Origin of the sequence: Pseudomonas sp. GCEP-101 (genome assembly GCF_025133575.1) — a bacterium.
Classification (GTDB): domain Bacteria; phylum Pseudomonadota; class Gammaproteobacteria; order Pseudomonadales; family Pseudomonadaceae; genus Pseudomonas; species Pseudomonas nitroreducens_B.
This window is the reverse complement of the sequence record NZ_CP104011.1, coordinates 4,007,519-4,122,861: the sequence shown is the minus strand read 5'-3', so window position 1 is coordinate 4,122,861 and position 115,343 is coordinate 4,007,519. Positions and strand designations below refer to the sequence as shown.

The window sequence follows — 115,343 nt, the reverse complement described above, 5'->3', positions numbered from 1 at the left end:
GCTGATCCTGCGCCAGGACCGCAAGCGCACCCTGACGGTGATGGCCGACGTCCTGGCGCAGAGCGGCGAAACCTCCTCGCAACTGCTGGGCCGGGTACGCCCGCAGATCGAGGCGCTGCCGCTGCCGCCTGGCTACGAACTGGCCTGGGGCGGAGACCTGGAAAGTTCCGGCGACGCCCGCAACGGCGTGCTCGGCAGCCTGCCGATGGCCTTCCTGGCGATGTTCATCATTACCGTGCTGATGTTCTCCTCGCCGCGCAAGGCGCTGCTGATCTGGCTGACCGTACCGCTGGCGATGATCGGCGTGACGCTGGGCTTCCTGCTCACCGGCATCCCCTTCGGCTTCATGGCCCTGCTGGGGCTGCTAAGCCTGTCCGGCATGCTGGTGCGCAACGGCATCGTGCTGCTGGAGGAAGTCGACAACCTCGCCGAAGCCGGCCAGCCACCCCGCGAGGCGCTGGTGAACGCGGCCTGCGCGAGGCTGCGGCCGATCTGCCTGACCGCGCTGACCACCATCCTGGGCCTTGCGCCGCTGCTGCTGGACGCCTTCTTCCAGAGCATGTCGGTGGTGATCATGTTCGGCCTGGGCTTCGCCACGCTGCTGACGCTGATCGTGCTGCCGGTGCTGTATGCGAGCGCCTACCGTCTCGGCGGCCCGAAGGAGGCCGCCCGCTGATCTGGCAGGATCCGTGGGGTGACTGACGTTGCCGCCGACGACGCTCGCCGCCACACTCGTGACGTCCAATCAACGAGTCTTGCCATGGAATCTCCCCGCCGCGTCGCCTGCCTGCTCTACGCCGAGGTCATGAGCCTGGATATCACCGGGCCGTTGCAGGTGTTCGCCTCTGCCAACGTCGAACGCCAGCGCCAGGGCCTGGCGCCGTGCTACGAGTTGCTGGTGCTCGGCGAACAGGCCGGGCCGGTGGCGACCTCGGCCGGCATCCGCATCTGCGCCGACCAGGCCTGGCGCGACGTCGATCCGTCCAGCCTCGATACCCTGCTGGTGCCCGGCGGCATCGGCGTGCCGGCGCAGTGCGAGAATACCGAGCTGCTGCACTGGCTGGCCGCTGCCGAACCCCAGGTGCGCCGGCTCGGCTCGGTGTGCTCCGGGGCACTGATCCTGGCGGCCGCCGGAGTGCTCGACGGGCGCCCGGCCACCACGCACTGGGCGGACGTCGATGCGCTCTGCGCCGGCTTCCCGGAAGTGCTCGTGCAGGGTGATCGGCTGCACACCTATGACCCGCAGCGCCGCGACGGCGACGACCACGTGTTCACCTCGGCGGGGGTTACCGCCGGCATCGACCTCGCCCTGGCGCTGGTGGAGGCCGACCTGGGCCGCGCGCTGGCGCTGGCCGTCGCGCGGCGCCTGGTGATGTTCCTCAAGCGCCCGGGCGGGCAGGCGCAGTTCAGCCACTGGCTCACCCCGGAGCCGACCCGCACGCCGCGCCTGGCGGCGCTGCTGGAGTGGATTCCGGCGCACCTGGGCAACGACCTGTCGCTGGAAGCCCTGGCCGAACAGGCCTGCATGAGCCCGCGCACCCTCTCGCGGGTCTTCATCGCCGAACTGGGCATGGGGCCCGGCCGCTATGTCGAACGGGTGCGCCTGGAGGCGGCGCGCGCGCTGCTGCAGGACGCCCAGGCGTCGATCAGCACGGTGTCGCGGCTGTGCGGCTTCGGTCATCCGGAAAACCTGCGTCGGACCTTTCACAAGCACCTGGCGATCAGCCCGCAGGAATACGCCGAGCGCTTCGGCCAGCACTGACATTCATCCCAACACACCAAAGGACATTGCCATGCTCGAACTCCGCCCCGGCTGCGAATGCTGCGACCGCGACCTGCCCGGCGACAGCGCCGACGCCCTCATCTGCAGCTTCGAGTGCACCTTCTGCCGCGACTGTGCCGAGCAGGTGCTGCACGGCCGGTGCCCGAACTGCGGCGGCGAACTGGTGCCCCGCCCCCGCCGCCCGTTGCAGAAGCTCGCGGCCAACCCGGCCTCGACCCAGCGGGTGCACAACCCAGCCGGGTGCCAGGGCTGAGCGTGGCGCTCTCGCGCTGACGCAGAGGCTCCCGTAGGAGCGGACCTTGTCCGCGAAATTCTCAGCGGGAGCTTCCCAGGCATCACGGCCGCGCCAATGTCCCTTCTGGGCGTCGGCACCGATGGTGGTTCGCGAGCAAGCTCGCTCCTACAGGTTGGTTTCGGGGCTCTTCGTAGGAGCGAGCTTGCTCGCGAATTTAGTCCGGATGGAGAAAAACGTTTGCCGCGTAGGCCAAGCGCCGGCACTGCCGGCGGATCGCGGGCATGGCCCGCTCCTACAGGTTGGTTTCGAGGCTCTACGTAGGAGCGAGCTTGCTCGCGAATTCGCTCCGGACGGGGAAGGACGCTTGCGCGTCGCGCAGGCCATGCGCCGGCACTGCCGGCGGATCGCGGGCATGGCCCGCTCCTACAGGTTGGTTTCGAGGCTCTTCGTAGGAGCGAGCTTGCTCGCGAATTTATTCCGGATGGAGAAGGACGCTCGCCGCACAGGCCAAGCGCCGGCACTGCCGGCGGATCGCGGGCATGGCCCGCTCCTACAGGGGTGCGGGCAGCGAGCGCCCACAAAAAAGGCGACCCGAAGGTCGCCTTTTCGCAGCGCGTGCGCCCACTCAGTAGTAGGCGTTCTCGCGGTTGCTGTGGTCGGTCACGTCACGAACGCCTTTCAGCTCCGGGATGCGCTCGATCAGGGTCTTCTCGACACCATCCTTGAGGGTCATCTCGACTGCGCCGCAGCCCTGGCAACCACCACCGAAACGCAACACGGCGATGTTGTCCTCGACCACGTCCACCAGGCTCACCTGGCCGCCATGGCTGGCCAGACCGGGGTTGATCTCGGTCTGCAGGTAGTAGTTGATGCGCTCGGTGATCGGGCTGTCTTCGTTGACCATCGGCACCTTGGCGTTGGGCGCCTTGATGGTCAGCTGGCCGCCCATGCGGTCGGTGGCGTAATCGACGATGGCGTCTTCCAGGAACGGCTCGCTGATCGCGTCGATGTAGGCAGTGAAATCCTTCAGGCCGACCGGGGTGTCTTCCGGCTTCTGCTCGCCCGGCTTGCAGTAGGCGATGCAGGTTTCGGCGTACTGGGTGCCCGGCTGGGTGATGAAGATGCGAATGCCGATGCCGGGGGTGTCCTGCTTGGACAGCAGCTCGGCCAGGTAATCCTGTGCGGCTTCGGTAATGGTGATAGCGCTCATGGCAACTCCTCGCAAACGTGGCGCCAGTTTACGCCATCCGGGGGTGAAGGATAAAGCCCTACTGATTTAGTAGGAATAATTCGCAGCTGGGCGGTGCGCTTTTGTAGGAGCGGGCCATGCCCGCTATCCGTCGGCAAGGCCGGCGCCCGATGCACCTACACGGCGCGCATCGGCGAGTGGAGGCCGATCGCGGACAAAGTCCGCGGAACACTGGAGCTGACCTGTAGGAGCACGCCATGCGCGCGATCGCGGGCATGGCCCGCTCTTACAGCGCAACGCCGGCGCTTGGGTATGCCTCGGCCTACACCTGAACCCTCGGCGCCAGCACGGTGGATTTCACGGACAAGGTCCGCTCCTACGCGAACTGAAATCCCAGAGCTGACCTGTAGGTACGGGCCATGCCCGCGTTCACGGGCATCGCTCGTTCCTGCAGAGCGCGCGACGGTCACAGGTTCTCGTAGCGATTCATGTCCAGCACGCCCGCCTCCACCGGCTCGGTTTCACGCAGGTAGGCGTCCAGGTCGTGGAAGTAGAACCAGAACTGCGGGTGGCTGCGGCGGATGCCCCAGCGATCGGCGACCTTCTCGAAGTCCGCGGCGGTTTTCACCTGTTCCAGCGCACTGACGAACTCGCCGGCCTCGCTGGCCTTGAAGTCGAACATGAAGTTCGGGTAGCTCGACAGCACGCCGGGGTAGATGGTCAGCGTATCCAGGCCGGGCTGGTAGCGCATGGATTCGCCCATGATGAACGCGACGTTGCTGTGCGCGCGGTTGCGCAGCACGGTGTAGATCTCGCGCTGACCGTCCGGAAGCTCGACGCGCAGGATGGTCGCCTCGGGGAACTGGTCGATCACAGGCAGCCCGGCGGCCGGGCGGCTGACCAGCCGGCTGAAGGCCTGCTCGGCGTCCTGCAGCGGCGCGGCGACATTGTTGCGGTAGCAGGCGCCGTTCTCGCAGAGGTTGATCGGGTCGGGCCGCGCGTTGAGCGCCACGTAGTGCTTGAGCAACTGTTTGGCAAAGGCCAGCTTGGCGCCCTTCTCCGGCAGGAACAGCCCGGTCGGCGCGTCGCTGTCGTTGTTGTAGTAATCGGCCCACATCTTCAGCTTGCCGCTGGTCTGGTACCAGTCGTCGAGCAGCTTCTGCCGCGCGGCCACCGGCATCAGGCGCAGGAAGTTCTGCTCCGCGCCATTGCGGATCAGGTCGAAATACAGGCGGGTCTGCGCCTGATGGGCGACGTTGCCATACACGTCGAAGTTCACCACCAGGCCGTAGTAGGTGCGCTCCAGCAGCGGATAGTCCATCCACCAGATCGTCTGCGGTACGCCACCGATCAGGCCCTTGCGCACCGAGGCGCTGTCGTACTGGCGGAAGATGCTCAGCACGGCGTTGTCGTTGCCGGCCCAGATGTCCGCCCAGGTCGGCGCCGGCGCGTCGTCGTAGACGTCCTGGCGCAGCTCCTCGTACTGGTTGCGCTTGTCGCGGTAGGCGCGCCACTGCGAGAGCATCGCGCCCACGTCATCGATCTGCCCCGGCAGCGCCAGCAGCGGCGAGGCCTGGCGCTGGAAGTCGGGGTCGGTGACGTAGAGGTCGTGGTCCGGGTCCTGGAACAGCGCCCAGAAGTTGTCGCGGATCACGTCGGTGGCGATCTGCCCGCGGCAGACCGGCCCGCGGATGAAGGTGCGGACGAAGTACTCGGCATTGTCCAGCATGAACTGGTAGCGCGCCCGCGCCGGGATCGCCTCGAAGGTCACGAACGGGTTGGCGCGGTGCTGCAGCCCGTAGCCCGGCACCTTGTCGGTATCCCAGGCGGTGCCATAGAACAGCTCCTGGTTGCGCTTGAGACGGGCCTCGTTGAGCGGATAGGTGATGTGCGTCTTGTGCACGATCACACCCTGGATCGGCCACAGGCGGTAATAGAAGGTATTGCCCGGATCGTCGTTGGGCCGCCGCGTGGCGATGGGGTCGATGGGCTGGCCGCTGGGCGTGCGCGAGCGCACCAGCTGGAAGAAGTGACCCGGCTCGCCGCGCTCGGTGAAGTACAGGTGGGCGAGGTACAGGTGCTCGTAGATCCAGCGCGACACCAGGCTCTGGCGGGCGCCGGGCTGGTTGAGGAAGCGCTCCCAGCGGTCGATCTGCGCCGCTTCGCCCTGGCCCGGCTGCCAGGCCTGCTCGTCCACCGGCGCGCCCTGGGCCAGCCAGGTCTTGATGGTTTTCAGCTGCGCATCGGTCAGGCCGGTGACGGCAAACGGCATGCCGCTGCGCGGGTTCTTCGCCACGAAATCATCGATGCTGTCAGGCGTCGGGCACTGGTTGGCGCGGTTGATCGACAGGTCCAGCCCATCGGGGAGCTTCGCGTTCGGCACCAACGGGTGCTCGTGCCCCAGGTCGATCATCCGTGCCATCAGCGCCGCCTGGCTGCCACGGCCATCGAGCACCGACCAGAAGTCCTTGCGCCGCCAGGCATCCGCGCCGTGGGCGTCGAGGAACAGCCGCGTCGTGTCCTGAGCCTTGGTTCGCGCGCCGTCGTACACCGGCAGCTTGTTCGCCCCGCGCTGCGCGCCTTCGGCGGCGGTCAGGTTGAGCTGGCAGGGCGAGTCGTAGCAGGCGTGGCAGGCCACGCACTTCTCGGTGAAGATCGGCTGGATGTCCTTGGTGTAGGACAGTCCTCCCGCCAGGGCCTGCGCCGAAAACGCCAGGGATGCGATGAGCAACGTGAAGCGGGCTCGCAGGGACATGAAGGACTCCGGACATCAGGATGAAGCGGATTCTAACGGGAGCGCCGCCGCAATGCGCTCCAACCAAAGACTGAACATGAGAAATCTTCATGTAAAACCGCGCCCGGTCAAATTTCCTGCAGCTTTGCTATCATCAGCGACCTTTCGTCACGCCCTTTTCCGAGACTTCCAATGATCGACCGTGCCGCACGCCTGCAAGCCCTTCAGCAAGCCCTCAAGGAGCGCATCCTGATCCTCGACGGCGGCATGGGCACCATGATCCAGAGCTACAAGCTGCAGGAAGAGGACTACCGTGGCGCGCGCTTCGCCGACTGGCCGAGCGACGTGAAGGGCAACAACGACCTGCTGCTGCTCAGCCGCCCGGATGTCATTCAGGCCATCGAGAAAGCCTACCTGGACGCCGGCGCCGACATCCTCGAGACCAACACCTTCAACGCCACCCGCGTGTCCCAGGCCGACTACGGCATGGAAGAGCTGGCCTACGAGATGAACGTCGAGGGCGCGCGCCTGGCCCGTGAAGTGGCCGATGCGAAGACCGCCGAGAACCCGGCCAAGCCGCGCTTCGTCGCCGGCGTGCTCGGCCCGACCAGCCGCACCTGCTCGATCTCCCCGGACGTCAACGATCCGGGCTTTCGCAACGTCACCTTCGACGAGCTGGTGGAAAACTACAGCGAAGCCACCCGCGGCCTGATCGAGGGCGGCGCGGACCTGATCCTGATCGAGACCATCTTCGACACCCTGAACGCCAAGGCCGCGATCTTCGCCGTGCAGGGCGTCTATGAAGAACTGGGCGTCGAGCTGCCGATCATGATCTCCGGCACCATCACCGACGCCTCCGGCCGCACCCTGTCCGGCCAGACCACCGAAGCCTTCTGGAACTCGGTGCGCCACGCCAACCCGATCTCCGTCGGCCTGAACTGCGCCCTGGGCGCGAAAGAGCTGCGTCCGTACCTGGAGGAGCTGGCGACCAAGGCCGGGACCCACGTTTCCGCCCACCCCAACGCCGGCCTGCCCAACGCCTTCGGCGAATACGACGAGACCCCGGCGCAGATGGCCGAGGTAGTCGAGGAATTCGCCGCGTCGGGCTTCCTCAACATCATCGGCGGCTGCTGCGGCACCACCCCGCCGCACATCGAAGCCATCGCCAAGGCCGTGGCCAAGTACGCCCCGCGCGCGATCCCCGAGATTCCGCGCGCCTGCCGCCTGTCCGGCCTCGAGCCGTTCACCATCGACCGCAACTCGCTGTTCGTGAACGTCGGCGAGCGCACCAACATCACCGGCTCGGCCAAGTTCGCCCGCCTGATCCGCGAGGAAAACTACGCCGAAGCACTGGAAGTGGCGCAGCAGCAGGTGGAAGCCGGCGCCCAGGTGATCGACATCAACATGGACGAGGGCATGCTGGATTCGAAGGCGGCCATGGTGACTTTCCTCAACCTGATCGCCTCCGAGCCGGACATTTCCCGCGTGCCGATCATGATCGACTCCTCCAAGTGGGAAGTGATCGAAGCGGGCCTGAAATGCATCCAGGGCAAGGGCATCGTCAACTCCATCTCCATGAAGGAAGGCGTTGAGCAGTTCAAGCACCACGCCCGCCTGTGCAAGCGCTACGGCGCCGCCGTGGTGGTGATGGCCTTCGACGAAGCCGGCCAGGCCGACACCCAGGCGCGCAAGGAAGAAATCTGCCAGCGCTCCTACGACATCCTGGTCAACGAAGTGGGCTTCCCGCCGGAAGACATCATCTTCGACCCGAACATCTTCGCGGTCGCCACCGGCATCGAGGAACACAACAACTACGCAGTGGACTTCATCAACGCCTGCGCCTACATCCGCGACAACCTCCCCTACGCGCTGAGCTCGGGCGGGGTGTCCAACGTGTCGTTCTCGTTCCGCGGCAACAACCCGGTGCGCGAAGCGATCCACTCGGTGTTCCTCTACTACGCCATCCAGAACGGCCTGACGATGGGCATCGTCAACGCCGGCCAACTGGAGATCTACGACGAGATCCCGCAGGAGCTGCGCGACAAGGTCGAGGACGTGGTGCTCAACCGCAGCCCGGACGCCACCGAGGCACTGCTGGCCATCGCCGACAACTACAAGGGCGGCGGCGCCACCAAGGAAGTGGAAGACGAGGAATGGCGCAGCCATAGCGTCGAGAAGCGCCTGGAGCACGCACTGGTCAAGGGCATCACCACCTGGATCGTCGAGGACACCGAGGAGTGCCGGCAGAAATGCGCGCGCCCCATCGAGGTCATCGAAGGCCCGCTGATGTCCGGCATGAACGTGGTCGGCGACCTGTTCGGCGCCGGCAAGATGTTCCTCCCTCAGGTGGTGAAGTCCGCCCGCGTGATGAAACAGGCGGTGGCCCACCTGATCCCCTTCATCGAGGCGGAAAAAGGCGACAAGCCCGAGGCCAAGGGCAAGATCCTCATGGCCACGGTGAAGGGCGACGTGCACGACATCGGCAAGAACATCGTCGGCGTGGTGCTGGGCTGCAACGGCTACGACATCGTCGACCTCGGCGTGATGGTCCCGGCGGAGAAGATCCTGCAGACCGCCATCGCCGAGAAGTGCGACATCATCGGCCTGTCCGGCCTGATCACTCCGTCGCTGGACGAGATGGTCCACGTCGCCAAGGAAATGCAGCGGCAGAACTTCCATCTGCCCTTGATGATCGGCGGCGCCACCACGTCCAAGGCGCACACCGCGGTGAAGATCGACCCGCAGTACAGCAACGACGCGGTGGTCTACGTCACCGACGCATCGCGCGCGGTGGGCGTGGCGACCACGCTGCTGTCCAAGGAAATGAAGCCCGAGTACGCCCGCAAGCTGCGCGAGGAATACGCGGAGGTGCGTGAACGCACCGCCAACCGCAGCGCGCGTACCGAACGCCTGAGCTACGAGCAGGCCATCGCCGCCAAGCCGCAGTTCGACTGGGCCGGCTACCAGCCGCCGGTGCCGAGCTTTACCGGCGTGAAGGTGCTGGACGACATCGACCTGAACGTGCTGGCCGAGTACATCGACTGGACGCCCTTCTTCATCTCCTGGGACCTGGCCGGCAAGTACCCGCGCATCCTCACCGACGAAGTCGTCGGCGAGGCGGCCACCAGCCTGTTCAACGACGCCCAGGCGATGCTGAAGAAGCTGATCGACGAGAAACTCATCCGCGCCAAGGCGGTCTTCGGCTTCTGGCCGGCCAACCAGGTGCACCACGACGACCTGGAAGTCTACGGCGACGACGGCCACAAGCTGGCCACCCTGCACCACCTGCGCCAGCAGACCATCAAGCCCGACGGCAAGCCGAACTTCAGCCTGGCCGACTTCGTCGCGCCGAAAGACAGCGGTGTGAAGGACTATGTTGGCGGCTTCATCACCACCGCCGGCATCGGCGCCGAGGAAGTCGCCAAGGCATACGAGGCCAAGGGCGACGACTACAGCGCGATCATGGTCAAGGCCCTGGCCGATCGCCTCGCCGAAGCCTGCGCCGAATGGCTGCACGAGCGCGTGCGCAAGGAATACTGGGGTTACCAGCCCGAGGAGCACCTGGACAACGAGGCGCTGATCAAGGAGCAGTACGTCGGCATTCGCCCGGCGCCCGGCTACCCGGCCTGCCCGGACCACACCGAGAAAGGCACGCTGTTCAAGCTGCTCGATCCCACGGGCGTCTCGGGTGTGACGCTGACCGAGCACTACGCCATGTTCCCCGCCGCCGCCGTCAGCGGCTGGTACTTCGCTCACCCGCAGGCCCAGTACTTCGCCGTGGGCAAGGTCGACAAGGACCAGATCGAACGCTACAGCGCGCGCAAGGACCAGGAAATCAGCACCAGCGAACGCTGGCTGTCGCCGAACCTGGGCTACGACAACTAAGCCCCTCCCCTGATGCCGCGACCGGGCTTGCCCGGCGCGGTGCCAGGGAGCAAGCTCCGGGCGAGTCAATACCGGAGCCCGCCGCATGAACCCTCTGCTTCAAGGAAGCTGCCACTGCGGCAGCCTGGCTGTCCGCACCGAACTCAGCCACGATCCAGCCGACTACACCCCGCGAGCCTGCGACTGCGATTTCTGCCGCAAACACGGCGCCGCCTACATTTCCGACGCGCAAGGCCAACTAGCCATCCACTGCCGGTCGGCCGCTGACTCGCTGCGCTATCGCCAGGGCAGCGGCACCGTCGAATTCCTTCTGTGCCGCCGCTGCGGCGTGCTGACTGCCGCGCTCTGGGAGGACGCCGGGAAAACCTACGCTGCACTCAACGTCCAGATACTGGATAATCCCGCCACCCTGGGCGCGCCCCAACCGGCCTCGCCACGCCAATTGCCGCTGAATGAGCGCAAGGAGCGCTGGCGCAAGCTATGGTTCGCCGATGTGCGTATCACCCGGGACACCACGGATTGAAGCCCGGCCACCTGCCGGCCTTCCCCTGACGAGAGAAAGACAGATGAAATACCTCACCCCCGAACAGATGGCCAAACCGCGCAAGCGCCGCCTCCTCAAGAAGCTGCGCCTGGGCGAATTCCAGGAATTCGGCTTCAGCCTGGAAGTGAACTACACCGGCGATCTGGACGACGTGCTCGACCAGTGGATCGCCTTCGTCGAGTCCGAGGGCTGGGTCTTCGTCGGCGGCGCCACCGAAGAGGGCGAATTCACCGGCTACCTGTGCCTGAACGCCGTCGGCAGCCTCACCGAAGCCGACCGCGAAACCACCCGCCTGTGGCTGGAAAAGCAGTCCTGGGCCAAGTCCTTCGAACTGGGCGAGCTGAGCGACTGCTGGCACGGCCTGTTCGAGTAAGCGGTCATTCACCCGGCGCGGCGCAACGCCGAGCCGGGCGAAGTCAACAGCGTCGTTTCGCCACTGTTGTCAGCAGGCCCCTGCTCTGCGACCCTGCGTCGGTTCAAACACGGAGCAGGTTGCATGGAACACATCGCCATCATCGGCAGCGGATTCTGCGGCACGGCACTGGCCATCCAGTTGCTGCGCGGCGCCAAGGGGCCGTTGCGCCTCAGCCTGATCAATCGCTCAGGGCGCCTTGCCCGCGGCCTGGCCTACGGCACCCGCTCCGTGAGCCATATCCTCAATGTGCCGGCCGAGCGCATGAGCCTGTTCCCGGATCAGCCCTCGGATTTTCTCGAATTCGCCCGCAAGCAGATGCCCGAGGCGAAACCCGGCGACTTCCTGCCGCGCCGTTTCTACGGTGACTACCTCCAGGACCGCCTCGGCCACGCTATCGCCGAAGCCGCACCGGGGGTGCGCTTCAGCAGCCTCTGCCAACAGGTGCTGGAACTGACCGAGCACGGTGATCACCTGCGCCTGCTGCTCGACGACGGCCAGCCGCTGGACAGCCAGAACGTGATCATCGCCACGGGCAACTTCGCACCGGCCACCCCCGGCCCGCTCAAGATGCTCGAGGATGACCCGCGTTATCTGCGCGACCCCTGGGCACCTGGCGCCCTGGAACGCATCCCCCCGCATGCCAATGTGCTGCTGCTGGGCACCGGGTTGACCATGTACGACATGGCCCTCGCCCTCCAGGACCAGGGGCACCGTGGCCCTCTGTTGGCGCTTTCGCGCCGCGCGCTGCTGCCACAGGCACACCGGGACAACGCCAGCCATCCCGTGCTGCCCGATCTGCCGCAGGCCTTCCTTCGGGAGATGGGCCTGAACGAGCGGCTGCGCGGCTTGCGCCGGTTGATCCGCCAGGCAGCCGAAGATGGCCACGACTGGCGCGACGTGGTCGCCGCGCTGCGCCCAGTCACCCCGCAGCTCTGGCAATCGCTGAACGACGCCGAGCGCGGCCGCTTCCTGCGCCATCTGCAAACCTACTGGGATGTCCATCGGCACCGTGCCGCGCCGCCGGTGGCCAAGCGTATCGACGACTTGCGCAACAGCGGCCAATTGCGCGTGCAGGCTGGCCGAGTGCTGGCCGCCAAGGCGGCAGAAAACGGCATCGAACTGGACATTCGCCCACGCGGCGCCAGGCATTCGCAACAGCAGCGCGTCGATTACCTGATCAACTGCACCGGCCCCTGCACCAACCTGCGCACCGTGAACGAGCCGCTGCTGTGCGGCCTGCTTGACCGCGGCGTCATCCGCCAGGACCGGCAAGGCCTGGGGCTGGACACCGACAGCGCATTCCGCCTGCTGGACGCCCACGGCAAGGCCAACCCCCACCTCTTCCTGCTGAGCCCGATGCTGCGCGCCAGCCATTGGGAAGCCACCGCGGTGCCGGAACTGCGCGGCCATGCCGCGCGACTGGCCGAACTGTTGCTGGCCTGAAAGGCAGCTGGCCCGCAATGGGCCAGCCAGTAGTGGTCGTCGAAGGCGAGCCTCCCCGCCCGCCTTCGCGGTCGGCGTGTTCAGATCGCCATCTGCCCCTCCACCTCCTGCAGCTTGCGCCGGGCCAGGGCCAGGTTGGCCTTCACCTTGTCCAGCACGTAGTACATGAACACGCCTTCGTGCTTCGCCATGGGGCGGATGATGTGGTACTGGCGGCCCAGGGTGATGAGGATGTCCTCGATCACGTCGTTGAGCGCCAGCGACTTCATGGTCTTGAGCTTGGCGCGGACCACCTCGGTGTTGCCCGCGGCCGCCAGTTCCAGGTCCACGCCGCCGCCCGCCTGCCCGAGCAGCATGCCGCTCTTGGCATCCACCACGGCCGACGCCAGGGCACCATCCAGGTTCAGCAGTTCGTCCAGCGATTGTTGCAGTGCTGCCATAGCGATTACTCCTTGAGTGCGCGTCCTGTTGTAGTGGCCCCGCAGCCGCGCGCGCCGCGGAGCCTGTTATGTCAGCCGGCCAGCGACAGATCCGCCAGCCGCGTGGCGGTGCGTTTGGCCTGGTAGAGCACCTGGCCGAGCATCTCCTCACGGTCGGCCACCAGGTTGAGGATCATCGGGTGGCTTGGATGTGGGATGTCGACGATGACGATGTAGCCTTCGCTCGCCTCGACGATCACGTTCTGGTGCGGGCCGACCTCGCTTTCCTGGCCGACCATGGCGCCGAGGGCCGAGATCGAGCAGGCCATTGCCGCCAGCTTGGAAACCTCCAGTCCCTTGCCGGCGCGGGAGGCCACTTCGAAGCCGTCTGTGGTGGCGATCACCGCGGCGCTCAGCCGGCCGAGGCTCGCGCCGAGCTCGTCCAGTGCCTGTTCGGCGTCGTGGCGCAGCCTGTCGGGCAGGCTCATCAGGGCATGTTCCATGGTCGACTCCAATCGATGGCGAACGTCAGGCCTCAGGCCGCCGTGCATTCCAGTTGCAGCAGGAGCAGGTCGAGTAGCAGGCGCACCTGCTCGGCTTCGCGGACGTCCACCTCAACCACCGGGAAGCTGCACCCGGCCTGCGCCAGCGCCGCCGCGTAGTCATCCAGGCCAGGATGAGGATGGCCCGGCAGCCGACCGACGCCGACCACGCAGGGTGCCTGGCCAATGCACTCGGCGAAGCCGTCGAGGTAGACGCGCAGATCGCCCAGTGGATCGGGCCGCGAGTTGTCGATCAGGATCACCAGCCCCAGCGCACCGCGGGCGAGGATGCCCCACATGAAGGCGAAGCGGGCCTGGCCGGGGGTGCCGTACAGGCGCAGGCGTTCGTCCGGGCCGAGCAGCACTTCGCCGTAATCCAGGCCGACCGTGGTGCGCGCCTTGTCGACGCTGGGGTCGTTGTTCTGCACATCGGTGCTGATCGGCTCGATATCGCTGATCGCCGCGATGGCGGTGGTCTTGCCGGCGCCCATGGTGCCGGTGAAGAGAATCTTGTACTCCTTCATCGGCCAGCCTCCGCAGCACCGCCCAGGCCAAGGTGGCGCCGAATGCGCGCCAGCAGGCCGACGGGGGCGGCCGTGTGCGGCACCGGCTTGGCCGGCAGGGCTTCATCCGGCAGGAACATCTCCCGGGCTGCCATCAGGCGAACGAAGCTTTCCGTCACCTGACGCGGCACACCGGAGCGCTCGCACAGTTCATCCAGGCTCATGGTCCGCGCGCAGAGCAGCGTGGCCAGGCGCACGTAGCGATGGTCGCCGGTGAGCAGCGCGGCCGCCGGCCAATGCTTCAGGCGCAGCGCGGCGGCCGGCAACTGCGCCGGCCGCTGGCCAATGGCGCGGGCGGCGCGCTCCAGGCAGTCGAAGATTTCGCTGGCGCGCAGCGGCCAATGTACCCAGAGCGACTCGCCCTCGGCGGTGCGCAGTTGCACCCGCGGCTCGCCCTCTTCGCCCTCGACCAACAGGTCGGCCGGGCCATCGACATAGGCCCAGCGCGCCACGGTGCGGCCACTGAGCAGGCCGACGATGGACTTGAACACGACCTGATCGCGCAATGCCATCCGGGCGAACCCGTAGGTGTACTGAACTGGCTGATTCATCGGCGCGCTCCCTTGGGCCAACAAACACCATCAACCTGCACGGGTTGATCAGGAGGCTCACCGGGACGTTGGAGGATGCCGAGCGCACGCTCGCTGAAGGCGCGGACGAACGTCCGGCCTGCTTGGCAACCCCGCGGTCATGGCCCTTCCGGGCTGTAGATCGGTGGCTTTGCGTCCCTGGCTTTCGCACAGGTTTGCCCTGGTCAATTGAGTCTCAGCGTAGTACGCCGATTTCGTTCGCCAAGGCGAAAAAGCGTGATGCGCCTCACACAAATATCGGAAATATCACCGGAACAACTTCGCAATAGGTGTACGCATATTCCGATCTAAAAGGCGGCGGAGCCTCGTCCCTTCAGCTAGGATTTCCCCCAGCGGCGCCCCACCGGCGCGGGTCCGCGGACACCCACAACAGGCCGGAGCTCACTGCCCAGAGACGCCATGCTAGAGCGCCAGCGGTTCCAGAACATTCTCAGCCTGGGCCTGCCGATCATTGGCGGGATGCTCAGTCAGAGCCTGCTCAATCTGGTGGACGCGGCGATGGTTGGCCACCTCGGAGAGAAGTCCCTGGCCGGGGTCGGCATCGGTAGCTACGCCAACTTCGTCGCCATCTCGCTGGTGATGGGCCTTGGCGCCGGAGTACAGGCGCTGGTGGCGCGTCGACGGGGCGAGGGCCGCCATGACCAACTGGCCGCGCCGCTCAACGGCGGGCTGCTCGTCGCGCTGGGCCTGTCGCTGCCGATCACGCTGATCTGCCTGCTGTTCGCCGAACCCATCCTCCGCGCCCTGTCCAACGACCCGGATGTGCTGGCGGTCGGCATCCCCTATTTCGAATGGCGGGCGCTGTCGGTGCTCGCCGTGGGCCTGAACTTCTCCTTCCGCGGCTACTGGAACGGCACCCGGCGCTCGGGCATGTACATGCGCACCCTGGTAGTGATGCACCTGGCCAACGCGGCCATCAGCTACAGCCTAATCCACGGCCTGTTCGGCCTGCCACGGATGGGCGCGGTGGGCAGCGGCCTGGGCACCACGCTGGCGTTGTTCCTGGGCTCGGCGATCTACGCCTGGATCACCTGGCGCGACGCCCGCGCCCAGGGTTTCCGCCCGCGCCTGCCCAGCGAGCGGGATATCCGCACCCTGCTGCGCCTGTCGCTGCCCAACTCGCTGCAGCAGTTCTTCTTCGCCGCCGGCATCACCTTGCTGTTCTGGATCATCGCCCAGGTCGGCACCCGCGAACTGGCGGTCGCCCATGTGCTGATCAACCTGGCGCTGTTCCTGATCCTCCCGGGCGTCGGCCTGGGCATGGCGGCCACGACACTGGTCAGCCAGAGCATGGGCGAGCGCGATTTCGACAGTGCGCACCGCTGGGGCTGGGACGTGGTCAAGGTGGCGGCCTGCGGCCTGGCTCTGCTGGGCGCGCCGTTCTGGCTGTTCCCGGAGGCCATCCTGCGGCTGTTCGTCAGTGATCCTGCGCTGATCGAGCTGGGTCGAGTGCCGCTGATGCTGACCGGCATGGGCATGGTGATCGACGCCACCGCGCTGGTACTGACCCAGGCGCTGCTGGGCGCAGGCGCCGTGCGCACGGTGATGGCGGTGAGCCTGGGCAACCAGTGGCTGTTCTTCCTGCCGCTGGCCTACCTGGTCGGCCCCGTGCTGGGCGGCGGGCTGCTGGCGATCTGGAGCATGCAGATTCTGCAGCGCGGGCTGGCTTCGGCGATCTTCGCGGTGATGTGGCAGAAGCGCCAATGGACCCAGATCGAGCTCTAGGGTCTAGGATGGGATGCAAAGGGAGGACGAACGATGGACGAGCAACAGAACAAGCCGCCAACCTTCTGGCAGATGCTGCACAGCGTGCTGGCCGCGGCCTTCGGCGTACAGAGCGGGCGCAACCGCGCGCGCGACTTCACCCACGGCAAGCCCAGCCATTTCATTGCCATGGGCATTTTATTCACCCTGGTCTTCGTGCTGCTGCTCTATGGGCTGGTGCAGCTGGTGCTGCACTTCGCCGGGCTGTAGCGCACCGGCAAGGGTGAGGTACCGGGCGGGCCGCAGGGCGACCCGCCGGCACCGCTGTCACTGGTGGCTGACCCAGAACACCGCGGTGGCGACCACCAGCAGAATCAGGATGAATGCGGCGCGGGCATCGACGACGCTGTCGCTGGTCTTGTTGGACGTTTCTTCGCTCATGCTTCCCCCATCTTTTCGTTATTGGCTGAAGGACCACAGGCAGAGTTAAGACCAGCCCCGCCCGCTGCTCAAGGAACCCCCTCTTTCCGCCACCGCGCAAATGCCGTTAGGCTGCCGGTTCGACCAGCACAAGCGAGTGGAAAGGAAGGACCATGCACGTGGACTCACTGCAAGACACTGTCGCGCCGGAAGGCGTCTGCTACGGCTGCGGCGGGCGCAACCCGCACGGACTGCACATCAAGAGCCGCTGGCACGAGGACGGCGTCCACGTCGTCGCCGAGCACCTGCCCGACGCCAAGTACTGCGGCTGGCCGGAACTGGTCTACGGCGGGCTGATCGCCATGCTGGTGGACTGCCACTCGAACTGGACGGCCATGGCCTACCACTACCGCGCCGAGGGCCGCGAGCCGGGCAGCCTGCCGCGCATCGACTGCGTGACGGGCCACCTGGGCATCAAGTACATCAAGCCGACGCCCATGGGCGTGCCGCTGACCTTGAGGGCCCATGTCGAGGGCGAGGTCGGTCGCAAGAGCCGGATCATCTGCGAGGTCTACGCCGGCGACGTGCTGACCTGTGTCGGCGACTCGATCTTCGTCCGCGTCGACACGGCGCAGCTGCGCGACGCCGCCCACGGCCGCGACGCCTGATCGATCCCGTTGCGCCGCTGCCACCCTCCAGACGCAGCGGCGCATCCACCCGCGCTCCATCTCCCGTCGCGCCTGGGCTTCAGGCCCGGCGCGGCTTAGATCAGAAAGTTCTCCCCATATATTCAAACATCACTTTTGCGCATATTCCCGAACTGGTATCGTGCGCCCCACTCCGCGTGGAGCGCGTTGCCGTGCGCGCTGGGAAACGCAGTACGCCCCCGAGCGCTATAAGCCTGACAGCAGGATGATTCATGTACGTATATGACGAATACGATCAAAGGATCGTAGAGGATCGCGTCAAGCAGTTCCGCGATCAGACCCGCCGCTACCTGGCGGGCGAACTGACCGGCGAGGAATTCCGCCCGCTGCGTCTGCAGAATGGCCTCTACATCCAGCGCTACGCGCCCATGCTGCGGGTGGCCGTGCCTTACGGCCTGCTGTCCTCCCGGCAGGTTCGCAAGCTGGCGCAGATCGCCCGTGACTACGACAAGGGCTACGCGCATATCAGCACCCGCCAGAACGTCCAGTACAACTGGCCGGAGCTGGAAGACGTGCCGGAAATCCTCGCGGAGCTGGCCACCGTGCAGATGCACGCGATCCAGACCAGTGGCAACTGCATCCGCAACACCACCACCGACCAATTCGCCGGCGTCGCCCGCGACGAACTCGTGGACCCCCGCCCCTGGTGCGAGATCATCCGCCAGTGGTCGACCTTCCACCCCGAATTCGCCCACCTGCCGCGCAAGTTCAAGATCGCCGTCAACGGCGCCGTGAGCGACCGCGCCGCCATCGAGGTGCACGACATCGGCCTGGAAGCGGTGAAGAACGAAGCCGGCGAGCTGGGCTTCCGTGTTTCGGTCGGCGGCGGCCTGGGCCGTACCCCGATCGTCGGCAGCTTCATCAACGAATTCCTGCCGTGGCAGCACCTGCTGTCGTACCTGGACGCCATCCTGCGCGTGTACAACCGCTATGGCCGTCGGGACAACAAGTACAAGGCGCGCATCAAGATCCTGGTCAAGGCGTTGACCCCGGAAGTCTTCGCCCAGAAGGTCGACGCCGAATGGGCGCACCTCAAGGACGGCCCGAGCACCCTGACCGAGGCCGAACTGCAGCGCGTGGCCGCCCACTTCGTCGACCCGGCCTACAAGGCCCTGGAAGACCAAGACGCCGCCCTCGCCCAGCTGGACGCCGAACACCCCGGCTTTGCCCGCTGGCGCAGCCGCAACACCTTCGCCCACAAGAAGCCCGGCTACGTCGCCGTGACCCTGTCGCTCAAGCCCACCGGTGTGGCGCCTGGCGACATCACCGACAAGCAGTTGGACGCAGTCGCCGACCTGGCAGACCGCTACAGCTTCGGCGAAGTGCGCAACAGCCATAACCAGAACATCATCCTCGCCGACGTCGAGCAGGCGCAGCTGTTCACCCTCTGGGGCGAACTGCGCGAGAACGGTTTCGCCACCCCCAACGTGGGCCTGCTGACCGACCTCATCTGCTGCCCGGGCGGCGACTTCTGCTCCCTGGCCAACGCCAAGTCGATCCCGGTGGCCGAAGCCATCCAGCGCCGCTTCGATGATCTGGATTACCTGTTCGATATCGGCGAAATCGACCTGAACATCTCCGGCTGCATGAACGCCTGCGGCCACCACCACGTGGGCCACATCGGCATCCTCGGCGTGGACAAGAAGGGCGAGGAGTTCTACCAGGTCTCCCTCGGCGGCAGCGCCAGCCGCGAGGCGAGCCTTGCGCAGATCCTCGGCCCGTCCTTCGCCCAGGAGCAGATGGCCGACGTGATCGAGAAGATCATCAACGTCTACGTGGAACAGCGCACCGAAGAGGAACGTTTCCTCGATACCTACCGTCGCATCGGCATCGACCCCTTCAAGGAGCGCGTATATGCAGCGAATCATTAAGCACCGCGAGGTCGTCGACGACCGCTGGCACCTGCTGCCCAAGGACGCGACCCTGGAGACCGTGCCCAACTGCGACGACGTGATCATCCCGCTGAACCTGTGGCTGGAACACGGCCCTGCCCTGCGCGGCCGTGACGGCGGCCTGGGCGTATGGCTGGACGCGGACGAAGAGCCCGAAGCCATCGCCGGCGACCTCGACAACTTCAAGGTCATCGCCGTGAACTTCCCTGCCTTCACCGACGGCCGCGGCTTCAGCACCGCGCGCCTGCTGCGCGAGCGCTTCGGCTACCAGGGCGAAGTGCGCGCCATCGGCGACGTGCTGCGTGACCAGTTGTTCTTCATGCAGAGCTGCGGCTTCGACGCCTATGCCATCCGCGCCGACCGCGACCCGCACGCAGCGCTGGCCGGCCTGGACGACTTCACCGAGGTCTACCAGACCTCGGTGACCCAGCCGCAACCGCTGTTCCGTCGCCGCCAGCTCGCCTGATCCGGTCGACATGAAAAAGCCCCGCCTTGGCGGGGCTTTTTCGTTTCTGCACGGCGCGCTTCTCGTAGGGCGCATAACGCGCCAGCGGTATCCGTCGCCAAGGGACGGCGGATAACCTGTTCCAGGTTATCCGCCCTACGCGCGCGCGGCTTTCGGGCTTTTCGTAGGAGCGAGCTTGCTCGCGAACCCGCCCAGCTTCAGCGCCGCCGATAAACTCGTTCGCGAGCAAGCTCGCTCCTACAGGGTGCAGCCACGCGCCACATCAGCACGGACACGAATGGCTATCGCAGGAGCGCAGCTTCTCCGCGAAGCGCTTCAGCAAGGCCGGGATTTCGCGGACAAGGTCCGCTCCTGCGAAAGCGCTTAGGCCCGCACACTCTCCCAGGCAATCTGCGCCAGTTGCTCGCGGCAGTCGATCAGGTCCACCCGCGTGCGCCCCGCCAGCCAATTGCGGGCATAGTCGTGGGTCGGGCCGATCACCACGGAATTGAACAGCTCCGCCGACAGCGCCTTGAACGCCCCCGCCTTGCGGTGCTCGGCCAGTAACTCGGCGATACGCCGGCCGTGCTGGCGGTTGGCCTCGCGCAGTTCCTCGCCCATCTCCCCTGCCTCGACGCGTCCACGGCTGTGCAGGATGAAGCGCGCCCACTCCGGGTTGGCCGAGACCCAGTCGACGTAAGAGGTGACGAACAGCTTGACCACCGCCTCCGCGCTCTTCGCCTCCTGCAAGCCGGCATCGAGCAATGCCGCGTACTGGCCGACACCGGTCAGGTAGAGCGCACCGATGATGCGTTCCTTGTTGCCATAGTGGTGGTAGAGGCTGCCGATGCTGGCGCCGGAGCGGTCGCGGATCATCTCGATGGTGGTGGCGTCCACGCCGGATTCGCTGAAACAGGCCAGCGCGGCCTGGAGGATGTCGTCTTTGCGGGAAGGTCGGGCCATGGGGTTCCTATGGGAAAAACCGCTCGAACATAATTCTAGAATATTTTTCTAGAATTACTTTCTAATCTTCGTATACTGCCTGGGCGCGCATCCATCTTCAATCCGCTTTTCCCCGGAGTTGCCATGAGTCAGATGATGCAGATGTACCAGCAGGCCGGCCCCGCGCAGTTCAGCGCCATGATCGGGCAGGTCGCCCCCTACTTCGCCAGCATCGCCCCGCAGTTCGTCGAACTGCGCCCCGGCTATGCGGAAGTCACCTTCCCCAAGCGCCGCGAAGTGCTCAACCACATCGGCACGGTGCACGCCATCGCGCTGTGCAACGCGGCCGAACTGGCCGCCGGGACCATGACTGACGTGTCGATCCCCAAGGGCCGCCGCTGGATTCCCCGCGGCATGACGGTCGAATACCTGGCCAAGGCCGAGGGTGATGTTCGCGCCGTGGCCGACGGCCGTGCCATCGACTGGAACCAGGACGGCGACATCGTCGTGCCGGTGCTGGCTTATGTGGGCGACAAGAAGGTATTCCGCGCCGACATCACCATGTACGTCAGCCAGGCCTGAGGGACAAGCCCATGATCACCCCGCTCCCCCGTCCGCTGGACAACGGCAACGGCCACAGCCTCTCCAGCCACTGGTACTACCCGCCCGGCGAAGCGCGCGGAGCGGTGTTGATCGTCCCTGCCATGGGTGTCGAACAGCGTTTCTACGCGGCCTTCGCCACCTGGCTGGCCGAGCGCGGCTACCTGACGGTGACCTTCGATTACGTCGGCATGGGCACGTCCCGCGCCGGCCATCTGCGCGAGCTGGATATCGACATACTGGCCTGGGGCAACCACGACTGCAGCGCAATGCTCGACGCCGTGGTCGAGGCGGCCGGCGAGCGGCCCGTGTTCTGGGTCGGCCACAGCCTGGGCGGGCAGATCCTGCCCTTCGTACGCGGCACCGAGCGCATCCACCGCGCCTTCACCATCGCCACCGGCAGCGGCTATTGGCGCGAGAACACCCAGGGGCTGCGGCACAAGGCCTGGCTGCTCTGGTATCTGCTGGCACCAACGATCACGCCGCTGCTGGGCTATTTCCCCGGCAAGCGCCTGGGCGTGGTGGGCGACCTGCCGCGCGGGGTGATCGAGCAATGGCGGCGCTGGTGCCTGAATCCGGAGTACGCCGTGGGCGCGGAAGGTGGCGCGGTGCGCGAGGCGTATTCCTCGGTGCGCACGCCCATCACCTCCCTCTCCTTCACCGACGACGAGATGATGTCCGGGCGCAACACCGAGTCGCTGCACGGCTTCTACCGCGGCTCGCCGAAGACCCTGAAGAGAATCGCCCCGGAGGACATCGGCGTGAAGCGCATTGGCCACTTCGGCTTCTTCCGCCGCCAGTTCGCCGATTCGCTGTGGGCGGGCTACCTGCTGCCGGACCTGGGCTGACGCCCGGGCCCGGCGCGGGTATCGAACGAAGGATCAGTCCAGCGTCACCAGCACCCGCCCAACCAACTTGCCGGCGAGGATCTGGTGAATGGCGGCCGGCAGGTCGTCGAGCTTGACTTCGCGCACCGCCGCTTCGAGGTTGTCGAGCTTCCACTGCAGGGACAGCTTGTCCCACATGGACGCCTTGACCACCAGCGGCAGCTCCACCGAGTCCACGCCCAGCAGGTTCACGCCGCGCAGGATGAAGGGCAGCACGGTGGCCTTGAAGGCGGCGCCGGCGGTCAGGCCGCAGCAGGCGACGCTGCCGCCGTATTGCAACGACTTGACCACGTTGAACAGGATGTCGCCACCCACGGTGTCCACCGCGCCGGCCCACTGCTCGCGCAGCAGCGGCTTGTCGACGCCATCGGAGACGGTGGCGCGGTCGAGGATCTGCCGGGCGCCGAGGCGGTTCAGCAGTTCGGCCTGCTCCAGCTTGCCGGTGGCAGCCGCCACGGTGTAGCCCAGTTGCGCCAGCAGCATCACCGCGATGCTGCCCACGCCGCCAGTGGCGCCGGTGACCAGGATCGGGCCGGCGGACGGCGTTACGCCGGCGCGCTCCAGCTTGTCGACGCACAGCGCGGCGGTTAGGCCGGCGGTGCCGAGGATCATCGACTCGCGCAGCGACAGGCCCTGCGGGCGCTTGATCAGCCACGCCGCCGGCACGCGGATGTACTGGCCAAAGCCGCCCGGGGTATTCATGCCCAGGTCGTAGCCGGTGACGATGACTTCGTCGCCGGCGGCGAATTCGGCCACCGAGGATTCTTCCACCACGCCGGCGGCATCGATGCCGGGCGTGTGCGGGTACTTGCGGGTGACGCCTCGGTTGCCGCTGGCGGACAGCGCATCCTTGTAGTTCAGCGACGAATACTTCACCCGCACCAGCACTTCACCCACCGGCAGATCGGCAACCTGCCGCTCGGCCACCTGCAGGTCATACACGCCATGTGCGCTTTCCGTGACCCACAACGCCTTGAATGCACTCATTTCGACCCTCCTCTTTCGAATTTGGAACGGGCGCGATCCCGGCGCCCGACGACAATCATTGCCAGAAGCGGCTGCGGCCCAGGCGATCCCACCAGGTCACCAGCACACGGTCGATCACGCCGCTGACGCCCACACCGAAGCGCTCCTGGATGGACTTCTTCTGGACGTAGCTGAGCTGGTAGACATCCGCCTCGCGGGCGCGTTCGGCCAGGTACTCGTCACTGGTCTTGAGTTCGTCGACCAGCTTCTTGCCCAGCGCTGCCTGGCCCAGCCAGACCTCGCCGGTGGCGATTTCATCGATGGCCAGCTGCGGGCGGTAGTGAACGACGAAGCGCTTGAACAGTTCGTGGGTGGTTTCCAGGTCTTCCTGGAACTTCTCGCGCCCCTTGTCGGTGTTCTCGCCAAACACGGTCAGGGTGCGCTTGTACTCGCCAGCGGTGAGCACTTCGAAATCGACGTCGTGCTTCTTCAGCAAGCGGTGCACGTTGGGCAACTGCGCCACCACGCCAATGGAGCCGAGGATGGCGAAGGGAGCGGAAAGGATGCGCTCGCCGATGCAGGCCATCATGTAGCCGCCGCTGGCGGCGACCTTGTCGACGCACACGGTCAGCGGCACGCCCGCCTGGCGAATGCGCGCCAGCTGGGAAGCGGCCAGGCCGTAGCCGTGGACCATGCCGCCGCCGCTCTCCAGGCGCAGCACCACCTCGTCGCGCGGGGTGGCGAGGGTCAGCAGCGCGGTCACTTCATGGCGCAGCTGCTCGGTGGCCGAGGCCTTGATGTCGCCATCGAAGTCGAGCACGTACACGCGATTCTTCTCGCCGCCCTTCTTCTTTTTCGCGTCCTTCAGGTTTTTCGCCTCGGACTTGCGCAGGGCCTTGAGCTTGGCCTTTTCCAATACGCTATGTTGCAGGCGCTCACGCAGCTCCTTGTAGAAGTCGTTGAGCTTGTGCACCTCCAGGTGTCCGCTGCCGCCGCGACGGCCGCGGCCGCGCAGTGCGGCGATCACCACCAGGACGATGACGATGGCCACCACGACGGTGAAGGTCTTGGCCAGGAAACCCGCGTAATCCGCTAGAAACTCCACTCACTTCCCCTTTTGCAATTCTGGTCGAGCCCGCCAGGCGAGCGCAGCGAATCCCGCAAGCATACCCACGCCGCAGGCCCGCCACCAGCGCTGGCAAACCGCTGCATCAGTCCAGCGAATGCCATTCAAACAAGCGTATGTTTTTTCGTTGACAGCCCCAGGTGATCCTCATAACCTCGCCGGAACTTTCAGCCCTGCCGGGATACTGCGCGTGGGAAGCATCTACCTGATTCGACATGGCCAGGCTTCGTTCGGCGCCGACGACTACGATGTGCTCTCGGCCACCGGCGTACGCCAGGCGGAAATACTCGGCGAGCACCTGGCCAGCCTCGGCCTGCGCTTCGACCGCTGCGTCGCCGGCGACCTGCGCCGCCAGCGCCACACCGCCGAAGCGGTGATGGGCCGGCTGAACGAAGCGGGGATCGAAACGCCAGCCCTGGAAATCGATTCCGCCTTCAACGAATTCGAAGCCGACGCGGTGATCCGCGCGCACCTGCCGGACCTGCTGGAAATCGAACCGCAGGCGTTGCACATCATGCGCAGCGCGGCCGACCACCGCGCCGAGTTCCAGCGCCTGTTCTCCACCGTGATCGCCCGCTGGGTTTCCGGCGACCATGACAAGGACGGCCTGGTGAGCTGGGCCGAGTTCCTCGACACCGTGCACGGCGGCCTCAAGCGCCTGCTGGAATCGGCCAGCGGCAAGGACAACATCGGCGTCTTCACCTCCGGCGGCACCATCACCGCGGTGCTCCAGCAGGTGACGGGCATCCCTGCCCTCAACGCCTTCGAACTCAACTGGCAGATCGTCAACACCTCGCTCAACCGCCTGAAGTTCCGCGGCAGCGAAGTGGCCCTGGCTTCCTTCAACAGTCACGTGCATCTGGAACTGTTGAGGGCGCCGGAACTCATCACCTACCGTTGAGTGCCGGCCCATTGCGACGCATGCGTCGCGCGAGAAAACCTAGAAAAGGAATAGAACCATGAGTGTTGCTGACATCGTTTCCACCATGAAGAGCAAGTTCAACGCCAGCGCGGCCGCCGGCCTGGATCTGGTGTTCCAGTTCAACATCGAAGACGGCGACAACCACTACCTGGTCGTCAAGGACGGCACCTGCGAAGTCGTACAGGGCGACGCCGAGTCCCCCAACGTCACCCTGATCATGGACAGCGAGACCCTCAAGGGCATCACCAGCGGCGAAACCGACGGCATGCAGGCCTTCATGGCCGGCAAGCTGCGCGCCGAAGGCGACATGATGCTGGCGATGAAGCTGGGCGAACTGTTCCCGGTCTGATCCGAGGAAAACCTGCCCGCGCCGCACGAAAAACCGGAGTCCATGGCTCCGGTTTTTTTATGCCCGCACGCCTTGGCCGGGCCCGGATCAGGCAGCCTGATCGGGGTGCAACACGAACGCCAATAACGGCGGCGTGCGCTTGTGACGGGCCGAGGCGGACATTAGATTAGCCAATGATCACCCGGCGCCATCATTGCTTTGCCTGATCCTGCCACGCTTCACCCGGCATGAGACCGACGCCGGCCTGCGCGCACCTCGCCAGGAGCCTTGGGCCCTTGCGGGACGATTCGTACAAGCCAGTACAAGACGAGCTCCTAGATAAAAAGGGACCAGCATGTCGTTGACCGACCAGACCATCCGCTCCCGCGAAGGCGAAGAACTCGATGCCGCCGTGATCGACGGCTACCTCAAGGACCACGTTCCCGGCCTGCAGGGCCAGCCGCGCATCAGCCAGTTCCCCGGCGGCGCCTCGAACCTGACCTACCTGATCCAGTACGACAACCAGGAACTGGTCCTGCGCCGTCCGCCGTTCGGCAAGAAGGCCAAGTCGGCCCACGACATGGGCCGCGAATACCGCATCCTGAACCAGCTCAACGACGGCTTCCCCTACTGCCCCAAGGCGTACGTCTACTGCACCGACGAATCGGTGATCGGCGCCGAGTTCTACGTCATGGAGCGCGTCAACGGCATCATCCTGCGCAGCGAGCTGCCCAAGGAACTGAACCTCGACGCCGACAAGACCACCGCGCTGTGCAAGAGCTTCATCGACAAGTTCGTCGAACTGCACAACGTCGACTACAACGCCTGCGGCCTGGGTGATCTGGGCAAGCCCGAGGGCTACGTGCAGCGCCAGATCGGCGGCTGGATCGATCGCTACGAGAAGTCGCTGACGCCCGACGCGCCGGCCTGGGAGCAGGTCAAGGTGTGGCTGCGCGACAAGATGCCGGCCGACCATCACAAGCCGGGCATCGTCCATAACGACTACCGCTTCGACAACGTCATCCTCGACCCGAACAACCCGATGCAGATCATCGGCGTGCTCGACTGGGAGATGACCACCATCGGCGACCCGCTGATGGACCTGGGCAACACCCTCGCCTACTGGATCCAGGCGGACGACCCACAGCCGATGCAGATGCTGCGCCGCCAGCCCAGCCACGAGCCGGGCATGCTGACCCGCCAGCAGTTCGCCGACTACTACGCCGAGCGCGCCGGCATCCAGATCGACAACCTCGATTACTACTACACCTACGGCATGTTCCGCCTGGCGGGCATCATGCAGCAGATCTACTACCGCTTCTTCCATGGCCAGACCCAGGACAAGCGCTTCGCCACCTTCATCCACGCCAACAAGCTGCTGGAACAGGTGAGCCTGCAGGTCATCGGCAAGTCCCGCCTGTAAGGCGTGTCACATAACAAGGAAACTCCCATGTCCAAGACCCAACTGTTCGACCTCGACGGCAAGATCGCCTTCGTCTCCGGCGCCAGCCGCGGCATCGGCGAGGCCATCGCCAAGTTGCTGGCCCAACAGGGCGCCCACGTCATCGTTTCCAGCCGCAAGATCGATGGCTGCCAGGCCGTGGCTGACGACATCGTCGCCGCCGGCGGCAAGGCCACCGCGATTGCCTGCCACATCGGCGAGATGGAGCAGATCCAGGCCGTCTTCGCGCAGATCCGCGAGCAGTTCGGCCGCCTGGACATCCTGGTCAACAACGCCGCCACCAACCCGCAGTTCTGCAACGTGCTGGACACCGACCTGTCGGCCTTCCAGAAGACCGTCGACGTGAACATCCGCGGCTACTACTTCATGTCCATCGAAGGCGGCAAGCTGATGAAGGCCAACGGTGGCGGCAGCATCATCAACGTGGCCTCGGTGAATGGCGTCACCCCGGGCGAATTCCAGGGCATCTACTCGGTGACCAAGGCCGCGGTGATCAGCATGACCAAGGTCTTCGCCAAGGAATGCGCGCAGTTCAACATCCGCTGCAACGCCCTGCTGCCGGGCCTGACCGACACCAAGTTCGCCTCGGCGCTGGTGAGCAACGATGCCATCCGCAACGTCGCCCTGCAGCGCATCCCGCTCAAGCGCGTGGCCGACCCGAGCGAAATGGCCGGCGCCGTGCTGTACCTCGCCAGCGACGCCTCCAGCTACACCACCGGCGTGACGCTGAACGTGGACGGCGGCTTCCTCGCCTAAGCGCTGGCGTGGCGACGAAAAAGGGAGCCGATGGGCTCCCTTTTTCTTTGGCAAGGATTGGGCTCTTCGTAGGAGCGAGCTTGCTCGCGAACCCGCTTCACGCTGGAGTTTCAGGGTGCCGTGCGGTTCGCGAGCAAGCTCGCTCCTACAAGGTCACTGCCACTCCTTGAGGGCCTGGTTCGCCGCCGCATTCATCGGTTCGGCGATCAACCCGCCCGCTCCGTAGCGCACGGCGAATACCGCCTGGTCGGCCATCGGCAGGTAATTCACCCGCCCGGCCTTGGGCACGAAGGTCAGCAGGTCGTGCTGCCCGTCACGCAGCCAGCGCCACAGGTCGACTCCCGGCACCTCGTCCGCCAGTGCCACCTTGCGCCCCAGGCTCTGCTGCTCCACTGCCAGGAAGCGCCCGCTGAGGTCCTGCAGGCGGTAGCCCGGCGCCAGGCCGATCAGCCGCGCCAGGCCCTTCCACTCCAGCACGCGTGCGTCCAGTTGCCAGAGGTCGCCGGCCAACTCGACGCGCCGCTCGTCATTACCCTGCAACAGGGTGACCTCGAAGCGTTGCTCGGCGACCTTGTGGAAGCTCAGGGTCGCCAGCGGGCGCTCGGCCGGCAGCGGGTCATAGCTGCGCAGATCCCACGCCACCAAGGCCACCAACGCGGCGATGGCAACGAACAGCAGCCCCACCGTGCCGCGCAGCCAGCCGAGGAACCAGTGACGGTCGAACAGAATGCGGGCGGCTACCACCAGGGCCAACAGCGCCACGAAGGCAACGACCCAGGCCAGACCGTCGTACTGCATCGAATGATTTCCTTCCTCGTAGAAATGCCGGCATTATGCGCACCGCGTACCTGCGCGGCCAGCCAGACCGTCGCAGCTTTCGGGCCCGTTAACGTTTCCCATGCCACCGGATCTTTACCCAGGAGCGGCGGTGCGGGCCCCCGATCAAGGCCAACCCAATGCCCTTCGAACTCGTCGTAGACCCGACCACCCTCGTCATTCTCGCCGGCGTCGCCTTCCTCGCCGGTTTCATCGATGCCATCGCCGGCGGCGGCGGCCTGCTGACCATCCCGGCCCTGCTCACCGCGGGCGTCCCGCCGCACCTGGCGCTGGGCACCAACAAGCTCAGCTCGACCTTCGGCGCCGCCGTGGCCAGCTACACCTTCTACCGGCGCAAACTGTTCCAGCCGCGTCAGTGGCGCAACGGCCTGATCGCCACCGCCATCGGCGCCGCGCTGGGCGCCTGGGCCGCGCATTTGATGCCGGCAGAGTGGCTCAACCGCATGCTGCCGGTGGTGGTGTTCGGCTGCGGCCTGTATCTGCTGTTCGGCAAGACGCCGGAAGCCCCGCTGGACGCCACCCCGCGCATCGCCCAGCGCCGCCAGTGGCCGCAGGGCCTCGGCCTGGGCTTCTACGACGGCGTGGCCGGCCCCGGCACCGGCGCCTTCTGGACCGTCAGCAGCCTGCTGATGTACCCGCTGGACCTGGTCCGCGCCAGCGGCGTGGCGCGCAGCATGAACTTCGTCAGCAACATCGTCGCACTGGCGGTGTTCATCGCCTCGGGTCAGGTGGTCTGGCTGATGGGCCTGTGCATGGGCAGCTCACTGATGATCGGCGCCTACTTCGGCGCGCGCACGGCCATTGGCGGCGGCGCCAAGTTCATCCGTCCGGTGTTCATCCTGGTGGTGCTGGCGCTGACCGTGCGCCTGGCCTGGCAGCACTGGTTTACCGCCGCAGCCTGAGACCCCGGCTACGATCTGCTGCGCGTCGGCAGAACGGCGCGGCGCCTGGGTCAGGCGCCGCCGGGCAGGACAGGATCGGGGCGACCGGCGCGGCGCGCCAGGTAGACCTCGATCAGGTAACGCGCAATGGAGCGCTCGGCCGGCAGGCGCGGCAGTTCATCGACGTGGAACCAGCGGGCATCCTCGATCTCGTCCGGCTGCATGACGATCTCGCCGCTGACGTACTCGGCGTGGTAGCCGAACATCAGCGAATGCGGGAACGGCCAGGGCTGGCTGCCCATGTAGCGGATATTGCCGATCTCCACGCCCACTTCTTCGCGCACCTCACGGGCGACACAGTGCTCCACCGACTCGCCGGGCTCGACGAAGCCGGCCAGGGTGCTGTACATCCCCGGCACGAAGCGCGGCGAACGCGCCAGCAGCACTTCATCGCCGCGGGTCACCAGCACGATCATGCTCGGCGACAGCAGCGGGTAGCGCTGGATGCCGCAGCTCTCGCAGTGCATGGCGCGGTCACGGGGCATGCGCAGGTTGGGCTGGCCGCAGCTGCCGCAGAAGCGGTTCTGCCGCCACCAGATGCCGATCTGGCTGGCGAAGCCGAGCATGGCGAAGATGTCTTCCTCGGCCTGCATCATGAACTGGCGCAGGCCGATCCAACTGGCGCCTTCCAGCGGATCGGTGCGGTCGATCTCCAGCAAGTACACCGGCTCGCCGTCGAACTGGCCGACGGCGTGCTCGGAAAGCACCGACAGGTCCTGGCGCTTGAGCCAATCCCGGGGGAACAGCACGCCGTTGCTGTCGGCGAGGAACTGCTGCTGGCAGTGGGCAAGCGCCCAGCCACCGTTGGCCGCCACCTCGAACATGGCGGATTCCCAGCGTCCGGTGCGCATCAGGCTGCCACCGTCAGGCCCAGGGCCTTGACGCTCTCGCTGGCGACGTCCAGGACGTCGGGTTGGCCTTCAGGCCGCATCATCGCTCCACCCTCCAGGTAGTACTCCAGGCCGGTCAGCGCATCCGCCAGGGTCTCCAGCATCTGCTCGGACGGCATCTGGGTCGTCTCGATCATCTGCCCCTGAATGTAATCGGCACAGGCGCCCACGAGCAATGCCGCACGCTCCTGGCCGAGGAACCACAGGCCGCCACGCACCGCCTGCAGGCTGACCGGAACGTTGGCCAGGTGTAGCTTGTCGCCGTTGGATTCCAGGTACGCGGTGATCGCGCGCTTGGCCAGCGCCAGCCCCGCCTGGGCTTCGTCGATTACCACGATGCGCGCTTCGGCGAGTTGGTGCACCGCGAAGGAATCGTCCTCGCCCACCGGCGTCGGGCGCGCGCTCAAGCGCTCGCCCCGCTCCAGGTTGCCGACCATGCTCTCGACGTAGAGCAGCGCGTCAGCCAGCGCGTTGAGCGAGGCAGGGTCGTCCACCGCTCCCTTGGCGACCCAGCCGGCGACCACGCCGTGCTGGTGCTGCAGCGAGGTGGCGGCGGAGTTCAGGCCGACCATGCCCAGGGTCTTGGCCAGCTTGCCCAGCTGGGTGTGCAGCAGGCCCAGCGCGTCGGCCTGGGACACGCCGCGCTCGATCAGGTCGAGCTGGTCCTTGACCGCGGTGAGCTCCTCGCGGATCGCCACCGACAGCGAGCGCATCACCGACTGGCCGGGGCCGGACAGGCGTTGCGATTCGTCTTCGAGCAGGTGGTCGGTGAAAGGCAGCGGCGTCAGGCCGAACACCTGGCGCAATTCGCTGGCGCGCACGCCGCTGGTATCGGCCAGGGTGATGAGATAGAGCAGTTCCTTGAGCAACTGGCGCGGCGCTTCGTACTGAGGATTGGCGATCAGTTGCTTGAGCTCACGGTCCAGGCGCGCGAACACCTGCTTGCGCGTCTTGCGCGGCAGCATCTGGGCGTCCACCAGCGCTTCCAGCGCGCCGGCGCCGACCCAGCACAGGCGGGTGCGCGCGGCGCTGCCCAGCAGCACGTCGAGCTTGCCTAACGCACGCCCCATGAGCTTGAGGCTGGGGTAGAGATTCTGTTCGCGGATCAGCCCCACCAGGCCCACCTGGTACATCTGCCGCAGGCGGCGGACTTCGCGGGCCGGGTCTTCGACCTGCGGCACGGTGACCGCACGCAGCGGGCGCGGCAGGTCCAGGCGCGCGCTGAAGAAGAAGCTCTCCGGCAGCGCGGGCTGGCCGGCGGCCTGGCGCACGTCGTTGATCGCCGGCAGCAGCAGCTCGGGGATTTCCTGGCGGTGCGCCTCGAGGTTTTCCAGGTAGCGGCGCAGCACGTAGAGCGCGTTGCCCAGCGCGGCCAGCTGGCCGTCACGGTCTTCGCTGACGCCGGCCGGGATGTCGGTGGCCAGGTCCAGCGCTTCCTGCGCCAGCAGCTCGGCGCCCGCCAGTTCGATCAGATTCAGCGTGCCGCGAATCTGGCTCAGGCAATCGACGGAATGTTGCAGCAGGCTGCCGTTCTGACGCTCGGCGATGAAGTGCTCGAGATTCTGCTCGGCCTCTTCCATCGTCGCGAACAGCTCGTCGCGGACCAGACTGAGGGACGTGGCTCCAGTAACCATCGGCCTAGTGCGCCTCCTGCGCGCAAGAAGAGTGGACGGACATCAATCGGCGAACTCGGGGGTCTTCTTGCTCATGTGCGCCATCATCGCGGCCTGCAGGTCGGCGGACTGCAGCATGGCGGCGTTCCAGGTGGCGATGTATTCCAGGCCGTCCTCGACGCGGTGGTCGCGGGCGTAGCCGATCATTTCCTTGGTGCCGCGGATGGCGATCGGCGACTTGGCAGCGATCTGCCGGGCCAGGCCCATCACACCGTCCAGCAGCGCGGCGTGGTCGGCGTAGACGCTGTTGACCAGGCCGATGCGCCGGGCTTCCTCGGCATCGACGTTGCGCCCGGTATAGGCCAGCTCGCGCATGATGCCGTCACCGATCAGGCGCGGCAGGCGTTGCAGGGTACCGACGTCGGCGGCCATGCCCATGTCGATTTCCTTGATGGAGAACTGCGCATCGGCGCTGCAGTAGCGCATGTCGCAGGCGGAAATCAGGTCGATGCCGCCGCCGATGCAGTAGCCCTGGATGGCCGCGAGCACGGGCTTGCTGCACTTGTCCACGGCGTTGAAGGAGCCCTGCAGCTGCAGGATGGTCTTGCGCAGGGCGCGGGCGTTGCGGCCGACGTCCTTGCCCAAGTGGCTGGCGGCCTGGGCCAGCAGGGCGAGGTCGATGCCGGCGGAGAAGTGTTTGCCGGCGCCGCTCAGGACGACGACGCGGACTTCATCCGTTTCATCGGCCCATTGGAAGATTTCGATGATTTCCTTCCAGAAATCGGCGTTCATCGCGTTGAGCTTTTCCGGGCGGTTGATCTGCACATGGGCGATCTTGTCCGCCAGTTCAACGCGGAAGGCTTTGTATTCGGTCACGGGAAAGGTCCTCGGGATTGCCCTGCTTCTCATCTGGGTGCGGCGCGCTGCCGCTGGAGCCCGGGCCAACAGTTCTTATGTGTCGTTTATTCGCGTGGAGCACAGAAATTTGGCATCGCGCCACTATAACAAGGCAAGACCAAAAGTCGATGCCGCGGTCTGTGACACAGGCCACGGCATCGGCGGCGAATCCGCTCGCCATTCGCCCATCAAGTGCTTGATCTGACTGGAACGCGGCGTTCGCAGCTCTCAGTCACCCGCCGTCAGCGACAGCCCCTGGGCGCGGTTGCGGTATTGCCGCCAGGTGTACATCGGGATACCCGCCATCAGCACCAGGAAGCCCCAGAAGATCGCCTGCTGCCCGGTGCCATAGAGCGCCCACAGGGAATAGAGGAAGCCCAGGCAACCGATGGCCAGCACCTGCGGCCGCGAGCGCGGCGAGAAGGACTCCGGCTTCACCGCCAGCAGTTGCAGCAGCGCGGCGGTGCAGAAGGCATAGGGAACGACGCCGGTCATGGTGCCGAGCAGGATGATGACGTTGAACACCTCCACCAGTTCGCCGTGGCCATCGACCATCACCAGGGCGGTGACCAGCAGCCCGGACGACAGCAGGCCGTTGGCCGGCGCACCGTTCTTGTTGAGCTTGCCCAGGGACTCGGGGAACAGCCCGTCGCGGGCCGGCGCCACCGGGATCTGCCCCTGCAGCAATACCCAGCCGTTGAGCGCGCCCAGGCAGGCGATCACCGCGCCGCCGGCCACCAGGTAGTAGCCCCAGTCGCCCAGCAGGATGCGCGCGGCGTCGGCGAACGGCGAGGTGGACTTGGCCAGTACTTCCGGCGGCATCAGGCCTTGCACGGCGGTGATCGACAGGATGTACACGGCGGCAGCGGCCAGAGTGCCGAACAAGGTGGCGCGGGGAATGGTCCTCTTCGGATCGCGCACATCGTCCGCCGGCACGGTCGCCGACTCCAGGCCGATGAACGACCAGAGCGTCAGCGCCGCCGTGGTGGCGATGGCCTGGGCATAGCCCATGCCCGGCAGTTCGCTGGGTGCGGGAATGGTCAGGTAGTCGGGGTTGAAATGGAACCAGCCGAGGATGCCCACCAGCAGCAGCGGGATCAGCTTGAGGGCGGTCAGGCTGTTCTGCACCACGGCGAAGGCGGTGATGCCGCGCAGGTTGATCAGGGTGCACAGCCAGATCGCGCCGATCGCGGTGGCGACCATCAGCAGCGGGTCGGCGAGCGCCGGGATGAACACCCGCAGGTACCCCACGAGCGTGACGGCGATGGCGGCGTTGCCGATCCACGCGGCCTTCCAGTAGGTCCAGGCGCAGAGGTAGCCGGCGAAGCTGCCGAAGCCATCGCGCGTATAGGCGTAGGGTCCGCCGGCGCCGGGGTTGAGCCGTGCCAGTCGGGCGAAGGTGAAGGCCAGGATCACCGCCCCGGTGCTCGACACCAGCCAGCCGAACAGGCTGAGCCCGCCGAACGCCGCCAGGCTCGATGGCAGCAGGAACACCCCCGAGCCCACCATGTTGCCAATCACCAGCGCGGTGCAGCTCCAGAACCCCATGCTGCCCTTTTTCCCTTCCGCCATCTGCGCTCCTTAGAAGCCCGCGATCTCTATTGTCGTGTTATCGCTCTGCCGTCGGACGATTTGCCCAGCTCTTCTTACAGGCTCTCTTCTTACAGAGAAGTCGCAGAGCGGCGATATGTCCTACAGGGTAGACAGCGCTGGGCCAAGGAGGAAAGCGTTTTGCAGGTCGATATCGCCCGTTTCGAGCGATTTCGCCCTGCGCGGTCAATGCCGCTGCGGAAAATCCGCCCCTCAGGCGGAGCCGACCTTGCGCGTACCGATTTCGTAGAGCTGCTCGAACTGCAGTGACGGCATCGGTTTGGCGAACAGGTAGCCCTGCCCTTCGGTACAGCGTTCGACACGCAGGCGGTCACGCTGGGCAGAGGTCTCGATGCCCTCGGCAATGGTCTCCAGGTCGAAACTGCGGGCCATGTCGAGGATCGCGCGAATCACCGACAGGTCCTGCTGGGTCTCCAGCATGCCGATGACGAACGTGCGGTCGATCTTGATGCGCGAGAGCGGGTAGGTCTTGAGCAGGCTGAGCGAGGCGTAGCCGGTACCGAAGTCGTCGAAGGCGATGCCGACGCCGTAGGAGCGCAGGCTCTGTAAGGTGCTGAGCACCGTGTCGTCGTGGTTGAGCACGATGTTCTCGGTGATCTCCAGCTCCAGCGCCTCCGCCGGCAAGCCGTGCCGCTCCAGCGCCTCGAGGACCTGGGTGACCAGGTTGCCCATGCGGAACTGCGCGCCGAACAGGTTCACGCCCATGCGCAGGTCCGGCGCGCCATTGCGCCGCCAATAGGCCGCCTGGGCGCAGGCTTCATCGAGAATCCAGGCGCCGACGATGGCCGCCAGCGGCCCGCCCTCCAGCGAGGGCAGGAACGCGGCCGGCGACAGCAGGCCGCGTTGCGGGTGCTGCCAGCGGATCAGCGCCTCGGCGCCACGCAGGGAGCCATCGCGCAGGCTGATCTGGGGTTGGTAGAACAGCAGGAACTCGCCGTTGGCCACGGCGCGGTGCAACTCCATGCCGTAGAGATGCCGCGCCGCCGCTTCCATCTTCAGCGCCGGGACGAACACGAACGCATGGCTGCGCCCGCTGCTCTTGGCCTTGAACAGCGCAAGATCCGCGTCGCCCACCAGCTCCAGGGCCTCCTGGGCGTGCAGCGGAGCCAGCGCCACGCCGCAGCTGGCGGCGACCCGCACTTCGTGGGCGTCGATGATGATCGGCTCGGCAATGCTGGCGATCACCGCCTGAGCGAAACGCATGGCGTGCTCGGGTGAGAGCAGGTTCGGCTCGAGGATGGCGAACTCGTCGCCGCCGATGCGCGCCACGGTGGCGCCGGCGGTGGCCAGCCGGTCCAGGCGCTGCGCGACCTGGCGCAGGATGCCGTCGCCCACGGCGTGGCCAAGCGAATCATTGACGTCCTTGAAGCCGTCCAGGTCGATCATCAGCACCGCCGCCGGGCGCGACTGCACCAGGATGTCCTCGGTGCGCCGGTAGAACTGGCCGCGGTTGGCCAGCCCGGTGAGCACGTCGACACTGGCCAGTTGGCGCAGCGCTTCCTCTTCCTGGTGCTGGGCGGTGAGGTCCTTGAGCACGGCTTCGAACTTGAGCTTGCCCCGCTCCGACCAACTGAACAGCGTCAGGCCCAGGGACAGCTCGGAGCCGTCCTTGCGCAGGCCGGCGATCTCCCCCGGCACCGCCATGCCGTCCAGGGACGTGGCATCGCTGGCGCCGTTGATCAGGGCGCGAAACGCCGCGCGCTGGGACTCGGGCAGCAGCAGCTCGAAGGCCTGGCCGCTGCCTTCGGCCAGGTCATAGCCGAACAGGTTGGCCGCCGCTTCGTTCCAGGCGGCGATCTCGCCCCAGCAGTCGAACCACACCACTGGCGTCGGCGAAGTGCCGGCGTACTCCTCGAACAGGGGCCGGGTGCGCGACGAGGCCACTTCGATGCGGCGCAACTCGAGCCGGTCCGACGCCATGCGCGCCAGTTCGACCAGGCGTTCACGGTCCTGGGGGGAAAAGTCCTCGTGGGGCTGGCTGTCGATCACGCACAGCGCCCCCAGGGGCTGCCCCTGCACCGACAACAGCGGCACGCCGGCGTAGAAGCGCACGCCATTGGGCGCCGTCACCAGGGGGTTGTCGTGGAAACGCTCGTCGCGGCTGGCGTCTCCCACCACCATCACGCCATCCTGGGCGATGGCATGGGCGCAGAAGGACACATCGCGGCCCATGTCCACCTCGCCAATGCCGGTGGCGGCGGCGAAGAAAACATGGTCGCTACCGATCATGTTCACTGCCGCGACCGGCATGCCGAACATGCGTATGGCAATCTGCACCACCGGGTCCAGGCTGGGCAGCAGGCTCTCGTCATCGAAACCGTATTCGGAGAGCGCACTCAGGCGTTCGCTCTCGTTCGGCAACGTCACGGGACAGCGCATGGGGGGAAACCTCCCTTTTTCCTCAATTTCTCCCTTTACCGATGCGCTCAAGGATAGTTCCACTTTTCATACAGTGATGTATGTCGCCCCCGCCAGGAGCCGGACGGTCATTTGCAGCATTCCACGGTGTAGCGCTTCTGCCCGTCTACCTCGCGTATCTGCAGGCCGTGGACGTCGGAATCGAAGCCGGGGAAGGTGCGCTCGAAACTCTGCGCAAACGCCAGATAATCGAGGATGGAACGGGTGGATTCGGTAAACCGCTCGCCCGGCATGATCAGCGGAATGCCCGGCGGATAGGGCACCAGCATCACCGCGGCGATGCGTCCCTCCAGTTGATCGATGGGCACTGCCTCCACTTCGCCGCGCACCAGTTGGGCGTAGGCATCCGCCGGGCGCATGGCGATTTCCGGGAGCACCGTGTACATGCGTTTCATCGCCTTGGCGGTGGCGTGGTCGCGGTAGCAGCGGTGCAGCTCGTCGCAGAGGTCGCGCAGGCCCATGCCGGCATAGCGTGCGCCGCCGGCCTGGGCGACGCTGGGCAGCGCATCGGCCAGCGGCTGGTTGGCATCGTAGCTGCGCTTGAATTCCAGCAGTTCGGTGACCAGGGTGCTCCACTTGCCCTTGGTCACGCCCATGGAGAACAGCACGAGGAAGGAATACAGGCCGGTTTTCTCCACCACCAGCCCGCGCTCCCAGAGGAAGCGGCTGACCACCGCCGCGGGAATGCCCCGCGAGTCGAGGCGCCCGCCGGCGGTCAGGCCCGGGGTGGCCAGGGTGACCTTGATCGGGTCGAGCAGCACGTAGTCTTCCACGGCGTCGCCGAAGCCGTGCCAGTCGGCATTGGGTTCCAGCACCCAGTCGCGGGTCTTGACCTCGTCGGTCCCCTCCACGCCCGGCGGTTGCCAGACGCAGAACCACCAGTCGTCCTCGGCAAGGTTCTGCCGCACGTTGGCCAGGGCGCGACGGAAGCTCAGGGCTTCGTCGAAGGTTTCCTGGATCAGCGAACGCCCCGCCGGGCCTTCCATCATCGCCGAGGCCACGTCCAGCGAGGCGATGATGCCGTACTGCGGCGAGGTGGAGATGTGCATCATGAAGGCTTCGTTGAAGCGCGCCTGCTCGAAGCGCCGCGCGCCGGCGTCCTGCACGTGGATCATCGACGCCTGGCTGAAGGCGGCGAGCATCTTGTGCGTGGAGTGGGTGGTGAACACCAGCGGGCCGCTGTCGTCGCGGCTGGTGCCCATGCCGTAGCGCCCCTGGTAGAACTCGTGGAATGCCGCGTAGGCGTACCAGGCCTCGTCGAAATGCAGCACCTCGACGCTGTCACCCAGGGCCTGCTTGATCATCTGCGCGTTGTAGCAGAGCCCGTCGTAGGTGGAGTTGGTCACCACCGCCAGCCTCACCTTGGGCTCGCGCCCGCGCGCCAGCGGGCTGGCCGCGATCTTCGCAGCGATGGATTCGCGGCTGAACTCCGCCAGCGGGATCGGCCCGATGATGCCCAGCTCATTGCGCTCGGGCGTCAGGTACAGCGGGATGGCGCCGGTCATGATGATCGCATGGAGGATCGACTTGTGGCAGTTGCGGTCCACCAGTACCAGGTCGTCGCGGCAGACCATGGAATGCCAGACGATCTTGTTCGCCGTGGACGTGCCATTGATCACGAAGAAGGTGTGGTCCGCGCCGAAATTGCGCGCGGCGCGGGCTTCGGCCTCGGCCAGCGGGCCGGTGTGATCGAGCAGCGAGCCCAGCTCGGGCACCGAGACGGAGAGGTCCGAGCGCAGGGTGTTTTCCCCGAAGAACTGGTGGAACGCCTGCCCCACCGGGCTCTTGCGATAGGCCACGCCGCCGCCATGGCCGGGCGTGTGCCAGGAGTAGTTGGATTGCGCGGTGTGTTCCACCAGTGCGCGGAAAAACGGCGGCAGCAGCCCCTCCAGGTACTTGCGTGCGGCACGGCTGACCTGCCGGGCGAGGAAGGGCACAGTGTCTTCGAACAGGTAGAGGATGCCGCGCAGCTGGTGCAGGTCGGCCATGGACTCGGCCGGGGCATTCTCGATGGTCATCTGCTCGCCCAGGGCGAAGATCGGCAATTGCGGCGCGCGCACCCGCGCCATGCGGATCAGCTCGACCACGTCCTGCAGCAGCCGCTGATTCTCCCCTGCCCCCTCCGCGGCGACCAGGATGCAGGCCAGGCCGTGGTGGGTCGAGGCGACGATACGTCCCTCGGCGGAGCTGGCGGTGGACAGGATGCTGAACCCATCCTGCTCCAGCTCCCGCGCGATATCCCTCACCCGATCGCCGGCCACGGTATCGGCCTTGATGTCGCGATGAACGATGAGGATGGGGAATTTCAAGTCTTTGTACATTGTGAGCCCCTGAATGGACGTACGACTGGCGTCGATTCCTCTCAGAGTATGGACTCACGGAATGTAGGGGAATGTGCCCGGCTGACCGCTGTAATAAAACGTCGCGTGGGTGACAGGCGAAGCCCGGCAAACCCGAGCGTCTCGCTAGGGCTCTGGCTCTGGCTCTGGCTCTGGCTCTGGCTCTGGCTCTGGCTTTAAAAGACTTCCAGAGAAACGCCAGCGCACTCCAGACCGCCCCGTTCAGAAGGCCGAGTGAAAGCGGAGTTTCAGGGGTTGAGCGGCATGGATGCCGCGAGAGCCGCGATGGGCCAGGGATGGCCCGTCGCGGCGGGCCCCTGAAACTTCGCTGGAGCGAGGGAATTTTTCGCCTAGGCGAAAAACCGGATGTCCGGGGCAAGACCTTTGCCTACTTTGGGGCGTTTGCCAAAGTAGGTCGCCCGAGGGGGCGAAACACAGAGCCTGGGCGCACATCGAAGCGGCGCGGAAACACCCAGGTCAACGCAGCGAAACAGGATCAGCATCCGAGCAGAGGACGGCGCCGGCCCTGCCGGCGGTTCGCGGGCATGGCCCGCTCCTACAATGGTGCGCCGGGCTGCGGCATTTCGTGATGGGATCGAGCCGCGGGGATTTCGCGGACAAGGTCCGCTCCTACGAAAGAATCGAGGATCAGCCGGCGGCACCGGAGCTGGGCGGTTCGCGAGCGAGCTCGCTCCTACGAAAAACAAAAGACCCCTGTTCAGGGGCCTTCTTCATGCAGCACGAAGGATCATTCCTTCGGCGCCTCCATCTGCGCCCACAACGACGGGCCGCCAGCGGACTTCTCGATCACCGCCAGGCGCGCGATGTGCGCCTCGATCTCTTCATCAGTAGCCCGGATCACCCGAGTCAGCGCCCGCTCGGCCGCCAGGCGACGAATCGCCGTCGCCGTGGCGCGCCCACTGCCATCGCCCTCGGTGCCATTGCCGGCCAGCGAGAGGCTGGTCTGGCCACCGGTCATCGCCAGGTAGACGTCGGCGAGAATCTCGGCGTCGAGCAGTGCGCCGTGCAGGTCACGGCCGGAGTTGTCGACGCCATAGCGCTTGCACAGGGCGTCGAGGTTGTTGCGCTGGCCCGGATGGCGTTCGCGGGCCATCAGCAGGGTATCGAGGATCGAGCAGTAGTCGCTGACTTCCGCGCGCTCGGTCTGGCCGATCAGGGCGAATTCGTTGTTGATGAAGCCAACGTCGAACGCCGCGTTGTGGATGATCAGCTGCGCGCCGTTGATGAACTCGAAGAAGTCGTTGGCCACCTCGCGAAAGCGCGGCATGTCCTTGACGTATTCGTTGGTGATGCCGTGCACCGCGATCGCGCCTTCGTCGATCTCGCGATCGGGTTGCAGGTAGACGTGGAAGTGCCGGCCGGTGAGACGGCGGCCTTCGAGCTCGACGCAACCGATCTCGATGATCCGGTGGCCGTCGGTGACCGGCATACCGGTCGTTTCAGTATCGAGTACGACGCTGCGCATTCTGTGTGAAACCTTCTTGCGGTTGATCAGCCCGGGCTACGCCGGGCTGCTTTGATTCCCAAGGCCGGCCGCTCAGCGCGGCAGTTCGCTCACGCCACGGTTGGCGAGCATGTCGGCGCGTTCGTTGCCGGGGTGGCCGGTGTGGCCGCGCACCCAGCGCCATTCGACATTATGCCGGTTCACCTGCTCGTCCAGCGCCTGCCACAGGTCGGCGTTCTTCACCGGCTGCTTGGCGGCGGTCTTCCAGCCGCGCTTCTTCCAGTTGACCATCCACTCGGTGATGCCCTGCATGACGTACTGCGAGTCGGTGACGATGCGCACGTCGCAACGCCGCTTGAGCGCGGCCAGGGCCATGATGGCGGCCATCAGTTCCATGCGGTTGTTGGTGGTTTCGGCCTCGCCGCCCCACAGTTCACGCTCCGCGCCCTTGTAGAACAGCACGGCGCCCCAGCCACCCGGCCCGGGGTTGCCCTTGCAGGCGCCGTCGGTGTAGATCTCGACTTTCTCTTCGCTCATTTGGCTCGCTTTCAGGACTCGGAATCGCGACGACTGACCTTGGCCACCGGCAGCGGCACCAATTGGCCGCGCGGCTCGCGACGGGGCTGACGCAGGGGCCGCAGACCGACCACCAGCTTACGTGCCACCAATAGATAGAAGCCGGCGCCGGAGCCCTGCAGGACCGGTCCCCAGGTCTCCATGCGGGCCAGACGGCCCTGCCATTTCGCCGATGCAAGCGGCGGACGATAACACCCGAAGCGGCGTTTCTCCAGCGCGAAGCCCAGCAGGTTGAGCCAGTCGCAGACCCGGTTAGGCGAGATGCAGCGGGCGCGGCGCAAGGCATCGCGGGCGAAGTAATGGCGAATGCCCCAGGCGCTCCAGGGGTTCACCCCGACCACCAGCAGGTGGCCACCCGGGCGCACGCTGCGCGCGGCTTCGCGCAGCAGGCGGTGCGGGGACAGGCAGAAATCCAGGCCATGGTGCAGCAGCACCACGTCGGCGGCATGCTCGCCCAGCGGCCACGCGGCCTCGTCACAGGCAATCTCCACGCCCGGCAGCGGCGGGCCCAGGCGCACGCCGCGCTGGATGTTACCGACGCTGGCCGGCAACTGGGCATGGGGCCCGTAGTGCACCAGGTAACCGCCGAAATAGCGCTCCAGCTCATCGATCAGCAATTGCTGCTCTTCGGCGAGCATCATTCCGCCGATCGGCCCGGACAGCCAGTGCCGGGCCTGGTCGATCAGCTCCAGCCAATCGGCGTCGGCCTGGGCGAAAGGTTCTTCGATCATCACTACCCCCTGTGGGACAGCGCGACACAAATGTGCGTATCCGCACTACTATGCGCCAATGCCCACCACTTGGCGACTTTCCACCCATGATACAGATAGACGCTCTGCCCGCCTTTTCCGACAACTACCTCTGGCTGTTGCAGGATGTGACCCGCCGCGAATGCGCGGTGGTCGACCCGGGTGATGCGGCGCCGGTCGAGCAATGGCTGCAGGCCCATCCCGGCTGGACGCTGACCGACATCATCATCACCCACCACCATGCCGACCACGTCGGCGGCGTCGCCCGCCTCAAGGCGGAAACCGGTGCCCGCGTGCTGGGCCCGGCCGGGGAGAAGATCCCGCAGCGCGACGTGGCGCTGGAAGACGGCGACCGCGTCACCGTGCTCGGCCTGGCGTTCGAGGTCATCCACGTGCCGGGCCACACCCTGGGGCACATCGCCTACTTCCATGCCGATGCAGAGCATCCCCTGCTGTTCTGTGGCGACACACTGTTCGCCGCCGGCTGCGGCCGCCTGTTCGAAGGCACGCCGGCGCAGATGCATGCCTCGCTGAGCCGCCTGGCCGCCCTGCCCGACCGCACCGCGGTGTACTGCGCCCACGAGTACACCCTGAGCAACCTGCGCTTCGCCTGCGCGGTGGAACCGGAGAACCCGCAGGTGCGGGCACGCTTCGAGGAAGTCACGCGCTGGCGCGAACAGGGCAGGATCAGCCTTCCTTCTTCCATTGCCCTAGAAAGGGCGACGAATCCGTTCCTTCGCGTATCGGAAACATCCGTTAAGAAAATGGCCGACGAGCGGAACGGCCAGCAAATCCGCACGCCGGAGGAGGTCTTTGCGACCATTCGCCGCTGGAAGGACCAGTTTTGAGACCTGGCGAAATCTTGACCAGCGCCGGCGCGATTTCTAGAATCCCCGAAATTTTTGCCCCGGACCAAGTCATCAGCCAATGCCGCCAAAGACTAGCAAGACCTCCGATCTAGACGCATTGGCACGTGCCATCCGAGTCTCTATTGTACTGCTCGCCGCGGGCCTGGCCGGCTGCCAGTCGACCGGCCAGGTGTCCAGCAAGCCCAGCCCCGTGCGCATCGCGCCACGTGCCGTGGACATGCAGTTCAACCCCGCCTGGAACCAAGCCCAGAACGATATCTGGGGACGCATGCGCGGCGGCTTCCAACTGCAGGACCAGCTCAACACCAACCCGCGCATCGAGCGCCAGCGCCTGTGGTTCATGAGCAACCAGTCGTTCCTGGAAAACGCCAGCGAACGCGGCGCGCCGTACATGCATTACATCGTCGAGCGCCTGGAAGAGCGCGACATGCCGCTGGAACTGGCACTGTTGCCGATGATCGAGAGCTCGTACAACCCGATGGCCGTGTCGCGTGCCCAGGCCGTGGGCCTGTGGCAGTTCATCCCGAGCACCGGGACGCACTTCAACCTGCGCCAGACCAACTTCTATGACGGTCGCCGCGATATCACCGCGTCGACCAACGCCGCGCTGACCTACCTGGGTCGCCTGCACGACATGTTCAACGGCGACTGGCTGCTCGCCCTGGCCGCCTACAACGCCGGTGAAGGCACCGTCAGCCGCGCGATCGAGCGCAACGAGCGCCTCGGTCTGCCCACCGACTACTGGAACCTGCCGCTGCCGCAGGAAACCCAGGACTACGTGCCCAAGCTGCTGGCCCTGTCGCAGCTGGTGAACGCCCCGACCATCTACGGCATCAACCTCAGCCCGATCGCCAACCAGCCCTACTTCACCTCGATCCGCGTCAAGCCGGGCCTGGACCTGTCCCAGGTCGCCGCCGCCGCGGACCTCGACCAGGACGAGCTGCAGCAGCTCAACCCCGCCTTCAAGCGCGGCGTGACCCTGGACGGCCCGCATCACCTGCTGGTGCCGCTGGCCAAGGCCGATTCGCTCAAGGCCGGCGTGGCCAACCTGGAGCCGGTGCAGCTCAAGCCCCTGGTGACCACCGTCGCCAGCTCCGGCAGTCACTACCGCGTGCGCAAGGGCGACAGCCTGCACAGCATCGCGCAGCGCTACCGCCTCAGCGTGGCCGAGCTCAAGGCGGCCAACCGCCTGAGCGCCAACCGTCTGCGCAACGGCCAGACCCTGGTCATCCCCGGCCAGCCGGGCCGCCCCACCATCGAGCCGGAGAGCCCGCGCCAACTGGCCCAGGTGGAAAGCTCGAAGACCATCGCCAGCGCCCGCGTCGCCACGCGCAGCTACACCGTGAAGAACGGCGACACCCTGTGGAACATCGCCAAGAAGAACGGCGTCGACGTTGCCGATCTCAAGCGCTGGAACGGCCTGGACAGCCACGGCGTCAAGCCCGGCCAGACCCTCAAGCTGCAGAGCGCCGCCGCCACCCAACTGGCCGCCGCCAGCAGCAAAGGCAAGGCGAAGCAGGAAACCGCGACCTATTACAAGGTCAAGCAAGGCGACTCGATTTCCATGATCGCCAAGCGCTTCAACGTCGAGACGCAGCACATCCAGCGCTGGAACCCGCGTACCGGCAAGGCGCTGAAGCCCGGCCAGACACTGACGCTGTACCTGGGCACCGCCAGCCGCTGAGTGTCACCTTGCGCCGGGGCGCACAGCCCCGGCCGCCTCTCTTCTGGCAGCCAGGACAAGCTGCTACTGTACGACGCTAACCCCTTCAGCCAGCCAGGATCGGATCCTACGCCTGATGCGTCGCTTGTCTCTGCTCTTCCTGGGACTCTTCCTAGGCCTCCCCGCCTCCGCCCAGATTACCGAGAGCCACGGCTACGCGCAGTTCGGCGACCTCAAGTACCCGGCCAATTTCGATCACTTCGCCTGGGTCAACCCCGATGCGCCCAAGGGCGGCGTGCTGCGGCTGATGGGCCTGGGCTCCTTCGATACACTCAACCCCTACACCTTCAAGGGCAGCCCGCCGGTGAGCACTGCGGACTTCCTGCAGTACGGCGTCAGCGAGCTGAACGAGCCGCTGATGGTCGGGACGGGCCTGTACGATCCTTCCGGCGACGAGCCCGCCTCCAGCTATGGCCTCATCGCGCGCAGCGTGGAGTATGCCGAGGACCGCAGCTGGGTGGTGTTCAACCTGCGCCCGGAAGCCCGCTTCCACGATGGCAAGCCGATCACCGCCTATGACGTGGCGTTCTCCTACCGCACGCTGCTCAAGCACGGGCACCCGATGTACCGCACCAACCTGCAGGAAGTGCAGCGGGTCGACATTCTTTCGGCCCAAAGCATCCGGTTCGTCTTCAAGCGGCACGACAACCCGCTGCTGATCCTGCGCCTGGGGGAAATGCCGGTGCTGCCGCAGCACTACTGGAAAGGCCGCGACTTCCAGGCCACCACCTTCGAGCCACCGCTGGGCAGCGGCCCGTACCGCATCAGCGAGGTGGTGCCGGGGCGACGCCTGGTGTTCGAGCGGGTCAAGGACTGGTGGGGCAAGGACCTGCCGGTGAACCGCGGCAAATACAACTTCGACCGCGTCGAGGTGGACTTCTACCGCGATGCCGGCATCGCCTTCGAAGCCTTCAAGGCCGGCGAGTTCGACATCTACATCGAGCACCAGGCGAAGAACTGGCGCAGCAACTATCGCTTCCCGGCGGTGCGCCGCGGCGACGTGGTGAAGGCGGAAATACCCCACCAGATTCCGACGCAGACCCAGGCGCTGTTCATGAATACGCGCCGCGCCACCTTCGCCGATCGCCGCCTGCGCGAGGCGCTGGGCATGATGTTCGACTTCGAATGGACCAACCGCGCGCTGTTCAATGACGCCTACGTGCGCGCCAGCAGCTACTACCCCAACAGCACCTTTGCCGCCAGCGGCGTGCCCCAGGGCCAGGAATGGCTGCTGCTCTCGCCCTACCGCCAGCAATTGCCCGAAGCGCTGTTCAAGCGCCCGTTCACCGTACCGGTGACCAAGGGCGCCGGCATCCCGCGGGAAACCCTGCGCCACGCGCTGGGTCTATTGGCCGAGGCTGGCTGGACGCTCTCCGGCGACCGCCTGCTGGACGCCAACGGCAAGCAGCTGCGCTTCGAGATGCTGCTGGTCAACCCCAGCCTGGAACGCATCCTCCAGCCCTATCGCGAGAATCTCGCCAGCATCGGTATCGATGCGAGCTTGCGCACCGTGGACCGCGCCCAGTACAAACAGCGTCTGGACCAGTTCGACTACGACATGATTCTGATGACCCTGCCCCAGACATTGAGCCCCGGCCTCGAACAATGGCAGTACTTCCATTCCAGCCAGGTGGCGGTGAAGGGCAGCAAGAACTATGCGGGCATCGCCAACCCCGTGGTGGATGCGATGCTCGAAAAACTCCTCGGCGCCACCGACCGCGACCAGCAGGAAGCCGCGGCCCGCGCCCTGGACCGGGTGCTGCTGTGGCAGCACTACAGTATTCCCAACTGGTACCTGAACAAGCACCGACTGGCGTACCGCAACCGCTTCGCCTTCGTCACCACGCCGCCCTATACCCTGGGCCTGCGCGCCTGGTGGCAAAAAGACCAGGAGAACACTCTATGAAAAGCCCCCGCCGCGCCGCGCTCTGCGCCGGCCTGTTGCTGGGACTGCTGGGCAGTGCGCAGGCCGCGCCGCAGCACGCCATCACCCTGTATGACGAAGCGCCCAAGTACCCGGCGAACTTCAAGCACTTCGATTTCGTCAATCCGGATGCGCCCAAGGGCGGCACGCTGCGCCTCTCCGACTTCGGCGGTTTCGACAGCCTCAACCCCTTCATCGCCAAGGGCAACTCCGCGCCGCAGATCAACCTGATCTACGACACCCTGACCTTCCACTCCCTCGACGAACCCTTCACCGAATACGGCCTGCTCGCCGAGAAGATCGAGAAGGACCCGGAGCACCGGTTCGTCCGCTACTACCTGCGCCCCGAGGCGAAGTTCCAGGACGGCACGCCGGTCACCGCCGAGGACGTGGTGTTCACCTTCGAGACGTTGATGAAAGACGGCGACCCGATGTACCGCAACTACTACGCGGACGTCGACAAGGTGGTGGCCGAGGACAAGCTGCGCGTGCGCTTCGACTTCAAGCACGGCGACAACCGCGAGCTGCCGCTGATCCTCGGGCAGCTGTCGATCCTGCCCAAGCACTGGTGGGCCAACCGCGACTTCAACAAGACCAACATGGAGCCGCCGCTGGGCAGCGGCCCCTACCGCGTCGCCAAGGTCGAGGCCGGCCGCTCGATCCGCTACGAGAGGGTCAAGGACTGGTGGGGCGAGAAGCTGCCGGTGAACCGCGGCTTCAACAACTTCGATGCCGTGGTGGTGGAGTCCTACCGCGACCTCACCGTCGCCCTGGAAGCCTTCAAGGCCGGGCAGTTCGACTTCAACGACGAGCGCATCGCGAAGAACTGGGCGACCGCCTACGACTCGCCCGCCGTGCGCGACGGCCGCATCGTCCGCGAGGAGCCGGTCAACGGCAACCCGTGGGGCATGCAGGCCTACGCCTTCAACATCCGCCGCCCGGTGTTCCAGGACCCGCGCGTGCGCGAAGCGATCACCAACCTGTTCGACTTCGAATGGACCAACAAGCAGCTGTTCTTCGGCTCCTACCTGCGCGATGGCAGCTATTTCGAGAACTCCGAGATGGCTGCCAAGCAGCTGCCGGACGCCGAAGAACTGAAGATCCTCGAGCCCCTGCGCGACAAACTGCCGCCGCAGGTCTTCACCCAGGTCTACGTGCCGCCCACCAGCGACGGCAGCGGCATCATCCGCGAGCAGAAGCGCAAGGCCTACCAGTTGCTGCTGGAGGCGGGCTACAAGATCGAGAACGACAAGATGGTCGGCCCCGACGGCAAACAGCTGAGCTTCGAATTCATGCTCGCCCAGGCGGATTTCGAGCGCGTGCTGCTGCCCTTCAAGCGCAACCTCGCCGAACTGGGCATCGACATGCAGCTGCGCCGCGTCGACGTCTCGCAGTACATCAACCGCCTGCGCTCGCGGGACTACGACATGATCGTCAGCAGTTGGCCGCAGTCCAGCTCGCCGGGCAACGAGCAGCGTGAGTTCTGGCACTCCAGCAGCGCCGACAAACCTGGCAGCCGCAATTTCATCGGCCTGCGCGACCCGGGCATCGACGCCCTGGTGGAAGGCCTGATCAACGCCGGCTCCCGCGAAAGCCTGGTGCGCCATGCCCGCGCCCTCGATCGCGCCCTGCTCTGGGGCCACTACGTGGTGCCCAACTGGTACCTGGGCAACTGGCGCATCGCCTACTGGAACCGCATTGCCCACCCGGAAAAACTGCCACCCTACAGCTACGCGCTGCAGACCTGGTGGCAGGCCCGCGACAAAGCCGTGCCGACCAGGACCGACGCCAAGGCCACCAACGAAACACCGGCTGACGGCGCACTCGCCCAAGGGGCCAACTGATGCTGGCCTACATCCTGCGGCGCCTGCTGCTGATCATCCCCACCCTGTTCGGCATCCTGCTGATCAACTTCATCATCATCCAGGCTGCCCCCGGCGGCCCGGTGGAGCAGATGATCGCCAAACTGGAAGGCTTCGACGCCGCCAGCGGCGGCGCCACCGGGCGCATTTCCGGCGGCGGCGGTGAAGTGGCCGCTGCCGGCACGCACTACCGCGGCGCCCAGGGCCTGGACCCGGAACTGGTGAAGGAAATCGAGCGCATGTACGGCTTCGACAAGCCGGCGCCCGAGCGCTTCTGGATCATGCTCAAGAACTACGTGCACCTGGACTTCGGCCAGAGCTTCTTCCGCGATGCCAAGGTCACCGACCTGATCGTCGAGAAGCTGCCCGTCTCCATCTCGCTGGGGCTGTGGAGCACGCTGATCATGTACCTGGTGTCGATTCCGCTGGGCATCGCCAAGGCGGTACGCCACGGCAGCCACTTCGACGTCTGGACCAGCTCGGCGATCATCGTCGGCTACGCCATCCCCGCCTTCCTCTTTGCCATCCTGCTGGTGGTGCTGTTCGCCGGCGGCAGCTACTGGGACTGGTTCCCGCTACGCGGGCTGACCTCCAACAACTTCGACGAGCTGACCTGGGGTGGCAAGGTCCGCGACTACTTCTGGCACCTCGCGCTACCGATCACCGCGCTGGTGATCGGCAACTTCGCCACCATCACCCTGCTGACCAAGAACAGTTTCCTCGACGAGATCGGCAAGCAGTACGTGGTCACCGCCCGCGCCAAGGGCCTGACCGAGCGCCGCGTGCTCTATGGCCACGTGTTCCGCAACGCCATGCTGCTGATCATCGCCGGCCTCCCGTCGGCCCTGCTGGGCATCTTCTTCACCGGCTCGCTGCTGATCGAGGTGATCTTCTCCCTCGACGGCCTTGGCCTGCTCAGCTTCGAGGCGGCGCTGAACCGCGACTACCCGGTGGTGTTCGGCACGCTGTTCATCTTCACCCTGTTCGGCCTGATCATGAAGCTGGTCAGCGACGTCCTCTACACGCTGGTCGATCCGCGCATCGACTTCGAGAACCGGGAGTAATCCGATGCGCCTGTCTCCCATCAATCAGCGCCGCTGGGCGCGCTTCAAGGCCAACAAACGCGGCTGGTGGTCGCTCTGGCTGTTCCTTGCACTGTTCATCCTCAGCCTGGGCGCCGAGCTGATCGCCAACGACAAGCCACTGGCCATCCACTATGACGGCCAGTGGTACTTCCCGGTGCTCAAGCGCTACCCGGAAACCGCCTTCGGCGGCGAGTTCCCCATGGAGGCGAACTACAAGAGCCCGTACATGCGCGAGCAGATCGCCCAGAAGGACGGCTGGATCCTCTGGCCGCCGATCGCTTACAGCTACGACACCATCAACTACGACCTGCGCGTGCCGGCCCCCTCGGCCCCGACCGCGGAGAACTGGCTGGGCACCGACGACCAGGCGCGCGACGTCATGGCACGGGTGATCTACGGCTTCCGCGTGTCGGTGCTGTTCGCCCTGATCCTCACCGTGCTCAGCTCCCTCATCGGTGTCATCGTCGGCGCCCTGCAGGGCTTCTACGGCGGCTGGGTCGACCTGCTCGGCCAGCGCTTCCTGGAAATCTGGTCGGGCCTGCCGGTGCTCTACCTGCTGATCATCCTCGCCAGCTTCGTCCAGCCGAGCTTCTGGTGGCTGCTGGGGATCATGCTGCTGTTCTCCTGGATGAGCCTGGTGGACGTGGTGCGCGCCGAATTCCTCCGCGGCCGAAACCTGGAATACGTGCGCGCCGCGCGCGCCCTGGGCATGCGCAACGGCGCGATCATGTTCCGCCACATCCTCCCCAACGCGATGATTTCCACGCTGACCTTCATGCCCTTCATCCTCACCGGCGCGATCGGCACCCTGACCTCCCTGGACTTCCTCGGCTTCGGCCTGCCCGCCGGCGCGCCCTCGCTGGGCGAACTGGTCGCCCAGGGCAAGTCCAACCTGCAGGCGCCCTGGCTGGGCATCACCGCCTTCGTGGTGCTGGCCGTGATGCTGAGCCTGCTCGTGTTCATCGGCGAAGCCGCCCGTGACGCCTTCGACCCGAGGAAGTGACATGAGCCAGAACGAGAACCTCATCGAAGTCCGCGACCTGTCCGTCGATTTCCTCTGCGGCAACGAGCAGGTGCGCGCGGTGGAACACATCAGCTTCGACATCCGCAAGGGCGAGACCCTGGCCCTGGTGGGCGAAAGCGGCTCGGGCAAGTCGGTCACCGCGCACTCCATCCTGCGCCTGCTGCCCTACCCCACTGCCAGCCATCCCTCCGGCAGCATCCAGTACGCCGGCAAGGATCTGCTCAAGCTGCCCGAGCGCAAGCTGCGCGGCATTCGCGGCAACCGCATCGCCATGGTGTTCCAGGAACCCATGACCTCGCTGAACCCGCTGCACACCATCGAGAAGCAGATCGGCGAAGTACTCGCCCTGCACAAGGGCATGAGCGGCAACCAGGCCCGCGCCCGCACGCTGGAGCTGCTCGACCTGGTCGGCATCCCCAACCCCGCCTCGCGCCTCAAGGCCTACCCGCACGAGCTTTCCGGCGGCCAGCGGCAGCGGGTGATGATTGCCATGGCCCTGGCCTGCGAACCGGAATTGCTGATCGCCGACGAACCGACCACCGCGCTGGACGTCACCGTGCAGTTGAAGATCCTCGACCTGCTGCGCGACCTGCAGCAGCGCCTGGGCATGGCGATGCTGCTGATCACCCATGATCTCAACCTGGTGCGTCGCATCGCCCATCGCGTCTGCGTGATGAAGCGCGGTTGCATCGTCGAGCAGGCCGATTGCGAGACCCTCTTCGAGGCCCCGCAGCACCCCTACACGCGCGAACTGCTCGGCGCCGAGCCCAGCGGTACCCCCGCGCAGAACACGCCCGGTGCGCCCCTGCTGGAGGTCGACGACCTGCGCGTGTGGTTCCCGATCAAGAAAGGCGTGTTCCGCAAGACCGTCGACCACGTCAAGGCGGTGGACGGCATCGATTTCAGCCTGCCGCGTGGCCAGACCCTGGGCATCGTCGGCGAAAGCGGTTCGGGCAAGTCGACCCTGGGCCTGGCCATCCTGCGCCTGATCAACAGCCAGGGCGGCATCCGCTTCGAGGGCCAGGCCATCGAGGGCATGAACCAGGCGCAAGTCAGGCCTCTGCGGCGTGAAATGCAGGTGGTCTTCCAGGATCCGTTCGGCAGCCTCAGCCCGCGCATGTCGGTGGGCCAGATCGTCGGCGAGGGCCTGGAAATCCATGGCATGGGTACGGCCGAGGAACGCGAGCAGGCAATCATCGAGGCGCTCAAGGAAGTCGGGCTCGACCCCGACACCCGTCACCGTTACCCCCATGAGTTTTCCGGCGGCCAGCGGCAGCGCATCGCCATCGCCCGTGCCCTGGTATTGAAGCCGGCGCTGATCCTGCTGGACGAGCCGACCTCGGCGCTCGACCGCACCGTACAGCGCCAGGTCGTCGAATTGCTGCGCGGCCTGCAGGCCAAGTACAACCTGACGTACCTGTTCATCAGCCATGACCTGGCGGTGGTCAAGGCCCTCAGCCACCAGTTGATGGTGATCCGCCACGGCAAGGTGGTCGAACAGGGGCTGGCCGAGGACGTCTTCGCCGCGCCGCAGCATGCCTACACGCAACAGTTGCTGGAAGCGGCGTTCCTGGCTCCGACGAATGCCTGAACCTGCAGCAGCCTGATCAAGGGAGTGACCATGGGATTTCTCGCCGGTAAACGCGTCCTCATCGTCGGGGTCGCCAGCAAGTTGTCCATCGCCTCCGGCATTGCCGCGGCGATGCACCGGGAAGGCGCCGAGCTCGCCTTCACCTACCAGAACGACAAGCTCAAGGGCCGTGTCGAGGAATTCGCGACCAGTTGGGGCTCCCGCGCCGAGTTGTGCTTCCCCTGCGATGTGGCCAGCGATGCGGACATCGAAGCCGTGTTCGCCGCGCTGGCGAAGCAGTGGGATGGCCTCGACTGCATCGTCCACTCGGTGGGCTTCGCGCCGGGCGACCAACTCGACGGCGACTTCACCGAGGTCACCACCCGCGATGGCTTCCGCATTGCCCACGATATCAGCGCCTACAGCTTTATCGCCCTGGCCAAGGCCGGGCGCGAGCTGATGCGCGGCCGTCATGGCAGCCTGCTGACGCTTTCCTACCTGGGCGCCGAACGCACGCTGCCCAACTACAACGTCATGGGCATGACCAAGGCCAGCCTCGAAGCCGGCGTGCGCTACCTGGCCGGCAGCCTCGGCCCGGAAGGCACCCGGGTCAATGCCATTTCCGCCGGCCCGATCCGCACCCTGGCGGCGTCCGGCATCAAGAGCTTCCGCAAGATGCTCGCCGCCAGCGAACGCCAGACACCGCTGCGGCGCAACGTGACCATCGAGGAGGTCGGCAACGCCGGCGCCTTCCTCTGCTCGGACCTGGCCAGCGGCATCAGCGGTGAAATCCTCTATGTCGACGGCGGTTTCAACACCACCGCGATGGGCCCGCTGGACGACGACTGAAACCGCCCATGGCGATGGTGTAGGAGCGAGCTTGCTCGCGAACCCACCCGCGGCACTTATGGGGATCGATTCGCGAGCAAGCTCGCTCCTACAGCTCCATAAAAAGAAAAAAGGCCGCTGATGCGGCCTTTTCTTTTGCCTGAAAGAACAAGGGCCGCTTGCGCGGCCCCTGTCGATTACTTCTTGGCGTCGTCGAATTTCTCGATCTTCGCCTGGTCCTGCAGGTAGCGACGGAACGCAGCGAAGTCGTCCGCGCCACTGCGCGACGCGAGGAAGCGCTGGTACATCGCTTTCTCCTGCTCGGTGGGCTTGCCTTCCGGCTCACTCACACCGCGGAGCTTGATCACCACGAAGTCACCGTTCTGCAGCGCGACCCCACCCAGGCTGGGCTTGTCGGCGCCTTGCGGGCGCGCCATGCGGAACACGCTCTGCAGCACAACCGGGTCGACACCTTCCTGACCACGGGCGGCGGCTTCCACGACTTTCCAGTCCTGGCCTTCCTGAGCCTGGGTCAGCGGGATCTTGCCGTCGCGCAGGCCAGCCAGCAGCGCTTCACCGCGCGCCTTGGCATCGGTGGCGGCGTGCTCGATCTGCAGGCGCTTGAGGATGTCGGCACGGACCTGCTCCAGGGTTTCCTGCGCAGGCTTGTGGTGCTCCTTCACGCGCAGCACGACCACGGTGTCCGGGTCCAGCTCGATGGCGCCGCTGTTGGCGCCCTCTTCCAGCACTTCCGGGCTGAAAGCGGCCTGGATGACCTGGCGGTTGGCCGTTACGCCGTCGCCGCCTTCCTTGCCGAACGGCTTGCTGGTCTGGACCTTCAGGCCCATGTCCTGCGCCGGCTGGGCCAGGTCGGACGCCTCGTAGGCGGAGCTTTCCAGCTGCTTGGTCGCATCGACGAAGCGCTGCTCGACCAGTTGGGTCTTGGCTTCGTGCTCCAGCTTGGCCTTCAGGCTGTCGAAGGTCGGAACCTGTGGCGCTTCCACGCCCAGCAGCTTGATCAGGTGCCAGCCGTAGGAGGTCTTCACCGGTGCGGAGACGTCGCCCTTCTTCAGCGCATACAGCGCTTCTTCGAAGGCCGGGTCATACACGCCACGACCGGCGTAGCCCAGGTCGCCCCCGTTGGCGGCGGAGCCGGTGTCGTTGGACAGCTCCTTGGCCAGCTTGGCGAAGTCTTCGCCCTTGTCCAGGCGTGCCTTGATCTCGTCGATCTTGGCCTTGGCCTGCTGGTCGTTCTGCTTGTCGTTCACCTCGATCAGGATGTGCGCGGCGTCGCGCTGCTCGGCCAGGCCGGCGATTTCCTTCTGATAGAGGGCATCGAGGTCCTCCTGCTTCACTTCGACCTGGTCGAAGAAGCCGGACTTCTTCAGCTCGATATAATCGATGGTGACCTGCTCGGGCGTCATGAACTCGGCGCTGTGGGCGTCGTAGTACGCCTTGATCTCGCTGTCCTCGACCTTGCTCTTGGCCGGGTCGGCCTTGAGGGTCAGGGTGGCGAAGTCACGGGTCTGCTTCTCCAGGCGAGCGAAGGCATTGAGCTCGTCGTCAGTGACGAAGCCGGTACCGGCGATGCCGGCGCGCAGCTGACCGATCAGCATTTCCTCACCGAACATGCGGCGGAACTGCATGCGGTCATAGCCCATCTGGCGGATGACCTGGTCAAAGCGCTCGGCACTGAACTTGCCATCCACCTGGAATTCAGGGGTCGACAGGATCAGTTGGTCCAGCGCCTGCTGGGAAAAGGCGAATTTGTCATTCTGGGCGGCCTGCAGGACCAGCTTGCGCTCGATGAGCGACTTCAGCGCGGAGTCCTTGAGCAGCTTGTCGTCGAGCATCGACGAGTCGAAGTCCTTGCCCAGACGCTGCATCAGCTGGCGGCGCTGCATGTCCGCAGCCTGCTGCAGTTCCGGCAGACCGATGTCTTCACCGTTGACCTGAGCAGCGACGTTCTCGTGGTGGGTTGCGCGAATGATCTGATCGAACCCGGTCAAAGCCATGAGGACAACGATCACGCCCAGGATGGTCTTGGTGATCCAGCCTTGGGAATTGTCCCTGATGTTTTGCAGCATGCGGCCCCCGACGCGGCCACGGCCCACCGTCAATGGCGGCGCGGCGTGGAAAAAAAAGCGGATATAAGAAAGGCGCATCCGAGGATGCGCCTTCTCGTAACTGGTGGAGCTTGCGGGCTTTGAGCCCGTGACCCCTGATGATTCCAACCGACCTACGCCAGCCGGGTCACCGCTCCGTGACCGGCCCAACCGAGGTTGAACCGGCCCAGGTCAAGTCCAAAAAGACGCTTAGTTGACAGCGTCCTTGAGGGCTTTACCGGCCTTGAAGCCCGGGATCTTAGCAGCAGCGATTTTGATCGGCTTGCCGGTTTGCGGGTTGCGACCGGTGCGAGCAGCACGCTCTTTGACAGCGAAGGTGCCGAAGCCGACCAGTACGACGGAGTCACCAGCCTTCAGGGCGCCAGTTACGGACTCGATCACCGCGTCCAGAGCGCGACCGGCAACAGCTTTCGGGATATCAGCAGATGCGGCGATAGCATCGATCAGTTCCGACTTGTTCACTCTAAGTCCCCTTATTTCTGTTGAGTATGTTTCTATGTGTTAGGTGTAAGCAAAAGCAGGTGCTGGTTTGCCAACTGACAAAGCAAGTGCCGCTTTATAACAAGGGCTCAAAAACAGTGTCAAGAAAGCCCCCCAACTAATGCGTGCTGATTCGCTCCTTGGAATCAGACTCGCGCTTCTCATCCTTTGCAACCATCTCGGGAGCCGCATCGGGCAAGGGCTCCGGGGCGTATTGCAGCGCAATTTGCAGGACCTCGTCAATCCATTTAACCGGTTTAATAACGAGATCGGCCTTAATATTATCCGGAATTTCCCTAAGGTCCCGTACGTTTTCCTCGGGAATGATCACAGTCTTGATTCCACCCCGGTGCGCCGCGAGAAGTTTTTCCTTCAGACCGCCAATGGCCAGCACCTGACCCCGCAGGGTGATTTCACCGGTCATGGCCACGTCGGCGCGGACCGGAATCTGCGTGATCGCCGAGACCAGGGCGGTGCACATGCCGATGCCCGCGCTGGGGCCGTCCTTGGGCGTCGCACCCTCCGGCACATGGATGTGAATGTCGTGCTTCTCGTGGAAGTCCGGGGCGATGCCTAGGCTTTTCGAACGACTACGAACCACGGTCAGCGCAGCGGTGATGGATTCCGCCATGACGTCGCCCAGGGAGCCGGTCTTGGTCAGCGCGCCCTTGCCCGGAACCATGGCCGATTCGATGGTCAGCAGCTCGCCGCCCACCTGAGTCCAGGCAAGGCCGGTCACCTGGCCGATCTGGTCCTGCTGCTCGGCCAGGCCATAGCGGAACTTGCGCACGCCCAGGTAGTTTTCCAGCGAATCCGGGGTCACCACGGCGTCGATGCGCTTGGCCTTGCCGCCGTCCTTGACCGCCTTGCGGCAGACCTTGGCGATCTGGCGTTCGAGGCTGCGCACACCGGCTTCGCGGGTGTAGTAGCGAATGATGTCGCGGGTCGCCGCTTCCTCGAAGACCAGCTCGCCCTTCTTGAGACCATTGGCCGCGGTTTGTTTCGGTACAAGATATTTCGAAGCGATGTTGATCTTCTCGTCTTCGGTGTAACCCGGCAGGCGGATGACTTCCATGCGGTCCAGCAGCGGCGCCGGAATGTTCATGGAGTTGGCCGTGCAAAGGAACATCACGTCGGAGAGGTCGTAGTCGACTTCGAGGTAGTGGTCGTTGAAGTTGTGGTTCTGCTCCGGATCGAGCACTTCCAGCAGCGCCGAGGCGGGATCGCCCCGCATGTCGCTGCCCATCTTGTCGATCTCGTCCAGGAGGAACAGCGGGTTGCGCACGCCGACCTTGGTCATTTTCTGAATCAGACGACCGGGCATGGAACCGATGTAGGTCCGGCGGTGGCCGCGAATCTCGGCTTCGTCACGCACGCCACCCAGGGCCATGCGCACGAACTTGCGGTTGGTCGCGCGGGCGATGGACTCGGCCAGCGAGGTCTTGCCCACACCGGGCGGGCCAACCAGGCAGAGCACCGGGCCTTTCAGCTTCTTCACGCGCTTCTGCACGGCGAGGTACTCGAGAATGCGCTCCTTGACCTCCTCCAGGCCGTAGTGGTCGGCATCGAGAATGTCCTCGGCCTTGTCCAGGTCGTGGCGCACCTTGCTCTCGGCCTTCCACGGCACGTTCACCAGCCAGTCGATGTACGAACGCACGACGGTCGCCTCGGCGGACATCGGCGACATCTGCTTGAGCTTGTTCAGCTCCGCAGTGGCCTTGGCCAGGGCTTCCTTGGTCAGGCCGGCGGCGTCGATGCGCTTCTTCAGCTCCTCGACTTCGTTATGGCCCTCGTCGATGTCACCCAGTTCTTTCTGGATGGCCTTCATCTGTTCGTTGAGGTAGTACTCGCGCTGGCTGCGCTCCATCTGCTTCTTCACGCGGCCGCGGATGCGCTTCTCGACCTGCAGCAGGTCGATCTCGGCATCCAGCATGGCCAGCACGTGCTCGACGCGGGCCGACAGCTCGGTGATTTCGAGGATTTCCTGCTTCTGCTCGATCTTCAGCGCCATGTGGGCGGCCATGGTGTCCACCAGGCGGCCCGGCTCATCGATGCTGTTGAGCGAGGACAGGACTTCGGCGGGAACCTTCTTGCCCAATTGCACGTATTGCTCGAACTGGCTGAGCAGGCTGCGGGTGAAGACTTCGGATTCGCGCTCGCCGACCGAGGCCTCGTCGATGATCGACACCTCGGCGCGGCAGTAGGCTTCCTCGTCGATGAAGCGCTCGACCTGGCCGCGCTGCTCGCCCTCCACCAGCACCTTGACGGTGCCATCGGGCAGCTTCAGCAATTGCAGGACGGTGGCCACGGTACCCATGCGGTACAGGCCGTCCGCACCCGGGTCGTCGTCGGCCGGGTTCTTCTGCGCCAGCAACAGGATCTGCTTGTCGCTGGTCATGGCAGCCTCGAGGGCCTCGATGGATTTCTCACGGCCCACGAAAAGCGGGATGACCATGTGCGGATACACCACTACGTCACGCAGGGGGAGCAGGGGCAACTCGACGAGTGTTTTCATGATATTCGGCTCTACAGCGGCACTTGGCCAAAACGATGGGATTGGACCCTTCGGCCTAAGATGGGGTTAGGGCTGGGAAAAAACAAGCGCGGTAGATGGGAAGGAAAAAGGGGCCCTAGGGCCCCTTCTGGTTTCAGGCGTCAGGTGCAGCCTTGGCCGGCTGCTCGCTGTTCTCGTAGATCAGCAGCGGCTGGGAGGAGCCCTCGATGACGCTTTCGTCGATCACCACCTTGCTGACGTCGTTCTGCGAGGGGATCTCGTACATGGTATCGAGCAGGATGCCTTCGAGGATGGAACGCAGGCCACGGGCGCCGGTCTTGCGCTCCAGCGCGCGACGAGCGACGGCCTTGAGCGCGTCGGGGCGGAACTCGAGGTCCACGCCTTCCATTTCGAAGAGCTTGGCGTACTGCTTGGTCAGCGCGTTCTTCGGCTCGGTCAGAATCTGCATCAGCGCAGCTTCGTCCAGCTCGTCGAGGGTCGCGATGATCGGCAGACGGCCGACAAACTCGGGGATCAGGCCGAATTTCACCAGGTCTTCCGGCTCGACCTCACGCAGCGCCTCGCCCACCTTCTTGCCTGCTTCCTGGCTGCGAACTTCGGCGTTGAAGCCGATGCCGCCCTTGGTGGAACGGTTCTGGATGACCTTTTCCAGGCCGGCGAACGCGCCACCGCAGATGAACAGGATGTTGCGGGTGTCGACCTGCAGGAACTCCTGCTGCGGGTGCTTGCGGCCGCCTTGGGGCGGTACGGAAGCCACGGTACCTTCGATCAGCTTCAGCAGCGCCTGCTGAACGCCTTCGCCGGACACGTCGCGGGTGATCGACGGGTTGTCGGATTTACGCGAGATCTTGTCGATTTCGTCGATGTAGACGATGCCCATCTGGGCCTTTTCGACATCGTAGTCGCACTTCTGCAGCAGCTTCTGGATGATGTTCTCGACGTCTTCGCCTACGTAGCCCGCCTCGGTGAGGGTGGTGGCATCGGCGATGGTGAAGGGAACATTGAGCAGGCGCGCCAGGGTCTCGGCCAGCAGGGTCTTGCCCGAGCCGGTCGGGCCAATGAGCAGGATGTTACTCTTGCCCAGTTCGACGTCGTCCTTGCGCTCACGCTGGTTCAGGCGCTTGTAGTGGTTGTACACCGCTACTGCCAGGGTTTTCTTGGCACGTTCCTGGCCGATCACGTACTGATCGAGGATGGTGCGGATCTCTTTCGGCGCCGGTAGCTTGTGCGCACTGCTCTCCGCCTGTGCTTCCTGCACCTCCTCACGGATGATGTCATTGCACAGGTCGACGCACTCGTCGCAGATAAAGACCGAGGGGCCGGCAATCAACTTGCGCACTTCGTGCTGGCTCTTGCCGCAGAAGGAGCAATACAGCAGCTTGCCGTTGTCCTCGCCGTTGCGGGTGTCAGTCATTCGATCGTTCCAATCGGGGATATACGTGAAGGACAAGATGAAGGCATTCGCAGGCATTTTCAAGCCCGCGAGCGGCCGGATTACCGGCCGCGGTACAGCGGAGAGACTCAGGCGGCAGAAGGACGCTGAGTGAAGACCTGATCGATCAGACCGTATTTGACGGCTTCGTCACCGCTCATGAAGCGGTCACGGTCGGTATCGCGGGCGATGACGTCCAGCGGCTGGCCGGTGTGGTGCGCCAGCACCTGGTTCAGGCGCTCCTTGATGAACAAGATTTCCTTGGCATGGATCTCGATGTCCGAGGCCTGGCCCTGGAAACCGCCCAGCGGCTGGTGGATCATCATGCGCGAGTGCGGCAGGCAGTAGCGCTTGCCAGCGGCACCGCCAGCCAGCAGCAGGGCGCCCATGCTGCACGCCTGGCCCACGCAGATGGTGGAAACGTCCGGCTTGATGAACTGCATGGTGTCGTAGATCGACATGCCGGCAGTCACGGAACCACCCGGGGAGTTGATGTAGAGGTGGATGTCCTTGTCCGGGTTCTCGGCTTCGAGGAACAGCAGTTGGGCCACCACGAGGTTGGCCATGTAGTCCTCGACCTGGCCGACCAGGAAGATGATCCGCTCCTTCAGCAGGCGCGAATAGATGTCGTAGGAACGCTCACCGCGGGCGGATTGCTCCACCACCATCGGCACCAGACCACCAGCGGCCTGAATGTTCGGAACTTGCGGCATATAAGGATTATGCATGTCCGACGATCACTCCCTAATAAAAAATCATGTCTGTATAGACGCACAAGCCAGCCCGAAGGCTGGCTTGTGACAATCGAACGAAGCGTTGGATCAGGCCGCTTGCGGAGCTTCTGCAGGCTTGACCGCGTCTTCGTAGGATACCTGCTTGTCGGTCACATTGGCCTTCTGCAGGACAGTATCTACAACTTGTTCTTCCAGTACAACCGAACGAACTTCGTTCAGCTGCTGGTCGTTCTTGTAGTACCAGGCAACAACTTGTTCCGGCTCCTGATAAGCGGAAGCCATTTCCTCGATCATTTCGCGAACGCGGGCTTCGTCAGCCTTCAGTTCGTGCTGCTTGACCAGCTCGGCGACGATCAGACCCAGCACCACGCGGCGCTTGGCCTGCTCTTCGAACAGCTCGGCCGGCAGTTGGTCGGGCTTGATGTTGCCACCGAACTGCTGGACAGCCTGGACGCGCAGACGATCGACTTCGTTGCTGATCAGCGCTTTCGGCACTTCGATCGGGTTGGTCTCGACCAGACCTTCCATCACCTGGTTCTTCACCTTGGACTTGATGGCCTGACGCAGTTCACGCTCCATGTTCTTGCGAACTTCGGCGCGGAAGCCTTCCAGGGTGCTTTCCTTCACGCCGAACAGAGCGAAGAACTCTTCGTTCAGTTCCGGCAGCTTCGGCTCGGCAACGCTGTTGACGGTAGCGGTGAACTCGGCGGCTTTGCCAGCCAGGTCCAGGTTCTGGTAGTCCTCGGGGAAGGTCACGTTCAGAACGCGCTCCTCACCGGCCTTGGCGCCGACCAGGCCTTCTTCGAAGCCCGGGATCATGCGGCCGGAGCCCAGCACCAGCAGGGTGCCCTTGGCGGAACCGCCAGCAAAGGCTTCGCCGTCGATCTTGCCGACGAAGTCGATGTTCACCTGGTCGTCGTTCTGCGCGGCGCGGTCGACGATTTCGAAGCGGGTGTTCTGCTTGCGCAGGATTTCCAGCATGTTGTCGAGGTCGGCATCGGCCACGTCGGCCTGCAGACGCTCAACCTTGATGCCGTCGAAATCGGCAACCTTGAACTCGGGGAAGACTTCGAAGGTTGCGATGTACTCGAGGCCCTTCTCCTTTTCGAACACTTTCGGCTCGACGGAGGGAGCGCCGGCCGGGTTCAGCTTCTGCTCGACCACGGCTTCGTAGAAGGTTTCCTGGATCAGGTCACCGAGGGCTTCCTGACGAGCGGCGGCTTCGTAGCGCTGACGGATCACGCTCATCGGCACCTTGCCGGGACGGAAGCCAGGAACCTTGGCGCGACGAGCGGTCTGCTGCAGACGCTTGTTGACTTCGGTCTCGATGCGCTCGGCCGGCACGCCAACGGTCATGCGGCGCTCAAGAGCGGAGGTGCTTTCAACGGAAACTTGCATGGATATTCCTCGTGGCACAGACGTAAGCCGGTCCTTCCGGCTCCCAGAATCAAGGGCAAGCATTCTAGTAGCTAGAAATGCAGAAGTCACCCTGGCTGGAAGCTGCGAAAATTCACGGATGCGAGAGCTTATGGAAAGAAGATGGTGCGGACGGAGAGACTCGAACTCTCACAGCTTGCGCCACTGGAACCTAAATCCAGCGTGTCTACCAATTTCACCACGTCCGCAGGGTACCGCAGAAACGAAAACGCCAGGCTCTGGGCCTGGCGCTTCGGAATATGGGGTGGACGATGGGAATCGAACCCACGACACCAGGAGCCACAATCCTGTGCTCTACCAACTGAGCTACGCCCACCATATTACACTTGCTTGTACCGAACGCCACTTGGCGCACCCGGCAGGACTCGAACCTGCGACCATCCGCTTAGAAGGCGGATGCTCTATCCAGCTGAGCTACGGGCGCTTTAGTGGCGGCAACCCTTGCTAAGCAGACCCAGTGGAACCACCGGATCGGTTGGCACCGCCTCTTTCGTGTTTCAGGCTGTGCTCGGCAAGCGGGGCGCATGTTATCGATGAGCCCCTACCCCGTCAACAACTTTTTTAAAAAAAATTCAAAGAGATAAAGGAGTTACGGCAAATCAGGGGTGCCCGCCTTTGCCTAATGGAGGCAGCGTGCGAAAATGCGCGCCTTCTTTTCACCCGCCTTAATGGTTATCCCCCCGACATGACTGCAAAACTGATCGACGGCAAAGCGATCGCCGCCAGCCTCCGCCAGCAGATTGCCCAACGCGTCAATGAACGCCGCCAGCAAGGACTGCGCATTCCCGGCCTGGCAGTGATCCTGGTCGGTAGCGACCCCGCCTCTCAGGTCTATGTCGCGCACAAGCGCAAGGACTGTGAAGAGGTCGGCTTCCTCTCGCAGGCGTACGACCTCCCCGCCAGCACCACCCAGGATGAATTGCTGGCACTGATCGACCGCCTGAACGCCGATCCGGCCATCGACGGCATCCTCGTGCAGTTGCCCCTGCCCGCCCACCTGGACGCCTCCCAGTTGCTGGAGCGCATCAGCCCGGACAAGGACGTGGACGGTTTCCACCCCTTCAATATCGGTCGCCTGGCCCAGCGCATTCCGCTGCTGCGCCCATGCACCCCGAAAGGCATCATGACCCTGCTGCAAAGCACCGGTGTCGATCTGTACGGCATGGACGCGGTCGTCGTCGGCGCCTCGAACATCGTCGGCCGCCCCATGGCCCTGGAACTGCTGCTGGGCGGCTGCACCGTCACCGTGACCCACCGCTTCACCCGCGACCTGGCCGATCACGTCCGCCGCGCCGACCTGGTGGTCGTGGCCGCCGGCAAGCCGGGCCTGGTCAAGGGCGAGTGGATCAAAGAAGGCGCCATCGTCATCGACGTGGGCATCAACCGCCAGGCCGACGGCAAGCTGGTGGGCGACGTGGAGTACGACGTGGCCGCCGAACGCGCCAGCTGGATCACCCCGGTGCCGGGCGGCGTCGGCCCGATGACCCGCGCCTGCCTGCTGGAAAACACCCTGTACGCCGCCGAGCACCTGCATCCCTGACGCTGGCGACGGACAAGAAAAAGGCCGCTGATCAGCGGCCTTTTTCATTTCCGGGGGCGATTACTCGGCAAGACGCCAGGTCGTACCGCCCTTGCCGTCTTCCAGCACCACGCCCAGAGCGGTCAGCTCGTCGCGGATACGGTCGGACTCGGCCCAGTTCTTCGCCGCACGGGCATCCAGGCGCGCCTGGATCAGCGCCTCGACCTGCGCCGCATCGACCTTGCCGGCCGCCCCCGCCTGAAGGAACGCATCGGCGTCCAACTGCAGCACGCCCAGCAGAGCCCCCAGCTCACGCACGCGGGCCGCCAGTGCGGCAGCCGCGGCCGTATCGCTCTCGCGCAGGCGGTTGACCTCGCGGACCATCTCGAACAGCACGGCCACTGCTTCCGGCGTACCGAAGTCATCGTCCATCGCGGCGCCGAAGCGCTCGACGAACGCCTCGCCACCCGCGCCAGCCACCTGCGGCAGGCCGCGCAGCGCGGTGTAGAAACGCTCCAGCGCGCCCTTGGCTTCCTTCAGGTTGTCTTCGGAATAGTTGATCGGGCTGCGGTAATGGCTCGACACCAGCAGGAAGCGCACGACCTCCGGGTGGTATTTCTCCAGCACTTCGCGGATGGTGAAGAAGTTGCCCAGGGACTTGGACATCTTCTCGCCATCCACGCGAACCGCGCCGGCGTGCATCCAGCTGGCGGCGTAGAGCTTGCCAGTGGCCGCCTCGCTCTGGGCGATCTCGTTCTCGTGGTGCGGGAACACCAGGTCCGGACCGCCGCCGTGGATGTCGAAGGTCTCGCCCAGGCAGCAGGTGGACATCACCGAGCATTCGATGTGCCAGCCCGGACGCCCGGCGCCCCAGGGCGACTCCCAGCTCGGCTCGCCCGGCTTGGCGCCCTTCCAGAGCACGAAGTCCAGCGGGTCTTCCTTGGATTCGTCGACCTCGATCCGCGCACCGATGCGCAGGTCTTCGATCTTCTTGCGCGACAGCTTGCCGTAGCCGGCGAATTTGCCGACCCGGTAGTAGACGTCGCCATTGCCCGGTGCGTAGGCGTAGCCCTTGTCGATCAGGGTCTGGATCATCTCGTGCATGCCGGCGATGTGGCCGGTGGCACGCGGCTCGATGTCCGGACGCAGGACCGACAGGCGCGCCTCGTCCTCGTGCATCGCGGCGATCATGCGGGCGGTCAGGTCTTCGAACGACTCGCCGTTCTCCTGGGCGCGACGGATGATCTTGTCGTCGATGTCGGTGATGTTGCGCACGTAGGTCAGGTCGTAGCCGCGATGGCGCAGCCAGCGGGCGATGACGTCGAACGCCACCATCACGCGGGCGTGGCCGATGTGGCAGAAGTCGTACACGGTCATGCCGCACACGTACATGCGCACTTGGTTGCCGACCAGCGGTTTGAAGGCGTCCTTGGTCTTGGACAGCGTGCTGTAGATCTGCAAGTCAGCCATCCCTTACTGCCCCCAGGAATCGCGCAGGGTCACGGTGCGATTGAAGACCAGCGCATCAGCGGTGGAATCCTTGGAATCCACGCAGAAGTAGCCTTCGCGCTCGAACTGGAAGCGATCCTCGGCCGTGGCACTGGCCAGCGACGGCTCGGCGCGGCAGCCCTTGAGCACCACCAGGGAGTCGGGGTTGATGTTGTCGAGGAAGCTGCCGCCCTCTTCCGATTTCTCCGGGTTGGCGGAGCGGAACAGGCGGTCGTACAGGCGCACTTCGCACTCGACGCTCTCGGCGGCCGGCACCCAGTGGATCACGCCCTTGACCTTGCGGCCCTCGGGGTTCTTGCCCAGGGTGTTCTCGTCGTAGCTGCAACGCAGTTCGACGATGTTGCCGGCGGCATCCTTGATCGCCTCGTCGGCGCGGATCACGTAGCTGCCGCGCAGGCGGACTTCGCCGCCCGGGATCAGGCGCTTGTAGCCGGCCGGCGGGACTTCTTCGAAGTCGCTGGCGTCGATATAGATCTCGCGGCTGAACGGCAGTACGCGCACGCCCATGTCCTGCTTCGGATGGCGCGGCAGTTCGAGGTTCTCGACCTGGCCTTCCGGGTAGTTGGTGATCACCACTTTCAGCGGCTTCAGCACGCACATGGCGCGGCCGGCGTTGGCATCGAGGTCGTCACGGATGGCGAATTCCAGCATGCCGATGTCCACCACGCCGCCGGCGCGGTTCACGCCGATCATGTCGCAGAAGGCACGGATCGAGGCCGGGGTGTAGCCACGGCGGCGATAGCCGGACAGGGTCGACATGCGCGGGTCGTCCCAGCCATTCACGTGGTTTTCATCGACCAGTTGCTTGAGCTTGCGCTTGCTGGTGATGGTGTAGTTCAGGTTCAGGCGCGCGAATTCGTACTGGCGCGGCTGGGCCGGTACCGGCAGGTTGGCCAGGAACCACTCGTACAGCGGACGGTGATCCTCGAACTCCAGGGTGCAGATGGAGTGGGTGATGCCCTCGATGGCGTCCGACTGACCGTGGGTGAAGTCGTAGCTGGGGTAGATGCACCACTTGTCGCCGGTCTGGTGGTGATGGGCGTGACGGATGCGATAGAGGATCGGGTCGCGCAGGTTGATGTTCGGCGAGGCCATGTCGATCTTCGCGCGCAGCGAACGGGCGCCGTCGGGGAATTCGCCGGCCTTCATGCGGGCGAACAGGTCCAGGTTCTCTTCCACCGAGCGGTCGCGGAAGGGGCTGTTCTTACCCGGTTCGGTCAGCGAACCGCGATAGGCACGCATTTCCTCGGCGTTCAGGTCGCAGACAAACGCTTTGCCGGCCTTGATCAGGTCCACGGCCCAGTCGTGCAACTGGTCGAAGTAGTTGGAGGCATAGCGCACCTGGCCGGCCCACTCGAAGCCCAGCCACTTCACATCGGCCTCGATGGCGTCGATGTATTCCTGATCTTCCTTCGCCGGGTTGGTGTCGTCGAAGCGCAGGTGGCAGTCACCGCCGAACTCCTTGGCCAGACCGAAGTTCAGACAGATGGACTTGGCATGGCCGATGTGCAGGTAGCCGTTGGGCTCCGGCGGGAAGCGGGTGACGATTTTCTGGTGCTTGCCACTTTCCAGGTCGGCCGCCACGATCGGGCGCAGGAAGTTGGCGGCAACAGTGGCTTCTTTCGTATCGGCGGTAGGCTTGCTCATGGTGTCCTTGATCATGCTGGTGTTCGGCCAGGGTAGGCCAGCCAAACCAAAGCGCTTATCATAGCCGAAGCTGTCAACCCCCTGACAGGCCTTCGATTTTTCCAACGAGCGGAATTCCCTGATGACTACCACCGTCAAACTGCAGACCAACTTCGGCGATATCACCCTTGAACTGCTCGACGACAAGGCGCCGGAAACCGTGGCCAACTTCAAGGAGTACGTGAAGGCCGGCCATTACGACAACACCGTGTTCCACCGCGTGATCAACAACTTCATGATCCAGGGCGGCGGTTTCGAGCCGGGCATGAAGCAGAAGAGCACCCGCAAGTCGATCAAGAACGAAGCCAACAATGGCGTCGCCAACAAGATCGGCACCGTCGCCATGGCCCGTACCATGGAGCCGCATTCGGCCAGCGCGCAGTTCTTCATCAACGTCGCCGACAACGACTTCCTCAACCACAGCGCACCGACCGTGCAGGGCTGGGGCTACTGCGTGTTCGGTGAAGTGAAGGACGGCATGGACGTGGTCAACAAGATCAAGACCGTCGCCACCACCATGCGCTCCGGCCACCAAGACGTACCGGCCGACGACGTGATCATCGAGAAAGCAGAAGTCATCGGCGAGTGAGTCGATGAGCGTCCTGTTCATCTCGGACCTGCATCTTGAAGCGGAACGCCCGGATATCACCCGGGCGTTCTTGCATTTCCTCTCCACCCGCGCCCGCACGGCGCAGGCGCTGTACATCCTCGGCGACTTCTTCGAAGCCTGGATCGGCGACGACGGCATGGATGAGTTCCAGCACGCCATCGCCCGCGCCCTGCGTGAGCTGTCCGACAGCGGTACGCGCATCTACCTGATGCACGGCAATCGCGACTTCCTGATCGGCCAGGCCTTCTGCCGCGAGGCCGGTTGCACCCTGCTGCGCGACCCGAGCCTGATCGAGGTGGGCGGCGAGAAGATCCTGCTGATGCACGGCGACAGCCTGTGCACCCTCGACGCGGCCTACATGAAGCTGCGCCGCTGGCTGCGCAACCCGGTGAGCCTGTTCATCCTGCGCAACCTGCCGCTGGCCACCCGCCGCAAGCTGGCGCGCAAGCTGCGCAAGGAAAGCCGCGCGCAGACGCGCATGAAGGCCAGCGAGATCGTCGACGTCACCCCGGCGGAAGTGGAGCGCATCATGCGCGACAAGGGTGTGCGCATCCTGATCCACGGACACACGCACCGCCCCGCCGTCCATGAACTGCAGGTCGACGGCCGCCCCGCGCGGCGCATCGTCCTCGGCGACTGGGACAGCCAGGGCTGGGCCCTGGAAGCGGACGACCAGGGCATGCAGCAGGCCCCCTTCCCGCTCTGAACGGCCGGCCACCGCAAGGTGGCCTTCTGCCGTTAACCCACCCGCACTGTCAGACATCGCCTCTTGACCAACCCCGGCGGCCTTGCGCAGCATTCGCGGTTTGCTCACTCAAGGAAGAGACATGTTCAGCAAGGAAAACCTCATCAAGTTCGGCGCCCTGCCCCTCGCCCTGGTCGCCGCGGCCTTCATCCTCTTCAACGGCATCTTCTTCTATAACGAAGCCGGCTACATGACCCACGTGCGGACCATCTTCGGCGACGAGAAGGTCGTCGACGACGTCGGCTACGCCACCAAGTGGTTCGGCCGCGCCACCACCTGGAAGAAAGCCATCAGCGTGCAGTCCGTGCTGGTCATGGACGAGAACGACAACAACCCCGACAACGACGCACTGGGCGCCACCATCGAAGCCTTCCCCATCGTCTTCCTCGGCAACGTGGACGCCAAGGTGGAATCCTCGGCGCGATTCCGCCTGCCCGGCGGCGACCAGTTCCTGAAGATGGCCCAGGAATATCGCAACCCGGACAACTTCATCCGTACCGCACTGGTCCCGGCGATCAAGGAAACCCTGCAGGCCACCGCCTCGCTGATGACCGCCGACGACTATTACGCCGGCGCCCGCAGCGAATTCGCCGCGGAGTTCGAAAACCAGCTCAACGACGGCCTGTACCTGATCAAGCGCAAGGAAGTCCGCGGCCCGCGCGGCGCCGTACCGCACCAGACCGCCATCCTCCAGGCCGGCACCGAACAGGGCAGCTTCGGCGACAACAACGCCAGCCAGTTCGTCACCGAGAAGGTCACCGACGCCAAGGGCATCCCGGTGCGCAAGCAGCAGCAGTTCCGCAAGTTCGGTGTGGAAGTGGTGGAGGCACGCATCACCAACGTCGACCCGAACCCGCAGTACAAGCAGCGCATGGTCAAGGTGCAGCAGGCGCTGGCCGAACTGGCCGTGGCCCGCCAGAACCGCCTGAAGGAAGAGGAAGAGAAGCTGCTGGTCACCGCCCGCGGCGAGAAGGAAGTGGAAGCCAAGCGCCAGGAAACCCTGCGCGACCAGATCGAGCGCACGACCCAGGCGGAAACCGAGAAGCAACTGGCCGTGATCAACGCCGAGCGCGAGAAGCAGCGCGCCGAGATCGAGAAGCAGACCGCCGAATTGCTGCGCGATAAAGCCACCGTGACCGCCCAGGCCACCAAGATCACCGCGGACGCCGATGCCTATGCCCGTGAAGCGGTGATCAAGGCCGACGGCGCGCTGCAACCCAAGCTGGACGCGCTGATCGCCATCAACAAGGTGTGGGCCGAAGCCGCCGCCCAGGCCCCGGTGCCCAGCGTGATGATGGCCGGCGGCTCGACCAGCGCCAGCAGCCGCCAGGACGAAATCGGCCAACTGATGGGCGTCCTGGCCACCAAGGCCGCGCGTGACCTGGCGCTGGACCTGAAGGTGAAGGACTGAGCCCGGCTCTTTTTGTAGGAGCGAGCTTGCTCGCGAACAGATTTCCCGGCGGCTCCGCTGACTGGGCGGGTTCGCGAGCAAGAACCGGGCACCCCCTCGGTCCTACAAAAGCGGCAAAGAAAAGCGCCCGATTGGGCGCTTTTTTCATTCCAGCGAGGGCCTCAGGCCGCCTGCTCCACCGGCACACCGCTGTGGAAGCGGAACTCGCTGTCCGGCGACTGGATCAGGCCAGCCTCCACCTCGCGAATCTCCGCCACGCGGCGCTCGATATCGGCATCGTCACCGTAACGGCGCGCCAGGCTCAGGTAGCCCTGGAAGTGCCGCGCCTCGGATTTCAGCAGCGAGCCGTAGAATTTCGCCAGATCCGCATCCAGGTGATCCACCAGCGCGGCGAAACGCTCGCAGCTGCGGCACTCGATGAAGGCGCCGACGATCAGGGTGTCCACCAGCTTCTGCGGCTCATGGTTACGCACCACGGCGCGCAGGCCGGAGGCGTAGCGGCCGGCGGAAATCGGCCGCAGCGGGATACCGCGCTTCTTCAGGATCGCCAGCACCTGCTCGTGGTGGCGCAGCTCCTCGCGGGCCAGGCGCGACATGAAGTTCACCAGTTCCTCGTGGGCGCTGTACTTGGCGATCAGGGCCAGGGCCGTGCTGGCGGCCTTGAACTCGTTGTTCTTGTGGTCGATCAGCATCACCGCCTGATCCCGCAACGCGGCTTCCACCCACGCATCGGGCGTGGCACAACCGAGGAATTCCCTGATTTCAGACAACATGTTCAAGCTCCGAGGACGCGACCCACCGGCTGGCCGGTGTCATAAAGGCGGAGCATTATACGAATGCCACCGCGCGGAACCAGCGTCGGCCGTTGATATGCCTCAACGTCATGAACGAGATATCCCGACTACAGTTGTCCCACATAAACAACGCGCACGAAGGGAGACGATCATGCAAGCCATCCGTAGCATCCTCGTAGTCGTGGACCCGGACCAGCCGGAAGGTCTCGCACTGAAACGGGCGCGCCTGATCGCCAGCGTGACCCAGTCGCACCTGCACCTGCTGGCCTGCGAGCGGCGCGCCGACTACAGCGCCAAGCTCGAGGAAGTGGCCGACGTGCTGCGCCAGGAAGGTTTCAGCGCCTCCAGCCGCCAGGCCTGGAAGGACAATCTGCACCAGACCATCATCGCCGAGCAGCAGGCCGAAGGCTGCGGCCTGGTGGTCAAGCAGCACAGCCCCGACAACCCGCTGAAGAAGGCCCTCCTCACCCCGGACGACTGGAAGCTGCTGCGCTTCTGCCCGGCGCCCGTGCTGCTGGTGAAGACCAGCCTACCCTGGGCCGGACGCAACATCCTCGCCGCGGTGGACGTCGGCAATAACGACATCGAGCACCGCACCCTGCATGCCGGCATCGTCAGCCACGCCTATGACATCGCTGGCCTCGCCCACGGGCAGTTGCATGTCATCAGTGCCCATCCCTCGCCCATGCTTTCGGCGGCCGACCCGACCTTCCAGCTCAGCGAGACCATCGAAGCCAAGTACCGCGAAGCCTGCAAGGCGTTCCAGGCCGAATACGGCGTGGACGACCAGCACCTGCACATCGAGGAAGGCCCGGCGGACGTACTGATCCCCCGCGCGGCGCATAACCTTGACGTCGCCGTGACGGTGATCGGCAGCGTGGCGCGCACCGGCCTGTCCGGCGCACTGATCGGCAACACCGCCGAAGTGGTGCTGGACTCGCTGGCCAGCGACGTCCTGGTGCTCAAGCCGGAGGACATCATCGCCCACCTCGAGGAGCTCGCCGCCAAACCGTGATGCGCCTGCAGCTATAGGAGCAAGCTTGCTCGCGAACCAGCCCGGCGCCGCAGTTACCGGGAATCCCGTTCGTGAGCATGCTCGCTCCTACAAAAGCAGAAAGCCGCCCATCGGGCGGCTTTCTTATTGCACGGCGGCGATCAGACCCGCGACTCCAGCCCGTTGGCCAGGAAGCTTGGCGCGATGTAACGCTCGTAATGCGCCTCGGAAAGGATGAAGAACTCCTTGTCGATGGCGTCACGCAGGTCCGGCAGCGGCCAGCCGCGGAATTCGGGCAGCAGCGCCAGCCCGTAGGCCTCGATCTGGTTGATCATCCGCGAGCCGCGGGCGATCAACTGGTAGGCCCAGCAATAGGGCGACTGCTCGGGCACGAAGCGAATCTGCCGCTGCTCCAGCTGGCTGCGCAGCAAGGCCTGATCGAAGACTTCCAGCTTGGCCATCATCACCTGCGCCAGCAGGACCTCCAGACGGCTCAGGACCGCCCGCTTCTCCTCGTCGCCGTAGCGGTTCCAGTTCACCACCTCGTGGTGGAAACGCTTGCAGCCACGGCAGACCAGGTCGCCATAGACCGTCGAGCAGAGCCCGACACAGGGGGTTTTGATGCGCTGAGAAGACATGGGGAAACAGGTAGCTGGCAAAGCGGGCATGTTAGCCCTTTGTCTAGGCAAGATCACCCTCAGGTGCCAAGCGAACCCGCTTACCAAGGCCCATTAATTCCATTAGAATGGCTGCGCCTTTTTGGCGTCATTGTCCGAAAGAAGCTGTTTTCAAAGCGTCACGAAGCACAGATTCCGGCAGCCGCGCGGTCTGGGCGCTCCCCTCAAGCGTCCAGCCCCATCAGTCCCAGGCCACCCCGGCGTAAAACTTTGAAAACAGCTTCTGCCCGGAGATCGCCGGTGCCGTCGTAGGTCAGTGGATTACCGTCCACCATGCCTGACGAATGGATCGGAGGGGTCTCCTGGATACGCGTCCTCCGGGACCACTGATGAGGGAAATACTGTGCTTGAAGCCTATCGCAAACACGTAGAAGAGCGTGCCGCCCAGGGCGTCGTGCCCCAGCCGCTGAACGCCGAACAGACCGCTGGTCTGGTCGAACTCCTGAAGAACCCGCCGGCCGGCGAAGAAGAATTTCTCCTCGACCTGATCACCAACCGCGTACCGCCGGGCGTGGACGAAGCCGCCTACGTCAAGGCCGGCTTCCTCTCTGCCGTCGCCAAGGGTGAAGCCACTTCCCCGCTGCTGACCAAGACCCGCGCCGTCGAGCTGCTGGGCACCATGCAGGGCGGCTACAACATCGCCACCATGGTCGAGCTGCTGGACAGCGCCGAGCTGGCCGATGTCGCCGCCGAGCAACTCAAGCACACCCTGCTGATGTTCGACGCCTTCCACGACGTCGCCGAACGCGCCAAGAAGGGCAACGCCGCCGCCAAGGCCGTGCTGCAGTCCTGGGCCGATGGCGAGTGGTTCAAGGCCCGTCCGGCCGTCGCCGAGAAGCTGACCCTGACCGTGTTCAAGGTCCCCGGCGAAACCAACACCGACGACCTGTCCCCCGCTCCGGACGCCTGGTCGCGCCCTGACATCCCGCTGCACGCCCTGGCCATGCTGAAAATGGCTCGCGACGGCATCGAGCCGGTTCAGCCGGGCTCCGTCGGCCCGCTGAAGCAGATCGAAGCCGTCAAGGCCAAGGGCTTCCCGGTTGCCTACGTCGGCGACGTGGTCGGCACCGGTTCGTCCCGTAAATCCGCCACCAACTCGGTGCTGTGGTTCTTCGGCGACGACATCCCCTACGTACCGAACAAGCGCGCTGGCGGCTTCTGCTTCGGCACCAAGATCGCCCCGATCTTCTACAACACCATGGAAGACGCCGGCGCCCTGCCGATCGAATTCGACTGCACCAACCTGGCCATGGGCGACGTCATCGACGTGTACCCGTACGAAGGCAAGGTCGTGCGTCATGACAGCGGCGAAGTGGTCACCACCTTCGAGCTGAAGACTCCGGTCCTGCTGGACGAAGTCCGCGCCGGCGGCCGTATCCCGCTGATCGTTGGCCGTGGCCTGACCGAGAAAGCCCGCGCCGAGCTGGGCCTGCCTGCATCCGACCTGTTCAAGAAGCCGGAAGCACCGGCCGACAGCGGCAAGGGCTTCACCCTCGCACAGAAGATGGTTGGCCGCGCCTGCGGTCTGCCGGAAGGCCAGGGCGTACGTCCGGGCACCTACTGCGAACCGAAGATGACCACCGTCGGTTCCCAGGACACCACCGGCCCGATGACCCGCGACGAGCTGAAAGACCTGGCTTGCCTGGGCTTCTCCGCCGACCTGGTGATGCAGTCCTTCTGCCACACCGCTGCCTATCCGAAGCCGATCGACGTCAAGACCCACCACACCCTGCCGGACTTCATCATGACCCGCGGCGGTGTCTCCCTGCGTCCGGGCGACGGCATCATCCACAGCTGGCTGAACCGCATGCTACTGCCTGACACCGTCGGCACCGGCGGCGACTCGCACACCCGCTTCCCGATCGGCATCAGCTTCCCGGCCGGTTCCGGCCTGGTGGCCTTCGCCGCTGCCACCGGCGTGATGCCGCTGGACATGCCCGAATCGGTTCTGGTGCGCTTCAAGGGCAAGCTGCAGCCGGGCATCACCCTGCGTGACCTGGTCCATGCGATCCCCTACTACGCCATCCAGGCTGGCCTGCTGACCGTCGAGAAGAAAGGCAAGAAGAACATCTTCTCCGGCCGCATCCTCGAGATCGAAGGTCTGAACGACCTGACCGTCGAGCAAGCCTTCGAGCTGTCCGACGCCTCCGCCGAGCGTTCGGCTGCCGGCTGCACCATCAAGCTGCCGGAAGAGGCCATCGCCGAGTACCTGAAGTCCAACATCACCCTGCTGCGCTGGATGATCGGCGAAGGCTACGGCGACGCCCGCACCCTGGAGCGCCGCGCGCAAGCGATGGAAGCCTGGCTGGCCAACCCGCAACTGCTGGAAGCCGACAAGGACGCCGAGTACGCCGCGGTCATCGAGATCGACCTGGCCGACGTCAAGGAGCCGGTACTCTGCGCTCCGAACGACCCGGACGACGCTCGTCTGCTGTCCAGCGTCGAAGGCCGCAAGATCGATGAAGTCTTCATCGGTTCCTGCATGACCAACATCGGTCACTTCCGCGCTGCCGGCAAACTGCTGGACAAGGTCAAGGGTGGCATTCCGACCCGTCTGTGGCTGGCTCCGCCGACCAAGATGGACGCCCACCAGCTGACTGAAGAAGGCTACTACGGCATCTACGGCAAGGCTGGCGCGCGCATGGAAATGCCGGGCTGCTCGCTGTGCATGGGCAACCAGGCTCGCGTGCAGACCGGTTCCACCGTGGTCTCCACCTCGACCCGTAACTTCCCGAACCGTCTGGGCGACGCCACCGACGTGTTCCTGGCATCCGCCGAGCTGGCCGCTGTCGCTTCGATCATCGGCAAGCTGCCGACCGTCGAGGAGTACATGGCCTACGCGAAGGACATCGACAGCATGTCTGCCGATATCTACCGCTACCTGAGCTTCGACCAGATCGCCGAGTTCCGTGAAGCGGCAGCCAACGCGAAGATCCCGGCCGTCCAGGTCTGAGTGATCCCCGCGTGATGAAAAGCCCCGCCTGAGTGCGGGGCTTTTTCTTTTCCAGGGCCCGACCTAGAGCGCCTGCGCCCGCCCCTCACGATGGGCCTAATACTTATTGACCGGTTGCGTCCCGGCCCTCGAGGTCTAAGGTGGACGACAGGCTCCTGCCGATATCCGTGCTCAGGTGCCCTTGTGGAACCCTCCAGAGGTGCGCTCCCTTCCTCTGCGCCCCGCCCTCCATGGCGGGGCTTCTTTTTTCCGCGCTCCTGCTGGCACAGCCCTTGCTGCGCTTCTGATACCTGCGATCCAACGGCGGATCGCCCCCGACAACGGCGTCGCGACTACCTCCCTTCAGCGGCAGGTGGTGCGGCGCCATTTTTTTTTGCATTGAAGGTGCGTTGGGAGTGCGTTCAGAGGTGGACATGATCGACAACAGCAACGGTCGTTCGGACAACCTGGCCTGGGTGGCTGGCTCCGATGCGCCGGAGAAGACCGCGCTCAACCTGGGCTTCATGGCCCTCACCGATTCGGCATCGCTGGTGGTGGCTGCCACCCAAGGCTTTGGCCAGCCTTACGGGCTGACCCTCAACCTGCAGCGGCAGAGTTCCTGGGCCGGGCTGCGGGACCGCCTGCTCAGTGGCGAACTGGACGCCGCACAAGGCCTCTACGGGCTCATCTATGGCATGCAGCTGGGCCTGGGCGGCGCCCCGGCGACCGACATGGCCGTGCTCATGGGCCTGTGCCAGAACGGCCAGTCGATCAACCTCTCGGCCCCGCTGATGCGCGACGGCGTGACCACTGCCGGGGCATTGCAACGCCACGTGCGCCAGCACGGTGCACCGCTGACCCTCGCTCACACCTTCCCCACCGGCACCCATGCCATGTGGCTGTACTACTGGCTGGCCAGCCACGGCATTCACCCGCTGCAGGACGTGCGTAGCCTGGTGGTGCCACCGGCGCAGATGGTCGCGCACCTGAAGGCCGGGCGCATCGACGGCTTCTGCGCGGGCGGTCCCTGGGGCGCGCTGGCCGTGGATGAAGGCATGGGCTTCACCCTCGCCACCAGCCAGCAGATCTGGCCGGACCACCCGGAAAAAGTCCTGGGCACCACCCGCGCCTTCGTCGAGCAGTACCCCAACACCGCCCGCGCCCTGGTAATGAGCCTCCTTGACGCCAGCCGCTTCATCGAGGCCAGCGACGACAACCGACGCAGCGCTGCCCAACTGATCAGCAGCGAAGACTATGTCGACGCCCCGCTCGCCAGCATCGAGCCGCGCCTGCTCGGCCGTTACCAGGACGGCCTGGGCAATGCCTGGCAGGACGCCCACCCGTTGCGCTTCTTCAACGACGGCCAGGCCAACCACCCCTGGCTCTCCGACGGGCTGTGGTTCATGACCCAGTTCCGCCGCTGGGGTCTGCTGCGCGAGGACGTCGACTACCTCGCCATCGCCCGCCAGGTCCAGCAACTCGACCTGTATCGCGAAGCCGCCAGCGCCGTGGACGTCAGCGTGCCGACTACCGAGATGCGCGCTTCGACCCTGATCGACGGCCGCCGCTGGGATGGCAGCGACCCGGCAGGCTATGCCCGCAGCTTCGCGCTGCATGCCCTGGCGGAGCGAGATTGAACATGCTGCGCGTCCTGCTGATCAACGACACCGCGAAAAAGGTCGGGCGCCTCAAGGCCGCCCTGGTGGAATGCGGCTTCGAGGTGATCGACGAATCCGGCCTCTCGGTCGATCTGGCGCAACGGGTCCAGGCCCTGCACCCGGATGTGATCCTCATCGACACCGAATCCCCCGGCCGCGACGTGATGGAACAGGTGGTACTGGTCAGCCGCGACCAGCCTCGCCCCATCGTCATGTTCACCGACGAGCACGACCCGCAGGTGATGCGCCAGGCTATCCGCTCCGGCGTCAGCGCCTACATCGTCGAGGGCATCCAGGCCGAACGCCTGCAACCGATACTCGACGTCGCCATGGCCCGCTTCGAGAGCGACCAGGCCTTGCGTGCCCAATTGCAGGCCCGCGAGCAGCAACTGGCGGAGCGCAAGCGCATCGAATTGGCCAAGGGTCTGCTGATGAAGATGAAGGGCTGCGCCGAGGAAGAGGCCTACACCCTGATGCGCCGCCAGGCCATGGGCCGCCAGCAGAAGCTGGTGCAGGTGGCCGAGCAGATCATCGCCATGCACGAAATGCTCGGTCACTGACCCGGCGCCTGCAGGGCCGGCCATCTGCCAGCGACGGCAAGGCGCGATCATTTCGCCAGTCGTACAGGTGGCCCCCGCTTCGCTGGCAAGGCCCTATGCTGCGGCCGCCCGGCCGTCTGGCCGGGCCCCGTAGCGCCATCGACTGGCTTCGATGACGCATCGCAGTGGCCGCCGCCGGCTAGGCACCTCGGCGCCACCCGACCTCGCCGCCTTCGCGGCCCAGCAAGGGCAAGCCCATGATCGACCTCACCACCTGGAACCTCAGCGTTCCCACCGACCCCCGCCCCACCGAAGTCACCACCGAGCAGATCGCCCGGGGCTACCAGAGCCACTATTTCCAGCCCAGCGGCAGCCAGGTGGTGTTCTGGGTCCCCGTCACCGGTTCGCATACCTCCGACAGCGTCTACCCGCGCAGCGAGCTGCGCGAAACCACACCCGCCGGCGACGTCTCCAACTGGTACTACAACCAGGGCGACAACGAACTGCGCGTGACCATGAGCGTCCAGCAGGTACCGTCGAAGAACAAGATCATCATCGGCCAGATCCACAGCCGCTCGCCCTACACCGGCGACGGCGAACCCCTGGTCAAGCTGCAATACCACTACCTGCCGACCCTGGAGAGCGGGCGCCTGGAAGCGCTGGTGCGCAACCACCCCGACGACCGCGCCAGCGTCAATGTCCCGTTGATCGACAACATCGCGCTGGACCAGACCTTCAACTACAGCCTGCGCGTCACCTCGGTGGGCAACCTGGCGATCCGCGTGGAAACCTCCGACGGCCGCGCCAACTACTACCGCAAGATCCTCAGCAGCGCCTGGTCCAAGCAACTGCTCTACTTCAAGGCCGGCGCCTACATCAACGACAACTACGGCGATAGCAGCGAGGGCGCGCGGGTGACCATCTTCCACCTGAACTCGGCGCACCGCTGATTCGCCATTCACTGGCCTGATGAGGCGCGGGGCGAGCGCTCTGCGCGTAGAATGCCGGGCACACCCGCACGCCCCGTCGCCTTGCCACCGAGACCGCCATGGCCCGCCTGAAACTGGAATTCCCCGAAGAACTGTTCATTTACCAAACCAAGCTCACCGTCCGCGTCACCGACATCAACGGGGCCAACCACCTGGGCAACGACTCGATGATCTCGATGATCTCCGAGGCCCGCGCACGCTTCCTGTTCGACTACGGCATCCGCGAGACCGGCATCATCGTCACCGACCTGGCCACCACCTACCGCGCCGAAGCCCACGCCCGCGACCAGTTGCTATTCGAGGTCGGCGTGATGGACTTCAACAAGTACGGCGGCGACATCATCTTCCGTATCACCCGTCCCGCCGACGGCACCCTCGTGGCCATGGCCAAGTCGGGCTTCGTGTTCTTCGATTACAAGGCCGGCAAGGTGGTGCCGATCCCCGAGGCCTTCCGCGACACCTTCCCCAACGTCAACTGGGTCGCCTGACGCTCCAGCACGGGGCACGCCGCCACACGGCGCGCCCTTCGATGGATCACCCCTGATCCTCGCCTTCCCCTCATCCTCTTGATCCGACTGGGATTTTTCATCCTGGCCCGCGCCTTGCTGTGCACAAGGCGATGGTAATCAACGGCGATTACCCGACTTCGACAAAGGCGTCGCATCCACACCCGCGCAGTGCGGTGGGTGGAGCGACGCCTTTTTCGTTTGCCCCGGCGCAGGGGCTCAGGACTTCCCGGCGGCACCCTGTGGCCACGACCGGGGCTCTCAACCGTTGCTGATGAGGTGTTCGATGAACACGAGTTTCTGGAAAGCCGGCCATGCGCCGACCCTGTTCGCCGCCTTCCTGTACTTCGACCTGAGCTTCATGGTCTGGTACGTCCTCGGCCCCCTGGCAGTGCAGATCGCCACCGACCTGCAGCTGACCACCCAACAGCGCGCGCTGATGGTCGCAACGCCGATCCTCTCCGGCGCCATCCTGCGCTTCCTCATGGGCCTGCTGGCCGATCGCTGGTCACCCAAGGCCGCCGGCATTCTCGGCCAGGTGATCGTCATCGGCGCACTGTTCGGCGCCTGGCAACTGGGCATCCATAGCCTGGAACAGGCGATCATCCTCGGCGTGTTGCTGGGCATGGCAGGCGCCTCCTTCGCCGTGGCGCTGCCGCTGGCGTCGCAGTGGTACCCGCCGCAGCACCAGGGCAAGGCCATGGGCATCGCCGGCGCCGGCAACTCCGGCACCGTGCTCACCGCGCTGTTCGCTCCGGCCATCGCCGCTGCCTTCGGCTGGCAGAACGTCTTCGGCTTCGCACTGATCCCGCTGCTGGCCACCTTGATAGTCTTCGCCCTGCTCGCCCGCAATGCCCCTGGGCGGCCGCCGGCCAAGTCCCTGGCCGACTACCTGAAGGCCCTGGGCGACCGCGACAGCTGGTGGTTCATGTTCTTCTACAGTGTGACCTTCGGCGGCTTCCTCGGCCTGGCCAGCACCCTGCCCGGCTATTTCCACGACCAGTACGGCCTCGACCCGGTGCAAGCCGGCTACTACACCGCTGCCTGCGTCTTCGCCGGCAGCCTGATGCGTCCGCTGGGCGGTGCCCTGGCCGACCGCATCGGCGGCATCCGCAGCCTGTTGGTGATGTACACGGTCGCTGCGATCTGCATCGCCGCCGTAGGCTTCCATTTGCCCAACGCGGTGGCGGCGCTGAGCCTCTTCGTGGTCGCCATGCTCAGCCTTGGCGCGGGGAACGGTGCGGTGTTCCAGCTTGTGCCGCAGCGCTTCCGCCAGACCATCGGCGTGATGACCGGCCTGATCGGCATGGCCGGCGGCATCGGTGGATTCTGCCTGACGGCGGGCCTAGGCGCGATCAAGCAGGCCACCGGCGACTACCAGCTCGGCCTCTGGCTGTTCGCCAGCCTCGGCGTGCTCGCCTGGTTCGGCCTGCACGCGGTCAAAGCCCGCTGGCGTACCACCTGGGGCAGCACGGCTGTTACCGCCGCGCGGGTCTGACCATGCGCTTTTGTAGGAGCGAGCTTGCTCGCGAACCGCATCCAGTCGTAGCTGTCGGGAAATCCGTTCGCGAGCGAGCTCGCTCCTACAGGTGGTGGCGATGACCTTGCAGTTATCCTTCGCCCAAGCCAGCGCCACCGGCCCGCGCGAGGAGAACCAGGATGCCTTGCGGGTGGTCACCCCGCCCGCCGGGCTGGCCGCCAGCAAGGGGCACCTGTTCGCCATCGCCGACGGCGTCAGCCATTGCGCCGACGGCGGCCTGGCGGCGCGCTTGAGTCTCCAGGCGCTGGCCGCGGATTATTACGCCACCCCCGAGACCTGGGCTGTCGCCCAGGCCCTCGACCGCCTGCTGATCTCGCAGAACCGCTGGCTGCAGGCCAACGGCGGCGGCCAGCCGCTGCTCACCACCCTCACCGCGCTGGTCCTGCGCGGGCGGCGCTTCACCCTCGCCCACGTCGGCGACTGCCGCCTGTACCGCTGGCACGCCGGGCAACTGGACTGCCTGACCCAGGACCATGTATGGGAGCAGCCCGGCATGCAGCACGTGCTCAAGCGCGCACTGGGCCTCGACCAGCACCTGGTAGTGGACTACCGCGATGGCGAGCTGGAAGCCGGGCAGCACTTCCTGCTGGTCAGCGACGGCATCTGGGCGACCCTGGGTGACAATGCCATCCAGCGCCTGCTGGAGGATGCACAATCCCTGCAGGCCTGCGTCGACGCACTGGTCGGCGCCGCCCACCTGGCCGGCAGTCAGGACAACGCCAGCGCCCTGCTGCTGCGCGTGGACGAACTGCCGCCGGCCAGCCTGGGCGACGCCCTTGCCCAGCTCGACCACTGGCCCGCCCCACCCGACCTGCGCAGCGACCAGGACTTCGAAGGGTGGCAGGTCGAAGGCAAGCTCGCGCAGTCACGCCAATCGCTGATCTACCGCGTGCGCGACCGGCAGAACCGCCCGTGGTTGCTCAAGACCCTGCCGCCCGCGCTGCGCGACTCGCCCGAAGCCGCCCAGGCATTGCTCCTGGAAGAGTGGTTCCTGCGTCGCGTGCAGGGGCGTTACTTCCCCGAACTGCACAGCCTGCCGCAGCGCCAGCACCTCTACTACGTCATGCGCGAATATGCAGGGAAGACGCTGGGCGAGCATCTGAAACTCAGCGGCCCGCCGAACCTGACCGACTGGCTGAACCTTGCCCAGCGCCTGCTTCGCGGCCTGGGCCAGTTGCACCGGCGCAACATCCTGCACCGCGACATCAAGCCGGAGAACCTGCACTGGGCCGACGACGGCGAACTGCGCCTGCTGGACTTCGGCCTGGCCTATTGTCCTGGACTTTCGCAGGATAATCCGCACGACCTGCCCGGCACGCCGAGCTACCTCGCCCCGGAGTGCTTCCAGGGCGCGGCGCCGGACGCCCGCCAGGATCTCTACGCCGCCGGCGTCGCGCTCTACCGCGTGCTCTGTAGCCATTACCCCTATGGCGAGATCGAAGCCTTCCAGCATCCGCGTTTCGGCACACCCACCCCGGCCAGCCGCTACCGTCCGGACGTGCCGGCCTGGCTCGACGACTGGCTGGCGAAGCTCATCGCCGTCCAGCCGCAGGAGCGCTTCGAAACCGCGGAGCAGTGCCTGCTCGCCCTGGAGCAAGGCGAACGACAGGCGCCGGCTCGCCCACGGCCACTGCTGGAGCGCGAGCCGCTGCGGGTCTGGCGCGGCGTCGCGCTGACCTCGCTGGCGATCAACCTCGGGCTGCTGCTCTGGCTGCTGCACCACGGCTGACGGTGCACCAGTTCGGTTCGGCACGCCTCAGCGCAGTGCAGCAAAAGCGCCGATACGCCGCGCGGGACGGCTGAAGGCCCCGAAAACCAGGCCCCGAACAAGTTGGCACAGCCCCTGCAATATCTGATTCAACAATCTACAAAAGCGCGTCCCTCAACGAAGAGGCTCGCACTTCCCGATCGAACGGGACTTGGACAAAGGCGTCCTCGCTGGGTAACCGGCGGGACGCCTTTTTTGTTTTCCGTGATTTTTCCGTGACGCGGAGCCCTGACATGAAAAAGCTCAAGCTCGTCCTGATCGGCAACGGCATGGCCGGTGTGCGCACCCTGGAAGAACTGCTGAAGATCGCGCCCGACCTCTACGACATCACCGTCTTCGGCGCCGAACCGCACCCCAACTACAACCGCATCCTGCTCTCCCCGGTCCTGGCCGGCGAGCAGGCCTTCGAGGACATCGTTCTCAACGACCTCAACTGGTACAGCGAGAACGGCATCCGCCTGCTGCTCAACCGCAAGGTCACCCGTATCGACCGCCATCGCCGCAAGGTCTACGCCGAAGACGGCAGCGAAGCCGAGTACGACCGCCTGCTGATCGCCACCGGCTCCAATCCCTTCATCCTGCCGGTGCCCGGCAGCCGCCTGCAGGGCGTGATCGGCTACCGCGACATCGCCGACACCCAGACCATGATCGACACCGCCGGCACCCACAGCCATGCGGTGGTCATCGGCGGCGGCCTGCTCGGCCTGGAAGCCGCCAACGGCCTGAAGCAGCGCGGCATGGACGTTACTGTGGTGCACCTCTCCGACTGGCTGCTGGAGCGTCAGCTCGACCGCACCGCCGGCAAGCTGCTGCAGGGCGCGCTGGAGTCGCGCGGCATCCACTTCCGCCTGAACACCCACACCGAGGAACTGATCGACGACGGCAGCGGTCGTGTCTGCGCTGTGCGCTTCAAGGACGGCGAGGTGATTGCTGCCGACCTGGTGGTAATGGCCGCCGGCATCCGTCCCAACACGGAGCTCGCGGAGAAAACCGGCCTGCCCTGCAACCGCGGCATCCTGGTCAACGACACCCTGCAGACCTATGACCCGCGCATCTACGCCCTGGGCGAATGCGCCAGCCACCGCGGCATCGCCTACGGCCTGGTGGCGCCGCTGTTCGAGCAGGCCAAGGTCTGCGCCAACCACCTGGCGATGCTCGGCTTCGCCCGCTACCAGGGCTCGGTCACCTCCACCAAGCTCAAGGTCACCGGCATCGACCTGTTCTCCGCCGGCGAATTCATGGGCGGCGAAGGCACCGAGACCATCACCCTCTCCGACCCCATCGGCGGCGTGTACAAGAAGCTGGTGATCAAGGATGACGTACTGGTCGGCGCCTGCCTCTACGGCGACACCGCCGACGGCGGCTGGTACTTCCGGCAGATCCGCGAGAACCACAACGTCGCCCAGATCCGCGATCACCTGATGTTCGGCGAGAGCAGCCTTGGCGACGTCGGCCACCAGGGCCAGAGCAGCGCGGCCGGCATGCCCGACGGCGCGGAAGTCTGCGGCTGCAACGGCGTGTGCAAGGGCACCATCGTCAAGGCGATCCAGGAGAACGGCCTGTTCAGCGTGGACGAGGTGAAGAAGCACACCAAGGCCGCCAGTTCCTGCGGCTCCTGCGCAGGCCTGGTCGAGCAGATCCTCATCAGCACCGTCGGCGGCGCGGCGGACGTTAAGCCCAAGAGCGAGAAGGCCATCTGCGGCTGCAGCGACCTCAACCACGGCCAGGTGCGCCAGGCGATTCGCGAACATCACCTGATTTCGCTGAGCTCCGCGATGCGCTTCATGGACTGGCGCACCCCGGACGGCTGCGCCACCTGCCGCCCGGCGCTGAACTACTACCTGATCTCCACCTGGCCGGGCGAGGCCAAGGACGACCCGCAGTCGCGCCTGATCAACGAACGCGCCCACGCCAACATTCAGAAGGACGGCACCTACTCCGTGGTGCCGCGCATGTGGGGCGGCGTCACCAACGCCGCCGAACTGCGGCGCATCGCCGACGTGGCGGACAAGTACCAGGTGCCCATGGTGAAAGTCACCGGCGGCCAGCGCATCGACCTGCTGGGGATCAGGAAGGACGACCTTCCGGCGATCTGGAAGGAACTGGACATGCCCTCCGGCCACGCCTACGGCAAGTCCATCCGTACCGTGAAGACCTGCGTGGGCAGCGAGTTCTGCCGCTTCGGCACGCAGAATTCGACGCAGCTGGGCATCGACCTGGAGCACGACCTGTTCAACATGTGGTCGCCGCACAAGGTCAAGCTGGCGGTCTCCGGCTGCCCACGCAACTGCGCCGAGGCCGGCATCAAGGACATCGGCATCATCGGCGTGGACTCGGGCTGGGAGCTGTACATCGGCGGCAACGGCGGGATCAAGACCGAGGTCGCGGAGTTCTTCGTCAAGCTCAAGACCGCTGACGAGGTACGCGAGTACAGCGGCGCCTTCCTCCAGCTCTACCGCGAAGAAGCCTTCTACCTCGAGCGCACCGTGCACTACCTGCAACGGGTCGGCATGGAGCACATCAAAAAGGCCGTGCTGGAAGATGCGGACAACCGCCAGGCACTGAACACGCGCCTGCAGTTCTCGCTGTCGCTGGAACAGGACCCGTGGCAGGAGCGCATCGCCCAGCAGCCGCTGAAGAAGGAGTTCGAACGGATACCGCTCAAGCAGCTGGAAACCGCCTGACTGTCCGCCGGGCCCCGCCTTCGGGGCCTTCCCACCCGATTGCCGGAGACACTCCATGAACTGGTTCGACATCTGCGCCCTGGACGACATCAACCCACTGGGCTCGCGCGTCATCGCCGGGCCCCAGGGCGACATCGCGATCTTCCGCACTTCCGATGACCAGGTCTTCGCCCTCGACGACCGCTGCCCGCACAAGGGCGGCCCGCTGTCCCAGGGCCTGATCTACGGCAAGCGCGTGGCCTGCCCGCTGCACAACTGGCAGATCGAACTGGAGAGCGGCGAAGCCGTCGCGCCCGACCACGGCTGCGCCCACCGCCACGAGACGAAGATCGAGGCCGGCCGCGTGCTGCTGGCACTGCGCACCCCGGTCGCCCATTGCGCCTGAGTCAGCCAGCGAGGCCTGCGCCATGAACCCGAACCGTCGCACCACCGCATCCACCTGCTGCTACTGCGGCGTCGGCTGCGGCGTCCTGATCGAACACGACGACGAGCGCATCCTCGGCGTACAGGGCGACCCGCAGCACCCCGCCAACTTCGGCCGCCTGTGCAGCAAGGGTGCGACCCTGCACCTCACCGGCGATGCGGCCGCCCGCGCGCAGTTCCCGGAGCTGCGCCTGGGCAAGGGCCTGCCGCGCACCCGCACCGGCTGGGACACCGCGCTGGAGCACGCCGCCGGCGTCTTCGCCGAGACCCTCCGCGAGCACGGACCGGATAGCGTGGCCTTCTACGTCTCCGGCCAACTGCTGACCGAGGACTACTACGCCTTCAACAAGCTGGCCCGCGCCCTGGTCGGCACCCACAACATCGACAGCAACTCGCGCCTGTGCATGTCTTCGGCGGTGGTCGGCTACAAGCGCAGCCTGGGCGCCGACGCCCCGCCCTGCAGCTACGAGGACATCGAGCTGGCCGATTGCGTGATGATCGCCGGCAGCAACATGGCCTACGCCCATCCCGTTCTGTTCCGCCGCCTGGAAGACGCCCGCGCGCGGCGCCCGGAGATGAAACTGATCGTCATCGACCCGCGCGTCACCGACACCGCCGAGGCGGCCGACCTGCACCTGGCGATCCTGCCCGGCACCGACGTCGCGCTGTTCCACGGCATCCTGCATATCCTGCTCTGGGAAGGCTGGATCGACCGTGCCTTCATCGATGCTCACACCGAGGGCCTGGATGAACTCAAAGCCCTGGTGCGCGACTACGGCCCGCTGGCCGTGGCGGACATCTGCGGCATCGCCGTGGATGATCTGCAGCGCGCGGCCCAGTGGATCGGCCAGGCGCCTGCCTTCCTCTCGCTCTGGTGCATGGGCCTGAACCAGTCCAGCGCCGGCAGTGCGAAGAACAGCGCGCTGATCAACCTGCACCTGGCTACCGGGCAGATCGGCCGCCCCGGCGCCGGCCCCTTCTCCCTTACCGGCCAGCCCAACGCCATGGGCGGCCGCGAGACCGGCAGCTTGTCCAACCTGCTGCCCGGCCACCGCGAGGCCGGCAACGCCGAGCATCGTGCGGAGGTCGCCACCTACTGGGGCGTCGAACGGCTGCCGGAGAATCCCGGCCTGAGCGCCATCGAACTGTTCGATGCGGTACGCGACGGGCGCATCAAGGCCCTGTGGATCGCCTGCACCAACCCGGCCCAATCCCTGCCGGATCAGACCCGCGTGCGCGAAGCCCTGGCTGCGTGCCCCTTCGTCATCGTCCAGGAGGCCTTCACCACCAGCGAGACCTGCCAGTACGCCGACCTGCTGCTGCCAGCCGCCAGCTGGGGCGAGAAGGAAGGCACGGTGACCAACTCCGAGCGCCGCATCAGCCACGTCCGTCCGGCCATCCCGGCGATCGGCGAGGCGCGGGCGGACTGGGACATCGTCTGCGATTTCGCCCGCCGCCTGGAACGGCGTCTGCGTCCCAGACTACCCAGCCTGTTCGATTTCCACTCGCCGGCCGCCCTGTTCGACGAGTACAAGCGACTGACCCGCGAGCGTGACCTCGACCTCTCCGGCATCGACTATGCGCTGCTGGACGCGCGCGGCCCGCAGCAATGGCCCTTCGCCGCCGGCGCGGCGCGCAGCACCGCGCGCCTGTACGGCGACGGACACTTCCCCACCGCGACGGGGCGGGCCCGGCTGATTGCCGAGCCCTACCGCGCCCCCAAGGAAAAGCGCGACGCGCGCTACCCGCTGATCCTCAACACCGGCCGCCTGCGCGATCAATGGCACGGCATGACCCGTACCGGCACCGCGCCGCAACTGTTTGGCCACGTGGCAGAAGCCATACTCGGCCTGCACCCGGACGAACTGCGCCGCCGGCGCATCAGCGACGGCCAGTTGGTGCGCCTGCGCAGCCGCCGCGGCGAACTGGTGCTGCCGGTGCAGGCCGACGACCGCCTGCGTCCCGGCCAGGCCTTCCTGCCAATGCACTGGGGTGATCGCTTCCTCAAGGGGCTGGGCGTCAATGTCCTCACCCTGCCGGCCGTGGACCCGCTGTCGCATCAACCCGAACTGAAACACGCCACCGTGGAGGTCAGCCGCGTGGAGCTGCCCTGGCAGTTCTTCGCCCTGGTGGAAGGCGAGGTGCAGCAGCGCTTCGACGCCCTGCGCCCATTGTTCGAGGAACTGCGCTACGCCAGCTTCAGCCCCACCGGCCGCGAACGCCCGGCGCTGGTGATCCGCGCCGCGCACGCAGAAGCGCCAAGTGCCGAGTGGCTGGCCCGCATCGACGCCCTGCTCGGCCTCGAAGAGGGCCCGGTCATGGCCTATGACGACCCGCGCCGCACGGTCGGCAAGCGCGTCCGCATCGAACACTCGCGCATCGTCTCGCTGCGCCTGGCCGGCGAAACCGCCGCCCGCGCCTGGCTGCGCGAACTGTGGCAGAAAGGCCGCGCCGATCAGGACCTGCGCCGCTGGCTACTGGCCCCGCTCAGCGCCGCCCCAGGCCAGGCCGGGGCAGCAGCCGACAAGACATTGTGCAACTGTCTGAACGTCAGCCAGAGCCGCATCCAGGCGGGCATCGTCAAGGGCCTCGACCTCGACGGCCTCAAGGATCAACTCCAGTGCGGGACCGCCTGCGGCTCCTGCGTACCGGAGATCAAGCGCCTGCTGGCCCGGCAATCGTTGGCCGTCACGGCCTGAGCAACGCCGCGTAGACGGCAGCCTGAGGAGAACGACATGAGTGGAAAAGTCTGGCTGATCGGCGCCGGCCCCGGCGATCCGGAATTGCTGACCCTGAAGGCCGTGCGAGCGATGGCGCAGGCAGACGTTGTGCTGATCGATGATCTGGTCAATCCCGCCGTGCTGGAGCACTGCCCATCTGCCCGGGTCATTGCCGTCGGCAAGCGCGGCGGCTGCCGCTCCACACCGCAGGAGTTCATTCACCGCCTGATGCTGCGCTACGCCCGCCAGGGCCGCCGCGTGGCGCGCCTGAAAGGCGGCGACCCGTGCATTTTCGGGCGTGGCGGCGAGGAAGCCGAATGGCTGATGGCCCGCGGTGTCGACTGCGAACTGGTCAACGGCATCACCGCAGGCCTTGCGGCCGCCACCCAGTGCGGCATCTCCGTGACCCTGCGCAGCGTCAGCCGGGGCGTCACCCTGGTGACCGCCCATACCCAGGACGACAGCCCTCTGAACTGGCGTGGCCTGACCGAAGGCGGCACCACCCTGGTGGTGTACATGGGCGTGGCGAAGCTTTCGGAAATCCGCGATGGACTGCTCGCTGGCGGCATGGCCGCGGACATGCCGGTGGCGATGATCGAGAACGCCTCCCTGCCCGCCCAGCGCGAATACCGCAGTCGATTGGTCGACCTGCTGGAGGACGCCCAGCGTTTTGCGCTGAAAAGCCCGGCGATTCTGATAATCGGCGACGTGGCCGCCGCAGCGCAGCAGGCGCTGCTGGCCCACTCCGCCTGAGCCGCACTTTTTCGCAGGCAAAGAAAAACCCGGCCTAGGCCGGGTTTTTCGTCAGCTCAGACCAATTACTTGGCTTGGGCTTCTACTTCGGCTTCAACGCGACGGTTGATGGCGCGGCCTTCGGCAGTTGCGTTGTCAGCAACCGGACGGGACTCACCGTAACCAACAGCGTTTACGCGACCGCCTTCAACACCGTACTGGTTGACCAGCACGTCACGAACGGCGTTGGCACGACGCTCGGACAGTTTCTGGTTGTAGGCGTCGGTGCCGACGGAGTCGGTGTGGCCTTCAACGGTGGTGGAGGTGGACGGGTACTGCTTCATGAAGTCAGCCAGGTTTTTGATGTCAGCGTAGCTGTTCTCTTTAACCTTGGACTTGTCGAAGTCGAACTTCACGTCCAGCTGAACGCGAACGACTTCGGCAACAGCCGGGCAGCCGTTGGCGTCAACGGTGACGTTGGCCGGGGTGTTCGGGCACTTGTCGACGTTGTCGCAGACGCCGTCGTTGTCGGAGTCGGAGCAGACTTCAGCAACCGGCTCCGGAGCCGGGGCCGGCTTGGCGCCGCCGCCGAAGTTCATACCAACGCCCAGGCCAGCCATCCACTCGCCCTGGTGACCGTTCACGCGCTGCTCCAGACCGTACTGACCGTCCAGGCTGGCTTTGGCGTAGAAGTTGTCGGTGAAGTAGTACTTCAGACCGGTACCGATCATGGCCATGGTCAGGTTCTGACGGCCGCCATTGTCGGAGTTGATGTTGGTCAGGCTCTGGTGGCCGATACCTGCCGAAACGTACGGACGCAGGTTGCCAGCACCCGGAGTGCCGAAGTGGTAGATGGCGTCCAGAGTGCTCAGGTTGCCGTGGACCTTCTTGTTGCCGGTCTCGTAGGTACCACGAACGTCGTGGTACTCACCGTAGGACAGAGCCAGCTCGACGTCGTCGGTCAGGAAGTAACCAACGGAACCGCCGTACAGGTCCGCATTCTTCATGTTACGAACGCTGTCGGTGAAGTAGCGCTTGCCGAAAGCTTCGACTTCGACGGCGCCTTCGCCTTGGGCGAACGCGTTGATAGCGGAGGTGGCGATCAGCGAGCCAACTACGACGCCTAAGGTGTTCTTCAGTTTCATCCGTTAAATCCCCATCTTGGTGGTCAATAAGTTGTCCTAACCATAGGCCGTACAACTTGGGTGGCAAGTTTATCAGAACTCGCCAAACAGAGAGACAATATTTCCCGGACTAAGATTCCGTCACATTCGAAAACTTTTCTCTCATTCGATCGAGTGCACGTTTGTAGCGCATTTTCGTGGCGCTGAGTCCCATGTGCATGATATCGGCGATCTCCTGGAATTCCAGTTCCGCGACAAATCGAAGGACCAGGATCTCCCGGTCGATGGGATTGACATGAACTAGCCAGCGGTCCAGCCCACCCCGTTCTTCGATCTTCGGAGCCTTCTCCTCGGAAGCCTCCTCGACGGGATCCAGACTCAGCGCATCGAGCAATCTGCGTTTGCGCCGTTCCTTCCGATACTGGGTAATGCACTCGTTGTAAGTGATGCTGTACAGCCAGGTCTTGAACTTCGATTTCCCCTCGAAGTTCTTCAGACCATACAGCACCTTGAGCATGACCTCTTGACACACATCATCGGCGTCCCGGTCGTTGCCCAGGTAGCGCGCGCAGACGTTGAAGAGGGTGCGCTGGTAGCGGCGCATCAGCTCTTCGTAGGCCCGCGTCACGTGGTATAGCTCCTCGTGAGAACGCTCCACCAGCTCCTCGTCGGTGAGCTGGCGCGGGTCATAGCGCAAGGACAGTGATTGCGGCTTGTTCAAGTCGGGTCGGGCCAGGTCAAGTCAGCGTCCGGCGCGGCTTCGGGCAAGCCGTACCGGCAATCGGTCATCATCTTCAGCGACTGGTTACACGCTGATCGAGCAGGATGCGGTTGGCGATCGACACCAGCTCACCCTCGTCTGTCAGCAGGATAGTCTTGATGGTACCAATTTCCTCGATGATGCCTTCGACATCCGCCACTTTCACCTGTTGTCCGACCTGATACAGCTCCCGCACGTAGATTCCCGCAATGATCTGCCCCGCCACCTCGCGGCTGCCCAGGCCCAGCGCCAGCGCGGCAGCCAGACCGATGGTGATCAGCACGATGGCGATGATGTAGTTGAGCAGGTCGGTCTTCACCTCGAGCTGGCCGATGGCGACCGAGATACTGATGATGATGACCAGCCACTGGGCGACGCGGCCCAGGCCGTTGGAGTACTCCAGGCCGACGCCATCGGCGGCGCCGCGCACCAGGCTGTTGGCCAGCTGGGCCAGCAGGATGCCGACGATCAGCACCAGCGCCGCACCGAACACCTTGGGCAGGTACAGCGCGAGCATGTCCAGGGTCGCCGAGACACGCTGCAGACCTAAGGACTCCGCGGCGGAGACGAGGAACACCAGCAGCACGAACCAGTAGACGATCTTGCCGACCAGGGTCGAGACGGGCACCTGGATGCCGGCGCGCGACAGCAGCTTGGTCAGGCCGGTGCCGGCCATCAGGCGGTCGAGGCCGACCTTGGCGAGCAGCTTGGAGAGCAGCGCGTCGAGCAGTTTGGCCACGACGAAGCCGAGCAGCACGATCACCAGCGCGGCGAGCAGGTTCGGAATGAACCCGGCCAGCTTGCCCCACAGGGTGTTCATGGCGGTGAGCAGGCTTTGCGTCCAGATGTCGAATTGCATGTTCAGTCGGCCTTGTCAGCGGAAGGGGCGGAATTCTGCGCGTGACGCGAGACGGGTGCAAGGTGTGCGGCGCCACGGCTCACGCCAATGGACAGAGCCTGGAACCAATGGCCCATCAGGCTGAACAGATCGCCCGCGCCCACCTGGCGGTTGGCGGTCTTGAGGACGCGGTCCAGCCGCGAATCGTCGCCGGGCTGTTCCGGGGGCATTCGCAGCAGATCGCGCAGGGATTCTTCAAATGGGTCGTGCATGCGCACCTCGCCTGTGTGAGGTGCTTGACGCCCCCACCACCTCAAAAGTCACACCTAGAGCCAACGCAGGCGGCGGAAGATCCACCACTGAAACCCCACCACACCAAGGATTACCGCGCACGCCACGGCGAATCCGTAAGGCGCGCTGGCGCCGGGAATGCCGCCCACGTTGATGCCCAGCAGCCCGGTCACGAAGCTGATGGGCAGGAAAAAGCCGGTGATGATACCAAGCAGATACATGGTGCGGTTCATCCGCTCGGTAATTCGACGATGTTCGGCCTCCTGGATCAGGCTGATGCGCTCGCGCACCAGCTCCAGCTCCTCCAGGTTGCGGGTCAGGCGGTTGTACAGTTCGTTCCAGTAATCGGCGTCGTCGACCACTGTCCAGGACGCCTTGTACTTGACCATCTGCGAGTAGATGTCCCGCTGCGGCGCCAGGTAGCGACGCAGACCTGCGGCACGTCGTCGCAGGGTGCGCAACTGGTGCTGGTCGGGGATGCTGCGCTCATCTTCCTCGATGGACTCTTCCATGCTGTCGAGCTGGTCGGCCAGCCCGCCGATCAGCGTGTCGACGCGGTCGGTGAGGTAATGGGCGAGGTACAGCACCACCTCCGACGCGGTTTTCGGGCCGGTGCCGGCATCCAGGTCGGCGCGCAGGTCAGCCACGGCCTTGAGCGGGCGCAGGCGCAGGGAGATGACCCGCTGCGCCTCGGCGTAGACGCGCAGCGAGACCATGTCTTCCGGCACCGCGCCGGGGTTGAGGTTGACCCCGCGCAGGAACAGCAGCAGACGTTCGCCACCCAGGTCCACCAGGCGCGGACGGGTCGCCTCTTCCAGCAGCAGGTCGCAGGCGAACTGGTTGAGGCCGCTGGACTCGCGCAGCCAGCTTTGCGCCTCGGGCACACCGCGGTCCCAGTGCACCCAAAGGCTTTCCTCGGGCTTGAGGTCCAGCAGCGGCAGTTCGCTGCGGGTGATTCGCCGGCCGCCACCGTGACCGTCCAGCACGAAGCCGTCGATCAAACCCCGTTCGGTGCCGCTCTCGTACTGCTGCATGCCCTGTTCCTTCATTGGAGGTCGCGTATCGCGAGACCCATGAAAAATGCCGGAAGCTTTCGCTTCCGGCATTGACCGAACTACGCTGTGAAGGTTCGGATTATTCCGGCATTTTCAATGCCTTAGGCGACACGATGATGCCGTTGTTGTCGGCATAGACGAACTCGCCCGGGCGGAAGGTGATGCCGCCGAAGGTCACTGCCACGTTCAGGTCGCCAATGCCGCGCTTGTCGGTCTTCATCGGGTGGCTGGCCAGCGCCTGCACGCCCAGGTCGGTCTGCGCGATGACGTCGACGTCACGGATGCAGCCGTACACCACGATGCCTTCCCAACCGTTCTTGGCGGCCTTCTCGGCGAGCATATCGCCCAGCAGCGCGCGGCGCAGCGAGCCACCGCCATCCACCACCAGCACCTTGCCCTTGCCGTCCTTCTCGACCTGCTCCTTGACCACGGAGTTGTCTTCGAAGCACTTGATGGTGACGATTTCGCCACCGAAGGAGTCCCGCCCGCCGAAGTTGCTGAACATCGGCTCGACGACCTGGACCAGCTCCGGGTAGGCATCGCACAGATCGGGGGTGACGTAATGCATGGAGACGCTCCTCTTGATGAAATCCGCCGGGGTTTCGGGCCTGGATGTGACCGGAAGCCGCAATGGCGTCACAGTCTACTCCCTGCCACGCCAAGCTCAAGCCTGCGCCAGAGCGCCCTGCCCCTCCGGCAATTCCCCGTGTTCGAGCCAGTAGTGCAGCAGCGGCCAGACTTCCCGCTGGGCGTTTTTGCTGATGAGCATCTCGACGTGGCCGAAATCCTCGGAGAAACCGTGGCGCCGTCCCAGGCGCAGGAATTGCCGCACCTGCGAACCGAATTGTTCCAGGAGCTTGCGGCACGCCCAGGCCGGGTCCTGGAGGTCGCCATCGGAGCCGATGGCCAGCACCGGCAGGGTTGCCTTCTGCAGCCCGCCCCACCAGTCGTTGTCCTTTTCGCCGAAGCGGCCGAACAGGCTGTACCAGTGCAGCGCCTCGAGGGCCAGCCCCAGGGGTTCGTCCTCCGGGCCGCGCTTGAGCCGGGTGCCCGACAATCCGCCCATGCGCTTGAGCAGGAAGCGCCCGCTCCAGGCCACCGGCGGCAGCTTCAGCGGCCAGTAGGTGCGGCTCACCTGGCTACCGCACAGCACCGCGCTGGCCGCCTGCCGCTCGTCCAGGTAGCCACCGCCCAGTGCCGCCGCCAGGGTGACGCCCCCCAGGGAATGGCCGATCCAGTGGGGCGCCTGGCCGTTCTGCTCGACCACAAAGCTGCCGATGGCGGGCAGGTCGAAGCGCGCGTAGTCCGCCACGCGGTTGCGATCGTAACCTTCGTTGCGCGGCGACAAGCCATGGCCGCGCATCTCGGCAATCCATACGTCGTAGCCTGCGCGCGCCAGATAAGCCCCCAACCCGATTCCCTTGGGTGAGAACCAGAAACGGCGATTGGAGAAGCTGCCGTGCAACAGGATCACCGGCACGCCACGGCGCTCGTCCGCACGACCAAGACGAGTGACCGCCAGCTCGACGCTGGAGTCCGGGCTGTTATTGGGCTTGAGCAGGTAGACGTCCTCGGTGAGGTCGCCCCGCAGTTCGGCGCTCATCAGCGCGACAGGGAAAAGTTGACTGCTGCTTTGCATGGAATCGCTTGCATAAAAAAGGGCGGGTGAAATCACCCGCCCTTTTCAGGATGGTAAAGGAGACGTCAGGACTGGCCTTCCGCGAGGAAGAACCAGGTGTCGAGGACCGAGTCGGGGTTCAGCGACACGCTCTCGATGCCCTGCTCCATCAGCCACTTGGCGAGGTCCGGGTGGTCCGACGGGCCCTGGCCGCAGATGCCGATGTACTTGCCGGCACGGTTGCACGCCTGGATGGCATTGGACAGCAGCTTCTTCACCGCCGGGTTACGCTCGTCGAACAGGTGCGCGACGATGCCCGAGTCGCGGTCCAGGCCCAGGGTCAGCTGGGTCAGGTCGTTGGAGCCGATGGAGAAGCCGTCGAAGAACTCGAGGAACTCGTCGGCCAGCAGGGCGTTGGACGGCAGCTCGCACATCATGATGACGCGCAGGCCGTTCTCGCCGCGCTTGAGGCCATTGGTGGCCAGCAGGTCGACGACCTGGGAGGCTTCGCCCAGGGTACGCACGAACGGCACCATCAGCTCGACGTTGGTCAGGCCCATCTCGTTGCGGACTTTCTTCATCGCGCGGCATTCGAGCTCGAAGCAGTCGCGGAAGGATTCACTGATGTAGCGCGAGGCGCCACGGAAGCCGAGCATCGGGTTCTCTTCTTCCGGCTCGTAGAGCTTGCCGCCGATCAGGTTGGCGTATTCGTTGGACTTGAAGTCCGACAGACGCACGATGACCTTCTTCGGCCAGAACGCCGCGGCCAGGGTGCTGACGCCCTCGACCAGCTTCTCGACGTAGAAGCCCACCGGATCGTCGTAGCCGGCGATGCGCTTCTCGACGCTTTCCTTGATGTCCGCCGGCAGGCCGGCGAAATTCAGCAATGCCTTGGGGTGCACGCCGATCATGCGGTTGATGATGAATTCCAGGCGGGCCAGGCCCACACCTTCGTTCGGCAGTTGCGCGAAGTCGAAGGCGCGGTCGGGGTTGCCGACGTTCATCATGATCTTGAACGGCAGCTCGGGCATGGCGTCGACCGAGTTCTGGCGCACGTCGAAGCCCAGTTCGCCTTCGTAGATCAGGCCGGTGTCGCCCTCGGCGCAGGACACGGTCACGCGCTGGCCGTCCTTCAGTGCCGCAGTGGCATTGCCACAGCCGACGACCGCCGGGATGCCCAGTTCACGGGCGATGATCGCCGCGTGGCAGGTACGCCCGCCGCGGTTGGTGACGATGGCGCTGGCGCGCTTCATCACCGGCTCCCAGTCCGGGTCGGTCATGTCGGAGACCAGCACGTCGCCCGGCTGGACCTTGTCCATCTCGGAAACGTCGTGGATCACCTTCACCGGGCCGGCACCGATGCGCTGGCCGATGGCGCGGCCTTCGACCAGCACCTTGCCTTTTTCCTTGAGCAGGTAGCGTTCCATCACGTTGGCGCTGGAACGGCTCTTCACGGTTTCCGGGCGCGCCTGCACGATGTACAGCTTGCCGTCGTCACCGTCCTTGGCCCACTCGATGTCCATCGGACGCTGGTAGTGCTTCTCGATGATCAGGGCCTGCTTGGCCAGCTCGGTCACTTCGGCGTCGGTCAGGGCGAAGCGGGCGCGATCGGCCTTGTCCACGTCGACCACCTTGACCGATTTGCCGGCCTTGGCTTCGTCGCCGTAGATCATCTTGATGGCCTTGCTGCCCAGGTTGCGACGCAGGATCGCCGGGCGGCCGGCTTCCAGGGTCGGCTTGTGGACGTAGAACTCGTCGGGGTTCACCGCGCCCTGCACCACGGTCTCGCCGAGGCCGTAGGCGCCGGTGATGAATACCACGTCACGGAAACCGGATTCGGTGTCCAGGGTGAACATCACGCCGGCGGTGCCGGTTTCCGAGCGGACCATGCGCTGCACGCCGGCGGACAGGGCGACCAGCTTGTGGTCGAAGCCCTGGTGCACGCGGTAGGCGATGGCACGGTCGTTGAAGAGGGAGGCGAAGACTTCCTTGGCCGCGCGGATCACGTTGTCCACGCCGCGGATGTTCAGGAAGGTTTCCTGCTGGCCGGCGAATGACGCGTCCGGCAGGTCTTCGGCGGTGGCGGAGGAACGCACGGCGACGGCCATGTTGTCGTTGCCGCCGGCCATATCGGCGAAGGCTTTGCGAATCTCGGCATCCAGGCGCTCGGGGAATTCGGCTTCCATCACCCATTGGCGGATCTGCGCGCCGGTCTTGGCCAGGGCGTTGACGTCGTCCACGTCCAGGGCGTCGAGGGCCGCGTGGATGCGATCGTTCAGGCCGCTCTGCTCGAGGAAGTCACGGTAGGCCTGGGCGGTAGTGGCGAAGCCACCCGGTACGGAAACGCCGGCACCGGCGAGGTTGCTGATCATTTCGCCCAGGGATGCGTTCTTGCCCCCCACATGTTCGACATCGTGGACGCCGAGCTTATCGAGGGAAACTACGTACTCTACCAAGGTGATCTCTCCACTAAGTGTTGGAAAAGGTCATACAAGTCGGAGCGGCCCCACCCTTCTGGCCGGGGCCGGAAAAATGGGTGAGAATGCCCCGGCAAAGGGCCTTGCAAATGTGGGGCCTATCATAACCAGGATTCGATCCTACCTATAAGGCCCGCAGCGCACATGAAACGAACTGCATTCTTCATTTCCGACGGCACCGGCATCACTGCCGAAACCCTCGGCCAGAGCCTGCTGGCGCAGTTCGAGAACATCAACTTCACCAAACTGACGCGACCTTACATCGATACCGAGGAAAAGGCGCGCGTCATGGTACAGCAAATCAACCGGGCTGCGGAGGCGGACGGGGCGAGACCGATCATCTTCGACACCATCGTCAATCGCGAGATCCGCTCCGTCCTGGCGCAATCCAACGGTTTCATGATTGACATCTTCTCGACGTTTTTGTCCCCACTGGAACAAGAATTATCCTCAGACTCATCGTATTCCGTCGGAAAATCCCACAGCATCGGCCATAACCCGCACTACATGGAGCGGATCGATGCGGTGAACTTCGCCCTCGACAACGACGACGGCGCCCGCACCCACTACTACGACAAGGCCGACCTGATTCTGGTCGGCGTCTCGCGCTGCGGCAAAACGCCCACCTGCCTTTATATGGCCCTGCAATACGGCATCCGCGCGGCGAACTACCCGCTGACCGAAGAGGACATGGAGCGCCTGCAGCTGCCCAACGCGCTCAAGCCCTACAAGCACAAGCTGTTCGGCCTGACCATCGACCCGGACCGGCTCACCGCCATCCGCCACGAGCGCAAGCCCAACAGCCGCTACGCCAGCTTCGCCCAGTGCGAATTCGAAGTCCGCGAGGTGGAAAACCTGTTCCGCCGCGAGAACATCGCCTACATCAACTCCACGCATTTCTCGGTGGAAGAGATCTCCGCCAAGATCCTCGTCGAGAAGGGCGTCGAGCGCCGGCTGAAATAACGGCTCTCGCCGCACGAACCCTCCCAAGCGACGGCCGGTATCACCGGCCGTTCGACTTTCTGCAGCCTTTCAATCGGGCGCCTATCATTCCCTGAACCCGCGTTTTACCCGTGGCAGTTTTCACGGATCGGGCATTCCCCGGCACAGGAGAGCGCCATGCGAGAATGTCAGTACCTGATTCTGATTGCCCTGTTGGCGCTGGCCGGCTGCGACGCGGGCGACAAGCCCGCCGCCAAGACCGCCGCTGCCGCCACCCCGCCAGCCAGCCCGCCTGCCGCGGCTGCTCCCGCGCCACCTGCGCCGCCTGCTCCCCCGCCCGCCGCCCCTGCCGCCCCGGCTACGCCAGCAGCGGCGCCGGCCGCGCCGTCCCAGGCGGTCTTCAGCGTCGAGGAGCTGGACCAGATGCTCGCGCCGCTGGCGCTCTATCCGGATTCGCTGCTGGCGCAGGTGCTGATGGCGACCACCTACCCCGGCAACGTCGCCGATGCGGCGGCCTGGTCGAAGGCCCATCCCAAGGCGGAGGGTGACGACGCGGTGAAACAGGTCGCCAACCAGCCGTGGGACCCGAGCGTGCAATCGCTGGTGGCGTTCCCGCTGGTGCTGGCCACGCTGGGGCAGGACCCGGCGTGGGTGCAGCGCGTCGGCGATGCCTTCCTCGCCCAGCCCGAGGCGGTGATGGATTCCATCCAGCGCTTGCGCCGCCAGGCACAGGCCGCCGGCAACCTGAAATCCAACGAACAGCAGACCGTCACCATCAAACCGGCTGCGCCGCCGGCACCACCGGCGCCCGGCGGCGACACCGTGGTGGTGCAGCAACCGGCGCCCGCGCAGACCATCATCATCGAGCCCACCGATCCGCAGGTGGTCTACGTGCCCAGCTACAACCCGACGCAGGTCTACGGCTCCTGGCCGTACCCGGCCAGCCCGCCGGTGTACTACCCGCCGCCACCGGAATACCCCGTGGCCACCGCGCTGGCCACCGGCCTGGCGTTTGGCGCCGGCATCGCCATCGTCGGCTCGCTGTGGGGCGACTGCGACTGGGACGACCACGAGATCGACGTCGACGTGGAGCACCACAACAGCTTCAACAGCAATCGCAACGTCAACACCAACCGCGAGTTCAACAGCAACCGCAACGTCAACCGGACCAAGTGGCAGCACGATCCGACCTATCGCAACGGCGTGCCCTACCGCGACGCCGCCAGCCGCGAGCAGTACAACCGCCGACTGGCCGGCAGCGAACAGCGCGAAGCGATGCGCGGCTTCGACTCGACGCGCGCGCAGGAGCGCGCGAAAGCCCGGGAAAGCCTGACCCAACGCGGCATCGCCCCGCCCGCGGCCAACAACGCCCAGGCCCGCGAGCGCGCCCAGGCCGCCACCCGTGACCTGCGCGACAACCCGCAAGCCCAGCAGCGCCTGCAGCAAGGCAATCGCGAGGCGCGCGACACCGCCCAGGCCCGTGAACGCGCCCAGGCCGCCACCCGCGAACTGAACCGCACGCCGGAAAACCGCCAGCGCGCCCAGAACCAGCTGCAGAACCGCAACCAGTCGCAGCAACGGCCCCGCGCGCAGAACAACCAGCAGATCCGCGAGCAGGCCCGCCAGCAGCACGCGCGCTCCCAGGCGCCGCGCAACAACGCCTTCGCCGGTGCGAACAACCCGCGGCAGTCCCGCGAAGTCGCCAACCGGGGCCAAGTCAGCCGCGCCGCCGCCAGCCGTCCGCAGGCAGCGCGCGCCGGCCATACCGTACAACGTCCTGCCCGCGCGCCCTCCGGCGGCGGCCGGCGCCGCTAGGAGACGACCCATGCCTACCGCATCGCGCCTGCTGGCGCTCGCCCTCCTGGCCGCCCTGCCCGGCAGCCTGCTGGCACAGGACAGCTTCCCTACCCCCGACGCAGCCGCCGAGGCCTTCGTTGCCGCGCTGGGTAATCAAAAGGCCGACCCCGAGCGCCTCGCCGCGCTGCTGGGCAAGGACTGGCAAAGCTACATTCCCACCGCCGGGATCGACCGCGACGAGGTGGACGCCTTCCTCGCGCACTACAAGGCCAAGCACCAGATCCAGCAGGACAACCCGCACCTCGCCCACCTGGTCGTGGGCGACGATCCCTGGGTGCTGCCGCTGCCCATCGTCCATGCGAAGAACGGTTGGGCCTTCAATGCCAAGGCCGGCGGCGAGGAAATCCGCGTCCGCCGCATCGGCCGCAACGAGGAATCGGCCCTGGAAGCCGTGCAGGCCTACCACGACGCGCAGATGGACTTCGCCGAGGTCGACCGCAACGGCGACGGCGTCCTGGAATACGCGCAGAAGTTCGTCAGCAGCGACGGCCAGCATGACGGCCTGTACTGGCCGGAGGAAGACGGCGGCGAGGAAAGCCCCCTGGGCCCGCTGTTCGGCGACGAACTGCCCGGCGACGGCTGGCATGGCTACCACTACCGCATCCTCACGGCCCAGGGCCCATCGGCCCCCGGCGGCGCCTACGACTACCTGATCGGCGGTCGGATGACCCGCGGCTTCGCCCTGATCGCCTGGCCGGTGAAATACGGCGACAGTGGCGTGATGAGCTTCATGATCAGCCACGACGGCGAGATCTTCTCCAAGAACCTCGGCCCCCAAGGCGGCGCAATCGCCCTGAAGATGACCCGCTTCGACCCGGACAGCAGCTGGACGGAGGTCACCCCGCCAGACGCCAAGCCCTGAGCCGCGCACCGTCCGGCCGCCTTGCGGCTGGACGGTTCAGGAAAAGTCCGCCGCGCCGATGGGCATGTGCCGGGTTGTCATGAGCCTGAAACAAATACCCTGCCAACGCGCCAACCGACTGTCGCCAGTGAAAAACCACATGGTAGAATTCGCCGCGCTATTGCCTGGCGTCACCGGGCCACCGGCCAGCAAGCCGGGCGCAGCCACCTGGGGTGACGACCGCGGCGTTTCTTTTCAAGGCTTTGCGGCCACTCACTCATCAAGGCCCATGCGAATCAAGCCCACAGCCCTGCTCCTGTTGCTGAGCATCGTCCTGCTTCCCGGCCTCGGCGCCGCTGCCGGCAAGACGGTCTATGGGCTGAACGAATACGCGCGGATCAACGACCTGAACATCGAACTGGCCGCCAAGCTCGACACCGGCGCCAAGACCGCCTCCCTCAGTGCCCGCGACATCAAGCGCTTCAAGCGCGATGGCGAGACCTGGGTGCGCTTCTACCTGGCCACCGACACCGCCGACAGCCAGCCGATCGAGAAGCCCCTGGCGCGCATCAGCAAGATCAAGCGCCGCCACGGCGACTACGACCCCGACGAAGGCAAGGCCTACACCGCGCGGCCGGTGATCGAGCTGCAGCTGTGCATGGGCAAGGCCCTGCGCACCATCGAAGTGAACCTTACCGACCGTAGCGCCTTCCAATACCCACTTCTGATCGGCTCCGACGCGCTCAAGCGCTTCGGCGCGCTGGTCGACCCGAGCCTGAAATACGCTGCCGGCAAGCCCGGCTGCCAACCCGTAGCGAAACCTGCCGAGTAATCCCATGCGCTCTCTTACCCTGCATCTGAAGGTCCTGATCGCCATCCTGCTGACGCTGGGCGTCGCGATCACCGCCTACCAGATCTTCGTCCTCGGCATTCCCATGACCGAGGCCGAGACCGACGACCTGTGGAACATCGACGCCAAGGTCGAGTTCCTCGCCACGCCGAAGACCCCGGTGAAGGTGCAGATGTTCGTGCCGCCGCTGACCCAGGATTACGTCAGCCTCAACGAGAGCTTCGTCTCCAACAACTACGGCGTGGGCATCAACCGCTCCGAGGGCAACCGCAAGGTCACCTGGTCCTCGCGCCGCGCCACCGGCCAGCAGACCCTCTACTACCGCCTGGTGCTGACCAAGCGCTACGCCGGCGCCAGCGAAAAGGCCAAGGAAAAGGGCCCGATCTTCCGCGACAGCCTGCCCCTGGAAGGCCCGGACAAGATCGCCGCCGAAGCCCTGATCGCGCCGATCCGCCAGCACTCGGCGGACGTCGAGACCTTCGTCAGCGAAGCCATCAAGCGCGCCAACAACCTCAACGACGACAACGTGAAACTGCTGCTGGCCGGCGACACCAGCCTGGACAAGCGCTCCCACGTGGTCGAAACCCTGCTCGCGGTGGCCCACGTGCCGCTGGAGCGCGTGCACACCATCCGCCTGATCGCCAACCAGCCGCAGCAGCCCGAACTCTGGCTGCGCAGCTACAACGGCAAGGAATGGCTGTACTTCAACCCGGAGACCGGCGAGCGCGGCCTGCCCGCCGACCGCCTGATCTGGTGGCTGGGTGACGAAAGCCTGCTGACCATCGAAGGCGGCAAGAAGGCCCAGGTCAGCTTCAGCCTCAACAGCAGCGAGATGAACGCCATCCGCCTGGCCAAGCTGTCGGACGAGAACACCGATGCGGCCTTCCTCGAGTACTCGCTGTACGGCCTGCCGCTGTCCACCCAGCAGACCTTCCAGATCATGATCATGATCCCGTTCGGCGTGCTGGTGATCCTGGTGCTGCGCAACCTGATCGGCCTGCAGACCCTGGGCACCTTCACCCCCGTGCTGATCGCCCTCGCCTTCCGCGAGACCGGCCTGCAATGGGGCATCGGCCTGTTCACCGTGATCACCGCCCTGGGCCTGTCGCTACGCTCGTACCTGGAACACCTGAAGTTGCAGATGCTGCCGCGCCTGTCGGTGGTGCTGACCTTCGTGGTGGTGATGATCGCCGCCATCAGCCTGCTCAGCCACAAGCTCGGTTTCGAGAGCGGCCTGTCCGTCGCCCTGTTCCCGATGGTGATCCTCACCATGAGCATCGAACGCCTGTCGATCACCTGGGAAGAGCGCGGCGCCACCCACGCCATGAAGGCCGCCATCGGCACCCTGTTCGCCGCCGCCCTGGCGCACATCCTGATGCGTGTACCGGAGCTGGTGTACTTCGTGTTCACCTTCCCGGCCGTGCTGCTGATCCTGGTGGCGTTCATGCTGGCGATGGGTCGCTACCGCGGTTACCGCCTGACCGAACTGTTCCGCTTCAAAGCCTTCCTCAAGGACTAAGCCATGTTCGGCCTGATCAAGCGATGGAAAGCCCTGAGTGCCCTCGGCATCATGGGTATCAACCGACGCAACGCGGACTACGTGCTCAAGTACAACCAGCGGCACCTGTACCCGATCGTCGACGACAAGATCATCACCAAGCAGCGCGCCATCGAGGCGGGCATCCACGTACCGGAAATGTACGGGATCATCTCCACCGAGAAGGAGATCGAGCGCCTGCCCGAGATCATCGGCGAGCGCAGCGACTTCGTGATCAAGCCGGCGCAGGGCGCCGGCGGCGACGGCATCCTGGTGATCGCCGACCGCTTCGAGGGCCGCTACAAGACGGTCTCCGGGCGCATCATCAGCCATGAGGAAATCGAGCACCAACTCTCGAGCATCCTCACCGGCCTGTACTCCCTGGGCGGCCACCGCGACCGCGCGCTGATCGAGTACCGGGTGACTCCGGACCAGATCTTCAAGAGCATCAGCTACGAAGGCGTGCCGGACATCCGCATCATCGTGCTGATGGGTTACCCGGTGATGGCGATGCTGCGCCTGCCGACCCGCCAGTCCAACGGCAAGGCCAACCTGCACCAGGGCGCCATCGGCGTGGGTGTGGACCTCGCCACCGGCCTCACCCTGCGCGGCACCTGGCTGAACAACAAGATCAGCAAGCACCCGGACACCACCAACGCGGTGGACGGGGTGCAACTGCCCAACTGGGACGGCTTCATGAAGCTCGCCGCCGGCTGCTACGAGCTGTGCGGCCTGGGCTACATCGGCGTGGACATGGTGCTGGACCAGGACAAGGGCCCGCTGATCCTCGAACTCAACGCCCGCCCCGGCCTGAACATCCAGATCGCCAACGACTGCGGCCTGACCCTGCGCACCCATGCCGTCGAGGCGCATATCGCCGAGCTGGAAGCCAAGGGCGTGAAGGAAACCGTGGAAGAGCGCGTGCGCTTCTCCCAGCAGTTGTTCGGACACGTGCATCCGAAGGAAGTCTGAGACGCCCTGCCCCACGAAAAAGCCCGGCCAATGCCGGGCTTTTTCATGCCCATCGACTTTCACGCACATGAACATGTAGGAGCGGGCCACGCCCGCGACCCGTCGGCAGGGCCGACGCCGGCAGCAGGCACCGTCGTCACCGGCCCCTGTCGCTTCCGCCGCGAGGACATCGCGGACAAGGTCCGCTCCTACGAAAGCCGAGCCCTGGCGCAGACCTGTAGGAGCGGGCCATGCCCGCGATCCGTCGGCAGGGCCGACGCCGGCAGCAGGCAACGTCGTCACCGGACTTTCTCGATTCCGTCGCGGGGATATCGCGGACAAGGTCCGCTCCTACGAAGAGCCGTTCAACGCGGGCGGGGTCAGCGCACCACCGCCAGCTCGAATCCGCCCTGGTCGCCGTGCTCGCGCACCTTCATGCCCGCCTCGTTCACCGCCAGCTCTTCCAGCGGGCGCTTGTAGGGTTTGTTGTCGAGGGTCTGCAGGCTGCGGTCCTCGTCGGTGGTGAGCAGCAGCACGTAGCGCTCGCCCTGGTTGGCGCGCACCGGCACCGTGCCCTCGATGAAAGCGTAGCGGTACCAGGTTTCCGGATTGAGCTTGTACACCGCATCGCTCACCAGGCGGGTCGGGCGCTTCTGCTCGTCGAGGAACAGCAGCGACGGATAGACCACCTGGTGGTTGGCGAAGCTGCGCACGCGCAGGCCGTAGACGCGCTGGGAACTGGGCAGCTTCATGGCCACGAAGTAGCTCTTGCCCATGGGGAAGTCGAAGCTCGGCGAGAACTTGTTCAGTTCCTCGTAGCGCGGTTCCTCGGCGGACAGTTCGGTGAAATCGCCATCGCCCATCTGCTCGCAGCAGCGGCGCTGCAGGTCGACGTAGAGGTCATCCAGGGTCTTGCCACTGCCCTTGAGCAGCGCCTTCATGGCGTCGGTCTGTTCACTCGTGCCGTCGAGCCCGGGCAAGTTGCTCGGGCGCGTCTTCAGGTCGATCTGCCGACCTTCGGTAAAGGCGATCTGGCTGCCGCCCTGCTCGCCCCGGCGGAACATCTCGCCGCGTTGCTCGGCGGTGATCGGCGAGTTGCGCACCTGGCCCTTGTCGTCGACCCAGGTGAAGTACGGGTTGCCGTTTTCGCTGCGGACGAAGCCGCGATCCTCGTAGGACTCGGCGTCGATGTACTCGGAGGAATGATCCCCGTTGGGCAGCACGTAGTCGGCACGGCCCGGCGCCACCTGGCCGGCGGCATAGAAGCTGTTCTGCAGGTTGCCCTGGGCGTCCACCCAGGTGAAGTAGCGGCGCTTGCTCTCCCCTGCCGGCCGGCTGCCGGGCCACTGGGTGGCGCTGAGGTCGATCAGCCGCGCGCGGTCGCTCTGGTCGATGCGCTTGTCGGCCTGACGCTGCTGCTGGGCGTAGTTGGCGTCGACGAAGGTGTTGTGCACCTGTCCGCTGTCGTCGATCCACGACAGGTAACGGCCGCTGGCGGCCTGAGCCGACGCGCCCATGCCGGCGGCGGCACACAAGGAGATCAGGAGGGTCAGCCTGTTCATGTCGATGCCCTCAGAAGGTGGTGCGGTAAGTCATGGCGAACACGTAGGCCTTCACCGTGGTGCTGACGTCGAGGCCGGCATACGGGTTGTACACCAGGTTGTCGATGCCGGTGCAGTTCAGGTTGCAACTGGTGCCGGCCTTGATGTTCTGCTTGGAGACGAAGTAGTTGAAGCCCAGGTCGATCACCGTGTCCTTGTCCCACTGGTAGCCCAGGCCCAGGCCGTAGAGGTCGGCATCACCGATGGGCACCAGGGCGTCGGCCTTGTCCTTGGGAATCGCCGAGGGGCGGTATTCGTAGCCGGCGCGCAGCTGCAGGCGGTCGTTGACGTCGTACTGCACGCCCATGGCGTAGCTCCAGGTGTCCTGGTAGCCGCGGTCGAGGATGATGCTGTGGTCGGTGGCGCCATTGGGCGCGAAGTTCTTGGCGATGCGCAGCAGGTCGAGCTCCTTGTCGAACTCGATTTCCAGCTTGTTCCAGTCGCTGTAGTCGGTCCACTTCAGGTCGAAGTTGAACTGCCAGCGGTCGAACGGGCGCACCTTGATGCCGGTGGAGAAGCTGTCCGGATTGACCATGTTCAGGGTCGCCACGCCGTGCTCTTCCTCGGCGTTGCCGTAGGGGAACAGCGGGCTGAGGAAGGCGCCGAAGATCGAGCTCTGCATGCCGGACCAGAAGCCCTGCCAGTCCTTGGTGTAGTCGACGCGGTACTTGCCCTTGAGGTGCATGCGCGACTCGCTCTGGTAGGTCGCACCCCAGGCGAACCAGTCGTAGGGCTCCCACAGCACGCCCAGGTTGAAGCTCGGCGAGAGGGTCTGCTGCATGTCCAGCTTCAGGTTGGCGAGGGAGTCATAGGGGCCGATGCGGCCGCCGCAGACGTTGAACACCAGCTCGACGATCTCCTGCGCGCCGGGCACGCAGGTGGTGTCGTGCAGGGTCTGCAGCAGGCCGGTGAGCAGGCCGGGGTTGCGGAAGTCGGTGTCCAGCGCCATGGCCTGGTGGGAGAAGCCGATGGACAGGCCGGCCGACAGCGTGTCGTTGATCTCGTAGCCCACCGAGGGCGAGAAGTAGGTGATGCGCTGCAGAGAGACGCGGCGGCCTTCGTAGCGCGCCGGGTCACTGTCGGAGTCGCGCGAATAACCCAGCGCCTGCGGCGCGTAGACGTTGGTGGCGAAGGTGAACTTGGAGCCTGGCGGGTTGATCGACAGCCCGGCCAGGGGCGCCACCAGTAGCGGCATGTCGGTCATGCCGCCCAGGCCCGGCAGGTACATGGTCGGGGTCAGCGTGCGGCTGTTCTGGCCGGCCACCGGGTCGTCGTCCAGGCCGAACGACGAGGAGCCGTAGTCCGGCGGCGCCTTGAAGCCGGCGCGGATGTCCATCACCCCGGTGATCAGCTTGACCGCGGTCTGGCGGCCCTTGAGCTTGGTCAGGGCGGCGGGGTTGTAGTGCACCGCGTCGATGCCGGTGGAGTCAGCCGTGACCGCGTTGGCCATGGCCATGGCCTTGGGGTTGCCGATGGTCAGGTCGTTGGCCAGTTGGGCGTTGGCCAGCGTCGCCCAGCCAAGCCCTACCCCTGCCATCGCCACCGCGAGGGGCGAAATGCGCATAGTCATGTGGTGGTCGCTCGTCGGTTACTGGGCTTTGAGGCCTTGGATATCCAGGGGCAGCGAAACCCCCAGCAGTACATCCGGCGAGTCTTCGGTCAGACCGAAACCGGCGTTCACGTTGACGATGTAGTCCGGCGATGTTCGCAGGCCGAGCGAGAAGTTCATGATCGCGCTGGTCTGCTCGGGTGCCTCGACCGTGCGGTCGTTGAAGTAGTACTTGTTCTTGAACGAGTAGGCCATCTGGTAGGAGGTGGCCAGGGAGACGTCGTAGGACAGCGCGTAGGCCATGCCCATGGCGAAGTTGACGGTATCGCCCGGCACGACCTTCTCCAGCTCCTCGCCATACTGGTTCTGGTGAATGTCGTCGACCTGCATGTTGTAGGTGTAACCCAGCGAGCCGTAGAGCACGACCGGGTCGATCACGTAGGACATGTTCGCCCCGGCGCCCAGGCTGTAGAAGCCGTTGCCGGTGGACACGTCGTCCTGCACGTTGCCCTTGTACGGGCTGTCGCCGGTGGGCAGGCCGAGGGTGGCGTAGAGCGTGGTGACCGGCCGACCGCGCCGCGCGGCCCACGGCTGCCAGCGCAGGGTCGCGGAGATGTCGCCCAGGCTGTAGGCGTGAATGTCGCGCTCGGTGTCGTACTTGGCCACGAACGGCAGGCGCATGCTGAAGGTCAGGTTGTCCCAGATGCCGTAGTCGAAGGTGAAGGAGTTGGTGAAGGTGTGCTGCGCCTCGCTCTGGGCCAGCACGCTGTAGACGTTCTCGCCACTGCGCACGGCCTGCAGGCGCGTGTCGCGCATCAGGGTGTAGTCGAAGCCGTAGGTCAGCTGGCGCTCGCCCTTCTTGAGCAGGGTGTAGCTCTTCTCGGCGGCCTGGAACACCTGCTCCAGCGCCTTGGCGCTGTCGGCATCGGTGTCCTTCTTGGCCAGCGCATCACGCGCGTCTTCGGTTGTCGCTTGTTCGGCGAAGGTGCTGGTACTTGCCAGCAAGGCCAGAGCGGCAACGCACGCAAACCCCTTGAAATCCATGTTGCTATCCCCTGGTCTTGTTCTTATTCGTATGGGCCGATCGGGCGGTCACTTGCGCCGGATGTACTGCACATCTCCATGGGTGGCGGCTTCGCCGATCTGGTTCTGGGTGATCTTGCTCATCTCCGGGAACTCGCGGAATGCCAGCAGGCTGACGGTCCGGTCGTCCACCAGGCGCAGGTCGGCCTCGCGCAGCTCCAGGGCATTCCTGGGCTCCTGGCCGCTGGGGTAGATGACGAAGAGCACGTTCTGGTCCCAGATCTCCTCGAAACGGGCGCGGGTGAAACTGATGTTGCCCAAGGCAGGATCGGCAACGAAAACGTGGTCGTTGTAGACATCGCGGACCACGACGAAATGCTTGAAACCGGCATAGTGGATCGGCACCAGCGCCGGGTGTTCGAGCGAGTCCAGGTCGGAGAACTCGGCACGGAAGCCGCCACTCTTGTAGCCGAGTGCGGCGGCGTAGCGCTTCATGTCCAGAAGCGAGAAGCCACGGCGCTGGACGATCTTGTCGGCCTCGCCGTACTTGATCAGGCCTTCCATGACCTGACGCTCCTCCAGGTTGCGGCCCAGGTAGTAGTCCAGCAGCGTGGTCAGCGCCGCCGAGCCGCAGCTGTAGTCGTAGGCCTGGCGGATGACGTTGCGGAACTGCACCTGGCTCATCGGTTCGAGCTGCACCGACTCGCGGAAGGGACCGTTGGGCGTGAGCGGCTGCGAGATGTTCACTGTGCCCTGCTGTTGCGGCTTGGTGTCCACGGCCTGGGTAAAACCGAACAGGCCCAGCAGGCTTCCCAGCAGAATCTCGAACATCCGACCCCTCTCTTCAAATACTGGAAGTCAATCCTGGAAAAGCCTTGCCGGCAGGCGCCGGCAAGGGGTACTGCGCGTCAACCTCGGGGATCAGTGGCCCCAGACCTTCACGGTCGAACCGGCGAGGTTCAGGTTGGAAACGGTCAGCGAGCCGATGCTGGCGCCGTTGGTGCCGACCTTGACCGCGTCGATGGTGACGTCGCCGGTCACGGTGGGCAGGCCGATGGCCAGTTGCTCGGTGGCAACGGCGGTGCCGCCGCCAACCGGAGTGATGTTGGTTTTCACCACGTCGACGGTCATCGGGGCGTTGTCGGCGATGGTCACGCTCGGCAGGTGGATACCCTGCAGGACCAGGGAACCGCCGTTGGTGTCGGCGTCCTTGTAGGTGACAGCGCCAATGGAGGCGTTGAAGGTACCGGAAATGCTGATGCCATCCTGGCCGGTGATACCGGACAGTGCAGCGTCATCCATGGATTTCATGTCGGCATGTGCCAGGAACGGAGCGGCCAGAACTGCGCTTGCGAGAACCAGTTGCTTGATTTTCATTGTTATAACTCTCCAGTGTTCAGGTGGGGTTGCCCCAGGCACTGCAAGGGGCGTCCTACCCCGCTGCAGGTTGACCGGCAGTTGCCGATCTTCCAGACCCCCGACTTCTTCCTTAGGCGCCGCGGGCATGGATTCGTGAAGCACGAAGCTTCGCGTCCTGATCTCCAAGCTACTGACCCGCCGTGAACCTGCCAGCCCATCCAAGGGATGGCGCAAAACCAACCGTCTGCCTCAGGCTTCGCTGAGCAGACCCAGACTCTTGCCCTTGAGGACCGCCTGGGTCCGACTGCGCACGCCGAGCTTGGCGAACAGGTTGTGCAGATGCCACTTGATGGTGGCCTCCGACAGATGCACCGCCTGGGCGATGTCCCGGTTCGACAGGCCTGCCGCCACGAGCCGCAGGATCTCCCGCTCGCGATGGCTAACATCTTGATTTTCATCGAAACTTTCTGGGTCGACAGAGAGCCTGCGGCACTGCTCGCGGAGCATTTCCGCCACCCCTTGCCAGGCCGACGCGCGCTTGGGTTCGGCGCCCTTCCAGGCTTCCCAGAGCGGCAGCAGCCACAGCGCGTCGTCCTGGAACAGGCGGCGATAGCCCAGATTCCAGGCTTCCTCGAGCGTGGGGGCGAACAGGGCGAAGGCTTTTTCGCTGTTACCTTTCTGCCAATACGCCACAGAAAGTAACAGCGAAAGACGCAGCCGCCGGTCGCGTTGATAGGGCGAGGTAAAGCCCGCCAGGCACGATTCCAGACGCTGCTGCGCGCGCTCGGCGTGGCGCTCGGAAAGCGCCAGGCGCGCCTCCGCCATGACCAGCGCCGCATGGGCATCGGCATAGCGCTCGGCGTTCAATCCATCCAGGTGCCGCGCCAGCTGCAGGCACACGCGCTCGGCCTCGTTGGGACGACGCATCCACAGCAGCAACTGCACCTTGCAGCTCATGGCCAGCGCATGGACCCGCTCGTAGCCGGGCGACTGCAGACCCACCAGCCATTCGTCGAGCTGGGCCAACCCTTGTTCGGCCTCGCCGGCGAAGAAGCGCGCCTTGGCCATCACCAACTGGCCGCGGCTGATCAGTTCCACGGGCGTTGCGACATCGCGCCAGGTGGTCGCCAGCGGCAGCTCGGCGAGGATCGCCGCGTGGCGATCCTGCTCGTACAGCAGGTCCGCGTAGGCCAGCGACAACGGCCCGCCGACCCGGCTGCGCCGGCCGAACACCCGCTCGACGCGGCTGCGCGCGCTCTCGGCGATGGTGCGGCCACGCTCCAGTTCGCCGCGCTCCTTGCAGATCAGCGCCTCGATCATGCTGACCACCACCTGCAGGTATTCGCTGTCCGCCATGCGCAGGCAATCGCGGGCGACGCCGATGGCATTGGCCGCCTCGGCGTAATCCCCCAGCAGTGCATAGGCCGCGGCCTGGATGCACGACAGGCTGGCGCGGAACACCGGCTGGTTGCCCGGCACCAGCGCCAGCCACTGGCGCGCCACCTTCAGGCAGGCTTCCAGCTTGTCCTGGTAGAGCAGCACCAGCGCCTTGAGTACCTGGGCGACGGCGAGCAACTCGGCCATGCCGAAGTGACGCACCTTGCCCTGCCCCTGCAGCAGGCGGACGCTGAGCTCTTCGATCAGCGCCTCGGCCTCGGCGAACTTCTGTTCGAAGGCCAGCTGCCAGGCATAGAAGATCTGGAACACCGGGTGCTCGCGGATCACCTCGGCGGGGATGCTGCTGAGCATGCCGAGGATGCCGTAGACGCGGTTCCCGGCGATCAGCTTGGCACCCTGGCGCTCCAGCAGGTCGGCGGCGAAGGCGTAGTCGCGGGCGCGCAGGGCGTACTTGATCGCCCGGTCCGCCATGTCGCGGCTCTCGCACCAGCGCGCGGCGGCGTGCAGCAGCGGCGTCGGGTCGGCGTTGCGTGCCAGGCGGCCCTGGAGAAATTCGGCGAACAGGTGGTGGTAGCGGAACCACTCGCGCTGGTCGTCCAAGGGAATGATGAACAACTGCTCGTTCTGCAGCCGCATCAGCATGTCCAGGCCATCGCGGCGCCCGGTCAGGGCGTTGCACAGTTCGGCGCAGAACTCGTCGAGCACCGAGGTCTGGTCGAGGAACTGCTGCAGCGGCTCGGGCAGGCTGCGCAGCACGTCTTCTGCGAGGTAATCGGCGAGGTCGCGCTCGGTGCCGGAAAGCCCCTTGAGCAGCGCCGCGCGGTCCGGGTTGCGCGCCAGCGCCAGCGCAGCCAGATGCAGCGCGGTGATCCAGCCCTCGGTGCGCTTGTGCAGCAGCTTGAGTTCGCTGTCGCTCAGGGCCAGGCCCTTGAGTTCGGTGAGGAAGGTGTCGGTTTCCTCGCGGGTCAGGCGCAGGTCGTCGCCGCTCAGGCAGAAGGCCCAGGGCGCCAGGCCCGGCTCGTCCACCAGGAAGCGCGGGCGGTAGCGGGTGCTGGTGACCAGGCGGATGTTGTCCGGCAGATGCTCGATCAGGTAGCGCGCGCCGTGGGCCAGCGCCGGGTGGCGGATCTGGTGGAAGTCGTCGAGCAGCAGGTAGAGCGGCCCGTCGAGGCGGCGCAGGTCGGAGAGGAAGGCGTCGATGATGCCTTCCAGCGGCAGGGTCATGTCCGATTGCAGCAGGTTCGAGGTGTTGGTGCCGAAGCCCTCCTCGACGCTGCGGATGCTCGCCACCAGGTACTGCACCAGGCGCTGCGGCTCGCTGTCGCCCTCGTCGCAGGACATCCACGCGACCCGCGCGCCGCTATCCAGCAAGCGCTGGCGGAACAGGCTGAGGATGGTGCTCTTGCCGAAGCCGGCCGGCGCGCTGAGGATCAGCACGCGCTGCTGGCGGTTGGCGTACAGCCGGTCGATCAGGGCGCGCCGTGGCAGCAGCGAATCGCTGTCGGTGCGCGGCGGGAACAGCTTGGTGCGCAGCAGCGGCATGGGCTGCTGCGGCAGTGTGGTCAGGGTCGTCATGTCAGAGCAGACTCAGCTCGCGGGCACGGCGTATCGCTTGGGTCCGATTGCGCACCTTGAGCTTCTCGTAGATGTTGTGCAGGTGCCATTTGACGGTGCCCAGGGCCAGCGACAATCGCTGGCCGATCTCCTCGTTGGAGAGTCCCTGGGCCGCCAGGCATACCACCTCGCGCTCGCGGTCGGTCAGACCTTCCTCGAGCACCTCGGGCGACCTGCGTGCTTCCTGCCCCGGCCAGACGGTCAACATTCCGCGAATGAAGACCTGCAGCGCGGGTTGTCGCTCGGTGGACTCCAGTTGCTGCAGCAACTGGCGAATCCCCTCGCCTTCCTCGATGAAAATGCTCCGCACCCCTTCCCGCTCGGCGCCCACCAGGCATTGGCCGAGCAGGCTGTGGGAACGCTCCTGGTAACCCAGGCGCTGGTAGCTCAGGGCTGCCAGCAGGTCCAGGCGCAGCCGCTGCAGGCCATGCCAGCCCGGCTGCAGCATGCCGCGCAGCTGGGTGATTTCATGCAGCGCCTCGCTGAAGTGCCCGCGCGCCTGGAGCAGGCGCACGCGGCTGATGCCCTGCACCCAGAGCACCGGGTTGAACGGCATCTGCTTGTAGTGACTGGCGAGCTTCGCCCAGTCGATCGCCTTGAGCCGCTGCTCGGCGCGCTTGCAGCGGTCGGTGGCGGTCTCCTGGAGGATCAGGTTGATCTCCTCGCCCACCGCCATGGCGAAGAAGCGCCAGGACTGGTTGCGCGAGGCCAGCGTCTGCATCAGCCCGAGGGTCGCCAGCGCTTCCTTGCCGCGCCCCTGCAGGCGCTGGATGCGCGCCAGGCATTGCATGCCCTGGGCATACAGGTCGATGGGATTGACCACGTCGACCCGGCTCAACGCCCAGCGCAGGCGTTCTTCCAGGCCGTCCAGGTCGGTGCGGTAATACGCCGTCAGCGCTTCGGCGATGGCCGGCAGCGCCAGGGCCTGGGAGCGCTTGTCGAACAACGGCATGGCCTGCTCGCGCACCCGCTCGATGAGCATCTGCGCCTGCTTGACCTGGCCCTGCTCCAGCGCCAGCACCACCTCGATGGTGCACTGCTGCATGTGCAGGTAGCGGCCATCGAGGAAATGGTTGCGCTGCTGCGCCAATCCCATGAGGCGGCGCGCCTGTTCCGCCTGGCCACGGATGACCTGGGCGAAGGCGCCGATCAGCAGGATGGCGCCTTCGAGGAACGCCGAGTTCTGCCCCAGCTGGCTTTCCACCTTGCGCGCCAAGGTGATGCACTGTTCGAGGTCGTCCTTCTGCAGCGCCAGCACGGCTTTCACCGCCAGGGCCGAGAGGTACTGGTTGCCCATCGGGCCGCTGCCGCGCGAATCGCCCCAGCGCGCCAGCAGCTCGTCGATCATGCGGTTGGCTTCGGGCAGGCTGAGCTCGGTGGCGCGGGTCCAGACGTCGCTGAGCACGAGGATCGGGTAGCGCTCGGCGATCTCGTCCGGCACGTGCTTGCGCCAGCGCGAGATCAGGTACAACTGGCCGCGGTTGATCAGTTCCAGGCCACAGCCATCCACCAGCGCGGCGAGCATTTCCGGGTCTTCGGCGAGGCAGGCGTGCTCGATGGCCAGGGTCGGCATGTGGTGATTGGTGAACCACAGGCTGGCGTTGAAATGCAGCTGCTTGAAGCGCTCCAGGTCACGCTCGCGCAGGCGCGCCCGGAGGAAGTCGGCGAACAGTTGGTGGAAGCGGTACCACTGGCGGTCGCGGTCCAGCGGCAGGAGGAACAGCTGCATGCTGTCCAGGTGCTCCAGCAGCGCCTGGCCATCCTGGCGACCGGTCAGGGTGTTGGCCAGGTCTCCGTTCAGGCGATTGGCGATGCCCAGGGACAGCAGCGCGTCCTGCACGTCGGCCGGCAGGTGTTCGAACACCGCGCGCAGCAGGTAATCACCCACGGCGGCCTTGTCGCTGCTGAGCAGCTTGAGGTCCTCCGGCGTGCCGGGCTGCTGGCGCAACCACAGGCTGACCAGGTGAACCCCCGCCATCCAACCTTCGGTCTGGTTGTGCAGCGACTGCAGGCAGCTATCTTCGAGTTGCAGGCCATCGCGGGCCAGGTATTCGCGGGTTTCGTCGCGGGACAGGCGCAGCTCGTCCTGGCCGACCTCCAGCAGCAGCCCCTTGGCGCGCCAGGTGGCGAGGTTCAGCGGCGGCTGGGAACGACTGCCGATGGCCAGGGTGAGGCCCGGCGGCGCGTACTGCACCAGGCGGTTGAGGCCGGCGAAGACGTCGGAATGGGTGATCTCATGCAGGTCGTCGAGCACCAGCAGGACCTTGCGCTCGTCGCGGGACAGGTCCATCAGGAGGCTTTCCATGACCGCGACCACGGGCACGCGCATGGTGTTGCGCACATAGCCCAGCGCATCCTCGCCGGTGCCCGGCACGGCAGTGGCCAGCGCCTGGATGAGCTTCAGGCAGAAGCGGCCGGGGTCATCGTCGTCGCTTTCCAGGGAGAGCCAGGCGACCTTGTGGCCTTCGCTCGCCCGCTTTCCGGCCAGCGCTGCCAGCGCGGTGGTCTTGCCGAAGCCGGCGGGCGCCGAGAACGACAGGACCGAGGCATACGGATGTCGGTCCAGGGCATTCTGAACGTCGGGACGTATCAAATAATCAGCAGGCACCCGAGGGGGTGTTAATCTGGAGCGCAGAAGGCTGCCGGCTGCGGGTTCGAGCACTACATCCACGGCCTGTATCCCTATGTCATTATCGTTGTTGGTACGGAGCACTGTCCGCGTGGGATTCGTCACTTCTTATCAGAATGCTTTTCCTACGTAAACTGAAGAAATAGCTCTAGGATCGACCCTTCAGCCGACCTGATCACCTCATTTGCCTGCACGCTGTTACCCATGCCTGACTGTTTCCTGCACCCGCTTCCCTATCAGGAAGACCCGGGTGAACGCTTCGCCCTGATCCACCGGGCGCCCGGCGCCGTACTTCTGGACGCCGGTCGACCCATTGCCACACGTGGACGCTATGACCTTCTGAGCGCCTGGCCATTGGCAGAACTGGCACCGACCGCCGACGAATCGGCCAAGGGCTTTTTCGCCCGCGCAAGAGCCGCCCTGCAGAGCCTGGGCGAGGCGAACGTCCCGGACAATCGCCGACTGCCATTCGTCGGCGGAATGATCGGTTATCTGGGTTACGACTTCGGCCGCCGCATCGAGCGCCTGCCCGAGCCGAACCTCGACGACCTCGCCCTGCCCGACGCGCGCCTGGGCCTGTACGCCTGGGCGCTGATCACCGACCACGAGGAACGCAGCAGCCAGCTGGTGTTCCACCCGGCGTTGGCGGCAGACGAGCGGCAACGCCTGATCGCGCTGTTCGACAGCCCGCCGGAGGACGACACCCTGCCGCCCTTCCGGCTGGCCGCGCCGTTCCGCCCGGACCTCAGCCGCGAGCAGTACCGCGCGGCGCTGGAGCGAGTGCACGGCTATATCCTCGCGGGCGATTGCTACCAGGTGAATTACACCCAGCGCTTCCGCGCGCCCTGCAGCGGCTCGCCCTGGCTGGCCTACCGCGCGCTGCGCGAAGCCTGCCCTACGCCATTTTCCGGCTACCTGGCGTTGCCTGAAGGGGCCGTCCTCAGCCTGTCGCCGGAGCGCTTCATCCAACTCCACGGCAGGCAGGTGGAAACCCGCCCGATCAAGGGCACCCGCCCGCGCGGCGGCACGCCCGAGGCAGACCGGCAGCACGCCGACGCTCTGCTGGCCAGCGAGAAGGACCGCGCCGAGAACCTGATGATCGTCGACCTGCTGCGCAACGACCTCGGCCGCAGCTGCCGCCCCGGCAGC

Annotated in this window: 94 protein-coding genes, 3 tRNA genes and 1 riboswitch (2 of these 98 running past the window's edge); of the genes, 50 read left to right on the top strand and 47 right to left on the bottom strand. The window is 65.5% G+C overall.

Annotation, left to right across the window (positions count from 1 at the left end):
• The 3 genes from N0B71_RS18975 to N0B71_RS18965 all read left to right on the top strand — a co-directional run.
• Nucleotides 1-676: the final stretch of an efflux RND transporter permease subunit gene (locus tag N0B71_RS18975; RefSeq protein ID WP_259754249.1), read on the top strand. The gene continues 2,378 nt to the left of window position 1, outside the view; 676 of the gene's 3,054 nt are visible here — the last part of the coding sequence; its start codon lies off the left edge, out of view; it ends in the stop codon at nucleotides 674-676.
• A gap of 84 nt (nucleotides 677-760) precedes the next feature.
• Nucleotides 761-1,762 (top strand): GlxA family transcriptional regulator, encoded by a 1,002-nt coding sequence (locus tag N0B71_RS18970; RefSeq protein ID WP_259754247.1) that lies wholly within the window; start codon nucleotides 761-763, stop codon nucleotides 1,760-1,762.
• 31 nt (nucleotides 1,763-1,793) lie between these two features.
• The gene (locus N0B71_RS18965) at nucleotides 1,794-2,036 is read left to right on the top strand and encodes a DUF1272 domain-containing protein (protein ID WP_259754246.1); all 243 of its coding nucleotides are present in this window, start codon (nucleotides 1,794-1,796) and stop codon (nucleotides 2,034-2,036) included.
• Nucleotides 2,037-2,643: 607 nt separating this feature from the next.
• Here the strand turns inward: N0B71_RS18965 and nfuA are convergent.
• Complete coding sequence (nfuA, locus tag N0B71_RS18960) at nucleotides 2,644-3,228, bottom strand: Fe-S biogenesis protein NfuA (RefSeq protein WP_259754244.1); 585 nt, start codon at nucleotides 3,226-3,228, stop codon at nucleotides 2,644-2,646.
• A 445-nt stretch (nucleotides 3,229-3,673) separates the two neighbouring features.
• Nucleotides 3,674-5,962, bottom strand: a complete 2,289-nt coding sequence (locus N0B71_RS18955) for a fatty acid cis/trans isomerase (RefSeq protein ID WP_259754243.1) — start codon at nucleotides 5,960-5,962, stop codon at nucleotides 3,674-3,676.
• A gap of 171 nt (nucleotides 5,963-6,133) precedes the next feature.
• On the opposite strand from N0B71_RS18955, the gene metH reads away from it, so the two are divergent.
• The 4 genes from metH (at nucleotide 6,134) to N0B71_RS18935 (ending at nucleotide 12,228) form a co-directional block, all read left to right on the top strand.
• Nucleotides 6,134-9,826 carry a methionine synthase gene (gene metH, locus N0B71_RS18950; RefSeq protein WP_259754242.1) on the top strand — a complete coding sequence of 1,231 codons (3,693 nt, stop codon included), beginning with the start codon at nucleotides 6,134-6,136 and terminating at the stop codon, nucleotides 9,824-9,826.
• A gap of 85 nt (nucleotides 9,827-9,911) precedes the next feature.
• Nucleotides 9,912-10,349, top strand: coding sequence for a GFA family protein (locus N0B71_RS18945; protein ID WP_259754240.1), 438 nt, complete (start codon nucleotides 9,912-9,914; stop codon nucleotides 10,347-10,349).
• A gap of 43 nt (nucleotides 10,350-10,392) precedes the next feature.
• Complete coding sequence (locus N0B71_RS18940; protein ID WP_259754239.1) at nucleotides 10,393-10,743, top strand: YggL family protein; 351 nt, start codon at nucleotides 10,393-10,395, stop codon at nucleotides 10,741-10,743.
• 123 nt (nucleotides 10,744-10,866) lie between these two features.
• A complete protein-coding gene (locus N0B71_RS18935; protein WP_259754238.1) occupies nucleotides 10,867-12,228 on the top strand; it encodes an FAD/NAD(P)-binding protein in 1,362 nt (453 codons plus the stop codon).
• An 80-nt stretch (nucleotides 12,229-12,308) separates the two neighbouring features.
• Here N0B71_RS18935 and N0B71_RS18930 read toward each other — a convergent pair whose 3' ends face one another.
• The 4 genes from N0B71_RS18930 to N0B71_RS18915 all read right to left on the bottom strand — a co-directional run bounded on the left by N0B71_RS18930 (nucleotide 12,309) and on the right by N0B71_RS18915 (nucleotide 14,303).
• Complete coding sequence (locus N0B71_RS18930) at nucleotides 12,309-12,668, bottom strand: hypothetical protein (RefSeq protein ID WP_024763315.1); 360 nt, start codon at nucleotides 12,666-12,668, stop codon at nucleotides 12,309-12,311.
• Nucleotides 12,669-12,739: 71 nt separating this feature from the next.
• Nucleotides 12,740-13,150 (bottom strand): roadblock/LC7 domain-containing protein, encoded by a 411-nt coding sequence (locus N0B71_RS18925; RefSeq protein ID WP_259754237.1) that lies wholly within the window; start codon nucleotides 13,148-13,150, stop codon nucleotides 12,740-12,742.
• Between the two features lie 32 nt (nucleotides 13,151-13,182).
• Nucleotides 13,183-13,713, bottom strand: a complete 531-nt coding sequence (locus N0B71_RS18920; protein ID WP_259754236.1) for a GTP-binding protein — start codon at nucleotides 13,711-13,713, stop codon at nucleotides 13,183-13,185.
• Complete coding sequence (locus N0B71_RS18915) at nucleotides 13,710-14,303, bottom strand: hypothetical protein (RefSeq protein WP_259754235.1); 594 nt, start codon at nucleotides 14,301-14,303, stop codon at nucleotides 13,710-13,712. Before N0B71_RS18915 ends, N0B71_RS18920 begins: the two co-directional genes overlap by 4 nt.
• 121 nt (nucleotides 14,304-14,424) lie before the next feature.
• A riboswitch (cyclic di-GMP riboswitch) is annotated at nucleotides 14,425-14,512 on the bottom strand.
• Nucleotides 14,513-14,741: 229 nt separating this feature from the next.
• On the opposite strand from N0B71_RS18915, the gene N0B71_RS18910 reads away from it, so the two are divergent.
• The 5 genes from N0B71_RS18910 to N0B71_RS18890 all read left to right on the top strand — a co-directional run bounded on the left by N0B71_RS18910 (nucleotide 14,742) and on the right by N0B71_RS18890 (nucleotide 19,531).
• Complete coding sequence (locus N0B71_RS18910) at nucleotides 14,742-16,067, top strand: MATE family efflux transporter (RefSeq protein WP_259754233.1); 1,326 nt, start codon at nucleotides 14,742-14,744, stop codon at nucleotides 16,065-16,067.
• 33 nt (nucleotides 16,068-16,100) lie between these two features.
• Nucleotides 16,101-16,316: a DUF2970 domain-containing protein gene (locus tag N0B71_RS18905; protein WP_138525536.1), complete on the top strand. Its 216-nt coding sequence runs from the start codon at nucleotides 16,101-16,103 to the stop codon at nucleotides 16,314-16,316.
• A gap of 323 nt (nucleotides 16,317-16,639) precedes the next feature.
• Entirely contained in the window at nucleotides 16,640-17,134 is a 495-nt protein-coding gene (locus tag N0B71_RS18900; RefSeq protein ID WP_259754232.1) for a PaaI family thioesterase, read from the top strand.
• 251 nt (nucleotides 17,135-17,385) lie between these two features.
• Nucleotides 17,386-19,044: a nitrite/sulfite reductase gene (locus tag N0B71_RS18895; RefSeq protein WP_259754231.1), complete on the top strand. Its 1,659-nt coding sequence runs from the start codon at nucleotides 17,386-17,388 to the stop codon at nucleotides 19,042-19,044.
• Complete coding sequence (locus N0B71_RS18890) at nucleotides 19,028-19,531, top strand: DUF934 domain-containing protein (protein WP_259754230.1); 504 nt, start codon at nucleotides 19,028-19,030, stop codon at nucleotides 19,529-19,531. Before N0B71_RS18895 ends, N0B71_RS18890 begins: the two co-directional genes overlap by 17 nt.
• 363 nt (nucleotides 19,532-19,894) lie before the next feature.
• Here the strand turns inward: N0B71_RS18890 and N0B71_RS18885 are convergent, their stop codons facing one another.
• Nucleotides 19,895-20,473 (bottom strand): TetR/AcrR family transcriptional regulator, encoded by a 579-nt coding sequence (locus tag N0B71_RS18885; protein ID WP_259754228.1) that lies wholly within the window; start codon nucleotides 20,471-20,473, stop codon nucleotides 19,895-19,897.
• A 123-nt stretch (nucleotides 20,474-20,596) separates the two neighbouring features.
• Here N0B71_RS18885 and N0B71_RS18880 point away from each other — a divergent pair, with 123 nt between their 5' ends.
• Both N0B71_RS18880 and N0B71_RS18875 read left to right on the top strand, forming a co-directional pair.
• Complete coding sequence (locus N0B71_RS18880) at nucleotides 20,597-21,034, top strand: hotdog fold domain-containing protein (protein WP_259754227.1); 438 nt, start codon at nucleotides 20,597-20,599, stop codon at nucleotides 21,032-21,034.
• An 11-nt stretch (nucleotides 21,035-21,045) separates the two neighbouring features.
• A complete protein-coding gene (locus N0B71_RS18875) occupies nucleotides 21,046-21,900 on the top strand; it encodes an alpha/beta hydrolase family protein (protein WP_259754225.1) in 855 nt (284 codons plus the stop codon).
• 33 nt (nucleotides 21,901-21,933) lie between these two features.
• Here the strand turns inward: N0B71_RS18875 and N0B71_RS18870 are convergent, their stop codons facing one another.
• Both N0B71_RS18870 and sohB read right to left on the bottom strand, forming a co-directional pair.
• Nucleotides 21,934-22,926 (bottom strand): YhdH/YhfP family quinone oxidoreductase, encoded by a 993-nt coding sequence (locus N0B71_RS18870; protein WP_259754224.1) that lies wholly within the window; start codon nucleotides 22,924-22,926, stop codon nucleotides 21,934-21,936.
• Between the two features lie 55 nt (nucleotides 22,927-22,981).
• Nucleotides 22,982-24,010: a protease SohB gene (gene sohB / locus N0B71_RS18865; protein ID WP_259754223.1), complete on the bottom strand. Its 1,029-nt coding sequence runs from the start codon at nucleotides 24,008-24,010 to the stop codon at nucleotides 22,982-22,984.
• 211 nt (nucleotides 24,011-24,221) lie between these two features.
• Between sohB and N0B71_RS18860 the strand changes: the two genes are divergently transcribed.
• The 4 genes from N0B71_RS18860 to N0B71_RS18845 all read left to right on the top strand — a co-directional run bounded on the left by N0B71_RS18860 (nucleotide 24,222) and on the right by N0B71_RS18845 (nucleotide 27,499).
• On the top strand, nucleotides 24,222-24,932 hold the full coding sequence (locus N0B71_RS18860) for a histidine phosphatase family protein (RefSeq protein ID WP_259754222.1): 711 nt from the start codon (nucleotides 24,222-24,224) through the stop codon (nucleotides 24,930-24,932).
• A gap of 58 nt (nucleotides 24,933-24,990) precedes the next feature.
• Nucleotides 24,991-25,302, top strand: a complete 312-nt coding sequence (locus tag N0B71_RS18855; RefSeq protein ID WP_017519529.1) for an SCP2 sterol-binding domain-containing protein — start codon at nucleotides 24,991-24,993, stop codon at nucleotides 25,300-25,302.
• Nucleotides 25,303-25,636: 334 nt separating this feature from the next.
• Nucleotides 25,637-26,704, top strand: a complete 1,068-nt coding sequence (locus N0B71_RS18850; protein ID WP_259754221.1) for a phosphotransferase family protein — start codon at nucleotides 25,637-25,639, stop codon at nucleotides 26,702-26,704.
• A 27-nt stretch (nucleotides 26,705-26,731) separates the two neighbouring features.
• On the top strand, nucleotides 26,732-27,499 hold the full coding sequence (locus N0B71_RS18845) for an SDR family oxidoreductase (RefSeq protein ID WP_259754220.1): 768 nt from the start codon (nucleotides 26,732-26,734) through the stop codon (nucleotides 27,497-27,499).
• 153 nt (nucleotides 27,500-27,652) lie between these two features.
• On the opposite strand, the gene N0B71_RS18840 is transcribed toward N0B71_RS18845, so the two are convergent.
• The gene (locus tag N0B71_RS18840) at nucleotides 27,653-28,297 is read right to left on the bottom strand and encodes a hypothetical protein (RefSeq protein ID WP_259754218.1); all 645 of its coding nucleotides are present in this window, start codon (nucleotides 28,295-28,297) and stop codon (nucleotides 27,653-27,655) included.
• Nucleotides 28,298-28,455: 158 nt separating this feature from the next.
• Between N0B71_RS18840 and N0B71_RS18835 the strand changes: the two genes are divergently transcribed.
• Nucleotides 28,456-29,238 carry a TSUP family transporter gene (locus N0B71_RS18835; RefSeq protein ID WP_259754217.1) on the top strand — a complete coding sequence of 261 codons (783 nt, stop codon included), beginning with the start codon at nucleotides 28,456-28,458 and terminating at the stop codon, nucleotides 29,236-29,238.
• 50 nt (nucleotides 29,239-29,288) lie between these two features.
• Here the strand turns inward: N0B71_RS18835 and nudC are convergent, their stop codons facing one another.
• The 9 genes from nudC to N0B71_RS18790 form a co-directional block, all read right to left on the bottom strand.
• Nucleotides 29,289-30,128, bottom strand: a complete 840-nt coding sequence (nudC, locus tag N0B71_RS18830) for an NAD(+) diphosphatase (protein ID WP_259754215.1) — start codon at nucleotides 30,126-30,128, stop codon at nucleotides 29,289-29,291.
• Entirely contained in the window at nucleotides 30,128-31,801 is a 1,674-nt protein-coding gene (locus N0B71_RS18825) for a ferrous iron transporter B (RefSeq protein ID WP_259754214.1), read from the bottom strand. Before N0B71_RS18825 ends, nudC begins: the two co-directional genes overlap by 1 nt.
• 42 nt (nucleotides 31,802-31,843) lie before the next feature.
• Nucleotides 31,844-32,656, bottom strand: coding sequence for a crotonase/enoyl-CoA hydratase family protein (locus N0B71_RS18820; RefSeq protein ID WP_259754213.1), 813 nt, complete (start codon nucleotides 32,654-32,656; stop codon nucleotides 31,844-31,846).
• Between the two features lie 249 nt (nucleotides 32,657-32,905).
• On the bottom strand, nucleotides 32,906-34,249 hold the full coding sequence (locus tag N0B71_RS18815; RefSeq protein ID WP_259754212.1) for an amino acid permease: 1,344 nt from the start codon (nucleotides 34,247-34,249) through the stop codon (nucleotides 32,906-32,908).
• Nucleotides 34,250-34,480: 231 nt separating this feature from the next.
• Nucleotides 34,481-36,667 carry a putative bifunctional diguanylate cyclase/phosphodiesterase gene (locus tag N0B71_RS18810; RefSeq protein ID WP_259754211.1) on the bottom strand — a complete coding sequence of 729 codons (2,187 nt, stop codon included), beginning with the start codon at nucleotides 36,665-36,667 and terminating at the stop codon, nucleotides 34,481-34,483.
• Nucleotides 36,668-36,774: 107 nt separating this feature from the next.
• Entirely contained in the window at nucleotides 36,775-39,027 is a 2,253-nt protein-coding gene (locus tag N0B71_RS18805; RefSeq protein WP_259754210.1) for an arginine/lysine/ornithine decarboxylase, read from the bottom strand.
• 766 nt (nucleotides 39,028-39,793) lie between these two features.
• Nucleotides 39,794-40,531: a DNA polymerase III subunit epsilon gene (gene dnaQ / locus N0B71_RS18800; RefSeq protein WP_259754209.1), complete on the bottom strand. Its 738-nt coding sequence runs from the start codon at nucleotides 40,529-40,531 to the stop codon at nucleotides 39,794-39,796.
• A 72-nt stretch (nucleotides 40,532-40,603) separates the two neighbouring features.
• Nucleotides 40,604-41,047 carry a ribonuclease HI gene (rnhA, locus tag N0B71_RS18795; protein WP_259754208.1) on the bottom strand — a complete coding sequence of 148 codons (444 nt, stop codon included), beginning with the start codon at nucleotides 41,045-41,047 and terminating at the stop codon, nucleotides 40,604-40,606.
• A gap of 11 nt (nucleotides 41,048-41,058) precedes the next feature.
• Nucleotides 41,059-41,814 carry a class I SAM-dependent methyltransferase gene (locus N0B71_RS18790; protein WP_026079125.1) on the bottom strand — a complete coding sequence of 252 codons (756 nt, stop codon included), beginning with the start codon at nucleotides 41,812-41,814 and terminating at the stop codon, nucleotides 41,059-41,061.
• Nucleotides 41,815-41,903: 89 nt separating this feature from the next.
• On the opposite strand from N0B71_RS18790, the gene gloB reads away from it, so the two are divergent.
• The 8 genes from gloB to fabI all read left to right on the top strand — a co-directional run bounded on the left by gloB (nucleotide 41,904) and on the right by fabI (nucleotide 52,741).
• On the top strand, nucleotides 41,904-42,683 hold the full coding sequence (gloB, locus tag N0B71_RS18785) for a hydroxyacylglutathione hydrolase (RefSeq protein ID WP_259754207.1): 780 nt from the start codon (nucleotides 41,904-41,906) through the stop codon (nucleotides 42,681-42,683).
• A gap of 79 nt (nucleotides 42,684-42,762) precedes the next feature.
• Complete coding sequence (locus N0B71_RS18780) at nucleotides 42,763-44,388, top strand: lytic transglycosylase (RefSeq protein ID WP_259754206.1); 1,626 nt, start codon at nucleotides 42,763-42,765, stop codon at nucleotides 44,386-44,388.
• Nucleotides 44,389-44,503: 115 nt separating this feature from the next.
• Nucleotides 44,504-46,333 carry an extracellular solute-binding protein gene (locus N0B71_RS18775; protein WP_259754205.1) on the top strand — a complete coding sequence of 610 codons (1,830 nt, stop codon included), beginning with the start codon at nucleotides 44,504-44,506 and terminating at the stop codon, nucleotides 46,331-46,333.
• On the top strand, nucleotides 46,330-48,195 hold the full coding sequence (locus N0B71_RS18770) for an extracellular solute-binding protein (RefSeq protein WP_259754204.1): 1,866 nt from the start codon (nucleotides 46,330-46,332) through the stop codon (nucleotides 48,193-48,195). Before N0B71_RS18775 ends, N0B71_RS18770 begins: the two co-directional genes overlap by 4 nt.
• The gene (locus N0B71_RS18765) at nucleotides 48,195-49,277 is read left to right on the top strand and encodes a microcin C ABC transporter permease YejB (protein ID WP_259754203.1); all 1,083 of its coding nucleotides are present in this window, start codon (nucleotides 48,195-48,197) and stop codon (nucleotides 49,275-49,277) included. The genes N0B71_RS18770 and N0B71_RS18765 overlap by 1 nt, the downstream gene beginning before the upstream one ends.
• 4 nt (nucleotides 49,278-49,281) lie before the next feature.
• Nucleotides 49,282-50,301 (top strand): ABC transporter permease, encoded by a 1,020-nt coding sequence (locus N0B71_RS18760; protein ID WP_259754202.1) that lies wholly within the window; start codon nucleotides 49,282-49,284, stop codon nucleotides 50,299-50,301.
• Nucleotide 50,302: 1 nt separating this feature from the next.
• Nucleotides 50,303-51,913, top strand: a complete 1,611-nt coding sequence (locus N0B71_RS18755) for an ABC transporter ATP-binding protein (RefSeq protein WP_259754201.1) — start codon at nucleotides 50,303-50,305, stop codon at nucleotides 51,911-51,913.
• A 30-nt stretch (nucleotides 51,914-51,943) separates the two neighbouring features.
• Nucleotides 51,944-52,741: an enoyl-ACP reductase FabI gene (fabI, locus tag N0B71_RS18750; protein ID WP_259754200.1), complete on the top strand. Its 798-nt coding sequence runs from the start codon at nucleotides 51,944-51,946 to the stop codon at nucleotides 52,739-52,741.
• Nucleotides 52,742-52,917: 176 nt separating this feature from the next.
• Here the strand turns inward: fabI and N0B71_RS18745 are convergent, their stop codons facing one another.
• The 9 genes from N0B71_RS18745 to N0B71_RS18705 form a co-directional block, all read right to left on the bottom strand.
• Nucleotides 52,918-54,807: a SurA N-terminal domain-containing protein gene (locus tag N0B71_RS18745; protein ID WP_259754199.1), complete on the bottom strand. Its 1,890-nt coding sequence runs from the start codon at nucleotides 54,805-54,807 to the stop codon at nucleotides 52,918-52,920.
• A gap of 228 nt (nucleotides 54,808-55,035) precedes the next feature.
• Nucleotides 55,036-55,308 (bottom strand): nucleoid-associated protein HU-beta, encoded by a 273-nt coding sequence (hupB, locus tag N0B71_RS18740; RefSeq protein ID WP_003087931.1) that lies wholly within the window; start codon nucleotides 55,306-55,308, stop codon nucleotides 55,036-55,038.
• A gap of 136 nt (nucleotides 55,309-55,444) precedes the next feature.
• Nucleotides 55,445-57,841, bottom strand: a complete 2,397-nt coding sequence (lon, locus tag N0B71_RS18735; protein ID WP_259754198.1) for an endopeptidase La — start codon at nucleotides 57,839-57,841, stop codon at nucleotides 55,445-55,447.
• A 133-nt stretch (nucleotides 57,842-57,974) separates the two neighbouring features.
• Nucleotides 57,975-59,255 (bottom strand): ATP-dependent Clp protease ATP-binding subunit ClpX, encoded by a 1,281-nt coding sequence (gene clpX / locus N0B71_RS18730; protein WP_259754197.1) that lies wholly within the window; start codon nucleotides 59,253-59,255, stop codon nucleotides 57,975-57,977.
• A gap of 107 nt (nucleotides 59,256-59,362) precedes the next feature.
• Nucleotides 59,363-60,001: an ATP-dependent Clp endopeptidase proteolytic subunit ClpP gene (clpP, locus tag N0B71_RS18725; protein WP_259754196.1), complete on the bottom strand. Its 639-nt coding sequence runs from the start codon at nucleotides 59,999-60,001 to the stop codon at nucleotides 59,363-59,365.
• 93 nt (nucleotides 60,002-60,094) lie between these two features.
• Nucleotides 60,095-61,405 carry a trigger factor gene (gene tig, locus N0B71_RS18720; protein ID WP_259754194.1) on the bottom strand — a complete coding sequence of 437 codons (1,311 nt, stop codon included), beginning with the start codon at nucleotides 61,403-61,405 and terminating at the stop codon, nucleotides 60,095-60,097.
• Between the two features lie 142 nt (nucleotides 61,406-61,547).
• Nucleotides 61,548-61,632 (bottom strand) — tRNA-Leu (locus N0B71_RS18715).
• A gap of 52 nt (nucleotides 61,633-61,684) precedes the next feature.
• Nucleotides 61,685-61,760 (bottom strand) — tRNA-His (locus N0B71_RS18710).
• 31 nt (nucleotides 61,761-61,791) lie between these two features.
• Nucleotides 61,792-61,868: transfer RNA gene (locus N0B71_RS18705), tRNA-Arg, on the bottom strand.
• A gap of 261 nt (nucleotides 61,869-62,129) precedes the next feature.
• Between N0B71_RS18705 and folD the strand changes: the two genes are divergently transcribed.
• Nucleotides 62,130-62,984: a bifunctional methylenetetrahydrofolate dehydrogenase/methenyltetrahydrofolate cyclohydrolase FolD gene (folD, locus tag N0B71_RS18700; protein ID WP_254473077.1), complete on the top strand. Its 855-nt coding sequence runs from the start codon at nucleotides 62,130-62,132 to the stop codon at nucleotides 62,982-62,984.
• Nucleotides 62,985-63,044: 60 nt separating this feature from the next.
• Here folD and cysS read toward each other — a convergent pair whose 3' ends face one another.
• Nucleotides 63,045-64,433, bottom strand: a complete 1,389-nt coding sequence (gene cysS, locus N0B71_RS18695) for a cysteine--tRNA ligase (protein WP_259754192.1) — start codon at nucleotides 64,431-64,433, stop codon at nucleotides 63,045-63,047.
• 3 nt (nucleotides 64,434-64,436) lie between these two features.
• On the bottom strand, nucleotides 64,437-66,119 hold the full coding sequence (locus N0B71_RS18690; protein ID WP_259759614.1) for a glutamine--tRNA ligase/YqeY domain fusion protein: 1,683 nt from the start codon (nucleotides 66,117-66,119) through the stop codon (nucleotides 64,437-64,439).
• A gap of 121 nt (nucleotides 66,120-66,240) precedes the next feature.
• Here N0B71_RS18690 and N0B71_RS18685 point away from each other — a divergent pair, with 121 nt between their 5' ends.
• From N0B71_RS18685 to N0B71_RS18675, 3 genes are all read left to right on the top strand, one after another.
• Nucleotides 66,241-66,747: a peptidylprolyl isomerase gene (locus N0B71_RS18685; RefSeq protein WP_259754190.1), complete on the top strand. Its 507-nt coding sequence runs from the start codon at nucleotides 66,241-66,243 to the stop codon at nucleotides 66,745-66,747.
• Nucleotides 66,748-66,751: 4 nt separating this feature from the next.
• Nucleotides 66,752-67,474: a UDP-2,3-diacylglucosamine diphosphatase gene (lpxH, locus tag N0B71_RS18680; protein WP_259754188.1), complete on the top strand. Its 723-nt coding sequence runs from the start codon at nucleotides 66,752-66,754 to the stop codon at nucleotides 67,472-67,474.
• 121 nt (nucleotides 67,475-67,595) lie between these two features.
• Entirely contained in the window at nucleotides 67,596-68,924 is a 1,329-nt protein-coding gene (locus tag N0B71_RS18675; protein WP_259754186.1) for an SPFH domain-containing protein, read from the top strand.
• Nucleotides 68,925-69,085: 161 nt separating this feature from the next.
• Here the strand turns inward: N0B71_RS18675 and N0B71_RS18670 are convergent, their stop codons facing one another.
• The gene (locus N0B71_RS18670; RefSeq protein ID WP_442964617.1) at nucleotides 69,086-69,697 is read right to left on the bottom strand and encodes a tRNA-(ms[2]io[6]A)-hydroxylase; all 612 of its coding nucleotides are present in this window, start codon (nucleotides 69,695-69,697) and stop codon (nucleotides 69,086-69,088) included.
• 172 nt (nucleotides 69,698-69,869) lie between these two features.
• Between N0B71_RS18670 and N0B71_RS18665 the strand changes: the two genes are divergently transcribed.
• On the top strand, nucleotides 69,870-70,733 hold the full coding sequence (locus N0B71_RS18665; protein ID WP_259754184.1) for a universal stress protein: 864 nt from the start codon (nucleotides 69,870-69,872) through the stop codon (nucleotides 70,731-70,733).
• Between the two features lie 140 nt (nucleotides 70,734-70,873).
• Here N0B71_RS18665 and N0B71_RS18660 read toward each other — a convergent pair whose 3' ends face one another.
• Entirely contained in the window at nucleotides 70,874-71,350 is a 477-nt protein-coding gene (locus N0B71_RS18660; RefSeq protein WP_259754183.1) for a DUF1289 domain-containing protein, read from the bottom strand.
• Nucleotides 71,351-71,732: 382 nt separating this feature from the next.
• On the opposite strand from N0B71_RS18660, the gene acnB reads away from it, so the two are divergent.
• From acnB to cobA, 11 genes are all read left to right on the top strand, one after another.
• A complete protein-coding gene (gene acnB / locus N0B71_RS18655) occupies nucleotides 71,733-74,342 on the top strand; it encodes a bifunctional aconitate hydratase 2/2-methylisocitrate dehydratase (protein ID WP_259754182.1) in 2,610 nt (869 codons plus the stop codon).
• A gap of 413 nt (nucleotides 74,343-74,755) precedes the next feature.
• Nucleotides 74,756-75,958: a CmpA/NrtA family ABC transporter substrate-binding protein gene (locus N0B71_RS18650; RefSeq protein ID WP_259754181.1), complete on the top strand. Its 1,203-nt coding sequence runs from the start codon at nucleotides 74,756-74,758 to the stop codon at nucleotides 75,956-75,958.
• Between the two features lie 2 nt (nucleotides 75,959-75,960).
• Nucleotides 75,961-76,539, top strand: a complete 579-nt coding sequence (locus tag N0B71_RS18645) for an ANTAR domain-containing response regulator (protein WP_259754180.1) — start codon at nucleotides 75,961-75,963, stop codon at nucleotides 76,537-76,539.
• Between the two features lie 236 nt (nucleotides 76,540-76,775).
• Nucleotides 76,776-77,468 (top strand): polysaccharide lyase family 7 protein, encoded by a 693-nt coding sequence (locus tag N0B71_RS18640; RefSeq protein WP_259754178.1) that lies wholly within the window; start codon nucleotides 76,776-76,778, stop codon nucleotides 77,466-77,468.
• Nucleotides 77,469-77,566: 98 nt separating this feature from the next.
• Nucleotides 77,567-77,995 (top strand): thioesterase family protein, encoded by a 429-nt coding sequence (locus N0B71_RS18635; protein WP_017516802.1) that lies wholly within the window; start codon nucleotides 77,567-77,569, stop codon nucleotides 77,993-77,995.
• A gap of 304 nt (nucleotides 77,996-78,299) precedes the next feature.
• Complete coding sequence (locus tag N0B71_RS18630) at nucleotides 78,300-79,511, top strand: nitrate/nitrite transporter (RefSeq protein ID WP_259754177.1); 1,212 nt, start codon at nucleotides 78,300-78,302, stop codon at nucleotides 79,509-79,511.
• Nucleotides 79,512-79,611: 100 nt separating this feature from the next.
• The gene (locus N0B71_RS18625) at nucleotides 79,612-81,282 is read left to right on the top strand and encodes a bifunctional protein-serine/threonine kinase/phosphatase (RefSeq protein WP_259754176.1); all 1,671 of its coding nucleotides are present in this window, start codon (nucleotides 79,612-79,614) and stop codon (nucleotides 81,280-81,282) included.
• A 272-nt stretch (nucleotides 81,283-81,554) separates the two neighbouring features.
• Nucleotides 81,555-84,005, top strand: coding sequence for a nitrite reductase large subunit NirB (nirB, locus tag N0B71_RS18620; protein WP_259754175.1), 2,451 nt, complete (start codon nucleotides 81,555-81,557; stop codon nucleotides 84,003-84,005).
• Nucleotides 84,006-84,060: 55 nt separating this feature from the next.
• Nucleotides 84,061-84,390: a nitrite reductase small subunit NirD gene (gene nirD, locus N0B71_RS18615; protein ID WP_259754174.1), complete on the top strand. Its 330-nt coding sequence runs from the start codon at nucleotides 84,061-84,063 to the stop codon at nucleotides 84,388-84,390.
• A gap of 22 nt (nucleotides 84,391-84,412) precedes the next feature.
• Nucleotides 84,413-87,127, top strand: a complete 2,715-nt coding sequence (locus tag N0B71_RS18610) for a nitrate reductase (protein ID WP_259754173.1) — start codon at nucleotides 84,413-84,415, stop codon at nucleotides 87,125-87,127.
• A gap of 36 nt (nucleotides 87,128-87,163) precedes the next feature.
• Nucleotides 87,164-87,901: a uroporphyrinogen-III C-methyltransferase gene (gene cobA, locus N0B71_RS18605; protein WP_259754172.1), complete on the top strand. Its 738-nt coding sequence runs from the start codon at nucleotides 87,164-87,166 to the stop codon at nucleotides 87,899-87,901.
• Nucleotides 87,902-87,966: 65 nt separating this feature from the next.
• On the opposite strand, the gene N0B71_RS18600 is transcribed toward cobA, so the two are convergent.
• The 8 genes from N0B71_RS18600 to ppsA form a co-directional block, all read right to left on the bottom strand.
• Entirely contained in the window at nucleotides 87,967-89,025 is a 1,059-nt protein-coding gene (locus tag N0B71_RS18600; RefSeq protein ID WP_259754171.1) for an OmpA family protein, read from the bottom strand.
• A 109-nt stretch (nucleotides 89,026-89,134) separates the two neighbouring features.
• Nucleotides 89,135-89,725 carry an RNA polymerase sigma factor SigX gene (gene sigX / locus N0B71_RS18595; RefSeq protein ID WP_259754170.1) on the bottom strand — a complete coding sequence of 197 codons (591 nt, stop codon included), beginning with the start codon at nucleotides 89,723-89,725 and terminating at the stop codon, nucleotides 89,135-89,137.
• Nucleotides 89,726-89,798: 73 nt separating this feature from the next.
• A complete protein-coding gene (locus N0B71_RS18590; RefSeq protein ID WP_259754169.1) occupies nucleotides 89,799-90,623 on the bottom strand; it encodes a mechanosensitive ion channel family protein in 825 nt (274 codons plus the stop codon).
• 2 nt (nucleotides 90,624-90,625) lie between these two features.
• Entirely contained in the window at nucleotides 90,626-90,874 is a 249-nt protein-coding gene (locus N0B71_RS18585; protein ID WP_017516812.1) for a hypothetical protein, read from the bottom strand.
• Nucleotides 90,875-90,928: 54 nt separating this feature from the next.
• Nucleotides 90,929-91,927, bottom strand: coding sequence for a zinc transporter ZntB (locus tag N0B71_RS18580; protein WP_259754168.1), 999 nt, complete (start codon nucleotides 91,925-91,927; stop codon nucleotides 90,929-90,931).
• Nucleotides 91,928-92,027: 100 nt separating this feature from the next.
• The gene (rraA, locus tag N0B71_RS18575; RefSeq protein WP_259754167.1) at nucleotides 92,028-92,516 is read right to left on the bottom strand and encodes a ribonuclease E activity regulator RraA; all 489 of its coding nucleotides are present in this window, start codon (nucleotides 92,514-92,516) and stop codon (nucleotides 92,028-92,030) included.
• A 96-nt stretch (nucleotides 92,517-92,612) separates the two neighbouring features.
• A complete protein-coding gene (locus tag N0B71_RS18570; protein WP_259754165.1) occupies nucleotides 92,613-93,587 on the bottom strand; it encodes a lysophospholipase in 975 nt (324 codons plus the stop codon).
• A gap of 65 nt (nucleotides 93,588-93,652) precedes the next feature.
• Entirely contained in the window at nucleotides 93,653-96,022 is a 2,370-nt protein-coding gene (ppsA, locus tag N0B71_RS18565; RefSeq protein WP_259754164.1) for a phosphoenolpyruvate synthase, read from the bottom strand.
• 165 nt (nucleotides 96,023-96,187) lie between these two features.
• On the opposite strand from ppsA, the gene ppsR reads away from it, so the two are divergent.
• The 6 genes from ppsR (at nucleotide 96,188) to N0B71_RS18535 (ending at nucleotide 103,042) form a co-directional block, all read left to right on the top strand.
• Entirely contained in the window at nucleotides 96,188-97,006 is an 819-nt protein-coding gene (gene ppsR, locus N0B71_RS18560; RefSeq protein ID WP_017516884.1) for a posphoenolpyruvate synthetase regulatory kinase/phosphorylase PpsR, read from the top strand.
• 156 nt (nucleotides 97,007-97,162) lie between these two features.
• Complete coding sequence (locus N0B71_RS18555) at nucleotides 97,163-98,800, top strand: DUF3300 domain-containing protein (RefSeq protein WP_259754163.1); 1,638 nt, start codon at nucleotides 97,163-97,165, stop codon at nucleotides 98,798-98,800.
• A gap of 10 nt (nucleotides 98,801-98,810) precedes the next feature.
• Nucleotides 98,811-99,704: a DUF2950 domain-containing protein gene (locus tag N0B71_RS18550; RefSeq protein WP_259754162.1), complete on the top strand. Its 894-nt coding sequence runs from the start codon at nucleotides 98,811-98,813 to the stop codon at nucleotides 99,702-99,704.
• A gap of 268 nt (nucleotides 99,705-99,972) precedes the next feature.
• Nucleotides 99,973-100,515, top strand: coding sequence for a retropepsin-like aspartic peptidase RloA (rloA, locus tag N0B71_RS18545; RefSeq protein WP_259754161.1), 543 nt, complete (start codon nucleotides 99,973-99,975; stop codon nucleotides 100,513-100,515).
• Nucleotides 100,516-100,519: 4 nt separating this feature from the next.
• Nucleotides 100,520-102,052 (top strand): osmotic stress tolerance membrane protein RloB, encoded by a 1,533-nt coding sequence (gene rloB, locus N0B71_RS18540; protein WP_259754160.1) that lies wholly within the window; start codon nucleotides 100,520-100,522, stop codon nucleotides 102,050-102,052.
• Between the two features lie 3 nt (nucleotides 102,053-102,055).
• Nucleotides 102,056-103,042: an alpha-L-glutamate ligase-like protein gene (locus N0B71_RS18535; protein WP_259754159.1), complete on the top strand. Its 987-nt coding sequence runs from the start codon at nucleotides 102,056-102,058 to the stop codon at nucleotides 103,040-103,042.
• Nucleotides 103,043-103,401: 359 nt separating this feature from the next.
• On the opposite strand, the gene N0B71_RS18530 is transcribed toward N0B71_RS18535, so the two are convergent.
• From N0B71_RS18530 to N0B71_RS18500, 7 genes are all read right to left on the bottom strand, one after another.
• Nucleotides 103,402-104,538 (bottom strand): MalM family protein, encoded by a 1,137-nt coding sequence (locus N0B71_RS18530; RefSeq protein WP_259759613.1) that lies wholly within the window; start codon nucleotides 104,536-104,538, stop codon nucleotides 103,402-103,404.
• A 55-nt stretch (nucleotides 104,539-104,593) separates the two neighbouring features.
• The gene (locus tag N0B71_RS18525; protein ID WP_259754158.1) at nucleotides 104,594-106,192 is read right to left on the bottom strand and encodes an outer membrane protein transport protein; all 1,599 of its coding nucleotides are present in this window, start codon (nucleotides 106,190-106,192) and stop codon (nucleotides 104,594-104,596) included.
• 18 nt (nucleotides 106,193-106,210) lie between these two features.
• Nucleotides 106,211-107,215, bottom strand: coding sequence for a transporter (locus N0B71_RS18520; protein ID WP_259754157.1), 1,005 nt, complete (start codon nucleotides 107,213-107,215; stop codon nucleotides 106,211-106,213).
• Nucleotides 107,216-107,263: 48 nt separating this feature from the next.
• On the bottom strand, nucleotides 107,264-108,025 hold the full coding sequence (locus N0B71_RS18515) for a C39 family peptidase (RefSeq protein ID WP_259754156.1): 762 nt from the start codon (nucleotides 108,023-108,025) through the stop codon (nucleotides 107,264-107,266).
• A gap of 90 nt (nucleotides 108,026-108,115) precedes the next feature.
• Nucleotides 108,116-108,571 (bottom strand): DUF6160 family protein, encoded by a 456-nt coding sequence (locus N0B71_RS18510; RefSeq protein ID WP_259754155.1) that lies wholly within the window; start codon nucleotides 108,569-108,571, stop codon nucleotides 108,116-108,118.
• Between the two features lie 231 nt (nucleotides 108,572-108,802).
• Nucleotides 108,803-111,526 carry a helix-turn-helix transcriptional regulator gene (locus tag N0B71_RS18505; RefSeq protein WP_259754154.1) on the bottom strand — a complete coding sequence of 908 codons (2,724 nt, stop codon included), beginning with the start codon at nucleotides 111,524-111,526 and terminating at the stop codon, nucleotides 108,803-108,805.
• Between the two features lies 1 nt (nucleotide 111,527).
• Nucleotides 111,528-114,236 carry a helix-turn-helix transcriptional regulator gene (locus N0B71_RS18500; RefSeq protein WP_259754153.1) on the bottom strand — a complete coding sequence of 903 codons (2,709 nt, stop codon included), beginning with the start codon at nucleotides 114,234-114,236 and terminating at the stop codon, nucleotides 111,528-111,530.
• 162 nt (nucleotides 114,237-114,398) lie between these two features.
• Here N0B71_RS18500 and pabB point away from each other — a divergent pair, with 162 nt between their 5' ends.
• Nucleotides 114,399-115,343: the 5' portion of an aminodeoxychorismate synthase component I gene (pabB, locus tag N0B71_RS18495; protein ID WP_259754151.1), read on the top strand. It continues 399 nt past the right edge of the window; the window shows 945 of its 1,344 coding nt (coding positions 1-945); it begins with the start codon at nucleotides 114,399-114,401; its stop codon lies off the right edge, out of view.

Excerpts from the sequence above, each read along its gene's own strand:
- N0B71_RS18885 (WP_259754228.1), bottom strand. The coding sequence starts at position 20,473 with ATGGCCCGACCTTCCCGCAAAGACGACATCCTCCAGGCCGCGCTGGCC.
- N0B71_RS18650 (WP_259754181.1), top strand. The coding sequence starts at position 74,756 with ATGATCGACAACAGCAACGGTCGTTCGGACAACCTGGCCTGGGTGGCT.
- N0B71_RS18570 (WP_259754165.1), bottom strand. The coding sequence starts at position 93,587 with ATGCAAAGCAGCAGTCAACTTTTCCCTGTCGCGCTGATGAGCGCCGAA.
- metH (WP_259754242.1), top strand. The coding sequence starts at position 6,134 with ATGATCGACCGTGCCGCACGCCTGCAAGCCCTTCAGCAAGCCCTCAAG.
- N0B71_RS18555 (WP_259754163.1), top strand. The coding sequence starts at position 97,163 with ATGCGAGAATGTCAGTACCTGATTCTGATTGCCCTGTTGGCGCTGGCC.
- N0B71_RS18660 (WP_259754183.1), bottom strand. The coding sequence starts at position 71,350 with ATGTCTTCTCAGCGCATCAAAACCCCCTGTGTCGGGCTCTGCTCGACG.
- nfuA (WP_259754244.1), bottom strand. The coding sequence starts at position 3,228 with ATGAGCGCTATCACCATTACCGAAGCCGCACAGGATTACCTGGCCGAG.
- N0B71_RS18745 (WP_259754199.1), bottom strand. The coding sequence starts at position 54,807 with ATGCTGCAAAACATCAGGGACAATTCCCAAGGCTGGATCACCAAGACC.
- N0B71_RS18505 (WP_259754154.1), bottom strand. The coding sequence starts at position 111,526 with ATGACGACCCTGACCACACTGCCGCAGCAGCCCATGCCGCTGCTGCGC.
- N0B71_RS18530 (WP_259759613.1), bottom strand. The coding sequence starts at position 104,538 with ATGGGCGCGTCGGCTCAGGCCGCCAGCGGCCGTTACCTGTCGTGGATC.
- N0B71_RS18645 (WP_259754180.1), top strand. The coding sequence starts at position 75,961 with ATGCTGCGCGTCCTGCTGATCAACGACACCGCGAAAAAGGTCGGGCGC.
- rraA (WP_259754167.1), bottom strand. The coding sequence starts at position 92,516 with ATGCATTACGTCACCCCCGATCTGTGCGATGCCTACCCGGAGCTGGTC.
- N0B71_RS18900 (WP_259754232.1), top strand. The coding sequence starts at position 16,640 with ATGCACGTGGACTCACTGCAAGACACTGTCGCGCCGGAAGGCGTCTGC.
- folD (WP_254473077.1), top strand. The coding sequence starts at position 62,130 with ATGACTGCAAAACTGATCGACGGCAAAGCGATCGCCGCCAGCCTCCGC.
- N0B71_RS18905 (WP_138525536.1), top strand. The coding sequence starts at position 16,101 with ATGGACGAGCAACAGAACAAGCCGCCAACCTTCTGGCAGATGCTGCAC.
- N0B71_RS18590 (WP_259754169.1), bottom strand. The coding sequence starts at position 90,623 with ATGCAATTCGACATCTGGACGCAAAGCCTGCTCACCGCCATGAACACC.
- N0B71_RS18895 (WP_259754231.1), top strand. The coding sequence starts at position 17,386 with ATGTACGTATATGACGAATACGATCAAAGGATCGTAGAGGATCGCGTC.
- N0B71_RS18635 (WP_017516802.1), top strand. The coding sequence starts at position 77,567 with ATGGCCCGCCTGAAACTGGAATTCCCCGAAGAACTGTTCATTTACCAA.
- N0B71_RS18825 (WP_259754214.1), bottom strand. The coding sequence starts at position 31,801 with ATGGTTACTGGAGCCACGTCCCTCAGTCTGGTCCGCGACGAGCTGTTC.
- N0B71_RS18910 (WP_259754233.1), top strand. The coding sequence starts at position 14,742 with ATGCTAGAGCGCCAGCGGTTCCAGAACATTCTCAGCCTGGGCCTGCCG.
- N0B71_RS18780 (WP_259754206.1), top strand. The coding sequence starts at position 42,763 with ATGCCGCCAAAGACTAGCAAGACCTCCGATCTAGACGCATTGGCACGT.
- nirB (WP_259754175.1), top strand. The coding sequence starts at position 81,555 with ATGAAAAAGCTCAAGCTCGTCCTGATCGGCAACGGCATGGCCGGTGTG.
- cysS (WP_259754192.1), bottom strand. The coding sequence starts at position 64,433 with ATGGCTGACTTGCAGATCTACAGCACGCTGTCCAAGACCAAGGACGCC.
- N0B71_RS18915 (WP_259754235.1), bottom strand. The coding sequence starts at position 14,303 with ATGAATCAGCCAGTTCAGTACACCTACGGGTTCGCCCGGATGGCATTG.
- N0B71_RS18875 (WP_259754225.1), top strand. The coding sequence starts at position 21,046 with ATGATCACCCCGCTCCCCCGTCCGCTGGACAACGGCAACGGCCACAGC.
- dnaQ (WP_259754209.1), bottom strand. The coding sequence starts at position 40,531 with ATGCGCAGCGTCGTACTCGATACTGAAACGACCGGTATGCCGGTCACC.
- N0B71_RS18550 (WP_259754162.1), top strand. The coding sequence starts at position 98,811 with ATGCCTACCGCATCGCGCCTGCTGGCGCTCGCCCTCCTGGCCGCCCTG.
- N0B71_RS18890 (WP_259754230.1), top strand. The coding sequence starts at position 19,028 with ATGCAGCGAATCATTAAGCACCGCGAGGTCGTCGACGACCGCTGGCAC.
- clpX (WP_259754197.1), bottom strand. The coding sequence starts at position 59,255 with ATGACTGACACCCGCAACGGCGAGGACAACGGCAAGCTGCTGTATTGC.
- gloB (WP_259754207.1), top strand. The coding sequence starts at position 41,904 with ATGATACAGATAGACGCTCTGCCCGCCTTTTCCGACAACTACCTCTGG.
- N0B71_RS18690 (WP_259759614.1), bottom strand. The coding sequence starts at position 66,119 with ATGAGCAAGCCTACCGCCGATACGAAAGAAGCCACTGTTGCCGCCAAC.
- N0B71_RS18855 (WP_017519529.1), top strand. The coding sequence starts at position 24,991 with ATGAGTGTTGCTGACATCGTTTCCACCATGAAGAGCAAGTTCAACGCC.
- fabI (WP_259754200.1), top strand. The coding sequence starts at position 51,944 with ATGGGATTTCTCGCCGGTAAACGCGTCCTCATCGTCGGGGTCGCCAGC.
- N0B71_RS18930 (WP_024763315.1), bottom strand. The coding sequence starts at position 12,668 with ATGGCAGCACTGCAACAATCGCTGGACGAACTGCTGAACCTGGATGGT.
- N0B71_RS18630 (WP_259754177.1), top strand. The coding sequence starts at position 78,300 with ATGAACACGAGTTTCTGGAAAGCCGGCCATGCGCCGACCCTGTTCGCC.
- N0B71_RS18955 (WP_259754243.1), bottom strand. The coding sequence starts at position 5,962 with ATGTCCCTGCGAGCCCGCTTCACGTTGCTCATCGCATCCCTGGCGTTT.
- lon (WP_259754198.1), bottom strand. The coding sequence starts at position 57,841 with ATGAAAACACTCGTCGAGTTGCCCCTGCTCCCCCTGCGTGACGTAGTG.
- N0B71_RS18870 (WP_259754224.1), bottom strand. The coding sequence starts at position 22,926 with ATGAGTGCATTCAAGGCGTTGTGGGTCACGGAAAGCGCACATGGCGTG.
- N0B71_RS18815 (WP_259754212.1), bottom strand. The coding sequence starts at position 34,249 with ATGGCGGAAGGGAAAAAGGGCAGCATGGGGTTCTGGAGCTGCACCGCG.
- N0B71_RS18585 (WP_017516812.1), bottom strand. The coding sequence starts at position 90,874 with ATGCACGACCCATTTGAAGAATCCCTGCGCGATCTGCTGCGAATGCCC.
- N0B71_RS18520 (WP_259754157.1), bottom strand. The coding sequence starts at position 107,215 with ATGGATTTCAAGGGGTTTGCGTGCGTTGCCGCTCTGGCCTTGCTGGCA.
- clpP (WP_259754196.1), bottom strand. The coding sequence starts at position 60,001 with ATGCATAATCCTTATATGCCGCAAGTTCCGAACATTCAGGCCGCTGGT.
- rloA (WP_259754161.1), top strand. The coding sequence starts at position 99,973 with ATGCGAATCAAGCCCACAGCCCTGCTCCTGTTGCTGAGCATCGTCCTG.
- N0B71_RS18600 (WP_259754171.1), bottom strand. The coding sequence starts at position 89,025 with ATGAAACTGAAGAACACCTTAGGCGTCGTAGTTGGCTCGCTGATCGCC.
- tig (WP_259754194.1), bottom strand. The coding sequence starts at position 61,405 with ATGCAAGTTTCCGTTGAAAGCACCTCCGCTCTTGAGCGCCGCATGACC.
- N0B71_RS18535 (WP_259754159.1), top strand. The coding sequence starts at position 102,056 with ATGTTCGGCCTGATCAAGCGATGGAAAGCCCTGAGTGCCCTCGGCATC.
- N0B71_RS18810 (WP_259754211.1), bottom strand. The coding sequence starts at position 36,667 with ATGCGCTGTCCCGTGACGTTGCCGAACGAGAGCGAACGCCTGAGTGCG.
- N0B71_RS18925 (WP_259754237.1), bottom strand. The coding sequence starts at position 13,150 with ATGGAACATGCCCTGATGAGCCTGCCCGACAGGCTGCGCCACGACGCC.
- N0B71_RS18920 (WP_259754236.1), bottom strand. The coding sequence starts at position 13,713 with ATGAAGGAGTACAAGATTCTCTTCACCGGCACCATGGGCGCCGGCAAG.
- rnhA (WP_259754208.1), bottom strand. The coding sequence starts at position 41,047 with ATGAGCGAAGAGAAAGTCGAGATCTACACCGACGGCGCCTGCAAGGGC.
- N0B71_RS18970 (WP_259754247.1), top strand. The coding sequence starts at position 761 with ATGGAATCTCCCCGCCGCGTCGCCTGCCTGCTCTACGCCGAGGTCATG.
- N0B71_RS18760 (WP_259754202.1), top strand. The coding sequence starts at position 49,282 with ATGCGCCTGTCTCCCATCAATCAGCGCCGCTGGGCGCGCTTCAAGGCC.
- lpxH (WP_259754188.1), top strand. The coding sequence starts at position 66,752 with ATGAGCGTCCTGTTCATCTCGGACCTGCATCTTGAAGCGGAACGCCCG.
- N0B71_RS18640 (WP_259754178.1), top strand. The coding sequence starts at position 76,776 with ATGATCGACCTCACCACCTGGAACCTCAGCGTTCCCACCGACCCCCGC.
- N0B71_RS18525 (WP_259754158.1), bottom strand. The coding sequence starts at position 106,192 with ATGACTATGCGCATTTCGCCCCTCGCGGTGGCGATGGCAGGGGTAGGG.
- N0B71_RS18625 (WP_259754176.1), top strand. The coding sequence starts at position 79,612 with ATGACCTTGCAGTTATCCTTCGCCCAAGCCAGCGCCACCGGCCCGCGC.
- N0B71_RS18515 (WP_259754156.1), bottom strand. The coding sequence starts at position 108,025 with ATGTTCGAGATTCTGCTGGGAAGCCTGCTGGGCCTGTTCGGTTTTACC.
- nirD (WP_259754174.1), top strand. The coding sequence starts at position 84,061 with ATGAACTGGTTCGACATCTGCGCCCTGGACGACATCAACCCACTGGGC.
- cobA (WP_259754172.1), top strand. The coding sequence starts at position 87,164 with ATGAGTGGAAAAGTCTGGCTGATCGGCGCCGGCCCCGGCGATCCGGAA.
- N0B71_RS18945 (WP_259754240.1), top strand. The coding sequence starts at position 9,912 with ATGAACCCTCTGCTTCAAGGAAGCTGCCACTGCGGCAGCCTGGCTGTC.
- N0B71_RS18850 (WP_259754221.1), top strand. The coding sequence starts at position 25,637 with ATGTCGTTGACCGACCAGACCATCCGCTCCCGCGAAGGCGAAGAACTC.
- N0B71_RS18845 (WP_259754220.1), top strand. The coding sequence starts at position 26,732 with ATGTCCAAGACCCAACTGTTCGACCTCGACGGCAAGATCGCCTTCGTC.
- N0B71_RS18840 (WP_259754218.1), bottom strand. The coding sequence starts at position 28,297 with ATGCAGTACGACGGTCTGGCCTGGGTCGTTGCCTTCGTGGCGCTGTTG.
- N0B71_RS18835 (WP_259754217.1), top strand. The coding sequence starts at position 28,456 with ATGCCCTTCGAACTCGTCGTAGACCCGACCACCCTCGTCATTCTCGCC.
- N0B71_RS18770 (WP_259754204.1), top strand. The coding sequence starts at position 46,330 with ATGAAAAGCCCCCGCCGCGCCGCGCTCTGCGCCGGCCTGTTGCTGGGA.
- rloB (WP_259754160.1), top strand. The coding sequence starts at position 100,520 with ATGCGCTCTCTTACCCTGCATCTGAAGGTCCTGATCGCCATCCTGCTG.
- N0B71_RS18610 (WP_259754173.1), top strand. The coding sequence starts at position 84,413 with ATGAACCCGAACCGTCGCACCACCGCATCCACCTGCTGCTACTGCGGC.
- N0B71_RS18775 (WP_259754205.1), top strand. The coding sequence starts at position 44,504 with ATGCGTCGCTTGTCTCTGCTCTTCCTGGGACTCTTCCTAGGCCTCCCC.
- N0B71_RS18940 (WP_259754239.1), top strand. The coding sequence starts at position 10,393 with ATGAAATACCTCACCCCCGAACAGATGGCCAAACCGCGCAAGCGCCGC.
- N0B71_RS18665 (WP_259754184.1), top strand. The coding sequence starts at position 69,870 with ATGCAAGCCATCCGTAGCATCCTCGTAGTCGTGGACCCGGACCAGCCG.
- N0B71_RS18805 (WP_259754210.1), bottom strand. The coding sequence starts at position 39,027 with ATGTACAAAGACTTGAAATTCCCCATCCTCATCGTTCATCGCGACATC.
- N0B71_RS18510 (WP_259754155.1), bottom strand. The coding sequence starts at position 108,571 with ATGAAAATCAAGCAACTGGTTCTCGCAAGCGCAGTTCTGGCCGCTCCG.
- N0B71_RS18755 (WP_259754201.1), top strand. The coding sequence starts at position 50,303 with ATGAGCCAGAACGAGAACCTCATCGAAGTCCGCGACCTGTCCGTCGAT.
- N0B71_RS18935 (WP_259754238.1), top strand. The coding sequence starts at position 10,867 with ATGGAACACATCGCCATCATCGGCAGCGGATTCTGCGGCACGGCACTG.
- N0B71_RS18685 (WP_259754190.1), top strand. The coding sequence starts at position 66,241 with ATGACTACCACCGTCAAACTGCAGACCAACTTCGGCGATATCACCCTT.
- nudC (WP_259754215.1), bottom strand. The coding sequence starts at position 30,128 with ATGCGCACCGGACGCTGGGAATCCGCCATGTTCGAGGTGGCGGCCAAC.
- N0B71_RS18880 (WP_259754227.1), top strand. The coding sequence starts at position 20,597 with ATGAGTCAGATGATGCAGATGTACCAGCAGGCCGGCCCCGCGCAGTTC.
- N0B71_RS18580 (WP_259754168.1), bottom strand. The coding sequence starts at position 91,927 with ATGCAGCAGTACGAGAGCGGCACCGAACGGGGTTTGATCGACGGCTTC.
- N0B71_RS18765 (WP_259754203.1), top strand. The coding sequence starts at position 48,195 with ATGCTGGCCTACATCCTGCGGCGCCTGCTGCTGATCATCCCCACCCTG.
- N0B71_RS18670 (WP_442964617.1), bottom strand. The coding sequence starts at position 69,697 with ATGTTGTCTGAAATCAGGGAATTCCTCGGTTGTGCCACGCCCGATGCG.
- N0B71_RS18675 (WP_259754186.1), top strand. The coding sequence starts at position 67,596 with ATGTTCAGCAAGGAAAACCTCATCAAGTTCGGCGCCCTGCCCCTCGCC.
- N0B71_RS18965 (WP_259754246.1), top strand. The coding sequence starts at position 1,794 with ATGCTCGAACTCCGCCCCGGCTGCGAATGCTGCGACCGCGACCTGCCC.
- ppsR (WP_017516884.1), top strand. The coding sequence starts at position 96,188 with ATGAAACGAACTGCATTCTTCATTTCCGACGGCACCGGCATCACTGCC.